At 72.2% G+C, this 112,915-nt stretch carries 96 protein-coding genes and 5 pseudogenes (2 of these 101 only partly in view); 53 read left to right on the forward strand and 48 right to left on the reverse strand.

Translation table 11 applies throughout. The features are described 5' to 3' along the window. On the reverse strand, nt 1–1,091 hold the 5' portion of the coding sequence (locus tag ACZ4S3_RS15460; protein WP_467932762.1) for a hypothetical protein. 88 nt of this gene lie to the left of the window's left edge; 1,091 of the gene's 1,179 nt are visible here — the first part of the coding sequence; its start codon is at nt 1,089–1,091; the stop codon falls past the left edge of the window. A 211-nt stretch (nt 1,092–1,302) separates the two neighbouring features. On the opposite strand from ACZ4S3_RS15460, the gene ACZ4S3_RS15465 reads away from it, so the two are divergent. After that, nucleotides 1,303–2,946, forward strand: a complete 1,644-nt coding sequence (locus ACZ4S3_RS15465) for an MFS transporter (RefSeq protein WP_467932767.1) — start codon at nt 1,303–1,305, stop codon at nt 2,944–2,946. A gap of 142 nt (nt 2,947–3,088) precedes the next feature. After that, nucleotides 3,089–4,285, forward strand: coding sequence for an acyl-CoA dehydrogenase family protein (locus ACZ4S3_RS15470; RefSeq protein ID WP_467932770.1), 1,197 nt, complete (start codon nt 3,089–3,091; stop codon nt 4,283–4,285). Between the two features lie 13 nt (nt 4,286–4,298). On the opposite strand, the gene ACZ4S3_RS15475 is transcribed toward ACZ4S3_RS15470, so the two are convergent. The 4 genes from ACZ4S3_RS15475 to ACZ4S3_RS15490 form a co-directional block, all read right to left on the reverse strand. Then, the gene (locus tag ACZ4S3_RS15475; protein ID WP_467932771.1) at nt 4,299–4,745 is read right to left on the reverse strand and encodes a cell division protein SepF; all 447 of its coding nucleotides are present in this window, start codon (nt 4,743–4,745) and stop codon (nt 4,299–4,301) included. A 576-nt stretch (nt 4,746–5,321) separates the two neighbouring features. Beyond that, entirely contained in the window at nt 5,322–6,266 is a 945-nt protein-coding gene (locus ACZ4S3_RS15480; RefSeq protein ID WP_467932775.1) for an ABC transporter substrate-binding protein, read from the reverse strand. After that, complete coding sequence (locus ACZ4S3_RS15485) at nt 6,263–6,820, reverse strand: GNAT family N-acetyltransferase (protein WP_467932780.1); 558 nt, start codon at nt 6,818–6,820, stop codon at nt 6,263–6,265. Before ACZ4S3_RS15485 ends, ACZ4S3_RS15480 begins: the two co-directional genes overlap by 4 nt. Beyond that, on the reverse strand, nt 6,817–7,905 hold the full coding sequence (locus tag ACZ4S3_RS15490; RefSeq protein WP_467932784.1) for an LLM class flavin-dependent oxidoreductase: 1,089 nt from the start codon (nt 7,903–7,905) through the stop codon (nt 6,817–6,819). Before ACZ4S3_RS15490 ends, ACZ4S3_RS15485 begins: the two co-directional genes overlap by 4 nt. 549 nt (nt 7,906–8,454) lie before the next feature. Here ACZ4S3_RS15490 and ACZ4S3_RS15495 point away from each other — a divergent pair. The 11 genes from ACZ4S3_RS15495 to ACZ4S3_RS15545 all read left to right on the forward strand — a co-directional run bounded on the left by ACZ4S3_RS15495 (nt 8,455) and on the right by ACZ4S3_RS15545 (nt 21,684). Beyond that, nucleotides 8,455–9,315 carry an amino acid ABC transporter permease gene (locus ACZ4S3_RS15495; RefSeq protein ID WP_467932788.1) on the forward strand — a complete coding sequence of 287 codons (861 nt, stop codon included), beginning with the start codon at nt 8,455–8,457 and terminating at the stop codon, nt 9,313–9,315. Further along, nucleotides 9,312–11,246, forward strand: a complete 1,935-nt coding sequence (locus tag ACZ4S3_RS15500; protein WP_467932792.1) for an FAD/NAD(P)-binding protein — start codon at nt 9,312–9,314, stop codon at nt 11,244–11,246. The genes ACZ4S3_RS15495 and ACZ4S3_RS15500 overlap by 4 nt, the downstream gene beginning before the upstream one ends. Then, a complete protein-coding gene (locus ACZ4S3_RS15505) occupies nt 11,230–12,120 on the forward strand; it encodes an amino acid ABC transporter permease (protein ID WP_467932797.1) in 891 nt (296 codons plus the stop codon). Before ACZ4S3_RS15500 ends, ACZ4S3_RS15505 begins: the two co-directional genes overlap by 17 nt. After that, the gene (locus ACZ4S3_RS15510) at nt 12,117–12,896 is read left to right on the forward strand and encodes an amino acid ABC transporter ATP-binding protein (RefSeq protein ID WP_467932801.1); all 780 of its coding nucleotides are present in this window, start codon (nt 12,117–12,119) and stop codon (nt 12,894–12,896) included. Before ACZ4S3_RS15505 ends, ACZ4S3_RS15510 begins: the two co-directional genes overlap by 4 nt. A gap of 2 nt (nt 12,897–12,898) precedes the next feature. Continuing rightward, entirely contained in the window at nt 12,899–13,888 is a 990-nt protein-coding gene (locus tag ACZ4S3_RS15515) for an ABC transporter substrate-binding protein (protein WP_467932803.1), read from the forward strand. Nucleotides 13,889–13,917: 29 nt separating this feature from the next. Continuing rightward, the gene (locus tag ACZ4S3_RS15520) at nt 13,918–15,039 is read left to right on the forward strand and encodes an LLM class flavin-dependent oxidoreductase (RefSeq protein WP_467932806.1); all 1,122 of its coding nucleotides are present in this window, start codon (nt 13,918–13,920) and stop codon (nt 15,037–15,039) included. After that, the gene (locus ACZ4S3_RS15525) at nt 15,039–16,385 is read left to right on the forward strand and encodes an NtaA/DmoA family FMN-dependent monooxygenase (RefSeq protein ID WP_467932810.1); all 1,347 of its coding nucleotides are present in this window, start codon (nt 15,039–15,041) and stop codon (nt 16,383–16,385) included. The genes ACZ4S3_RS15520 and ACZ4S3_RS15525 overlap by 1 nt, the downstream gene beginning before the upstream one ends. Next, a complete protein-coding gene (locus ACZ4S3_RS15530) occupies nt 16,382–17,176 on the forward strand; it encodes a DUF1684 domain-containing protein (protein ID WP_467932815.1) in 795 nt (264 codons plus the stop codon). Before ACZ4S3_RS15525 ends, ACZ4S3_RS15530 begins: the two co-directional genes overlap by 4 nt. Before the next feature lie 274 nt (nt 17,177–17,450). Beyond that, nucleotides 17,451–18,356, forward strand: a complete 906-nt coding sequence (locus tag ACZ4S3_RS15535; protein ID WP_467932821.1) for a S1 family peptidase — start codon at nt 17,451–17,453, stop codon at nt 18,354–18,356. A gap of 368 nt (nt 18,357–18,724) precedes the next feature. After that, nucleotides 18,725–19,855, forward strand: coding sequence for a slipin family protein (locus ACZ4S3_RS15540; RefSeq protein WP_467932823.1), 1,131 nt, complete (start codon nt 18,725–18,727; stop codon nt 19,853–19,855). A gap of 749 nt (nt 19,856–20,604) precedes the next feature. Then, entirely contained in the window at nt 20,605–21,684 is a 1,080-nt protein-coding gene (locus ACZ4S3_RS15545) for a S1 family peptidase (RefSeq protein ID WP_467932827.1), read from the forward strand. A 271-nt stretch (nt 21,685–21,955) separates the two neighbouring features. Here the strand turns inward: ACZ4S3_RS15545 and ACZ4S3_RS15550 are convergent, their stop codons facing one another. The 3 genes from ACZ4S3_RS15550 to ACZ4S3_RS15560 form a co-directional block, all read right to left on the reverse strand. Next, the gene (locus tag ACZ4S3_RS15550) at nt 21,956–22,774 is read right to left on the reverse strand and encodes a metallophosphoesterase family protein (RefSeq protein WP_467932829.1); all 819 of its coding nucleotides are present in this window, start codon (nt 22,772–22,774) and stop codon (nt 21,956–21,958) included. 222 nt (nt 22,775–22,996) lie between these two features. Beyond that, nucleotides 22,997–23,437, reverse strand: a complete 441-nt coding sequence (locus tag ACZ4S3_RS15555) for a subtilase-type protease inhibitor (RefSeq protein WP_467932834.1) — start codon at nt 23,435–23,437, stop codon at nt 22,997–22,999. A 568-nt stretch (nt 23,438–24,005) separates the two neighbouring features. Further along, the gene (locus ACZ4S3_RS15560) at nt 24,006–24,665 is read right to left on the reverse strand and encodes a TetR/AcrR family transcriptional regulator (protein WP_467932836.1); all 660 of its coding nucleotides are present in this window, start codon (nt 24,663–24,665) and stop codon (nt 24,006–24,008) included. Between the two features lie 107 nt (nt 24,666–24,772). On the opposite strand from ACZ4S3_RS15560, the gene ACZ4S3_RS15565 reads away from it, so the two are divergent. Continuing rightward, nucleotides 24,773–25,543 (forward strand): SDR family NAD(P)-dependent oxidoreductase, encoded by a 771-nt coding sequence (locus tag ACZ4S3_RS15565; RefSeq protein WP_467932838.1) that lies wholly within the window; start codon nt 24,773–24,775, stop codon nt 25,541–25,543. Nucleotides 25,544–25,735: 192 nt separating this feature from the next. Here ACZ4S3_RS15565 and ACZ4S3_RS15570 read toward each other — a convergent pair whose 3' ends face one another. Next, the gene (locus ACZ4S3_RS15570; protein WP_467932842.1) at nt 25,736–26,857 is read right to left on the reverse strand and encodes an ABC transporter permease; all 1,122 of its coding nucleotides are present in this window, start codon (nt 26,855–26,857) and stop codon (nt 25,736–25,738) included. A gap of 272 nt (nt 26,858–27,129) precedes the next feature. On the opposite strand from ACZ4S3_RS15570, the gene ACZ4S3_RS15575 reads away from it, so the two are divergent. The 3 genes from ACZ4S3_RS15575 to ACZ4S3_RS15585 all read left to right on the forward strand — a co-directional run bounded on the left by ACZ4S3_RS15575 (nt 27,130) and on the right by ACZ4S3_RS15585 (nt 32,926). Then, nucleotides 27,130–30,765, forward strand: a complete 3,636-nt coding sequence (locus ACZ4S3_RS15575; RefSeq protein ID WP_467932847.1) for a DNA polymerase III subunit alpha — start codon at nt 27,130–27,132, stop codon at nt 30,763–30,765. Next, nucleotides 30,762–31,835 carry a DNA polymerase Y family protein gene (locus ACZ4S3_RS15580; protein ID WP_467932852.1) on the forward strand — a complete coding sequence of 358 codons (1,074 nt, stop codon included), beginning with the start codon at nt 30,762–30,764 and terminating at the stop codon, nt 31,833–31,835. The genes ACZ4S3_RS15575 and ACZ4S3_RS15580 overlap by 4 nt, the downstream gene beginning before the upstream one ends. A gap of 218 nt (nt 31,836–32,053) precedes the next feature. Then, on the forward strand, nt 32,054–32,926 hold the full coding sequence (locus ACZ4S3_RS15585) for an esterase/lipase family protein (RefSeq protein WP_467932855.1): 873 nt from the start codon (nt 32,054–32,056) through the stop codon (nt 32,924–32,926). A gap of 91 nt (nt 32,927–33,017) precedes the next feature. On the opposite strand, the gene ACZ4S3_RS15590 is transcribed toward ACZ4S3_RS15585, so the two are convergent. Beyond that, complete coding sequence (locus ACZ4S3_RS15590) at nt 33,018–33,608, reverse strand: TetR/AcrR family transcriptional regulator (protein WP_467932860.1); 591 nt, start codon at nt 33,606–33,608, stop codon at nt 33,018–33,020. Nucleotides 33,609–33,669: 61 nt separating this feature from the next. Between ACZ4S3_RS15590 and ACZ4S3_RS15595 the strand changes: the two genes are divergently transcribed. After that, nucleotides 33,670–34,152 carry an SRPBCC family protein gene (locus ACZ4S3_RS15595; protein WP_467932862.1) on the forward strand — a complete coding sequence of 161 codons (483 nt, stop codon included), beginning with the start codon at nt 33,670–33,672 and terminating at the stop codon, nt 34,150–34,152. 30 nt (nt 34,153–34,182) lie between these two features. Here ACZ4S3_RS15595 and ACZ4S3_RS15600 read toward each other — a convergent pair whose 3' ends face one another. After that, nucleotides 34,183–35,472 carry an APC family permease gene (locus ACZ4S3_RS15600; RefSeq protein WP_467932867.1) on the reverse strand — a complete coding sequence of 430 codons (1,290 nt, stop codon included), beginning with the start codon at nt 35,470–35,472 and terminating at the stop codon, nt 34,183–34,185. Between the two features lie 80 nt (nt 35,473–35,552). Here ACZ4S3_RS15600 and ACZ4S3_RS15605 point away from each other — a divergent pair, with 80 nt between their 5' ends. Further along, on the forward strand, nt 35,553–36,038 hold the full coding sequence (locus ACZ4S3_RS15605; protein WP_467932872.1) for an Lrp/AsnC family transcriptional regulator: 486 nt from the start codon (nt 35,553–35,555) through the stop codon (nt 36,036–36,038). Nucleotides 36,039–36,261: 223 nt separating this feature from the next. On the opposite strand, the pseudogene ACZ4S3_RS15610 reads toward ACZ4S3_RS15605, so the two are convergent. The 3 genes and pseudogenes from ACZ4S3_RS15610 to ACZ4S3_RS15620 all read right to left on the reverse strand — a co-directional run. Further along, nucleotides 36,262–37,275, reverse strand: a pseudogene (locus tag ACZ4S3_RS15610) (lytic polysaccharide monooxygenase auxiliary activity family 9 protein). A 476-nt stretch (nt 37,276–37,751) separates the two neighbouring features. Beyond that, complete coding sequence (locus tag ACZ4S3_RS15615) at nt 37,752–38,105, reverse strand: VOC family protein (protein ID WP_467932876.1); 354 nt, start codon at nt 38,103–38,105, stop codon at nt 37,752–37,754. 275 nt (nt 38,106–38,380) lie between these two features. Next, nucleotides 38,381–38,737 (reverse strand): annotated as a pseudogene (locus ACZ4S3_RS15620) (transposase); the annotation flags it as partial. A 127-nt stretch (nt 38,738–38,864) separates the two neighbouring features. Between ACZ4S3_RS15620 and ACZ4S3_RS15625 the strand changes: the two are divergent. Further along, complete coding sequence (locus tag ACZ4S3_RS15625) at nt 38,865–39,548, forward strand: class I SAM-dependent methyltransferase (RefSeq protein ID WP_467932879.1); 684 nt, start codon at nt 38,865–38,867, stop codon at nt 39,546–39,548. A gap of 234 nt (nt 39,549–39,782) precedes the next feature. Here the strand turns inward: ACZ4S3_RS15625 and ACZ4S3_RS15630 are convergent. Beyond that, nucleotides 39,783–40,214, reverse strand: a pseudogene (locus ACZ4S3_RS15630) (GNAT family N-acetyltransferase); the annotation flags it as partial. Nucleotides 40,215–40,318: 104 nt separating this feature from the next. Here ACZ4S3_RS15630 and asnB point away from each other — a divergent pair. The 4 genes from asnB (at nt 40,319) to ACZ4S3_RS15650 (ending at nt 44,498) form a co-directional block, all read left to right on the forward strand. Further along, nucleotides 40,319–42,169, forward strand: coding sequence for an asparagine synthase (glutamine-hydrolyzing) (gene asnB, locus ACZ4S3_RS15635; RefSeq protein WP_467932884.1), 1,851 nt, complete (start codon nt 40,319–40,321; stop codon nt 42,167–42,169). A 153-nt stretch (nt 42,170–42,322) separates the two neighbouring features. Next, on the forward strand, nt 42,323–42,712 hold the full coding sequence (locus tag ACZ4S3_RS15640; RefSeq protein WP_467932889.1) for a GntR family transcriptional regulator: 390 nt from the start codon (nt 42,323–42,325) through the stop codon (nt 42,710–42,712). A 69-nt stretch (nt 42,713–42,781) separates the two neighbouring features. Beyond that, complete coding sequence (ddaH, locus tag ACZ4S3_RS15645; RefSeq protein WP_467932893.1) at nt 42,782–43,558, forward strand: dimethylargininase; 777 nt, start codon at nt 42,782–42,784, stop codon at nt 43,556–43,558. A gap of 277 nt (nt 43,559–43,835) precedes the next feature. Beyond that, complete coding sequence (locus tag ACZ4S3_RS15650; protein ID WP_467932898.1) at nt 43,836–44,498, forward strand: AAA family ATPase; 663 nt, start codon at nt 43,836–43,838, stop codon at nt 44,496–44,498. A gap of 22 nt (nt 44,499–44,520) precedes the next feature. Here ACZ4S3_RS15650 and ACZ4S3_RS15655 read toward each other — a convergent pair whose 3' ends face one another. From ACZ4S3_RS15655 to ACZ4S3_RS15665, 3 genes are all read right to left on the reverse strand, one after another. Beyond that, complete coding sequence (locus ACZ4S3_RS15655) at nt 44,521–45,138, reverse strand: hypothetical protein (protein WP_467932902.1); 618 nt, start codon at nt 45,136–45,138, stop codon at nt 44,521–44,523. Between the two features lie 359 nt (nt 45,139–45,497). Then, nucleotides 45,498–46,223: a hypothetical protein gene (locus ACZ4S3_RS15660; protein WP_467932906.1), complete on the reverse strand. Its 726-nt coding sequence runs from the start codon at nt 46,221–46,223 to the stop codon at nt 45,498–45,500. Nucleotides 46,224–46,332: 109 nt separating this feature from the next. Continuing rightward, nucleotides 46,333–47,445 carry a DUF5925 domain-containing protein gene (locus ACZ4S3_RS15665; RefSeq protein WP_467932910.1) on the reverse strand — a complete coding sequence of 371 codons (1,113 nt, stop codon included), beginning with the start codon at nt 47,443–47,445 and terminating at the stop codon, nt 46,333–46,335. Between the two features lie 228 nt (nt 47,446–47,673). Here ACZ4S3_RS15665 and ACZ4S3_RS15670 point away from each other — a divergent pair, with 228 nt between their 5' ends. Further along, nucleotides 47,674–48,423 (forward strand): YoaK family protein, encoded by a 750-nt coding sequence (locus tag ACZ4S3_RS15670; RefSeq protein ID WP_467932914.1) that lies wholly within the window; start codon nt 47,674–47,676, stop codon nt 48,421–48,423. A 16-nt stretch (nt 48,424–48,439) separates the two neighbouring features. On the opposite strand, the gene ACZ4S3_RS15675 is transcribed toward ACZ4S3_RS15670, so the two are convergent. Next, entirely contained in the window at nt 48,440–49,693 is a 1,254-nt protein-coding gene (locus tag ACZ4S3_RS15675; protein ID WP_467932918.1) for a S8 family peptidase, read from the reverse strand. Nucleotides 49,694–50,024: 331 nt separating this feature from the next. Here ACZ4S3_RS15675 and ACZ4S3_RS15680 point away from each other — a divergent pair, with 331 nt between their 5' ends. Both ACZ4S3_RS15680 and ACZ4S3_RS15685 read left to right on the forward strand, forming a co-directional pair. Further along, the gene (locus ACZ4S3_RS15680) at nt 50,025–50,831 is read left to right on the forward strand and encodes an SGNH/GDSL hydrolase family protein (protein ID WP_467932921.1); all 807 of its coding nucleotides are present in this window, start codon (nt 50,025–50,027) and stop codon (nt 50,829–50,831) included. A 260-nt stretch (nt 50,832–51,091) separates the two neighbouring features. Continuing rightward, nucleotides 51,092–51,355 (forward strand): hypothetical protein, encoded by a 264-nt coding sequence (locus ACZ4S3_RS15685; RefSeq protein WP_362708763.1) that lies wholly within the window; start codon nt 51,092–51,094, stop codon nt 51,353–51,355. A 220-nt stretch (nt 51,356–51,575) separates the two neighbouring features. On the opposite strand, the gene ACZ4S3_RS15690 is transcribed toward ACZ4S3_RS15685, so the two are convergent. Next, entirely contained in the window at nt 51,576–52,829 is a 1,254-nt protein-coding gene (locus ACZ4S3_RS15690) for a type ISP restriction/modification enzyme (protein ID WP_467932928.1), read from the reverse strand. 208 nt (nt 52,830–53,037) lie between these two features. Here ACZ4S3_RS15690 and ACZ4S3_RS15695 point away from each other — a divergent pair, with 208 nt between their 5' ends. Then, entirely contained in the window at nt 53,038–54,429 is a 1,392-nt protein-coding gene (locus ACZ4S3_RS15695) for an MFS transporter (protein WP_467932934.1), read from the forward strand. A 39-nt stretch (nt 54,430–54,468) separates the two neighbouring features. Here ACZ4S3_RS15695 and ACZ4S3_RS15700 read toward each other — a convergent pair whose 3' ends face one another. Then, complete coding sequence (locus ACZ4S3_RS15700) at nt 54,469–55,218, reverse strand: GntR family transcriptional regulator (RefSeq protein WP_467932939.1); 750 nt, start codon at nt 55,216–55,218, stop codon at nt 54,469–54,471. Between the two features lie 31 nt (nt 55,219–55,249). Continuing rightward, nucleotides 55,250–56,575 carry a homogentisate 1,2-dioxygenase gene (gene hmgA, locus ACZ4S3_RS15705; protein WP_467932943.1) on the reverse strand — a complete coding sequence of 442 codons (1,326 nt, stop codon included), beginning with the start codon at nt 56,573–56,575 and terminating at the stop codon, nt 55,250–55,252. A 193-nt stretch (nt 56,576–56,768) separates the two neighbouring features. Between hmgA and ACZ4S3_RS15710 the strand changes: the two genes are divergently transcribed. Both ACZ4S3_RS15710 and ACZ4S3_RS15715 read left to right on the forward strand, forming a co-directional pair. Further along, the gene (locus tag ACZ4S3_RS15710; RefSeq protein ID WP_467932946.1) at nt 56,769–57,431 is read left to right on the forward strand and encodes a TetR/AcrR family transcriptional regulator; all 663 of its coding nucleotides are present in this window, start codon (nt 56,769–56,771) and stop codon (nt 57,429–57,431) included. Between the two features lie 188 nt (nt 57,432–57,619). Then, nucleotides 57,620–59,038, forward strand: a complete 1,419-nt coding sequence (locus ACZ4S3_RS15715; protein WP_467932948.1) for a CitMHS family transporter — start codon at nt 57,620–57,622, stop codon at nt 59,036–59,038. Nucleotides 59,039–59,273: 235 nt separating this feature from the next. Here the strand turns inward: ACZ4S3_RS15715 and ACZ4S3_RS15720 are convergent, their stop codons facing one another. Beyond that, nucleotides 59,274–60,734, reverse strand: a complete 1,461-nt coding sequence (locus ACZ4S3_RS15720; protein ID WP_467932952.1) for an AfsR/SARP family transcriptional regulator — start codon at nt 60,732–60,734, stop codon at nt 59,274–59,276. Between the two features lie 253 nt (nt 60,735–60,987). Between ACZ4S3_RS15720 and ACZ4S3_RS15725 the strand changes: the two genes are divergently transcribed. From ACZ4S3_RS15725 to ACZ4S3_RS15735, 3 genes are all read left to right on the forward strand, one after another. Then, complete coding sequence (locus tag ACZ4S3_RS15725; protein ID WP_467932956.1) at nt 60,988–61,572, forward strand: hypothetical protein; 585 nt, start codon at nt 60,988–60,990, stop codon at nt 61,570–61,572. A gap of 201 nt (nt 61,573–61,773) precedes the next feature. Beyond that, complete coding sequence (locus ACZ4S3_RS15730; protein ID WP_467932958.1) at nt 61,774–63,192, forward strand: aldehyde dehydrogenase family protein; 1,419 nt, start codon at nt 61,774–61,776, stop codon at nt 63,190–63,192. A 45-nt stretch (nt 63,193–63,237) separates the two neighbouring features. Beyond that, entirely contained in the window at nt 63,238–64,341 is a 1,104-nt protein-coding gene (locus ACZ4S3_RS15735; protein WP_467932963.1) for a Zn-dependent alcohol dehydrogenase, read from the forward strand. Between the two features lie 190 nt (nt 64,342–64,531). Here the strand turns inward: ACZ4S3_RS15735 and ACZ4S3_RS15740 are convergent, their stop codons facing one another. Then, nucleotides 64,532–65,503, reverse strand: coding sequence for an urea transporter (locus tag ACZ4S3_RS15740; protein ID WP_467932967.1), 972 nt, complete (start codon nt 65,501–65,503; stop codon nt 64,532–64,534). 112 nt (nt 65,504–65,615) lie between these two features. Then, nucleotides 65,616–66,263, reverse strand: a complete 648-nt coding sequence (locus ACZ4S3_RS15745; protein ID WP_467932972.1) for a TetR/AcrR family transcriptional regulator — start codon at nt 66,261–66,263, stop codon at nt 65,616–65,618. 74 nt (nt 66,264–66,337) lie between these two features. Here ACZ4S3_RS15745 and ACZ4S3_RS15750 point away from each other — a divergent pair, with 74 nt between their 5' ends. Together ACZ4S3_RS15750 and ACZ4S3_RS15755 are read left to right on the forward strand one after the other, a co-directional pair. Continuing rightward, a complete protein-coding gene (locus ACZ4S3_RS15750; protein WP_467932976.1) occupies nt 66,338–67,498 on the forward strand; it encodes an acyl-CoA dehydrogenase family protein in 1,161 nt (386 codons plus the stop codon). 122 nt (nt 67,499–67,620) lie between these two features. Continuing rightward, nucleotides 67,621–68,283 carry a TetR/AcrR family transcriptional regulator gene (locus tag ACZ4S3_RS15755; RefSeq protein ID WP_467932981.1) on the forward strand — a complete coding sequence of 221 codons (663 nt, stop codon included), beginning with the start codon at nt 67,621–67,623 and terminating at the stop codon, nt 68,281–68,283. On the opposite strand, the gene ACZ4S3_RS15760 is transcribed toward ACZ4S3_RS15755, so the two are convergent. After that, entirely contained in the window at nt 68,264–68,725 is a 462-nt protein-coding gene (locus ACZ4S3_RS15760; protein WP_467932986.1) for a MaoC family dehydratase, read from the reverse strand. The two genes, ACZ4S3_RS15755 and ACZ4S3_RS15760, sit on opposite strands and share 20 nt — an antisense overlap. 135 nt (nt 68,726–68,860) lie before the next feature. Between ACZ4S3_RS15760 and soxR the strand changes: the two genes are divergently transcribed. Further along, nucleotides 68,861–69,412: a redox-sensitive transcriptional activator SoxR gene (gene soxR / locus ACZ4S3_RS15765; protein ID WP_467932990.1), complete on the forward strand. Its 552-nt coding sequence runs from the start codon at nt 68,861–68,863 to the stop codon at nt 69,410–69,412. Nucleotides 69,413–69,455: 43 nt separating this feature from the next. Here the strand turns inward: soxR and ACZ4S3_RS15770 are convergent, their stop codons facing one another. From ACZ4S3_RS15770 to ACZ4S3_RS15780, 3 genes are all read right to left on the reverse strand, one after another. After that, nucleotides 69,456–70,895 (reverse strand): amidase, encoded by a 1,440-nt coding sequence (locus ACZ4S3_RS15770; RefSeq protein WP_467932995.1) that lies wholly within the window; start codon nt 70,893–70,895, stop codon nt 69,456–69,458. A 310-nt stretch (nt 70,896–71,205) separates the two neighbouring features. Further along, nucleotides 71,206–71,943 (reverse strand): 3-keto-5-aminohexanoate cleavage protein, encoded by a 738-nt coding sequence (locus tag ACZ4S3_RS15775; protein WP_467932999.1) that lies wholly within the window; start codon nt 71,941–71,943, stop codon nt 71,206–71,208. Nucleotides 71,944–71,997: 54 nt separating this feature from the next. Beyond that, nucleotides 71,998–72,615 carry a hypothetical protein gene (locus ACZ4S3_RS15780; protein WP_467934217.1) on the reverse strand — a complete coding sequence of 206 codons (618 nt, stop codon included), beginning with the start codon at nt 72,613–72,615 and terminating at the stop codon, nt 71,998–72,000. A 245-nt stretch (nt 72,616–72,860) separates the two neighbouring features. Here ACZ4S3_RS15780 and ACZ4S3_RS15785 point away from each other — a divergent pair, with 245 nt between their 5' ends. Next, the gene (locus tag ACZ4S3_RS15785; protein ID WP_467933003.1) at nt 72,861–75,683 is read left to right on the forward strand and encodes a penicillin acylase family protein; all 2,823 of its coding nucleotides are present in this window, start codon (nt 72,861–72,863) and stop codon (nt 75,681–75,683) included. Nucleotides 75,684–75,755: 72 nt separating this feature from the next. Here the strand turns inward: ACZ4S3_RS15785 and ACZ4S3_RS15790 are convergent, their stop codons facing one another. Beyond that, nucleotides 75,756–76,334 (reverse strand): hypothetical protein, encoded by a 579-nt coding sequence (locus ACZ4S3_RS15790; RefSeq protein ID WP_467933007.1) that lies wholly within the window; start codon nt 76,332–76,334, stop codon nt 75,756–75,758. Between the two features lie 193 nt (nt 76,335–76,527). Between ACZ4S3_RS15790 and ACZ4S3_RS15795 the strand changes: the two genes are divergently transcribed. Further along, on the forward strand, nt 76,528–77,550 hold the full coding sequence (locus tag ACZ4S3_RS15795; RefSeq protein ID WP_467933012.1) for a LysR family transcriptional regulator: 1,023 nt from the start codon (nt 76,528–76,530) through the stop codon (nt 77,548–77,550). Nucleotides 77,551–77,734: 184 nt separating this feature from the next. On the opposite strand, the gene ACZ4S3_RS15800 is transcribed toward ACZ4S3_RS15795, so the two are convergent. Continuing rightward, nucleotides 77,735–79,039: an MFS transporter gene (locus tag ACZ4S3_RS15800; RefSeq protein WP_467933016.1), complete on the reverse strand. Its 1,305-nt coding sequence runs from the start codon at nt 79,037–79,039 to the stop codon at nt 77,735–77,737. A gap of 559 nt (nt 79,040–79,598) precedes the next feature. Here ACZ4S3_RS15800 and ACZ4S3_RS15805 point away from each other — a divergent pair. Together ACZ4S3_RS15805 and ACZ4S3_RS15810 are read left to right on the forward strand one after the other, a co-directional pair. Beyond that, a pseudogene (locus tag ACZ4S3_RS15805) lies at nt 79,599–80,252 on the forward strand (glycosyltransferase 87 family protein); the annotation flags it as partial. 231 nt (nt 80,253–80,483) lie between these two features. Then, nucleotides 80,484–81,506, forward strand: a pseudogene (locus tag ACZ4S3_RS15810) (glycosyltransferase family 4 protein); the annotation flags it as partial. A 16-nt stretch (nt 81,507–81,522) separates the two neighbouring features. Here ACZ4S3_RS15810 and ACZ4S3_RS15815 read toward each other — a convergent pair. Genes ACZ4S3_RS15815 through ACZ4S3_RS15825 form a run of 3 tightly spaced genes read right to left on the reverse strand, consistent with a single transcriptional unit; the run spans nt 81,523 to nt 84,836 of the window. Beyond that, the gene (locus ACZ4S3_RS15815) at nt 81,523–82,191 is read right to left on the reverse strand and encodes a LuxR C-terminal-related transcriptional regulator (RefSeq protein ID WP_467933020.1); all 669 of its coding nucleotides are present in this window, start codon (nt 82,189–82,191) and stop codon (nt 81,523–81,525) included. Further along, a complete protein-coding gene (locus ACZ4S3_RS15820) occupies nt 82,179–83,468 on the reverse strand; it encodes a sensor histidine kinase (RefSeq protein ID WP_467933025.1) in 1,290 nt (429 codons plus the stop codon). The genes ACZ4S3_RS15815 and ACZ4S3_RS15820 overlap by 13 nt, the downstream gene beginning before the upstream one ends. A 51-nt stretch (nt 83,469–83,519) precedes the next feature. Further along, complete coding sequence (locus ACZ4S3_RS15825; RefSeq protein WP_467933030.1) at nt 83,520–84,836, reverse strand: exo-beta-N-acetylmuramidase NamZ family protein; 1,317 nt, start codon at nt 84,834–84,836, stop codon at nt 83,520–83,522. Between the two features lie 201 nt (nt 84,837–85,037). Between ACZ4S3_RS15825 and ACZ4S3_RS15830 the strand changes: the two genes are divergently transcribed. From ACZ4S3_RS15830 to ACZ4S3_RS15840, 3 genes are read left to right on the forward strand one after another with little or no spacing between them, the layout of a single operon-like run. Further along, a complete protein-coding gene (locus ACZ4S3_RS15830; RefSeq protein ID WP_467933034.1) occupies nt 85,038–85,805 on the forward strand; it encodes an SDR family oxidoreductase in 768 nt (255 codons plus the stop codon). Between the two features lie 59 nt (nt 85,806–85,864). Beyond that, the gene (locus tag ACZ4S3_RS15835) at nt 85,865–87,526 is read left to right on the forward strand and encodes an AMP-binding protein (protein ID WP_467933038.1); all 1,662 of its coding nucleotides are present in this window, start codon (nt 85,865–85,867) and stop codon (nt 87,524–87,526) included. Between the two features lie 45 nt (nt 87,527–87,571). Then, the gene (locus ACZ4S3_RS15840) at nt 87,572–88,183 is read left to right on the forward strand and encodes a TetR/AcrR family transcriptional regulator (RefSeq protein WP_467933042.1); all 612 of its coding nucleotides are present in this window, start codon (nt 87,572–87,574) and stop codon (nt 88,181–88,183) included. 19 nt (nt 88,184–88,202) lie between these two features. Here ACZ4S3_RS15840 and ACZ4S3_RS15845 read toward each other — a convergent pair whose 3' ends face one another. The 9 genes from ACZ4S3_RS15845 to ACZ4S3_RS15885 form a co-directional block, all read right to left on the reverse strand. Next, nucleotides 88,203–89,417, reverse strand: coding sequence for an acyl-CoA dehydrogenase family protein (locus tag ACZ4S3_RS15845; RefSeq protein WP_467933047.1), 1,215 nt, complete (start codon nt 89,415–89,417; stop codon nt 88,203–88,205). A gap of 7 nt (nt 89,418–89,424) precedes the next feature. Beyond that, nucleotides 89,425–90,477, reverse strand: coding sequence for a phosphotransferase family protein (locus ACZ4S3_RS15850; RefSeq protein WP_467933049.1), 1,053 nt, complete (start codon nt 90,475–90,477; stop codon nt 89,425–89,427). 179 nt (nt 90,478–90,656) lie between these two features. Then, nucleotides 90,657–91,598, reverse strand: a complete 942-nt coding sequence (locus ACZ4S3_RS15855) for an MBL fold metallo-hydrolase (RefSeq protein ID WP_467933052.1) — start codon at nt 91,596–91,598, stop codon at nt 90,657–90,659. 109 nt (nt 91,599–91,707) lie between these two features. Further along, nucleotides 91,708–92,058: a DUF202 domain-containing protein gene (locus ACZ4S3_RS15860; RefSeq protein WP_467933056.1), complete on the reverse strand. Its 351-nt coding sequence runs from the start codon at nt 92,056–92,058 to the stop codon at nt 91,708–91,710. A gap of 2 nt (nt 92,059–92,060) precedes the next feature. Further along, nucleotides 92,061–92,471, reverse strand: a complete 411-nt coding sequence (locus ACZ4S3_RS15865) for a YidH family protein (RefSeq protein WP_467933060.1) — start codon at nt 92,469–92,471, stop codon at nt 92,061–92,063. Between the two features lie 10 nt (nt 92,472–92,481). Further along, nucleotides 92,482–93,063: an NUDIX hydrolase gene (locus tag ACZ4S3_RS15870; RefSeq protein WP_467933064.1), complete on the reverse strand. Its 582-nt coding sequence runs from the start codon at nt 93,061–93,063 to the stop codon at nt 92,482–92,484. A gap of 56 nt (nt 93,064–93,119) precedes the next feature. Next, a complete protein-coding gene (locus ACZ4S3_RS15875) occupies nt 93,120–93,908 on the reverse strand; it encodes a glucose 1-dehydrogenase (protein WP_467933069.1) in 789 nt (262 codons plus the stop codon). 10 nt (nt 93,909–93,918) lie between these two features. Beyond that, a complete protein-coding gene (locus ACZ4S3_RS15880) occupies nt 93,919–94,584 on the reverse strand; it encodes a TetR/AcrR family transcriptional regulator (protein ID WP_467933073.1) in 666 nt (221 codons plus the stop codon). 330 nt (nt 94,585–94,914) lie between these two features. Further along, the gene (locus tag ACZ4S3_RS15885; protein ID WP_467933075.1) at nt 94,915–95,808 is read right to left on the reverse strand and encodes a DMT family transporter; all 894 of its coding nucleotides are present in this window, start codon (nt 95,806–95,808) and stop codon (nt 94,915–94,917) included. A gap of 211 nt (nt 95,809–96,019) precedes the next feature. Here ACZ4S3_RS15885 and ACZ4S3_RS15890 point away from each other — a divergent pair, with 211 nt between their 5' ends. The 8 genes from ACZ4S3_RS15890 to ACZ4S3_RS15925 all read left to right on the forward strand — a co-directional run bounded on the left by ACZ4S3_RS15890 (nt 96,020) and on the right by ACZ4S3_RS15925 (nt 105,977). Beyond that, the gene (locus ACZ4S3_RS15890; RefSeq protein ID WP_467933078.1) at nt 96,020–97,675 is read left to right on the forward strand and encodes an FAD-binding dehydrogenase; all 1,656 of its coding nucleotides are present in this window, start codon (nt 96,020–96,022) and stop codon (nt 97,673–97,675) included. Nucleotides 97,676–97,969: 294 nt separating this feature from the next. Then, nucleotides 97,970–98,923: a hypothetical protein gene (locus ACZ4S3_RS15895; protein WP_467933080.1), complete on the forward strand. Its 954-nt coding sequence runs from the start codon at nt 97,970–97,972 to the stop codon at nt 98,921–98,923. A 41-nt stretch (nt 98,924–98,964) separates the two neighbouring features. After that, nucleotides 98,965–100,572 (forward strand): APC family permease, encoded by a 1,608-nt coding sequence (locus tag ACZ4S3_RS15900; protein WP_467933085.1) that lies wholly within the window; start codon nt 98,965–98,967, stop codon nt 100,570–100,572. Next, nucleotides 100,569–102,485, forward strand: coding sequence for a primary-amine oxidase (locus ACZ4S3_RS15905; protein ID WP_467933089.1), 1,917 nt, complete (start codon nt 100,569–100,571; stop codon nt 102,483–102,485). The genes ACZ4S3_RS15900 and ACZ4S3_RS15905 overlap by 4 nt, the downstream gene beginning before the upstream one ends. An 80-nt stretch (nt 102,486–102,565) precedes the next feature. Continuing rightward, entirely contained in the window at nt 102,566–103,330 is a 765-nt protein-coding gene (locus tag ACZ4S3_RS15910; protein WP_467933093.1) for a molybdopterin-dependent oxidoreductase, read from the forward strand. Beyond that, nucleotides 103,314–103,964 (forward strand): cytochrome b/b6 domain-containing protein, encoded by a 651-nt coding sequence (locus ACZ4S3_RS15915; RefSeq protein WP_467933096.1) that lies wholly within the window; start codon nt 103,314–103,316, stop codon nt 103,962–103,964. Before ACZ4S3_RS15910 ends, ACZ4S3_RS15915 begins: the two co-directional genes overlap by 17 nt. A gap of 100 nt (nt 103,965–104,064) precedes the next feature. Beyond that, entirely contained in the window at nt 104,065–104,676 is a 612-nt protein-coding gene (locus ACZ4S3_RS15920; RefSeq protein WP_467933099.1) for a helix-turn-helix domain-containing protein, read from the forward strand. Continuing rightward, nucleotides 104,673–105,977 carry an MFS transporter gene (locus tag ACZ4S3_RS15925; protein WP_467933103.1) on the forward strand — a complete coding sequence of 435 codons (1,305 nt, stop codon included), beginning with the start codon at nt 104,673–104,675 and terminating at the stop codon, nt 105,975–105,977. Before ACZ4S3_RS15920 ends, ACZ4S3_RS15925 begins: the two co-directional genes overlap by 4 nt. Here ACZ4S3_RS15925 and ACZ4S3_RS15930 read toward each other — a convergent pair. From ACZ4S3_RS15930 to ACZ4S3_RS15940, 3 genes are all read right to left on the reverse strand, one after another. After that, nucleotides 105,931–107,172 (reverse strand): sensor histidine kinase, encoded by a 1,242-nt coding sequence (locus ACZ4S3_RS15930; RefSeq protein WP_467933107.1) that lies wholly within the window; start codon nt 107,170–107,172, stop codon nt 105,931–105,933. The genes ACZ4S3_RS15925 and ACZ4S3_RS15930 overlap by 47 nt on opposite strands. Further along, nucleotides 107,169–107,933: a response regulator transcription factor gene (locus ACZ4S3_RS15935; RefSeq protein WP_467933111.1), complete on the reverse strand. Its 765-nt coding sequence runs from the start codon at nt 107,931–107,933 to the stop codon at nt 107,169–107,171. The genes ACZ4S3_RS15930 and ACZ4S3_RS15935 overlap by 4 nt, the downstream gene beginning before the upstream one ends. Nucleotides 107,934–108,016: 83 nt before the next feature. Continuing rightward, the gene (locus ACZ4S3_RS15940; protein ID WP_467933115.1) at nt 108,017–108,427 is read right to left on the reverse strand and encodes a (2Fe-2S) ferredoxin domain-containing protein; all 411 of its coding nucleotides are present in this window, start codon (nt 108,425–108,427) and stop codon (nt 108,017–108,019) included. Nucleotides 108,428–108,479: 52 nt separating this feature from the next. Between ACZ4S3_RS15940 and ACZ4S3_RS15945 the strand changes: the two genes are divergently transcribed. Both ACZ4S3_RS15945 and ACZ4S3_RS15950 read left to right on the forward strand, forming a co-directional pair. Further along, nucleotides 108,480–109,871, forward strand: coding sequence for a cytochrome P450 (locus ACZ4S3_RS15945; RefSeq protein WP_467933119.1), 1,392 nt, complete (start codon nt 108,480–108,482; stop codon nt 109,869–109,871). Between the two features lie 338 nt (nt 109,872–110,209). Further along, entirely contained in the window at nt 110,210–111,829 is a 1,620-nt protein-coding gene (locus tag ACZ4S3_RS15950; RefSeq protein ID WP_467933123.1) for an ABC-F family ATP-binding cassette domain-containing protein, read from the forward strand. Nucleotides 111,830–111,846: 17 nt separating this feature from the next. On the opposite strand, the gene ACZ4S3_RS15955 is transcribed toward ACZ4S3_RS15950, so the two are convergent. Both ACZ4S3_RS15955 and ACZ4S3_RS15960 read right to left on the reverse strand, forming a co-directional pair. Then, nucleotides 111,847–112,641, reverse strand: coding sequence for a PIG-L deacetylase family protein (locus ACZ4S3_RS15955; protein ID WP_467933128.1), 795 nt, complete (start codon nt 112,639–112,641; stop codon nt 111,847–111,849). A gap of 43 nt (nt 112,642–112,684) precedes the next feature. Further along, nucleotides 112,685–112,915: the end of an HAD family hydrolase gene (locus ACZ4S3_RS15960; protein ID WP_467933129.1), read on the reverse strand. Its footprint extends 444 nt past the window's final position; only the last 231 of its 675 coding nucleotides appear in the window; its start codon lies beyond the right edge, outside the window; it ends in the stop codon at nt 112,685–112,687.

The raw sequence follows: 112,915 nt of genomic DNA on the forward strand, positions 1-112,915 counted from the left end.
GGCCGCCACTTCGCGAGCCCCGCCGCGAGCGGCAGCAACAGCGGGTAGGCGGGCATCATCAGCCGGGGCTTGGAGCCGAAGTAGCCCTTGGCGGTCAGCGCCAGCAGCAGGACCACGCCGCCGTACACCGCCAGCGGCACCGGCGGTCCCTGCCGTACGCCGTGCACATACAGCCAGATCACCAGCGCGACACCGGCCAGCAGGCCCAGCCCGGCAGGGAGCGGCAGCTGCCAGAGGAAGCGGGCGAAGGCGAGGCCGCCGTCGAAGCCGTTGCCCCAGCCGCCCTGGACGTCCAGATAGCCGGTGAGGCTGTCCTGCCGCGCGCCCACCCACAGGAAGTAGCCGCACCAGCCGAGCGGCGCGAGCAGCACGCCCGCGAGCATGCCCGGGTGGGTGCGCAGCGCCGTGCGCAGCCGTACTCCCGCGGCCCGTTCGTTCCACACCGTCACCGCCGCGGCGATCCACACGGCCGCGACGACCGCGGCGCCCACCGGCCGGGTCAGCCCGGCGAGCGAGGCCAGCACGCCCGCCGATACCCAGCGCCCGGTCAGTACGCAGTACACGCCCCAGGCCGCGAGAGCGGTGAACAGCGACTCCGAGTACGCCATCGACTGCACGATCCCGACCGGCAGCGCGGCCCACAGCGCGGCCAGTGCCACACCGGCCCGCGGGCCGTGCAGCCGCTCGCCGGTCGCGTACAGCGCCCAGGCCGCGAGCAGCGACGCCGACCAGGCCACCGCCAGCCCGGCATCGGCGGGCGACAGCGGCGAGATCGTCGACAGCCCCCGCTCCAGCCATGGCAGCAGTGGGAAGAAGGCCAGGTTGGAGTGCACATCGCCGTTGGCCAGGTGGACGGTGTAGCCGTAGCCCTGCTCGGCGACCCGGGTGTACCAGAGCGAGTCCCAGCGGGCGGTCAGCAGGGTGTGCCAGTCCTTGCCGTTCGCCGACGACCAGAGGGCGAGCACGGCCACGCCCAGCAGCCGGATCGCCGCGTACACCGCCAGCGCGGGCGCGACGCGGCGCAGCGCGGCCGCCACGGCGGGCGCGGTGCAGGTCCGGCCGGGAACCGCGGCGGAGGCAAGATCGTTCATTCGGACGATTATCCAGGTGGCTGAAGAACGACGGTCGGTGCGGGTGGGGGGAACGCCAGGCGCTGCGATGAGCGTCTCACCGTGAGGTGGGACACGCGGCACGCTGGGTGACTCGCGTAGTCTGACGTCTCAACTCGCCCGTGCCGCCGGTTTCCCCGGGGCGTTCTCGCGCCCCGATTCACGGCCGCGAGAGCATGACAGGAGGAACTGCATGTCCGGGACGACCGCGTCCGGCAGCGGACGGACGGCTGGTGTCACCCGGCTTTCACGCGACGGGGCGAACCGCTGGACCGTGTTGATCGTGCTCTGCGTCAGCCTGCTCTTCGTCGCGCTGGACACCACGATCCTTTACGTGGCCGTGCCCTCCGTCACCGAGGACCTGCGGCCGGGACCGGTCGAGCTGCTGTGGATCGTCGATGTCTATCCCCTGATAGCGGCGTCCTTGCTGATCCTCTTCGGCACGCTCGGCGACCGCGTCGGGCGCCGCCGCGTCCTCCTTCTGGGCTACGGCCTTTTCGGCCTGGCCTCCGCCGCCGCGGCGCTGGCACCCAACCCGCAGACCCTGATGGCGGCCCGTGCGCTGCTCGGCATCGGCGGCGCGATGATCATGCCCGCGACGCTGTCGATCCTGCGCCAGGTCTTCCCCGACCGGCGCGAACGCGCGGTCGCCATCGGCGTCTGGAGCGCGGTGGCCGCGGTCGGCGCCGCCGTCGGCCCGGTCCTGGGCGGCTTCCTCGTCGAGAACTTCTGGTGGGGCTCGGTCTTCCTCATCAACATCCCGATGATGGCCGCGATGCTCCTCATAGGGCGCTGGCTGCTGCCGGAGTCGCGGGGCGAGCGCAACGGCCCCTGGGACGTCGTCGGCGCGGTCATCGCGGCGCTCGGGGTGCTGGGCATCGTCCTGGGGGTCAAGCGCATCGGCGGCGGCACGGCCGTCCTGAGCCTGACCACACTCGGCCCGATCGTCGTCGGCACCCTGCTGCTGATCCTCTTCGTACGCCGCCAGCACCGCCGCGAGCATCCGCTGATCGATATGCGGCTCTTCGCCCGCCCCGCGTTCGGCACCTCCGTCGGGTGCATCGTGCTGGCCATGCTCGCCCTGGTGGGCCTGCAGCTGATCGCCGTCCAGTACCTCCAGCTCGTCCTCGGGCTGAGCCCCCTGCAGACCGGCGTACGGATGCTGCCGCTGGTGTTCTCCGCCATGGCCGCGGGCCTGACCGGCTCGAAGATGCTGCAGGCCCTCGGGCCGCGCGCCATGGTCTCGCTCGGCTTCACCCTGACCGCCGTCGCGGTGCTGTGCCTGACGATGATGAGCAGTCAGGACCGCCCCTGGCTGCTCTCCCTGGGCTTCGTCCTGCTCGGCTTCGGCTTCCAGTCCACGCTGTTCGGGGCGTACGAGTCCATGCTCAGCGAGGCGCCCGCCGAGCAGGCGGGCGGCGCCGCCGCCATCGGGGAGACCTCCTACCAGCTCGGCGCGGGCATCGGTGTCGCCCTGCTCGGCAGCGTGATGAACGCCGCCTATGCGCCCGGCCTCGCCCATGTCGACGGCGTGTCCGCCCACGCCTCCGGCGCCGCGTCGCATTCGCTCGGCGAGGCGTACAAGGTGGCCGCCGACCTCGGCCGCTCCGCCAAGGCCGCGCTGCGCGAGGCGGCCCGGGACTCCTTCGTCCACGGGCTGCATGTCACTCTCGTCGCCAGCGCCGTACTGCTGCTGGTCGGTGCGGGCATCGCGCTGCGCCTGCCGCGCCGGGCCGCCGAATCCACGGAGCGCGCCGAGGGCGAGGCCGCCGCGGGTGACCACGCGACGGGCGCCGGCTGCGACAGCGAACCGGCTCCCGCGAGCTCCGGCCGCTGACCTCCCCGCCACCTCCCGCTCCCGCGCCCCGCCGTGCGGAGCGGGCCCTTGCCCGGGTGGCGCCCGGGGCCGTACCTTCGGACCGGCAATAACTACCACTGCTAGTTTTACGCGCGAGCGCTGAACCTGCCGGAGGTCCCGCATGTCCGCAACGCCGTCCTCGAAGCTCCCGCCGTTCGACCCGGGCGACCCGCTGGGCCTCGACGATCTGCTCACCGACGAGGACCGCGCCGTCCGCGGCACCGTCCGGCAGTGGGCCGCCGACCGCGTCCTGCCGGACATCGCCGACTGGTACGAGCGCGGCGAACTCCCCGGCATCCGCGATCTCGCCCGCGAACTGGGCTCCCTCGGCGCACTCGGCATGTCCCTGACCGGCTACGGCTGCGCGGGCGCCTCCGCCGTCCAGTACGGCCTGGCCTGCCTGGAGCTGGAGGCCGCCGACTCCGGCATCCGCTCCCTGGTCTCCGTCCAGGGCTCGCTCGCCATGTACGCGATCTGGCGCTTCGGCTCCGAGGACCAGAAGCAGCAGTGGCTGCCGCGGATGGCGGCCGGCGAGGTCATCGGCTGCTTCGGCCTGACCGAGCCGGACCATGGCTCGGACCCGGCGGGCATGCGGACCTACGCCAAGAAGGACGGCGGGGACTGGGTGCTCAACGGGCGCAAGATGTGGATCACCAACGGGACGGTGGCCGGGGTCGCGGTGGTCTGGGCCCGCACCGACGACGGCATCCGCGGCTTCGTCGTACCCACCGGCACCCCGGGCTTCTCGGCTCCCGAGATCAAGCACAAGTGGTCCCTGCGTGCCTCGGTGACCAGCGAACTCGTCATGGACGACGTACGGCTGCCGGCCGACGCCGTCCTTCCCGAGGTCACCGGGCTGCGCGGGCCGCTCAGCTGTCTGAGCCACGCCCGGTACGGCATCGTCTGGGGCTCCATGGGCGCGGCACGCGCCAGCTTCGAGGCGGCGCTGGACTACGCGAAGACACGCGAACAGTTCGACCGCCCCATCGGCGGCTTCCAGCTCACCCAGGCCAAGCTCGCCGATATGGCCGTCGAGCTGCACAAGGGGATTCTGCTGGCCCATCACCTGGGACTGCGGATGGACGCGGGACGGCTGCGCCCCGAGCAGATCAGCTTCGGCAAGCTCAACAATGTGCGTGAGGCCATCGAGATCTGCCGCACCGCCCGGACGATCCTGGGCGCCAACGGGATCTCGCTGGAGTACCCCGTCATGCGGCATGCCACCAATCTCGAATCGGTGCTGACCTACGAGGGCACCGTCGAGATGCACCAGCTGGTGCTGGGCAAGGCGCTCACCGGGCTGGACGCCTTCCGGTGAGCATCCCTGCCCGCTAGCTCTGGTTGAAGAACCCGCCGTTGCGATGGCCGTCCGCCCCGCCGCTGACGACCTTGTAGTCGGGCGGGGTGAGCAGGAACACCCGGGTGGCCACACGGTCGATCGAACCGCGCAGGCCGAAGATCAGGCCCGCCGCGAAGTCCACCACGCGCTTGGCGTCGGCGGGGTCCATGGCCGTCAGGTTGACGATCACCGGGACACCCGCCCGGAAGAGCTCGCCGATGCCACGGGCGTCGCCGAAGCCCTCGGGGGCGACGGTGGCGATGCGGGTGCCCTGGTCCTGGGCGGTCCGGCCGGCCACCCGCACCCGGGGGTCGGTCACCCAGGAGTCGGCCGGCGCGGCGGACTCGGGTCCCTCGGCGTAGTCGTCGTCGTAGTAGCGCTCGTCATCGTTGTCGTCGACGAGGCCAAGCCAGGCACTCGCCTTGCGTACCGATCCCATTGACGCCTCCTCTCACCCGCGGTGGTGTTCCGTCTCTCCGTGTTCCGCCCCCTATCGTCGTCCATGATGCGGAGGGTGTGCCAAGTGGATAGCCGCCGCACGGGGGGTTCGTGACACATCTGGTGCAAAGAGGGTGGCGTGGCGTCAGTTCCCGCGCCCCGGCAAGAAACTGACAGTGCGATGGACATCACGGTCGGTACGGGCGGTGATGTCGACAAGTGGTCACGGGGCCCGGAATCCAACCTTGGGGTCGGTTCCGGCGTGGGACCAGGGCCGATGTCCCGCCGAAGGGCCGTTGACCAACGCCGGGAGCCCGCTGGTGCCCGTCGGTGACGCCGGTCCGCGGATCCGGGGCACCTTCGCACCCCGTCACAGAGGGAGGCTGTGGCGCCGGAGGGGAAGGGCGAGCAAGGGGAGAAGCGTGCGCAGGGTGAGAAAGACGTGCCGGACGTGCCGGGCGAGAAGGGGCGGCGGTGGCGGACTCCGAGGGGCGGAGCATGCCGCCCGTGGCGGTCGCTGCCGAGCGGGGCGGGGCGGGCGGACTGTGTCCATGGGCGGCCGCCCCGCCCCGTCAGGTCACCGGATCTCCGGCGGGCTGATCTGTGAGGTCCTGATCGCCGAGGGGCCGGTGCCCCACTTCTTCAGGATCCGGCCGTAACTCCCGTCCTTCTTCAGCCGGTTCACCGCGGCCTGTACGGCGGGCGCCAGCGGCGTCCCCTTCTTGAACGCGAAGCCGACGTCCAGCCGCTTGAACTCATTGAGGAACCGCAGCCCTTGCTGCTGTTTCACCGCGTAGCGCAGGCCGTTGATGGTGCTCATCACCACATCGGAGCGGCCCTGTTGCAGCGAGATCCACAGCGGGCCCTGATCGGCGTAGGTCTTCACGTCGTACGGCTTCTTGCCCGCCTCTTTGCACAGGTGCCGGCTCTCCTCCAGCGTCGCCTCGAAGGTGGTGCCCGCCCCGGTGGCGACCGTCAGCCCGCACAGCTGCCGCAGCGAGGTGACCTTCTTCAGCGGGCTGTCCTTGCGGACCGCGAAGCCCTGGCCGTCATTGATGTAGGTGACGAAATCGATGGTCCTGCGGCGCTCGTCGGTGACGCCGAAGTTGCCGGTGCCCAGGTCGTATTTGCCGCTGCCCAGGGCGGGCAGGATCGCCTCGAAGCTCGCCACCTCGCGCCGGAGCCGGAGACCGAGGACCTTGGCGACCGCGTCCGCGAAGTCGACGTCCTGGCCGGCCAGGGTCTTGCCGTCGGCCAGATAGGTGGCGCCGGGCGGGGTGCCGACGCTGGTGGCGAGGGAGAGGGTGCCGCGTTTGCGGACGTCGGCGGGGAGCAGCTTGGCGGCGGCCGGGTCCTTCTTGATGCCCGAGACGACGTCCGTGGCCGGGATCCTGGCGGCCGCCGGTCCCGCCGCGCCGTCGGCCGCCGGATCGCCCGAGCCGCAGGCGGTGAGCGCGAGGACCGCGGTGGCCAGGAGGGCGGCGGCGCGCAGCACGGTGGCGCGGGGCGTGGGTCTGGTCATGGACGCGGGTTCTCCTGATGCTCTGGGCGCTCCGGGGGCTCCGGTGGATGCTTCAGATACTTTTCGAACGGCAGCGGGCCGATGGACTCCGGGGCGGCGGTCAGGTCGAACAGGGCGCGGTAGCCCGCGGCCAGATACAGGCCCTTGGCCTCCGGCTGGCGCGGACCGGTCGTCAGATAGACGCGGGTGTAGCCGCGGTCGGCGGCCTCCCGCTCCAGGGCCTCGAGGACCTGCAGGCCCAGGCCGCGCCGGCGGTGCGCGGAGTGCGTCCAGATGCGTTTGAGCTCGGCGGTCCGTGCGTCGTAGCGGCGGTACGCGCCCCCGGCGACCGGTTCGCCGTCCACCAGGAGCAGCAGAAACGCGCCCCGCGGCGCGGTGAACTCCGCCGCCGGGTACTCCAGGGCAAGGTCGACGGGACGCTCGTAGCGGGTGCTGTATTCGTAGGTGAGTTCTTCGAGGAGGGGCCGGGCGAGCGGGTCGGTGACGGTGGTGTGCAGCACCGTCGGACCGGCCGTGGGCAAGGTCGCGGGCAGCCGCCGGGGCAAGGTGGTCACCGGGCGGCCTCCGTGGCGAGCGGTGCGGGCGGGGGAGCGGGGGCGGCGGGCCACGACAGCGGGTCGGGCAGCTCCGCGCGCAGCTGCGGCAGCACCTCGGCCGCCGTCAGCCGCAGCACCTCGGCCTTGCGGTGGAAGGGCAGTCCGGCGCTCTCCACGGAGAAGAACTGCAGGGCATGGCCGTAGGCGTAGTGCTGCTGGAGGATCTTGTCGGTGATCCGCTCCGGGGAGCCGACGAGCATCGGGCCGTGGTCGGCGGCGTCGTCCAGGGTGCGGAACGGGGTGTTGTTCCCGGGGACGTCGCGGGCGGCGACGGCCGTTTCGTAGTACGGCGCGAACTCCCGGCGGGCGGTGTGGTCGTCGGAGGCGGCGTAGAGAATGCCGCCGGAGCCGACCAGGGCGGCCGAAGGGTCGTGGCCGTAGTCCTCCCAGCGGTCGCGGTAGTGGTCGATCAGTTTGGCGTAATTGGCCACCGGCTGGATGGCGTTGGCGGCGAAGAGCGGGTCGCCCCACAGCGCGGCCAGCTCCACCGAGCGTTCGCTGGTGGCGCTGCCGTGCCAGATGGTGGGCGGCTGCTGGTAGGGGCGGGGGAGGGCGGTCACGCCGTCGAGCGGTGGCCGGAAGCGGCCGGACCAGGTGACCTTCTCCTCGCTCCACAGTCGCCGCAGCAGCTCGTAGTTCTCTTCCTGGAGCGCGTACTGGTCGGCCACATCGCGGCCGAAGAGATGCCAGGGTTCGGGGGCGTTGCCCTTGCCGATGGTCAGCTCCAGGCGGCCGCCGGAGAGCTGGTCGACGGTGGCGTAGTCCTCGGCGACCCGTACCGGATCGAGGGTGGAGAGCACCGTGACGGTGGTGAACAGCCGGATGCGATGGGTGCGGGCGGCGATCGCGCCCAGCACCGCCGGGGGCGAGCTGGACAGGAACGGCGGGCCGTGCCGTTCTCCGACACCGAAGGCATCAAACCCCAACTCCTCTGCCAGGACCGCGAGTTCGACGACCTCGCGGAGGCGTTCGGAGGGGGAAAGGAGGCGTCCGGACAGCGCGTCCGGGACGTTGTCGATCAAAGTCATGACGCCGAAGCGCATACCGCGCCCTTCTCTGAGCGGGCCGAGGGAATGGGGGCAGGGGCATGGGGGGCAGGGGCAGGGGCATGGGGGGATGGGGGATGACGGAACGCGGGGGGAGGGAATCCGGGCAGGGGGCGGTGAGGCGGGGAACTACGGGTGGGGCGAGGGGAGGTGCGCCGGACGGCGGCGCGAGGTGTGAAGGCGCGGTGACAGGAGGAGAACCGCGAAACGGCCCGGCCTCAGGGGCGGGCTTCAGGGCAGGGGGTCAGCTCAACAGGACGCGGACCACACACGACCGAAGTCGATGTGGTCGCGAGTGACCAGCCGCTGCCATGCATACATGCGGCTAAGTGGAACAGGCATCCGTTTCCGCGTCAACCGTGTGTCATCGCACCGCTCACAGTGTGGACAGCCTTGACAACCAGCCATGTTCACCCCATAGCCTCAAGGGCCGGTTCGTGCTGAGGGGCGCGATCCGTGCCGCGCGTTACGTCCTGCGTCACGCGTTCCGCCTGTGTGAAGGCGCTCAACTCCCGTGTGCGATCACTGAATCCACGGAGCCTTCGCATGTCTTCCGACACCCTCGCCGAACCGGCCCTGGCCCCGCCCGCCGGTACGGACCACCCCGTCATCCCGCGCATCGTGCCCCGCCGCCGCACCGGCCAGTGGGCCGCGGCCGCCGTCGTCCTCACCCTGTCGGCACTGGCCGCGCTGTCCGTCGTACGCAACGACGCCTTCCAGTGGGACGTCGTCGCCGACTACTTCCTGACCACCGCCGTACTGCGCGGCCTGGGCCTCACCCTGTGGCTGACCGCCCTCGTCATGACGCTGGGATTCGCGCTGGGCACCCTGCTCGCCACGATGCGGCTGTCGGCCAACCCCGTGCTGCGCGGCGTCAGCTGGGGCTATGTCTGGCTCTTCCGGTCGATGCCGATCCTGGTGCAGCTGCTGTTCTGGTTCAACATCGGGGCGCTGTACCCGACGGTCCTCGGCATCAAGACCGTCAACCTGCTCGGCCCGGTCACCATCGCCGTCATCGGCCTCACCCTGCACGAAGCCGCCTACGCCACCGAGGTCGTCCGCGGCGGCATCCTCTCCGTGGACAAGGGCCAGCTGGAGGCCGCCCAGTCGCTGGGGCTCGGCTCCTGGCGGCGGCTGCGCCGCATCGTCCTCCCGCAGGCGATGCGCTCGATCGTGCCGCCGGCCGGCAACATGCTGATCGGCACCCTCAAGGGCACCTCCATCGTGAGCGTCATCGCCGTCCAAGACCTGCTCTACTCCGTTCAGCTGGTCTACCACCGCACCTACCAGGTCATCCCGCTGCTGCTGGTCGCCACCCTCTGGTACATCGCCGTCACCTCGGTGCTCAGCGTCGGTCAGCACTACCTCGAGCGGCACTACGCCCGCGGGACGGCCGGTGCCCGATGACGCCCGCCGCGCGCCCGTCCGTGGTGATCGTGGGCGCCGGGCCGCGGGGCACCGGACTGCTCGAGCGGATCGCCGCCAACGCCCCCGAGCTGTACCGCGACGGGCCCCTTGACCTGCACCTCGTCGATCCCTACCCGCCCGGCGGCGGCCGCATCTGGCGCGCGGATCAGTCGTCGCTGCTGTGGATGAACTCCACCGCGCAGGACGTCACCATGTTCACCGACGAGAGCGTGGAGCAGGCCGGCCCGGTACGGCCGGGCCCCTCGTTCGCCGAGTGGGCCGACGCGGTACGGGCCGGCGAGATCCCGGTCGCGCCCGGCCTCACCGGCGCCCTCGCCGCGCTCGGACCGCACGACTTCCCCGGCCGGCGGCTGCAGAGCGCGTATCTGAGCTGGGTGTACGAGCGGTCGGTGGCCGCGCTGCCGCCGGGCATCGCGGTCCACGAGCACCGCCGCAAGGCCCTGCGGGTCACCGGGCCGCGCGACGGCCGTCAGGAGGTGTGGCTCCAGGGGCGCCCGACGCCGCTCGCCGCCGATCTGGTGGTGCTGGCCCTGGGCCACCTGGACTCTCAACTCTCACCGGAGCAACGGGAGCTGAGTGCCTTCGCCGCCCGGCACGGGCTGACCCATCTGCCGCCCGCCTTCACCGCCGACGCCGATCTGAGCGCGCTGCGCCCCGGCGAGCCGGTCATCGTGCGCGGCTTCGGGCTGGCCTTCGTCGATCTGATGGTGCTGCTGACCGAGGGGCGCGGCGGTACGTACACCACCGCCGCCGACGGCGAACTGACCTACCGGCCCTCGGGACGCGAGCCCGTCCTGCACGTCGGCTCGCGGCGCGGAGTGCCCTACCACTCCAAAATCGGCTACGAGCCGGCGGGGGAACGGCCGCCGGTGCCCCGCTTCTTCGGGCCGGAGCAGGTCGACGCGCTGCTCGCCCGCCCCGGACCGGGATCCCCCCGCTCGAGCGGAGCCGAGAGCGGGGCACTGGACTTCCGGCGCGACGTCTGGCCGCTGATCGACAAGGAGCTGGGCTTCGCCCACTACCACCGGCTGTTCACCGCCCACCGCGAGCGCACCCGGATGAACTGGCCGGACTTCGAGGAGAAGTACACCGCCGCCGACCCCGGCAGCGCCGCACTCCAGGCCCTGGTGAGCGCCGCGGTCCCGGACCCCGCCGACCGCCTCGACCTGGACGCCCTGGACCATCCGCTGGCCGGCGTGCGCTACCCCGACGGCGAGGCCCTGCAAGAAGGGCTGCGCGGCTACATCGAGGCCGACCTCGCCCGCCGCCACGACCCCGGGCACAGCCCCGACCTGGCGGTCTTCCTCGCGCTGCTGTCGGTCTACGGCCAGCTGGTACGGATCGGCGACCGCGGCCCCTGGTGGCACGGCTTCTTCAGCTATCTCGCCTCCGGGCCGCCGGGGCCGCGGCTGCGGCAGCTGCTCGCGCTCTCCCGGGCCGGGGTGGTCCGCTTCCTCGGCGCGGACACCACCGTCACCGCCGATGAGCGGCGCGGCGTGTTCCGCGCGCGGAGCGCCAGTGTGCCGGGGGAGTCGGTCGAGGCCGCTGCGCTGGTCGAGGCGCGGCTGCCGGAGCCGACCGTCGAGCACACCCGCGACGCCCTGCTGCGTGCCCTGCACGCCGACGGCGCGGCCGCGACCACCGCCGGGCTGCTGGCCGTCGCGCCCGGCGACGCCCGGATCCTGGACCGGTCCGGCCGCCCGCACCCGCGCCGCTTCGCCCTCGGCCCGCACACCGACGCCCGCTCCGCCGGCGCCTTCGCCCGCCCCCGTACCAACGCCCCCGCCTTCCGGCAGAACGACGCCACCGCGCGGGCCCTGCTCACCTTCCTGCGGGAGGAGGCCACCGTGCCGGCCCCCGTCCCCGTTCCCGCACGCACCCTCGAGGACTCCCATGTCGCTGATCAGTGATCCCCCCGTCGAACGAGCCGCGGCCGGACCGCCGGAGCGGGCCGACCCCGCGGCCCTCGAGGTCGTCCCCGTACGCCACCCCTGGCGCTGGGCCGCGATCGCGGTGACAGCGGTGCTGATCGCCCAGTTCGTCCACGGTCTGGTCACCAACCCGGCCTGGGAATGGGAGGTCTTCGCCCAGTTCTTCACCGCCGAGACGGTGCTCAAGGCGGTCTGGATCACCCTTCAGCTGACCGTCTACGGCACCGCCCTGGGCTTCGCGCTGGGCATCGTGTTGGCCTTTATGCGACTGTCCGCCAGCCCCTTCCTGCGCTGGGTCGCCTTCGGCTACATCTGGGCCTTCCGCTCCATCCCCCTCATCGTCCAGCTGCTGTTCTGGTTCAACCTCGCCTACCTCTACAAGCGCCTGGACTTCGGCATCCCCTTCGGCCCCGGCTTCTTCCACTTCGACACCATGGGGCTGGTCGGCGCGATGGGCGCGGCGGTGCTCGGCCTCGCGCTCCACCAGGCCGCCTACGCCGCCGAGATCGTGCGCGGCGGGGTGCTCGCCGTGGACGGCGGACAGCTGGAGGCGGCCGCCGCCCTCGGCATCCCCCGCCTGCGGCAGCTGCGCCGCATCGTCCTCCCGCAGGCGATGCGCTCGATCCTGCCGAACGCCACCAACGAGGTCATCTCCCTCTTCAAGGGCACCTCCATCGTCTCCGTGATGGCGATCGGCGAGCTCTTCTACCAGGTCCAGGTCATCTACGGACGCAACGGCCGGGTCGTGCCCCTGCTGATGGTGGCCACCGCCTGGTACATCCTCCTGACCACCGTGCTCTCCGTCCTCCAGCACTACGTGGAACGCCACTTCGCCAAGGGAGCCACCCGATGAGCACGACCACAGCCACCGACGTGATGGTCGAGATCCGCTCCGTCCACAAGAGCTTCGGTTCGCTCGAGGTGCTCAAAGGGGTGGACCTCGAGGTCCGTACGGGCGAGGTCACGGTCGTCCTCGGCCCGTCCGGCTCCGGCAAGTCCACCCTGCTGCGCGCCATCAACCACCTGGAGAAGGTCGACAGCGGCACGGTGAGCGTGGCCGGCGCGCTGGTGGGCTACAAGCGGTCCGGCGACAAGCTCTACGAGCTGCGCGAACGCGAGATCCTCAAGCAGCGCACCGATATCGGCTTCGTCTTCCAGAACTTCCACCTCTTCCCGCATCTGACCGTCCTGGAGAACATCACCGAGGCGCCGCTCTCCGCGCTCCGCCGCCCGAAGAAGGATGTCCTCGAGACCGCGGTGACGCTGCTGAAGAGGGTCGGGCTCGCCGACAAGGCGGACGCCTACCCCCGCCGGCTCTCCGGCGGCCAGCAGCAGCGGGTCGCCATCGCCCGCGCGCTCGCCCTGGAACCCAAGCTGCTGCTCTTCGACGAGCCGACCTCGGCGCTCGACCCGGAGCTGGTCGGCGAAGTCCTCGATGTCATCAAGGACCTGGCACATCACGGCACCACCATGATCGTCGTCACCCACGAGATCGGCTTCGCCCGCGAGGTGGCCGACACCGTCGTCTTCATGGACGGCGGACGGATCATCGAGCAGGGCCCGCCCGGCGAGGTGCTCGACAACCCGCGCCATGAGCGCACCAAGTCCTTTCTCTCCAAGGTCCTTTGAACATGAGGAGTCCCGCGTTGAACCGCCGCCGCACCCTGTCCGCCGCCCTCGCGCTCGCCGCCGGTACCGCAGTGCTCACCGCCTGCGGAAGCGGTGATGTGGCGGGCGAGAGCGTCGCCGCCCCGGGGAACAAGGGCCCCAGGATCAATATCGGCCCCGACCAGCACCGTATCCACGGGACCAAGGACGCGAAGATCGCCGCTCTGGTGCCCCGGCGGGTACGCGAGAGCGGCGCCCTGCACATCGGCGTGGACGCCACGGGCACGCCGCCACTGGTCTTCCACGCCACCGACGACAAGACCCTCATCGGCGTCGAGACCGACCTCGCCACGCTCGTCGCCGACACCCTCGGCCTCAAGCCCCGCTTCGAGCCGCTGTCCTGGGAGAACCTCTTCGTCGGCCTGGACAGCGGCAAGCTCGATGCCGTCTTCTCCAACGTCACCGTCACCGAGGAGCGCAAGGAGAAGTACGACTTCGCCACCTACCGCCTCGACCAGCTGGCGATGGAGGCGAAGAAGGGCAGCGGATGGAAGGTCCGCGGCGCCCGGGATGTCGCGGGCAAGACCATCGCCGTCGGCACCGGCACCAACCAGGAGAAGATCCTGCTCGACTGGAGCAAGGAGAACGAGAAGGCCGGCCGCAAGCCGGTCGACATCAAGTACTACCAGAAGAACTCCGACACCTACCTCGCGCTCCAGTCGGGCCGTATCGACGGCTACTTCGGCCCGAACCCGTCCGCCGCGTACCACGTGAACACCGCGGGCCAGACCGAGATCGTGGGGACCTTCTCCGGCGGCGGCACCTCCGTCCAGGGCAAGATCGCCGCCACCACGAAGAAGGACAGCGGGCTGGTCAAGGCCTATGCCGCGGCCCTCCGGAAGGTCATCGACAACGGCCGCTACGGCAAGGTGCTGGCGCGCTGGGGCCTGAGCCAGGAGGCCCTGAAGACCTCGCAGATCAACCCGCCCGGCCTGCCCAAGACGGCGAACTGACCGCCCGGACCGGAAAGGAAGGACGTCCCATGTCCCTCTCGTCATCGTCGTCGTCGCCGTCGTCACCGGGCCCGCTCCCGCTCGCCGTCGCGCTGGACGCCCCACGGCCCGGCGGCCCGGCCGCCCATGACGCCGCGCACCACGACGCCGCGTACTACGACGCCGCGTACTACGTGGCCCTCGCCCGGCTCGCCGAGAGCGGCGGCCTCGACTTCGTCACCCTCGGCGACGACTTCGCGGGACCCGGACTCGACGCGCTCGCCGTACTGGCCCGCGTCGCGCCCGCGACCGAACACATCGGCCTGGTCCCGGCCGTGACCACCACCCACACCGAGCCGTTCCACCTCTCCACCGCCGTCGCCACCCTGGACTGGGTCAGCCGCGGCCGGGCCGGCTGGGCCGTCGGGGTCTCCACCACCGAGGCGGCGGCGGCGCTCGTCGGCCGCCGGGAGGCCGCGCCGCCCGCCGACGTCTGGCGGGAGGCCGGCGAGGTCGCCGATGTCGCCGCCCGGCTGTGGGACAGCTGGGAGGACGGCGCCGAGATCCGCGACCGGGCCACCGGCCGCTTCATCGACCGGGACAAGCTCCACCACGTCGACTTCACCGGCACCTCCTTCTCCGTCCGCGGCCCCTCCATCGTCCCCAGGCCACCGCAGGGCCGGGCCGTCATCGTCGTCGATGCGACCGGCGCCGGCGAGGGATCCGGCGAGGGATCCGGCGGGACGGACGCCGCCGACGAGGCCGTACGGGAGGTGGCCGCGGCGCACGCCGATGTCGCCCTCATACGGGCCGAGGACCCGGGAACCGCCGGCCTGGCCCGCATCGAACTCCACGAGCGGGCCCGCGCACACGGCCGCGACCCCGGCCATCTGATCGTGCTCGCCTCACTGCCGGTCGAGCTGGAATCCCCGGGCGACGCCGCCGGGCTCGCCGACCTGATCGCCGACTGGCACGCCGCCGGCGCCGCCGACGGCTTCCACCTGCGGCCCGCCGACCCCGCCCGCGACCTCGCCCTGCTCGTCGACGGCACCGTCCCGCTGCTCCGGCACCGCGGCCTGCTGCGCCCCGGCTACCGTGGCGCCACGCTCCGCGACCACCTCGGCCTGACACGCCCCGCCAGCCGCTACGCCCCCGCCCGAGAGGCCACGTGATGAGCCCAGCCCGCAGCGGACCACACTCCCCGGCCCGCAAACAGATCCATCTGGCCGCCCACTTCCCCGGCGTCAACAACACCACCGTCTGGGCGGATGACCATTCCAAGAGCCAAATAGCCTTCTCCTCCTTCGAACACCTCGCCCGTACCGCCGAGCGCGGCCTGTTCGACTTCTTCTTCCTCGCCGAGGGACTGCGGGTACGCGAACACAAGGGCCGTGTCCACGACCTCGATGTGGTCGGCAGACCCGAGTCGATCACCGTGCTCAACGCGCTGGCGGCGGTCACCGAGCGGCTGGGCCTGGCCGCCACCGTCAGCGCCACCTTCAACGAGCCCTACGAACTCGCCCGCCGCCTCGCCTCCCTCGACCACCTCAGCGGCGGCCGGGCGGCCTGGAACGTCGTCACCACCTCGGACGCGTTCACCGGCGAGAACTTCCGCCGTGGCGGCTACCTCGACCGCGCCGACCGCTACACCCGCGCCGCCGAATTCCTCTCCGTCGCACGGCAGTTGTGGGATTCATGGACCGACGGCGCGCCGCGGCCCCGGCCGCTGGACCACCGCGGCGCGCACTTCACCGTCCGCGGTGAATTCCCCCTCCCGCGCAGCCCGCAAGGCCACCCCGTCGTCATCCAGGCAGGGGACTCGCCCGAGGGCCGGGAGTTCGCCGCCTCCGCCGCCGACGTGATCTTCACCAGGCACAGCGGCCTGGAGGCCGGCCGTGCCTTCTACGCCGACGTCAAGGGCCGCCTCGCGGGATACGGCCGGCGGCCCGCCGACCTCAAGATCATGCCGGGCGTCACCTTCGTCCTCGGCGACACCGCGGCCGAGGCCCAGGAACGCGCCGCCGAGATCCGCCGGCAACAGGTCTCACCGCAGAACGCGCTGCTCGCACTGGAGCAGATCTGGGGCATCGACCTCTCCTCGTACGACCCCGACGGGCCGCTGCCCGGCATCGACCCGGACCCCGGCAGCGAACTGGCGCAGGGCCGGGTCAAGATCGCCGACCCCAAGGCGATCGCCGACAGGTGGCGGGCGCTGTCGCGCGCCAAGGGCCTGTCCATCCGGGAGACCGTCATCGAGACCACCGGGCGCCAGTCGTTCATCGGGACGCCCCAGGCCGTCGCCGAGGAGATGGACACCTTCGTCCAGACCGACGCGGCCGACGGATTCATCCTCGTACCGCATCTGACCCCGGGCGGCCTCGACGACTTCGTCGACCGGGTCGTGCCGCTCCTCCAGGAGCGCGGCGTCCACCGCACGGAATACCACGGCCACACGCTGCGCTCCCACTTGAGGCTGCCGGATCCGGCACGCCCGGCAGGGGAGGACGGACCGTCATGAGTACCACGCACCCGCACGCACTCCAGGAGTGGCAGGACTGGCGCGAGCGGCGCCTCGCGGCGGTCTCCGAGCCGTACGGCCCGCCGGCCCTGACCGGCACGCACTGGCTGTCCGACCATCCGGACGGCCGGATCGAGGGACTGCCGGGCATCTGGGCCGCGGACGGCGACGAGGTCGTCCTGCGGGCCGTGGACGGCGACCGGCTCACCGTGGACGGCAGGCCCGCGACCGGGGAGATACGCCTCGGCCCGGATCCCGCGCCGGACGCCACCCGCGTCGCACAGGGCGAGCGGCATCTGCAGCTGCTGCGCCGCGAGGGCCTGTGGGCGGTACGCGACTTCGACCCCGGCTCCGCCAACCGCCGCGACTTCGCCGGCATCGAGACCTACGACCACGACGAGCGCTGGATACGCCCCGGCCTGTTCCGTCCGTACGGCGAGCGGCGCAGCGTCCAGGTGCCCAACGCCGACGGCACCCGGCGCGGCCTCGGCCTGGCCGGTGAACTGGCCTTCACCCTGGACGGCGACGAGCACACCCTCCAGGTGGCCCTCGAGGGCGACGGCTCCCTGTGGGCGGTGCTCGCCGACGCCACCAGCGGCACCGACAGCTACCGCTTCCGCTTCCTGCGGCCGCCCGCGCCCGCCGCGGACGGCACCGTCACCGTCGACCTCAACCGCACGCTGCTGCCGCCCTGCGCCTTCGCCGACCACTTCCTGTGCCCCTTCCCGCCGCCCGGCAACACCCTCCCCTTCGCGCTGCGGGCCGGCGAGCGGAACCGCCGCTCGCGCTGATCCGTCCCATCGCCGACCGAGGGGGTCAACCCACCGCCCCGGCAGCCCAACCAGGCTGCCGGGGCGGTGTGTTGACCACGCCGGCGCCGCCGCCCGCCCACCTGACGGAATTCCCGAGGCCCTCTTGCGCCGCGGGGGCGGTGCGCCGGACACTCCGGACCAGCGCTTGTCAGGGGCACGCTGAAACATCACTGTGCGGATTCCCGCGTGCCCTTCGGCTGCGCCTCACCGGGCCGCCCACAGGCGGCCCATCCATCCCCCTCGGAGGAATCACGTGAGGAACGAGCGCACTACCCCCCGCAGCGGCGTAGCGAGACGCACCCGGCTGATCGCCGTGGCATCCGGACTGGTCGCCGTCGGCGCCATCGCCGTACCGGCCGCCAACGCCCAGGACCCCGCCCCCGCAAAGACGTTCAGCGCCGCCCAGCTCTCCGCCGCCGGCAGCGCCGTACGCGCCGCCGATGTCGCGGGCACCGCCTGGTCGGTCGACCCGAAGACCCACACCCTGGTCGTCACCGCGGACCGCACCGTCTCCCGGGCCGAGGTCGCCCGCATCGAGCGGGCCGTGGGCAGCAACACCGGTGCGCTGCGCATCGAGCGCATCTCCGGCACCCTGCGCAAGTTCATCTCCGGCGGCGACGCCATCTACGCACCCGGCTGGCGCTGCTCGCTCGGCTTCAACGTCCGCAGCGGCAGCACGTATTACTTCCTGACGGCCGGACACTGCACCGACGGCAATCCGCCCTGGTACACCAACTCCTCGAACTCCACGAGCATCGGGCCGACGACCGGCTCCAGCTTCCCCGGCAACGACTACGGCATCGTGAAGTACACCTCCTCGGTCGCGCACGCCGGAACGGTCGGCAGCCAGGACATCACCAGCGCCGGCACCCCGACCGTCGGCCAGTCGGTCACCCGCCGCGGCTCCACCACCGGCATCCACAGCGGCAAGGTCACCGGCCTGAACGCCACCGTCAACTACGGCAGCGGCGACATCGTCTCCGGACTCATCAAGACCACCGTCTGCGCCGAGCCCGGCGACAGCGGCGGCCCCCTGTACTCCGGGACCAAGGCCCTGGGCCTCACCTCCGGCGGCAGCGGCGACTGCACCTCCGGCGGGACGACGTACTTCCAGCCCGTGACGGAGGCGCTCAGCGCGTACGGCGTGAGCGTGTACTGACACCGGCCGGACCACTGCCCGGCCGAGTTTCACCGGCCTGCTGAGGCGTGACGAGGGCCCCCGTCCGGACGCGGACGGGGGCCCGACCGAGCTCCTGGCTCCCTGCCTGGTTCCTTGCCTGGTTCCTTGCCCGGTTCCCCGCCTGGTTCCTGTCCGGACCCCTGTCCGGATCCTGTCCGAACCGGCGCCCGTGATCGTCACCTGGCGGCCCGGCCGTCCCCGCTCAGGGTCCCTGCCCGGGGCCTCCGTCTGCGGCCCCTGCTCGGCCGTCCTCGAACCCCGAAGCCGGGCATACCATGATAAAGAGGCGCCATTCGGTCCATGGATCGGTATGGCGATCGGCTTACGGCGGAGGTCAGGGGGCCGTGATGGTCGCAGAGCTGGTGACGGCCGGAGTGGCGGTGGGATGCGCCGGCGTGGTGTACCTCATGGCCGCGGCGCGTGTGGTCAAGCAGTACGAGCGGGGCGTGGTGCTGCGGCTGGGGCGGCTGGTCTCCCAGGTGCGGCAGCCGGGATTCACCATGATCGTTCCGGGCGTCGACCGGATGCGTAAGGTCAACATGCAGATCATCACGATGCCGGTGCCCGCCCAGGAGGGCATCACCCGCGACAACGTCACGGTCCGGGTCGACGCGGTGGTCTACTTCAAGGTCGTCGACGCCGCCGACGCGGTCATCCGGGTCGAGGACTACCGCTTCGCGGTCTCGCAGATGGCACAGACCTCACTGCGGTCGATCATCGGCAAGAGTGAACTGGACGATCTGCTCTCGAACCGGGAGAAGCTCAACCAGGGGCTGGAACTGATGATGGACAGCCCGGCCATCGGCTGGGGAGTGACCGTCGACCGGGTGGAGATCAAGGACGTCTCCCTGCCGGAGACGATGAAGCGGTCGATGGCCCGCCAGGCCGAGGCGACCCGCGACCGCCGCGCCCGGGTGATCAACGCCGATGCCGAGCTGCAGGCCTCGAAGAAGCTGGCCGAGGCGGCCGCGGCGATGTCCGACCAGCCCGCGGCGCTGCAACTGCGACTGCTGCAGACGGTGGTGGCGGTCGCCGCCGAGAAGAACTCCACCCTCGTCCTGCCGTTCCCGGTGGAGCTGCTGCGCTTCCTGGAGCGCTCCGGCCTCCAGGCCCAGGCGCAGACCGCACAGGCCGAGGCGGAGACGGAGCGGGAGCGCACGCGACGCCCGGCCACGGCCGAGACGTCACGGGTGGCTGTCGACGGCATGGAGGGTGTGGCCGGCGTAGAGGGTGTGGGCGGTGTGGAGGCTATCGACGGAATCAAGGACGCCGACGCCGACGCCGTCAAGGACGCCGACGCCGTCAAGGACATCGACGCCGTCAAGGACATCGACGCCGTCGAGGGGCTTGAGGGTGTCGCCGACGTCGGGCCCGTCGGGGACGTCGAGCAGGGCGCGCTGCCGGCGGAACTGGACGCTCTCCCCGACCTCCCCAGGGCGGACGCCCTCCCCGCAGACCCGAGCGCCGAACGCCCGTAGCCCCGAGCGCCGCGTAGCACCCGGCGGCCGGGCATTCTGACCACGGGCACCCGAGCGGCCCGCCCGCGCGCGCGACCCCGAGCAGCCTGTACGCCCCGAGCGGCCCGAACGGCGTGCACCGCCCAGGCCACCCACACCACCCACACCACCTGCACCACCTGCACCAAGTGATCGCCGTATCCGCCCGCTCCATCGGGCGGGTACGGCGATCGCTGCTGCCCGTAACAGGCCGCCGCCCGCAACTGATCGCCCGTACTCGGTCGCCCCACACCCCATGCCCACAACCAACGCCAGCGGCCCCCCCCCGCGCCCCCGCCCCACCACCGATCACCCCACCACCGATCACCCCGCAACCAATCTCCGTAGCCAATCCTCGTAACCAATCTCCGTAGCCAATCCCTGCCACGAGCAACGCTTTCCGGACAGGCGCAGTCCGCACCTACCGCTCGCCGGCGACCGCGTCGCGTACTCGCCGCTGTCCGTACTCAGGATCGACGTCCGCGGATATCGGCGTGACCGTCGTGTGATGAAACGGTGAACTCCCGTATGTAAGGCCGGGACTCGGTCTTGTGCACGAGCGAGAGGGGTGGGAATACTCGGCTCCGCACGTTGGCATGGACGCGACTCCCCGGAGCGCTGCTACCCAGTGCTGCTACGCCGGACGGAACGTTTGTGTCCCGATTCCTCACACTCTCGGGCCCGCACATCTCCCCACGGAACGGGCCCATCCCCCCACGGGAGGCATTGAGTTGAAGCACCGACGCATACCCAACCGGCGCGCCGTCCTGGCAGGCGCGGGAGCGCTGGCCCTCGCCGCCACCGCCACCGTCACCCTGGCCAACGCCAACGCGACCCCCGCCCCCGCCGCCGTCACCCCCACGGTGGCCAAGCTGACCTCCACCGCGGCGACCACCCTGGCATCCCAGCTCAAGACCGGCACGGCCGGTGCGTACTACGACGCCCAGGCCAAGAAGCTCGTGGTCAACGTCGTGAACGAGGCGGCGGCCAAGACCGTCCGGGCGAAGGGGGCGGAGGCGAGACTCGTCAAGCACACGCTCGCACAGCTCGACGCGGCCCGGCAGACGCTGAAGTCGAAGGCGACCATCCCGGGCACCGCCTGGGGCGTCGACCCGGTCAGCAACAAGGTCGTGGTGACCGCCGACCGTACGGTCAAGGGCGCCCAGCTGGACCGGCTCACCAAGGTCACCAAGGGTCTCGGTGACAAGGTCCAACTCCGCCACAGCAAGGGCGAGTTCAAACCCTTCATCGGTGGCGGCGACGCGATCTGGGGCAGCAGTGCCCGCTGCTCGCTCGGCTTCAATGTCGTCAAGGACGGCCAGCCGTACTTCCTGACCGCCGGCCACTGCGGCAACGCCGTCAAGAGCTGGTCCGACCAGCAGGGCGGCTCGGAGATCGCGACCACCGAGGACTCCAAGTTCCCCGGCGACGACTACTCCATCGCCAAGTACACGGGTGGCACCCCGCACCCGAGCGAGGTCGACCTCTACAACGGCAGCACCCAGAAGATCACCAAGGCCGCGGACGCCACGGTCGGTGAGAAGGTGCAGCGCAGCGGCAGTACCACCCAGGTGCACGACGGCACCGTCAAGGCGCTCAACGCCAGCGTCAACTACCAGGAAGGCACGGTCGACGGTCTGATCCAGACCGACGTCTGCGCCGAGCCCGGTGACAGCGGCGGCGCCCTCTTCGACGGCGAGTCCGCCCTGGGCCTCACCTCCGGTGGCAGCGGCGACTGCTCCGGCGGCGGCGAGACCTTCTTCCAGCCGGTCCCGGAGGCCCTGCAGGCCGAGGGTGCAGAGATCGGCTGACCTGCACGGGCGGATCGGCCGACCTGACCTGCTGCACGGGCGGATCGGTCGACCTGTGCCGGACGGAAGTGGTGCCGGCCCCGGACGCGCTCGGCGTCCGGGGCCGGTGCCGTGCACCCGGGTGCCTGGCTCGTTTCGTGTGCCTCGCTCGCTTCGGGTGCCGTGCACCTGGGTGCCGCGCTTGCTTCGGGTGCCGCGCTCGCTTCGCGTGCCTCGCTTGCTTGCCGCCTCCACTCGTCTTCGCTATTCCAGCAACGATTACGGAGAGTAATCAGTTCCCGCGGACTGTAGTCGGTTCCCCCGGCCTGAATGCGGCCAGCGCTTCCTCCGCCGAGTGCCGGGCCTGTACGTAGGTGTCTGCCCATGCGGCCGCCCCGGGAAAATCCGACTCCCGCGCGATCCGCTCGCAGGCCGCTTCGTAGTCGAACGGTGTGTGCCGCAGCGTGACCGCCCCGCCGCCGGGCCCCAGCAGCGCCCAGTGCGCGCCCGGCCTGCCGTACGGCATCCCGATGCTGCCCGGATTGACCACCAGCCGCCCGTGCGTGAGCCGCACGAAAGGCATATGGGTGTGCCCGCAGACCACCGTTCGTACGGCATCGGGCACCTCCTTGAGCGCCTCGGCCCAGCGGTCCGCCCGGGAGTCGACCAGTACCGTCTCCGCGTCGTCGCGCGGGGTGGCGTGGCAGAAGAGGACCGGCCCGAGCCCGGCCACCTCCAGTGTCGCGGTGGCGGGCAGCGACCGCAGGAAGTCCAGGTCGTCCGGGCCGAGTTGGCCGGCTGCCCAGGTTCCGACCGGGTCCGCCGGGTCGTCCTCCATCCCCGGCTGGCGGGCCGCCATCTCGCGGTCGGCGTTGCCGCTGATCCATACGGCCCGGTCTCCGAGGGTGCGCAGCAGCTCGAGGGTCTGCCGGGGGAGCGGCCCCGCGAGCAGGTCGCCGGTCAGGACGATCCGGCGGGCCGCCCGCACATCGGGCTCGGCGAGTACGGCCTCCAGCGCCGGCAGCACACCGTGGATGTCGGAGAGGACCGCGACGCCCGCGGCGGCCGCCGGGCCTTGTGACTGCGCTGAGTTGATCTCGAAGTCGGCCATGCGCGGAGCCTACGGGCGAGCGGCGGCCCGTACGCCAAGATCCGCGGACCCTGGACGCCAAGTTCTCGGACCCTGGACGCCAAGCTCTCGGACGGACCCCGGACGCCAAGCCCTCGGACTCCGAGCGCCAGGATCCCGGACTCCGTAGGGCAGCATCCCGGACTCCGTACGGCAGGATCCCCGGGCGCCGCCGTCCGGTGCCCGGGGATCTGGTCTGTCGGGTCAGAACCGGAATACCGAGCCCTGACTGCCGTTCATCGTGCAGGAGTTGGCGTAGGTGTAGGTGTACGACACCCGGTGGCCCTCCCAGACGCCGTCCGCGGTGACCACGACCGGGTCCCACTCCTTGGTGCACAACCGCTCCGTCGCGGCACCGGTGACCTCGGTGAAATCACCGGATACCGAACGCAGCTGGGCGCAGGCGGCTCTCGGGTTCGGGTGGCTGCCGGTCGCCCTCGGCATACAGCTGAGGGAAACCGCGCGCTCCACCGTGGCTGTCGCGCGGCTCTCCCCCTTGCCGACGGTCAGCACCAGCTCGGTCGGGGCGTACAGCCCACCGGACCGTACGGGTTGCGCCGGTGCCGTGGCCGCCTGTGCGGTGGTGGCCAGTGTGCCGAGAACCAGCGCCGCGCCGAGTGCGACCGCTCCGGAGATGTACCGCATGACGAACTCCCTTGTTCGTGGGTGCAGATGCCGGACGGGAGTCTGGACCCAATCGCACGCCCGATGCACACCGGCCGATCGCTTTGAGTCGATAGATGAATGCGGTGGGTAATGGCGCGAACGGATGCGGTGGAGATGTGAAGAGGGTGTGACAGCTCAGTGCGCGGCCAGCGGGGATGCCGCACCCGTGGTCATGCGGGACGGGAGCTCATTCGGACGTGGAGGGGAGGAATCCAGCCACCGACCGGTCGTTCGGGAGGGCGTCGATCTCCAGCGAATGGCCGAAGTGGAGGGCCGGAGGCCGTCTCCGTATGGGTTCGGGCCCGGGGCTGCCGGCCTTGGTGGGCTCGCACCCGGGGGCTGTTGGCGCTTGACCGGCCCGAGCTCGGGGACTCTTGGTGCATGATCGGCCCGGCCTCGGGGCTGTCGGCCTTGGTGCCCGCCCTCGGGGACCGTTGGTGCTTGATGGGCCTGCCCCCCCTCGGCCCCGCCCCTGACCCCACCCCCGACCTTGCCCCCGACCCCGGAGGCCGCTACCGCCTGACGGCGGGTTCGGGTCCGAGTGTCGCTAGTGCTTGTGGCCGTCCAGTTCCGGCAGTCCCGCCGTCAGGGCCCGCATCCCGCGGGTCACCAGTGCGGCAGGCCCCCGCGGTCCGTCTTCGGGCTCGTCGCCCGCGGCCCATTCCTCCACCGCGACCCGCATCGCCGTGTTCGCGGCCGCCGCGGCCAGCCGTACCGTCAGCGGATCGGCGTCCGTCAGCCGCGCCAGGACCGGGACCAGGGCCTCCTCGGAATCGTGGTGCACCCGGTGCCAGACCGCGCGCAGTGCCGGATCGCCGGGCATCGCCCGCAGCAGCCCGCGGGTCCAGTGCAGCGCCTCCGAGGCCGGTGCGTCGGCGGGGGTCAGGGCCCGGCGCGCGGCCCGCTCCAGGGCCTCGCGTACGGACGGTGCGTCCGGCCCGGCGGCCGGTGCGCCGAGGTCGTCGATCCACTGCCGTACGCCGACGGCGAGCAGTGGCGCCACCGCGTCCTCCTTGGTGCGGAAGTAGCGGTAGAAGGTGCGCAGCGCGACGCCGGCCGCGCGGGCGATCTCGTCGGCGGTGACCGCGGCGCCGCGCTCGGCGAACAGGGCGGCCGCGGTGCGGGCGATCTCCAGCTGGGTCTCGGCCTTGCGCCGCTCGGTCAGTGAGGGGCGGGCGGTGGGGGAGGGGCGGGGTGCGGTGGGCATGGGTTCAGCTTACGGAGTGCAATGACAGGGCGGCGTGACATGCGAATGTGGCACATCGTGCCATGTGGGCGTACGGTGCGGCTGAACCTCGAGAACGGAGCAGCACCATGAACCGCTTTGACGGACGCCGCGCACTGATCACCGGAGCCGGGTCGGGTATCGGACAGGCCACCGTCCACCGGATCCTGGCCGAGGGTGGCTGGGTCGTGGCGGCGGACATCGATGAGGCGGGCCTCGCGGCCACCGTCGAGCGCGCCGCCGCGGACGGCGCCGGCGACCGCCTGGTGACCGCGCCGCTGGACATATCCGACGAGGCGGCGGTGCGGGCCGGAGTCGCCGCCGCGGTCCTGGGTCTCGGCGGCCTGGACGTCCTGGTCAATGCGGCCGGCATCCTGCGCTCCTCGCACACCCACGAGACCGGCCTGGACTTCTTCAACAAGATCATCTCGACCAACCTGACCGGCACCTTCCTGATGATCCGTGAAGCGCTGCCCGCCCTCCTGGAGGGCGAGGCGCCGGTCGTGGTCAACTTCAGCTCCACCTCCGCCTCGTTCGCGCACCCGTACATGGCGGCGTACGCGGCGAGCAAGGGCGGTATCCAGTCGATGACGCACGCCATCGCGAGCGAGTACAGCAAGCAGGGCTTGCGCGCGGTGTGTGTGGCGCCCGGCTCCATCGCCAGCGGCATGACCAGCGGGCGGGGCCCGGGGCTCCCCGAGGACGCCGACATGAGCCTGTTCACCAAGCTCGCCCCGGCCATCGGCCAGGGCTTCGCGGGCCCGGAGACCGTTGCGGGCGTCATCGCGATGCTGGCCTCGCAGGACGGCGCGTTCGTCACCGGTACGGAGATCCGCATCGACGGCGGCACCCATATGTGAGCCCTGTGTGCAGGTGGCACGGCGCCGGCGGGAAGGGCGCGGTGCCCGCGCGTGCGGCGTCGGGAGGGGTGTCGCACGCGCGGGCACCGTGCCCTTCCCGCATCGGGGACGTACCGGGGACACGTACCGGGGACACGTACCGGGGACACACGCCGGGGATGTACCGCGGACGTGCTGGTCGCTCCCCGGGACTCAGGTGGCCCGCCGCGCCCCGCCGTTCTGCGTATCGCCCTTCTCGGTGTCGCCCTTCTCGGTGTCGCCTCTGGAGGCGCCCGTCGTGGTAGCGCCCTTCCCGCGGAGCGTCGCGAGCGCCGTGGTGACCAGGACGCCGCCCACCGACCAGGCGGACAGCACCAGTAGCGGTGCCGTCACCGCATGGCCCCGGAAGTACGCGAGGGAGCGTGCCGCCCAGGTGCCCGCGCCCGGCGGCAGTGCGGGGCCGATCGCCCGCCAGAACGGCGGCAGCAGCGGGTACGGGTAGGCGCCGCCCGCGCTCGGATTGCCCAGGATCACGATCACCAGGATCGCCAGGCCGATGCCGATGACCCCCAGCAGCGCCTGGAAGGCCAGCGTTGTGGCCCCGACGGCGAAGACGACCAGGGCGCCCAGCCCCCACAGTCCGCAGATGCTGCCGGGCAGCGCGCCGAGGACCGGGCCGACGATGATCGCGCCGGCCAGCCCCGCGACGATCGCATAGAGCGCGAGCGCGGCCAGCCGGATGACCGCCCGCGCTCCGTTGGCCGGGCGGGCCCCGGCGCTGATGGCGAGGATCGCGGCGCACAGATAGCCGCCGACGCACCAGCCCACGACGAGGTAGAAGGACGTCAGGCTGCGGGTGTCACCGCGGTCGGTGGGGATGATGTCCACCGTGCGTACGGTGCGCTGACGGGCCTTCTCCGCTTTCGTGACGACCAGTTCGACCGCCTGGGAGAGCGAGGCGCCGCCGCCGCTCGCCACCAGGAGTCGGTCGGTGGTGCCGCGCGGATCGACGATCAGCGCGGCATCGATCGTCCGGTCCGCGATCTGCTGCCGCGCCTGCCGCTCGGATGCCACCGTGCGCGGGTCGAGCGGCGATCCCGGCAGCCGGTCCAGCTTCGCCACCAGCTGCCCGCCGGCGCGGGCGGGGGCGACCACGGCGAGCGGCACATCCGTCGGCGCGGGGCGGTGGAAGGCGCCCGCGTAGGACGTGATGAACGCGACCATCAGGCCCAGTACGCCGATCACCATCAGTGCGGCCCGGATGGTCACCGCGTCTTTGACCTCCTCGCGGAAGGTGAGGCGGGGGCGGGTGTCGGTGCCGTCGCTGGTGGCCATGCGCCGCTCCGTTCGGGGCGTACCGGGGCTCTGCCCGGGGCGTACCGGGGCTCTGTTCCTGATTCCTGTGGTGGCCCATATCTTCCGGTCGGTGGCGGGGGCACGCAGATCGGAGGGGGCCGATTGACGCAAGGCCGGGCGGCCGGCGGCGGCGCCGGGCGTGTGCCCCGGCCGCGTGTTCGCACGAATGTTCGAGTTACGCGTTATGGTGGAGACCGAAACCAGAGGGGCTCAGGATCAGCCGGGGGGCAGATGAGGCGCAGGAGGTGTGGATGTCCGGGTTCACGCATCTGCACACCGCTTCGGGGTTCTCCCTGCGCTACGGCGCCTCCCACCCGGAGCGGCTCGCCGAGCGCGCCGCCGAACGCGGTATGGACGCCCTCGCGCTGACCGACCGGGACGGTCTCTCCGGAGCCGTACGGTTCGCCAAGGCCGCCGCCGAGGCCGGTATCCGCCCCCTGTTCGGCACCGAACTCGCCGTGGCGGAGCGCGATCCGGCGCCCGCAGCCGGCGCGGCCACCGTCCGGCGTCGCACCCCGGTGCGCGGCGGTGCCTTTCTGGACGAGTCCGTCCCCCGCGCCGTCTTCCTCGCCCGCGACGGGGCGGCCGGCTGGGCCGCCCTGTGCCGGCTGGTCTCGGCCGCCCACGCGGGCCGGCGGGAGCGGCCCGTTCTCCCGTGGGACGCCCTGGGATCCGCCGCCGGCGGCCTGACCGTGCTGCTCGGCCCGGACTCCGAGGTCGGCCGGGCGCTGACCGCCGGCCGCCCGGACCGCGCCGCCCGCCTCGTCGCCCCCTGGCGCGAACTGTACGGCGACGCGCTGCGCCTGGAGGTCGTCGACCACGGGCGCCCCGGCAGCGGCCCCGGCTCCCCGCGGCTGGCCGCCCGTACCCTCGGCTTCGCCGTCGACCAGGGCATCCGCGCCGTCCTGACCAACGCGGTCCGCTACGCCGACCCCGGCCAGGGCCCGGTCGCCGACGTCCTGGACTCCGCCCGCCGTCTGGTGCCGGTCGACCGGCACCGCCCCGAGGCCCGGGACGGTGGCGAGCGCTGGCTCAAAGGCGCCGCCTTGATGGGATCCGCCGCCGAGCGGATCGCCGAGGCGGCCGGATTCCGCCGCGGTCTCGCCCACCGGCTGCTCGCCATGACCGAGGAGACCGCCGGGGAGTGCCTGGTCGACCCGCAGGACGACATCGGGCTCGGCCGTGTCCACTTCCCCGAGCCTCATCTGGTCGGCGCCGGGCGCCGCACCGCCGCCCGGGTGCTGCGCTCCCGCTGCGCCGCCGCGATGGTGTTGCGCGGCTACGACCGCGACCGCGTGCGGTGGGAGCGGCTGCACGACGAGCTGCGGACGATCGAACGGCTCGGCTACCCCTCGTACTTCCTGACGGTCGCTCAAGTGGTGGACAACGTACGGGAGATGGGCATCCGGGTCGCGGCCCGCGGGTCCGGCGCCGGATCCCTGGTCAACCACCTGCTGGGCATCGCGCACGCCGACCCGGTCGAGCACGGGCTGCTGATGGAGCGCTTCTTGTCCGAGCGACGGGCGGCGCTGCCGGACATCGACATCGATGTGGAGTCCGCCCGCCGGCTGGAGGTCTACCGCGCGATCTTCGACCGCTTCGGCGCGGAGCGGGTCGCGACCGTCTCGATGCCCGAGACCTACCGGGTCCGGCACGCCGTACGGGATGTGGGTGCCGCCCTGGGCATGGACCCGGCGCGGGTGGACCGGCTCGCCAAGGCCTTCCCGCACATCCGCGCCCGCGACGCACGGGCCGCGCTGGCCGAACTCCCCGAGCTGCGCGGCGTACGGGAGGCGGGCGGCGAGCGGCTGTGGGAGCTGGTCGAGGCGCTGGACGCGCTGCCGCGCGGGATCGCCATGCACCCGTGCGGGGTGCTGCTCTCGGACGCCACGCTGCTGGACCGTACGCCCGTCGTGCCGACCGGCCTCGAGGTCCCCCACGGCCTCGAGGGCACAGGAGGCGCCCCCCTGCCCATGTCCCAGTTCGACAAGGAGGACGTGGAGGATCTGGGGCTGCTCAAGCTCGATGTGCTGGGTGTGCGGATGCAGTCCGCGATGGCGCATGCGGTCGCCGAGATCGGCCGGGCCACCGGGCGCCGCATCGACCTCGACGACCCCGCGCAGGTGCCGCCGGGCGACCGGGCCACCTACGACCTGATCCGCTCCACCGAGACGCTCGGCTGCTTCCAGATCGAGTCGCCGGGCCAGCGCGACCTGGTCGGCCGGCTCCAGCCCGCTACCTTCCACGATCTGGTCGTCGACATCTCACTGTTCCGGCCGGGGCCGGTCGCCGCCGATATGGTGCGGCCCTTCATCGAGGCCCGGCACGGCCGCAAGGCGGTCCGCTATCCGCACCCCGACCTGGAGGAACCGCTGCGCGAGACATACGGGGTGGTGGTGTTCCACGAGCAGATCATCGAAACGCTGCGGATCATGACCGGCTGCGCGCGGGACGAGGCGGACGAGAAGCGGCGCGCGCTGTCGCATCCGGAGCTGCAGGGGCGGGTGCGCGCCTGGTTCGCGCGGCGGGCCGAGCGGCGCGGATACGCCCCCGAGGTGATCGCGCACACCTGGGAGATCATCGAGGCCTTCGGCGCGTACGGCTTCTGCAAGGCGCATGCGGTCGCCTTTGCGGTGCCCACCTACCAGTCCGCCTGGCTCAAGGCGCACCATCCCGCGGCCTTTTACGCCGGACTGCTCACCCACGACCCGGGGATGTACCCGAAGCGGCTGCTGCTCGCGGACGCGCGGCGGCGCGGGGTGCCGGTGCTGCCGCTGGATGTGAACCGGTCGGCGGTCGCCCATCGAATCGAACTGGTGTCCGGTGGGGATGATTCCCGTGGCGTCTGGGGGCTGCGGCTCGCGCTCTGTGACGTCCATGGAATGAGCGAGGCCGAGGCGCGGCGGACCGAGGCCGGGCAGCCCTACCGCTCGCTCCAGGACCTGTGGCAGCGGGCCCGGCCGTCCCGCCCGGTGGCCGAACGCCTCGCCCGGGTGGGCGCGCTGGACTCCTTCGGCGCCAACCGGCGCGATCTGCTGCTGTACATCGCCGAGCTGCACCACCGTCAACGCGGCGCCCCCGGTGGCCAGTTGACGCTGCATACGGACCAGATGGGGGTCCCTCCCTGTTCGAGCGGAGCCGAGAACTTGGGGGAGAGGGCCGACGCGGTCGAGCCGGCGGGGCTGCCCGACCTCAGCGACGTCGAACGGCTCAGCGCCGAGCTGGGCGTCCTCGGCATGGACGCCTCCCGTCATCTGATGGCCGACCACCGGGAGTTCCTCGCCGAGCTGGGCGCGCTGCCGGCCAGGCTGCTGCGCGGCGCCCGGCACGGCGAGACGGTGCTGGTCGCCGGGGCCAAGGCGGCCACCCAGACACCGCCGATCCGCTCCGGCCGCCGGGTCATCTTCACCACCCTCGACGACAGCACGGGGCTGGTCGACTGCGCCTTCTTCGAGGACAGCCACGAGGCCTGTGCGCACACCGTCTTCCACTCCTGGCTGCTGCTGGTCCGCGGTACGGTCCAGCGCCGCGGGCCGCGCAGCCTCAGCGTGGTCGGCGCGGCCGCCTGGAACCTCGCCGAACTGGCCGAACTGCGCCGCGAGGGCGGCCTGGAGGCGGTCACCGCCCGCCTGGCCGCGGGACCGGAAGGCCCGGCCGGGGAGCCCGGGGAGGAGTCCGCGGACGCGCTCGCGAACGAGTCCGCGAAGGAAACTGTGAAGGAGACTGCGAACGGATCCGGTCCGGCCGCCGCGACCTCCGCCCCCGGCCGCACCATCCGTCTGGAGACCGGTTACGAGATGCACCCGTGGGCCGACCTCCAGCCCGCGGGTGAACGCGCCGCCACGGGCCGCAAGCTGTGGCACTCCAGCCCGGGGAGCGCCGGATGAGTCCCCCCGGTGCAGGCACCGGCTCCACCGGAGCGGCCGACGCCGCGCGCCCTGCCGCGCGCCCGCCGGCCACGCTGCATGTGCGCTTCCGGGCCGCCGACGACACCCCCGTCGACGCCGACCGGTACGAGCAACTGCTCCGCCTCCTCTCCCGGTTCACGCCCGTGATCGAGGCGCTGCCGCCGGACGCCGCGCTGGCCGACGTCCGCGGGGCGCTGCGCTACTTCGACCGGGACGCGGCGGGCATCGCCGAGCTGATCCGGCTGCGCGCGCTGGCCTGGCACGGTGTCCGGTGCACGATCGGGATCGGCGCCAATCCGCTGCTGGCGCGGATGGCGGCCCAGAGCGCGCCGCCCGGCGGGATCCGGTCCGTCCCCGGGGACTCCGGATCCGTCGCCTCCTTCCTCGCCCGCCGCCCGGCCTCCTCGCTCTACGGTGTCGGGCCCGCGACCGCGCGCACCCTGTGTGCGTACGGACTCGACAGCGTCGAGCGGATCGCCGCCGCGCCGCCCGCCACGCTGCAGCGGATCCTCGGCGCGAGGACCGGCCGCGTGGTGTCCGAGCGGGCCCGCGGCATCGACCCGACACCCGTGACACCCAACGCCCCGTCCCGCTCGATGGGCGCCGAACACCGCTTCGCCCACGACGAGCTGGACCCCGTCCGGCGCCGCCATGCGCTGCTCTCGCTCGCCGACGACCTCGGCGCCCGGATGCGCGCGAGCGGGCGGGTGGCCCGTACCCTCACCCTCACCGTCCGCTACGCCGACCGCTCCACCACGACCCGCACCCGACGGCTGGCCGAACCGACCGCGCACGGCCCCGCCCTGACCGAGGCGGCCTACGCGCTGCACGCCGCGCTCGGGCTGCAGCGGGCGCGGGTACGGTCCCTGGCGCTGCGTGCCGAGGACCTGTGCCGCGCCGAACTCGCCGCGCGTCAGCTGACGTTCGACCCCGTCGACGACAAGGCGCACCGCATCGAGGCGGCCGTCGACCGGGCCAGGGCGCGCTTCGGACCCGGCGCGGTGCGGCCGGCGGCGAAGCTCGGCGGGGGAGCCGGGTGGCGGCCGTAGCGCCTTTCGGGAGCGGGCCCGGCGCGTCCGCGGCCTCCCGCACCCGTACGTCCGGTGAAAGTTGCGTGCGGTTTCCTTCACCGTCATGTGACTGGCTCATCTTGCTTACCCAGCCGTAACTTACTTGGCAGTCAACTGCGTTGGCCCTTGCGATCCGGATCGCAGGTGAACGGCTCACCGAGCACTTCGGAGTCCCCTCACCCCGCAAGGAGCATCGTATGAAGCTGCGCTGGTCAAGAACGCGGACCCGCACCCTCCTCCCCGCCCTCGCCCTCTCCCTGGCCGTCGGCGTCACCACGGCCGCCCCCGCCTCCGCCTCCGCCGCCCCCACCGTCGGCAGCGGCTGGAACAACTTCTCCTGCAAGCCCTCCGCCGCGCACCCCCGCCCGGTGGTCCTGGTGCACGGCACCTTCGGCAACTCCGTCGACAACTGGCTGGGTCTCGCGCCCTATCTGGTGGCCCGCGGCTACTGCGTCTTCTCCCTCGACTACGGACAGCTGCCCGGCGTCCCGCTCTTCCACGGCCTGGGCCCGGTCGACGCGTCCGCCCGGCAGCTCGCCGACTACGTCGACCGGGTGCTGGCGGCCACCGGCGCCGGCAAGGCCGATCTCGTCGGCCACTCGCAGGGCGGCATGATGCCGCGGGTGTATCTGAAGTTCTACGGCGGCGCGGACAAGGTGAACGCGCTGGTCGGACTGGCCCCCGACAATCACGGCACCGACCTGGACGGCCTGACCCGCCTCCTGGACCACTTCCCCGGCGCCAAGAAGTACCTCGACCACTTCACCCCGGGCCTGACCGACCAGATTGTCGGCTCCGACACCCTCAAACGCCTCAACGAGGGCGGCGACACCCTCCCGGGCGTGCACTACACCGTCATCGCCACCAAGTACGACGAGGTCGTCACGCCGTACCGTTCGGCGTTCCTCGACGGCTCCGATGTCCACAACGTCGTCCTCCAGGACCTGTGCCCCGTCGACCTCTCCGAGCACCTGGCCATCGGCCTCGCCGACCGCATCGCCTTCCACGAAACCGCCAACGCCCTCGACCCGGCCCACGCCACCCCGACGACCTGCGCGTCGGCCGGCTGACGCAGTCCGGTCGCCGGTTTTTTCGTCCGGTACTGCGCGGCCACCGGTGGACGTCCGGGCATCGGTGGCCGCCCCATCGCCGGACCGGTCGTCAGCCGGCCTGGCACAGCAGCGCATCCGCGCACCGCTCCGCCAGCTCCTCGGCGTGTCCGGGCAGCGGCGAGCCGTTCCTCAGATGGCGGCGGACGAGGGACAGCGGTACCTCGATGACGGCGAGTGCGACCCGTTCGGTGTCCTGTGCGCCGCTCGCCCCGAGCGCGGCCGCCAGTTCCGCCACCGTCGCGCGCACCCGCCGGTGGCCCTCGTCCGCGCGCCGCAGATGCTCCGCCGGCCACCCGTCCCGCCCGAAGTCCCGGGCTCCGTACAGGAGCAGCGCGGCCTCCTCGGGGTGTGCGCGGCTCCACGCGACGACGTGCCGGGCCGCCGCGCGGCCCGCGGCGCGCGGGTCCGGGGCCGACTCCAGCGCCGCGAAGTAGCCCTCCTGGAAGCGCTCCACGGTGCGCAGCCACACCTCGGCGAGCAGGGCGGAGCGCCCGGCGAAGCGGTGGTAGAGCGAGCCGCTCGGGGCGCCCGCGGCCGCCGCGACCGCGGACATGGTGACGCCCGACGGGCCGGACTCGGCGGCGAGCCGGACGGCGGCGTCGAGGAGGAGGGAGGTATCGAAGCGGGGTGGCCTGGCCATGTTCTAGAGAGTACTCTCCATTATATTAGAGATGTATCTCTAGAAGGGGAGACGGTTGGCGATGGGGGTCTACAACGTTCACGAGAGGGTGCTGCCGGTGCCCACGGCCGAGGCGGGGGAGCTGATTGACGGGCTGTCCGGCGACACCGACCGGCTGTGGCCGGGCCGCGACTGGTTCCCGATGCTGTTCGACGGCCCGCTGGGCCCGGGAGCAGCCGGCGGCCACGGGCCGGTCCGCTACACCGTGGCGGCCTATGTGCCGGGCCGGTGGGTGCGCTTCACCTTCAGCGGGCCGCGCGGCTTCCACGGCTTTCACGAGTACACCGTGCATCCGGCCGGCCCGGACCGCACCCTGCTGCGCCACACCCTTGCCATGCGCGCCCGCGGTCCGGCCCGGCTCACCTGGCCGCTGGCCTTCCGTCAGCTGCACGACGCGTGCCTGGAGGACAGCCTGGACCGCGCCGAACGCGCCTGTACGGGCACCGTCGCCCGGCCCGCCCGCTGGAGCCCGTACGTCCGCCTGCTGCGCCGCCTCGTCACCTGACCCGCCGCCTCGACACCTGACCCGTCGCGGTCACTTCCGTACCAGCGCCCGCCGCAGCGTAAGGAACGAAAAGGAGGCGGCCGCGAGGAGCGCGGGAATCAGCAGCAGCCACCCCGAGAAGGCGAGCACCACCGCCGTCAGTACGGAGCTCGCGACCACGCCGCAGCACAGGGGAGTGCGGCGCGGGAGCAGCACCAGTGCGGCGGCCAGGCCGGCCAGCGTCACGGCCGCCAGGCAGGTTGCGGTCGCCTCCATCAGGAGATGCAGATCGGCGCCGCCCCACCGGGCCGCCACCGCCACGAGTACGGCGGCCGAGCCCAGCACCGCGAGCGACCGGCGCGGCACCTCGCCCGGCTCGCCGCCCTTGGCCAGCAGGCGGGGCGCCGCCCCGTCCCGGCCGAGGGCGGCGCCCAGCCGGGAGGCGCCGGCCAGATAGGAGTTGACCGCGCCGAAGGTGAGGAACAGCGCCGCGGCGGCGGCCACGGGACGCGCGGCGACCCCCACGCTCTGCGCGAGCAGCGCTGTCAGCGGGGTGTCGGTGTCGGCCGCGGCCGGACCCAGCGCGCCGATCGTGGCGACGGCCAGGCCGAGGTAGAGCACGGTGATGACGGCGAGGGTGTTCCGGGTCACCCGCGGCAGGTCCCGCCCGGGGTCGGCGAACTCGCCGGACAGATGACTCGCCGCCTCCCAGCCCGCGAAGGCGAAGAACAGCACCGAGGCCGCCGACCCCACCGATGTCCAGCCGCCGGGCAGGAACGGTGTGAAATGCGCGGCGGTGACGTGCGGGGCGGCGGCCAGCACCGCACACAGCAGCACCGCCGCCAGCAGCCCGCCGAGCATCAGCTGCACCCGCCCCGACATCTGCAGCCCGAACGCGTTGGACGCCAGCGCCCCGGCCAGCACCAGAGCGCCGACCATCGCCGCGCCCGCCTCGCCCCAACCGGCCGCGTCCGCCACGTACTTGCCGCCGATCCAGGCCGCCGAGACCACCCCGATCGGCACCGCCCCGTAGAACCACCACCCCACGACGGCCGCCGCCCGTGGCCCGAACGCCCGGTGGACGTAGGTGGCCACGCCCCCGCCGTCGGGGAACCGCACGCCGAGCGCCGCGAAGGAGGCGGCCACCGGCACACACATGGCCAACAGGGCGACCCAGGCCAGGATCGAGGCGGGGCCCGCCGCGCCGGCGGCCAGGGACGGCAGGGTCAGCACACCGGGGCCGAGCACGGCACCCGCGCACAGCGCGGTACCGCCGCCGACGCCCAGCCGCCGTACATCCGGCCGTGCAGATGCGGGAAGAGTTGTCTCTTGTACGGTCACAGTCGCAGAACGTAACCGAACGGCCGATCACTTTGGTTCTTCGCCGAACGAAATTCGGTACAAGGCGCACCATGGACTCCATGGACGACATTGATTCGGCGATTGTCCGCGAACTGCAGCGCGATGCACGGCAGACCAACCGCGAACTGGCCCGCATGCTCAACATCGCGCCCTCCACCTGCCTGGAGCGGGTCCGCGCGCTACGCGCCCGCGGCGTGATCACCGGCTACCGGGCGACGGTGGACCTGCGCGCCCTCAACCGCCCCGTACAGGCCCTGCTCACCATCCGCATCCGCCCCTTGAACCGCGAACTGATCGAGCGTTTCAAGGCGTTCCTGGTCTCCCTGCCGGAGGTGCTCAACGTCTACGTCGTGGCGGGCGGTGACGACTTCCTCGTCCATGTCGCCGTGCCGGACGTCGACCGGCTGCACGGGCTCCTGATGGACGAGGTCTTCAAGCGCCGCGAGGTGGTCGACTGCCGCAGTTCGGTGATCTATCAGCATGTCGCCAACGACATCATCGGGGCGCTGCCACCGAACGGACCGGGCGGCGCGACCGGGTCCTGACGGCGCGACGCCGCCCCCTCCGGGGCGGGGAGGGGACGACGTCACGGAACGCCGGGGACCGTCGCAGCCGGTCCCCGGCGGGTCGGGGGATCAGGGGATCAGGGGGATCAGGGGGATCAGGGAGATCAGGGAGATCAGGGAGATCAGCGGTGCGGGGAGTCCTCCTCGCCCCCTGGGCGGAACCACCAACGGCTCCTGCCCCGGTCCGCCCCGCCGTACGGGATCAGTGGCGCCGTGCGGCCTTGCGGCGGGTGGTGGCGAACAGGACCGCGGCACCCATGGCCAGTACGGCGGCGCCGCCGATCGCCATCGGGGCGGTCGAACCGTCACCACCGGTCTCGGCCAGCCGCTTACCGCCGGCCGGCTGGGCGGCGCCGTCGGGGTGCGCGCCGCCGCCCTCGGCGCCGCCGCCCATCGACGGGTCGTCCGCACCGGCGGAGGCGGCCGGAGCGGAGTGGCCGGAGTGGCCGGCTCCCGCGTCAGGGCCGTGGTGGCTCATGTCCATCGACGACTTGTCCGCCCCGGCCTCGATCTGGCTGTCCGTCGGCGCGGAAGCGGTCGGCGCGGGCGCGGCGGAGGAACCGCCGCCCGCCCCGCCACTGTCCTTCCCGAACACCACATCGGAGCAGGTGTAGAACGCCTCCGGGCTGTCCGACCGCTGCCAGATGCTGTAGATCAGATGCCGCCCGGACCGCTGGGGCACCTTCCCGCCGAAGACGTACTCACCGTTCGTCAGCGTCGGGTCGGTCACCTTCGCGAACGGCTTCGCTTCCAGGTCCGACCACTTCAGCGGCTTGGTGGGGTCGTAGCCGTCCTTGGTGAGGTACAGCTCGAAGGAGCCCTTGTGCGGGGCGGTGGCCTTGTAGTGGAACGTGTGGTTGCCGGCCTTCATCGCGGACGACGGTCAGTCCGCACGGGGCAGATCCAGCCCCTTGTACTTGTCGTCGCCGCCGCTGCACAGCTTCCCGTCCGGAATCTTCGTCTTCGACTGGCCGCCGGCGTTGCCGTCCCGCACCGCGTTCCAGTCGTAGAAGGCCTGCGCGCCACTGGCCTGCACGGCGGCCTTGCACGCGGCGGACTTCGGGCTCTCGGGCCCCTCCGCGTAGCACGCCGAGACCCGGCTGACGGGGTCCGACATCGAACCGTGCGCCGCGGCCGGGCCCGCGGTCAAAACGGTGAGCGCGAGCGGCGCGATGCCGGCCAGTGCGATCCCGGTGGCCTTACGACGAGCGGTCATCGTGGGGGTCTCCTTCATCAGGTACGTCGAGCGGGGCGGGCGGCAAGACGGTCCGTGGGGGGTCGGGACGCATGCCCGGCGCCATCCCCCCGTGGCGGCGCCGGCGGCACGCAACCCCGCCTTGCGAGAAGCACGTTAGCCCCGCTGAACAGCGGATTTGAGGCCCGCAGGCCGATCCCGGAGATCCTTATGGTGCGGTTAAGGAAGCGCTAAGCGGGGGCACAGGAAGGCGGGGTGAAAACGGGCATCGGGACCTGGGATTGCTCCGTCAGCAGTCCATTACCGTCCACGTCGGTCCGCCAGGATGCGCCTCCGGTGGCTCCCCGCCAACGGCGGCCCTCAGAAGGCACATGGGCCGCCGTTGGCGCCCCGACGGGCCGTAACCCTGCCGAGCGCGCACTGCTTTTCGTTGTGCCTTTGACGCAGCCTCTGAACTGCAAGCCCGCCAGGCTGGACACGCGCGCTCTCAGGGCTTCTTACTGAGGTCGTTGGCCAAGGACACAGAACTCGTTGCCTTCGGGGTCTGCCATGACAACCCACGACTGGTCACCCTGGCCAACGTCGACACGCTTCGCGCCAAGAGCCTCAAGGCGAGCCACCTCGGCGTCCTGATCATCTGGCACGAAGTCGAGATGCAGTCGGCTCTTGGCCTTCTTGGGCTCATCAAGCCGGACGAACTCCAACCCCGGCGAGCGATCCGGCTCCGGGCGGATCGCGAACTCCACATCAGAGGTGTGGACCACAACCCAACCAAGAGCCTCGGCCCACCACTGCCCCAGGGCCGCCGGATCTGCCGAATGAACAATTACATGTTGCCATTTCAAGGTCATCAGCCGAGCCTAGCCCCGGATCATTCATGAGTCCCGGCAGTTCGTTGAGGGGGCTGTGTGTTTGTGTGGTGCGGTCGTTCCGGGGCCAGGGCAGGTTGACGGCCCGGCTCTCGTGTCGGGTGGGCGCCCGGTTCCACTGCCCGGTGTGGTGGTGCGGGTTGTCGCGGACGGTCGAAGTGGCTGTTCAGCCGGGGTTCGGCAGAGCTTGGAGCCGTGTGATTGCGTGGGTGATGACGTCGGTCCACGGCCATCTGGTGGACAGCCGGAGCCAGCGGCGACAGCCGGCCGAGGAAGGCAGGGATGCCACCGCCCGAGTCGGTGCGGATCGGTGTCCGGCGTCCCCGCCGCAACGATGCGGGCAGCTGGGCCGGAGCGAGCCGGGTGGGTTCGATGTGGTCGGCGGCGGTGTCAGAGCCCGTGTTGCCGGGCCGCAGCACGGCGGCCACCGGCTCGCCGGACCCGTCCTGGCCGTGGTCGACGAACGCGACAAGCGGATGAGGACCGAAGGTCTTCTTCCAGGTCGCGGCGGCATCCTGCTTCTCGGAGTCGGCGAGGACCAGCACTCCGTCGATGTCCACGACCACCTGCCCGTCGGCATCCGGAGCGTCGGCCCCAGCCAACTCCCGAGTCCTCCGCGGACAGAGGCTCGTCGTGTCTGTCGTGTCTGTCGTTGCGCATGCCGAGACCATGGGACGGCGGGCACGGCCCCGGGAGAGCGTCCGCAGCGGCGTTGTCAGTGGTTGCCTGCATCATCGAGTCATGAGCACGAACCCGACTGCCGAGCACCCCGCCAACCAGCCCGAACCACCCCTGCCGACCTCCGACGCCGCCTATTGGGAGGCGGCCGCCGAGCGTTTCGACGACGAGCCCGACCACGGCCTGCGCGACCCCGTCGTGCGGGCCGCCTGGGCCGCCCGGCTGAAGTCCTGGCTGCCGGCCGGGCCCGCCGCGCTACTCGACCTCGGCTGCGGCACGGGAAGCCTGTCGCTGCTCGCCGCCGAGCAGGGGCACCGCCTCACAGGGGTCGACCGCTCGCCCGGCATGATCGCGCGGGCGCGGACCAAACTCGCGGGGCGGGACGCCGAGTTCCTGGTCGGCGACGCCGCCGAACCTCCCGTGGGGGAGCGGCGGTTCGATGTGGTGCTGGTCCGGCATGTCCTGTGGGCTCTGCCCGATCCGTCGGCCGCGCTCCGGCGATGGGCCGGGCTGCTCATACCGGGCGGCCGCCTGGTGCTGGTCGAAGGGCGCTGGGGTGAGACCGACCCCATAGGCATCCCGGCCGGCGAACTGGCCGCCCTCGTGGCTCCGTTGGCGGACCGTACGGACCTGGAGCGGCTTTCTCACGACCCCGCCCTCTGGGGCAAGGAGGTGCATGACGAGCGGTATGTCCTGATCGCCCACGCGCACAGCCACGCGCCCGCCCACCGCCACACGCCCGCCTGAGGCCACGCCCCCGGCCCACGGCGCGCCGGCGGACAGCGATCCGGCCCGCGGGCGCGAAGCCGGGCCGGACTGGGCGGCTGTCCGGCCGCCTCGTTCAGCCCTGCCCCAGCTCCCGTACACATCGCCGCTTCCCGCGGACCGGCCGGTAGCCGAAGGCGTGGTTGATGGCGAGCATCGGGGTGTTGGCGGCGTCGTTGCCGGTGAACGCCACGGTGCAGCCGGCGCGCCGGCCTCGGCCAGATGCTCCTCGGCCGCGGCCAGCAGGGCGCTTCCGGTGCCCCGGCGCCGGTGGTCCGGGTGCACGAGCGGGGTGGCCGCGGCCTGGCCCGCAACGCTGCTCTCGTGCAGCAGGCCGCTGTGGACCGCACCGACGACCCGGCCGTCCAGCTCGGCGACGAACAGCCGCAGTTGCTGTGCCGCGGGGGCGCTGGTCACCGTCCAGGCGACGCTCTGCGGAGTGGAGACCATGAAGGGCAGCGTGGCGCGCCGCAGGTCTGCCACGGCCTTGGCATCGGAGGGGCGGAAGTCGCGCACGGTCGGTGTCATGGCCGCGGACGGTACGCGCCCCTCCGCGGTTTTGCCTCTCCTTTTCCGCTGGGCGGCCGGTGATTTGCCGTCCCTTTTCCGCATAACGGCGCGCGCATGGCTCATTCCGGGCGGCCGCATCCGTCATAGGTGGCCCGTGCAACTACCTGGGCGTACGGTGACCGGCGCAGGCCGCCGCCGGGATGCGCCGGCCCGCTGCCCACGAAGGAGAAGGAGCCGCGGACATGTGCGGAATCACCGGATGGATCTCCTACGACAACGACCTGACCGCCCGGCGCCCCACGCTCGAGGCGATGACCGGGACGATGGCCTGCCGCGGCCCGGACGCCGCCGGCATCTGGCTCGACACGCACGCCGCGCTCGGCCACCGCCGCCTCGCCGTCATCGACCTCGACGGCGGCAAACAGCCCATGGCCGTCGAACACGAAGGCCGCACCCTGCTCGTCACCACCTACAGCGGCGAGGTCTACAACTACCGCGAACTGCGCGCCGAGTTGACGCGGCTGGGCCATACCTTCCGCACCATGAGCGACACCGAGGTCGTCCTGCACGCCTATCTCCAGTGGGGCGAGGCGTTCGCCGGGCGCCTCAACGGTATGTACGCCTTCGCGCTCTGGGACCCGCGTACCGAGCAACTCCTGCTGATCCGCGACCGGATGGGCATCAAGCCGCTCTACTACCAGCCCACCCCCGACGGCGTCCTTTTCGGCTCCGAGCCCAAGGCGATCCTCGCCCATCCCTCCGTACAGCCCCTCGTCGACGCCGAGGGCCTCGCCGAGCTGATGACCTTCACCAAGACCCCCGGCCACGCCGTCTACAAGGGCATGTACGAGGTGCGTCCCGGCCATATCGTCCGGGTGGGCCGCGGCGGCATCACCGTCAAGCGTTACTGGGCCCTCGAGGCCCGCGAGCACACCGACGATCTCGACACCACCGTCGCGCACATCCGCGGCCTCCTCGACGACATCGTCGCCCGCCAGCTGATCGCCGATGTGCCGCTGTGCACGCTGCTCTCCGGCGGCCTGGACTCGTCCGCCATCACGGCACTCTCCGCCAGGGCGCTGGCGGCACAGGGCGGCGGCCCGGTCCGCTCGTTCGCCGTCGACTTCACCGGCTACACGGAGAACTTCACACCGGACGACCTGCGCGGCACCCCCGACGGACCGTACGCACACGCCCTCGCCGAGCACGTACGCTCCCACCACCGCGACATCGTTCTGGACACCGCCGCCCTGATGAACCCCGCCCATCGCGCCGCCGTCCTGGCCGCCCGCGACCTGCCCAACGGTTTCGGCGACGGCGACACCTCTCTCTACCTCCTGTTCAAGGCCGTCCGCGAACAGTCCACGGTCGCCCTCTCCGGCGAGGCCGCGGACGAGGTCTTCGGCGGCTACCGCTGGTTCCACGACCCCGAGTCCGTGTACGCCGACACCTACCCCTGGATCGCGGCGGGCGTCGCGGGGCGGTTCGCCGGCGGCAACGCCACCCGCGAGGCGCTGCTCGACCACGCGCTGCTCGGCAAGCTCGACCTGCGCGGATACCAGGACCGCCGCTACCGCGAAGCGCTCGCCGAAGTGCCCCGTCTGGACAGCGACACCGGACTTCAGCGCCGGATGCGCGAGATCAGCTACCTCCATCTGACCCGCTTCGTCCAGATACTCCTCGACCGCAAGGACCGCGCCAGCATGGCCGTCGGCCTCGAGGTCCGCGTCCCGTTCTGCGACCACCGCCTCGTCGACTACGTCTTCAACACCCCCTGGTCGATGAAGACCTTCGACGGCCGCGAGAAGTCGCTGCTGCGCGCCGCCACCCGCGATGTGCTGCCCGATCTGGTCGCCGACCGGGTCAAGAGCCCCTATCCCAGCACCCAGGACCCCCGCTACAACGAGGCGCTGCGCGCCGAGTTGAAGGACCTGGTCGCCGACCGCGACGCCCCCGTACGGCCGTTGCTGGACGCCGGCGCCGCTGCGGAGGCCACCGCCGACGGTGCCGCCCACGACATCCGTCCGGGCGCCGAACTGGTCCTGGGTATGAACGCCTGGCTACGGACCACGGGCACCACCCTCGAGCTGTAACCCCACCCACGAGCCCGCCCGTAGCCCCACCGGCACCCCCACCCCCCCACCCCACCACTCCAATGGGCTACCGCTCCGATTCGGGTACGGCGGCCGCTCCTGGCGCACAATGGTGGCCCCGCCCGCCCCACCGTCAGCACCAGGAGCGCCGCCGTGTCCCCGCAGACCCTCACGATCACCATCGATCCGGACGCGGCCGACGCGCCATTCGAGCAGGTACGCACCCAGATCGCCGACCGCGCCAGGGACGGCGGCCTGCCCGTCGGCTACAAACTCCCCACCGTCCGCGGCCTCGCCGAAGAGCTCGGCCTGGCCGCCAACACCGTCGCCAAGGCCTACCGCGCCCTGGAGTCCGACGGCGTGATCGAGACCCGGGGCCGTAACGGCAGCTTCATCGCGGCGGCCGGCGAGGCCGCGGACAAGGAGGTCGCCGCGGCCGCCGAAACCTACGCCCGGCGCGCCAAACGCCTCGGCCTGGACCGCGAAGCGGCCCTCACCGCGGTCGGGGACGCGCTGCGTGCGGCATATGGAGCGGATGCCTGACCGGCCTTCTCCCCTCAAGCTCGGAGGACCTGACCGGCCCTTTTCCCGTCCAGCCCGGAGGAGCGACACATGACCGGCCGACACGCCCTCGTCCGCCGCCCCGGCCCCCGCCTGTCCGAGGGCCTGGTCACGCACATCGACCGGCAGCCGGTGGACCCGGCGCTCGCCCTGCGCCAGTGGGAGCACTACGTCCGGGCGCTGCGCGAACACGGCTGGCGCATCACCGAGGTGACGCCCGCCGACGACTGCCCGGACGCGGTGTTCATCGAGGACACCATGGTCGTCTTCCGCAATGTGGCGCTGATCGCCCGCCCCGGCGCCGGCCCCCGCAGACCCGAGACCCCCGCCGCCCGCGCCGCGGCCGAGGCGCTCGGCTGCTCGGTCAACGAGGTCCGGGCGCCCGGCACGCTCGACGGCGGCGACATCCTGAAGATCGGCGACACCGTTTACGTCGGCCGCGGCGGCCGCACCAACGCCGACGGGGTACGCCAACTCCGCGCAGCCTTCGAGCCGTTGGGTGCCCGCGTCGTCGCGGTGCCGATCAGTCGCGTCCTGCATCTGAAGTCCGCGGTCACCGCCCTCCCGGACGGCACCGTCATCGGCTACCCGCCGCTGGTCGACAACCCCGCCGTATTCCCCGGTTTCCGTCCCGTCCCCGAGGAGTCCGGCGCGCATGTCGTCCTCCTGGGCGGCGACACACTCCTGATGGCCGCCTCCGCACCCAGGACCGCGGAACTCTTCGCCGACCTGGGCTACCGGCCGGTCCTGGTCGACATCGGCGAATTCGAAAAGCTGGAGGGCTGCGTGACCTGCCTGTCGGTACGGCTGCGCGAACTCTCCGCCTAAGGGCTTGTCGCCGCGTCCGGTACGCAGCCCGCTGCCCACCCTCGAACGGGGCGGCGGACATTAAACTGGGGCTATCCGCTCAGTTGGCGTCAAAGGCAGGCGATCCCGAGAACCGTCGCTCGTCACGGCTGTGGGGGCAGTCAGGTACGTCAAGGGGCGGGTAGTGGGCAATTCGGTCTGGTCGGGTGCCGCGGAGGAGGCTGCCGTTTCGTACGGGAGGCCGGCGTTTCGGCCGTGGGGGCTGGTGGATCTGCGGGGCGAGGGGGAGATTCCCGCCGTGTTGTCGTACCCCGCGGATGCGGTGGTGGTGATCTCCGGACTGCCCGGCAGCGGCAAGAGCACCCTGATGCGGCGTTGGTCCAGGACCGCGCCCGTCATCGATCCCCGAGTGGTCCATGTCGCCTGTGAGGCGGTGATGCCGGCCCGTTTGCCGTACGCGGTGTACCGGCCCTGGGCTCGGTGGAGGTACTTCCGCTGGATGCATACCGCCGTACGCGGCGGTGGGCCGTTGCTGGTCCACGACTGCGGCGGCCGGCCGTGGATGCGCCGATGGCTGGCCAGGAACGCCGCACGTCAAGGACGCGAACTGCACCTGGTGGTACTGGACGTAGGGGTGGCCGAGGCGTTGAGCGGCCAGGAAGCCCGAGGCCGACGGGCCCCGCGACGTGCCTTCGCCCGGCATAGCAGGGGCCTTGGCAGGCTGCTCCGGGCGCTGTCCGGGCCGGGCGCGGCACAACCACCCGCACCCTGGGCTGCCGAGGAGGCCGGCGCCCCGCTGGCACACACCACCAGGCCCGGGGAACGGCCCGCCGCACCGGCGGCCCCCACCCCTGACCCGGTACGGGAGGCGGCATCGGTGGTCTTGCTGGACGGCAGTTCGCGAGAGCGTGTGGCGGCCGTGGAGTTCGTTGCCGCACCGCCGGGCGGACGGACTCCTTGACCGTCTGCCGGGACGGTGCCACTCAGCGGGCTGCGGAGCGCCGCCGACGGCCGGCGTAGAAAAGGGCCGAACCGGTCACGGTGAAGAGGCCCCCGCTGATCCCCGGTCCGACGCCTTCAAGGGTGCGGTCGTCCGTGGCCTCCACCCATGGATCGAGGCCGCCGAGCGGGTCCTTGAACAGGACGACGTGCTGCTTCGGCTTGAACTGGCCGTGGCAGTTCTGCTGTTCGGACAGGTCCTGGACCGTGCCGGACGTATCGACGACGCGACAGACGGCCAGTTCGGTCCCCTTGGCGTTGACACGCTTCCCGGTGTCGGCCACCAGGGCGTCGACCCGCTCGCCGATCTGCTTCGCGTATGCCTCATACAGGGTGGGCCCGGCGAAGAGCGCGAGCGCCAGGGTGGCGAAGGAGGCGACGGTCGCGGCGCCCGCCCGGTGCCAGACGCCGCCCGCCACGATCGCTGCGGCTGCCGCCGCGCCGAGCGCGATGATGACGCCGGCCCACAACATGCCGTAGGGGTACTGGGTGAGGAACCCGGCCGCAGTGGCCACCACCGGAATCGGCACGGCCCACAACAGCGTGTTCAGCGTGCGCCCGGACGTGGCCCCGCTGACCCCCTCCGCGGTCTCGGATGCCACTGATGTCTCGGATGCCACTGATGCCACGGAGGCTGTGGCATCCGCGGACGCCTCGGATGGTCCCACGCTGATCCCCCTGTGAACGGTCGCGATATTTCCCGGGGAGAAGTTTATGAGCGTCAGCGGCGGGCCGAGCGATCCACGATGAGGTGGCCGCAGCGCCGGCCCGCCGCTGATGTCCGGTCGGCGTGCGTTCAGTAGCCGATGGTGAACCGGCGCTGGACGAAGCGGGGCAGCTCTGCCTCGTCGACGAGTGCGACGGCGGCGTCTTCCATGGAGATACGGCTGCGCCCGTCGGCATCGAGGACCGGCTGGTCGCCGCCGAGCCGCGCCTCGGGCCCGAAGCGGTGACGTCCCGCCTACCGGCCTTCGTCCCACGGTGCGCCGAGCCAGCCTTCGTGGCTCTTGACCAGCGCGGCCAGGGCGGCGGTGACCCGCGGGTCCCATCCGTCGGCCGGCGTGGTCACGGCGAAGTCCGCCCCGCCGCTGGTCCAGTTGAGGACCTCTTGTCCGGACGCCTTCCAGCGGATGGTGCGCGGCATCCGGGCGATATCACCGCTGCCGGCGACGAGACTGCCGACGGCGATGGCCACCCACAGCGGGAACAGCAGCCACCACACGTACCACCAGAACAGGTTCCCCTTGGCGCCGACCGCGGTCCGGCCGTCCGCCTGCTGTACGGTCCAGTGCGACCTGCCGTGACCGCCGCTGATCGCCCGCTCATGGGTGATCAGCGCCAGGGATTCCCCGGCGCCGCCCAGCACCTCGAAGACGGCGCTCTGCCGCTTCGTCGCGGACCTGGTCACGACGCGCGCCAGCAGCTGCCGGCGGTAGGCGTCCGTCCAGAGGAGGAAGGAGCGGGCGCCTTCCTTGCGGGCCGCGCGGTAGGCGTCGATGCCGCCGGAGGACAGGTCCCGCTCGATGTACGCGAAGGTCGACGGCGTCCGGCCATCCTCCGCCCCCGCCGAAGGGGCGTGCGCCGCAAGGCCGTTGACGCGTATCTGCCACCAGTGGCGGACGCCCTCCGACCCGTTCGACGGCTCGGCCTTCTGCTCCGAGCGCTCGATCCATACCGTGGTGCTCAACCCGTTCCCCTCGTTGCGCCGATGATCGTCGTCGGTCGTCGGGGCGGACTCTACCGACGTGGCCAGGCGGTATCACCGCGGGACCTCGTCCCTCACGGACGCGGCGCCCTCACAGATACAGCCCCGCCTCCGCGCCCGACTCCTGGGCCGGGACCGACGCCGGGCGGATGCCGCGGCGCAGTGCGTACAGCTCGGCGAGGGAGGCGCCCTCGCGGCCGATGCCCTTGTCGGTGCCGAGCCAGCCGACCGCTTCCGTGCGGGTCAGCGGGCCGACCTCGATACGTGCCAGGCAGCGGCCGGGGCGGACCACGGCGGGGTGCATCCGTTCCAGGTCCTCATTGGTGGTGACGCCGACCAGGACGTTGCGGCCCTGCCCGAGGAGCCCGTCGGTCAGGTTGAGCAGCCGGGACAGCGCCTGGCCCGCGGTGTGCTTGGCCTCGCCGCGGATCAGCTCGTCGCAGTCCTCCAGGAGCAGCAGCCGCCAGCGGCTCTTGCCGGTGCTGTCGTCCTCGCCGATGGCGATGTCCATGAGATAGCCGACGTCGTTGAAGAGCCGCTCGGGGTCGAGTACGCAGTCCACCTGGCACCAGTCGCGCCAGGAGCGGGCCAGCGTGCGCAGCGCGGAGGTCTTGCCGGTCCCGGGCGGGCCGTGCAGCAACAGCAGCCGGCCGGCGATCTCCTCGGGTGCCACCTTCATCAGCGAGTCCATCGCATCGGCCACCGGCGCGGTGTAGTTCGGACGGATCTCCTCCCAGGTGCCGGCCGAGATCTGCCGGGAGGTGCGGTACGGCCCGCGGCGCGGCGAGAAGTACCAGAAGCCCATCGCGACATTGTCCGGCTGCGGCTCCGGCTCGTCCTCCGCGCCGTCCGCCGACTGCCCCAGCATCTTCTCGGCCAGCTCATCGGTGACGGCGGTGACCGTCACATCGGCGCCGCGGTTCCAGCGGGAGATCAGCAGGGTGTAGCCGTCGCCCTCGGCGAGGGTGGCGCTGCGGTCCTCCTCGCGCGCGGAACGCAGGACCCGTGCGCCGGGCGGCAGCAGCGTCACCCCGGACTTCACCCGTTCCACCGAGCGGCTACGGGCATGGGGCTGCTCGCCCGTGGCGAAGCGCCCCAGGAAGAGTGCGTCGATGACATCGGACGGGGAGTCGCTGTCGTCCATGTTCAGACGGATCGGAAGGGACTCCTCGGCGGCGGACGGCTGGACGGGATCGGCACACATGCCGCCATGATCCGCCAGACCGCCCCGCCGCGTACATGGAATATCCCGGCGGGTCCCGCCCGTTGTGCGGCGATTTGGCGGGCAACGCCTGCGGGCGAGGACGACCCGGAGCCGGCGGGGGCCGCCCACAGACGGCGCAATGGCGGCCCGGCGGCCCGGCCGTCCGGACACTTGTGCCAGCCGGGCCCTCATGACGGCGTGATGCATCCGGTGGAAGGGAGCCGCTCCGTGGAGCCGCCGAGCGGAATCGCCCTGACGGTCGTCATGGTGTGCCTCACCGTGACCACCGGTGTGCTCGATGCCGTCAGCTTTCTGGCCCTCGGTCACGTCTTCACCGCCACCCAGACCGGCAATCTGCTCTTCCTGGGCTTCGGGCTCGCCCGCCAGGGCGGTCTGCCCGTCGTCGCCACCCTCGTCTCGCTCGGCTCCTTCGTGCTCGGCGCGGCGCTCGGGGCGCGGGTGGAGTCGATGCTGGCCGCCCGGCGGCGGCCGTGGTTCCCGCTCGCGCTCGTCACCGAGGCGGCGCTGCTGGCCGCCGCGGCGGTGACCGGCTGGGAGTCCGGCCCGGCCCGGGAGCCGGCGCCCGGTCAGCTCTATGCCGTCCTCGGCCTGATGGCGGTGGCGATGGGCGTACGGAATGTCACCGCCATACGGGTCGGCGCCCCCGACCTCACCACCACCGTGGAGACCCGGGCGATGACGGCCCTGGTCAGCGGGTCCCTGTTCGGTCACGACAGACGTCTGGGGTACGGGACGCACGCCGGTCCCCGCCGGCTGACGTCCGTCGGGTCGATGTTCCTGGGCGGTCTGCTCGGTGCCTGGCTGCTGGGTCTGGGGACCCGTCCGCACCTGGTGCTGATGCTCGTCGCGGTGACGGTCGCGGCCACCGCGCTGCTGGTGCCGGGGCTCACCCTCCGTCAGGACGGCGAGGAGAGACCGGTCCCGGGGGATGACGGCCCGGGACCGGTCGGTTCGTAGCGGCCCGGCTACCGGGTCACGGCACGATCTTCAGCAGCTTGTTGGGCGATCCGGCGCCCGGGTTGGTCACCACCCCCGGCGTGGCGCCGTTCGTCAGGGCCGTGGCGACCTGCGCCGGGGTGGCCGTCGGGTGTCCGGCCAGATAGACGGCGACCGCACCGGTCACGTGCGGGGTGGCCATCGAGGTGCCCGAGATGGTGTTGGTGGCGGTGTCACTGGTGTTCCAGGCGCTGGTGATGGAGCTGCCGGGCGCGAAGATGTCGACCCGGGAGCCGTAGTTGGAGTACGAGGAGCGCGCGTCGGTGGAGGTGGTCGCGCCGACCGTGAGGGCCTCGGGGACCCGCGCGGGGGAGTAGTTCTGGGCGTTGTCCCCGGAATTGCCGGCGGCGACGGAGTAGGTCACGCCGCCGGCGATGGAGTTCTGTACGGCCTTGTCCAGGGCGGCGTCCGGCCCGCCGCCCAGCGACACATTCGCCACCGAGGGACCCTTGTGGTTCTTGGTGACCCAGTCGATGCCCGCGACGACCTGGGCGGTGGTGCCGGAGCCGGAGTTGTTCAGCACCCGCACCGCCACGATCTTCGCCTTCTTGGCGACGCCGTACGACGTGCCCGCCGCGTTCGCCGCGACATGGGTGCCGTGGCCGTTGCCGTCCTCCGCGACATTGTCGTTGTCGACCGCGTCGTAGCCGTTCACCGCGCGCCCGCCGAAGTCCTGGTGGGAGATGCGTACGCCGGTGTCGATGACATAGACGGTGGCGCCGGAGCCCGCGCTGTCGGGGTAGCTGTACTTCTTGTCGAGCGGCAGCTTGGCCTGGTCGATCCGGTCCAGGCCCCAGGACGGCGGGTTGGTCTGGGTGCCCAGGGCGTGCAGGGTGCGGTCCTGGAAGACCTGGTCGACGGCCGGATCGGCGGCCAGCCGTCTCGCCTGCTCCGCGGTGAGCTGCGCCGCATAGCCGTTGAGCGCGGCGGTGTAGGTCCGCCGCACCGTGCCGCCGTAGCCGGATATCAGGCTTCTGCCGTCCGCCGAGGCGGCCTTGAGGCCGGATCCGCGCTTGAGCGTGACGAGGTAGCTGCCGTGCACCGCGTCCGCGGCGCCGGCTCCCACGACGGTGCCCTGGGCGGGCGCCGCATGGGCGGGGAAGGAGAGTGCGCCGAGGGCGGCGGCCGCCGTGGTCGCGGTGAGCGCCGCGGCGATCCGCAGCGTGGCCGAACGCCTCGGGGCGGTACGGCCTGTGGTGGGGCGGGGTGTGGTGGAACGCATCACTGCCATCGCGAGGGAGTCCTCCTCATCGGTGGCGCGCCGTGGTGCGCGCGCGGGGGGCTGCGGGCGTACGGGGTCGTACGCCTTGGGCGGTACGGGGGAATTTCTTGACCCGTTGTTGACCGTCCGTCAAAGAGCTTCGCGGGTAGGGCAGGTGCACATCAAGGCTTCTGTCGGGATGTCATAGGCACGACATGGTGAAGCAATGACATCGCAGCGAAGGTCGGGACAAAACGGCGGATCGGCCGTGAACTGTGTACGAGTTTTGGCATGGACACTTCCTGTTACCGGCGAGTCCTGCTACCACGAATAAGGCAGAGATCCTGCTATGGGAGGTTCTATGAAACTGTCCCGAGCGGCGGCCCTGGGCTCCGCGTTCCTTGTCACCACGGCGCTCGCGCTCACCGGCGCGAGCGCCGCCGCATCCGCCCAACTCCCCCTCGCCACCGGCTATGTGGCCCTCGGCGACTCCTACTCCGCGGGTGTCGGAGCCGGCAGCTACGACAGTGGCAGCGGCTCCTGCAAGCGCAGCACCAAGGCCTATCCGGCCCTCTGGGCGGCCGCCCACGCACCCTCGGCCTTCTCCTTCACCGCCTGTTCCGGCGCCCGAACGGGTGATGTTCTCAGCGGTCAGCTCGGACCGCTCAACAGCTCCACCGGCCTGGTGAGCATCACCATCGGCGGCAACGACGCAGGCTTCGCCGACACCATGACGACCTGTGCGCTCCAGGGCGAGAGCGCCTGCCTGGCCAGGGTCGCCAAGGCCAGGGCGTACATCGACAACACCCTGCCCGGTCAGCTCGACTCGGTCTACAACGCCATCGACCAGAAGGCCCCGGCCGCACACGTGGTGGTCCTGGGCTATCCGCGCTTCTACAAACTCAACGGCAGCTGCGTCGCCGGTCTGTCCGAGAAGTCCCGGGCCGCCATAAACGGCGCCGCCGACGACATCAACGGCGTCACCGCCAAGCGCGCCGCCGACCACGGCTTCGCCTTCGCCGACGTCAACTCCACCTTCGCCGGCCATGAACTGTGCTCCGGGAGCCCCTGGCTGCACAGCGTGACCTACCCCGTCGACGAGTCCTACCACCCCACCGCCGCCGGTCAGTCCAGCGGCTATCTCCCGGTGTTCGGCTCCGCTGCGTAACCGTCCGTGCACGCGACGCCGAGGAGGAACCGCCCACCCGGCTCCTCTTCGTGCGTCCCGTCGGCCCGTCAGATGGCTTCCGGCGGCCCGACGGTGAGTCAACTCGCCCTGATGGGAGTCCTGTAGGCGTCATTACGTATGGTGTTCGTCAACGTCAAGGCGAGGCAGGTGAATCCGTTGACCGGTCTGCACGCGTGTCCTCCAAGAGAGATAGGGTTACCCTGCCCGTGCCGGGTGCCCTCGTCAGGGTGGGGAGAGTTATGGAACAGATAACAGTGCGGAGCAGGGCGCGAGTCCCTGCCATCAGTTGCGGCAGCGGCGCGTCCAGTGCGCGTCTCGACCGCCATCTCGCGGTGCTCGGCGGTCCCGCCATACCGCAGCGCGAGACGGAGGGCGCGACGTCACTGATGCGGGAGCTCACCGCCCGTGATCACTCCCGCACGAGGAAGAGCCGCGGTGCCAGGGTGTCGCTGTTCGCACCGCTGCGCAGGCTGCGGCGTTCGCTGTTCGGCGGTCACGGCTGACGCGTCCCTGAAGCGAGACCTCAGGCGACCACACCGTCCCGGCAAAGCACTGCGATTCACCGCCCGTCGTCACTGGCTCGCTGGTGTCCGGGCGCGCAGCGCGTCGGTGTGCTCGCCGAGGCACGCATCACCCGGCTCTTCCTTTACCACCCGTTCTTGTGACGGGTGGTTTTTTTGTGTTCCCCGGACCGGGCGCCGGTGCCTCACCACAGCGCGGACCTCACCACAGCGCGAACTGGCCCTCCGGCCCTTCCTCGTGATGGTCGAGTACGGAGGCCGGGCGGCGGGCGGAAGCGGGTGCCGGGAGGATGCCCGCCTCCCGTAGCCCGTCGGCCGCGATCTCCGGCCCGTCCGCTGTGCGCCCCCTCAACTCCGCTGTCTCCGGGCCCAGTTCGGACAGCAGTGCCAGGACGGTGATCAGCTCCAGCAGTTCCGACGTCCACTCCTGGCGCCAGACCGTGGTGCGCAGCGCCGCCAGCGAACCCGCCTCGGCCGGATCCGTCTCCGCGGCCGTCGTCCGCTGCGTGAACCAGGCCTCCAGGACGCGTACGCCGCCCGCGTGGAAGTCCCAGGCGCCCGGCGGCACCGGCGAGATCCGGCCGTCGCCGAGCAGCAGCGCCTCCTCGTCGGCGTCGTAGCCGATGCTCTCGGGCAGGCCGTGGGTGGGCAGTGCGGAGCGTACGTAGGGGCGCCGGCCGCCCGGCATCCGTGGCCGCTCGCCGGAGTGCGCACCGTGCGCGCCCCGGGTGTGCAGCCACAGCAGCCGCTCGCCGAGCGCCACGCCGGCGTCCCAGACGGCCGGGTCGGCGGTGAGCGGCACCACGGCGCCGTCGGGGGAGTGGTGGGCGCTCGCGGTGATCCAGGCGAGGAGGCCGGCGGGGCGCACCGGGCTGTCCAGACGAGCGGTCAGAAAGCCGAGCAGGCCTGGCGCGAGGTTGGGTTCACCGCCGCCGGGACGCCGGTAGAGGGGGTGGATCCGGCCGGGCCGGCCGGCCGGCGAACGCCCGTCCGGCAGCAGCGCGGAGCACACCACCGCGGGCCCCGGCACCTGCGGCACCTGCCCCGGCTCGACCGCGAACAGCTGGTGTTCGTCCGCCACCCGCCACAGCTCCGGCCGCGCCGCGTCGATCAGCCGGTGGTCGGGCAGCAGCCACTGCTGGTCGAAGGGGCCGTGCAGGATCCGAACCGGCTCGGGGCACGGGCCGCTCGCCCGCACGAGCCGGCCGGTGGGGGTGGTCTGGCCCGGCAGCTGCCCGACGGCGGAGTGCAGGGTCCGCGACCGGGACGGCCGGAACAGCCGCTCGCGGGCGGCCGCGTCCCCGGCGGCCACCAGCGCGTTCCACCGGGCCCGCAGCACCGCCGGATCCGGCCCCCGCACCCAGGTACGGCCCAGCCGCAGCGGCGGCACGGACCACGGCATCAGTTCGGACAGCCGTGGCGCCACCGGCCGTGGCGCGTCCCGCTTCGCCGTCACGCGGAGCCCCTCCCGGACCGTTCGGTTGACCCCGGCATGGTATCCACGGGCGCGGGTGCCCCGGGGATGACCAACCGGGGCAGCCCGGCGGGCACAGGAGGTCTTCCGCTTACTGATCTTGGAGAGGTACGGTCCCGCCGTACGCCCGACGGATTGGTGCGGACCTGGATCCGCCCTGCGCGCCGGGACCTGCTCAGGGGAGGACCGTATGACGGACACCGCCTCGCCCACGCCTGAACGGCGCGGGGAGACCGCCATCCAGGACCGGGTCGCCGCGCGGCTGGACCGGCTGCCACCGTCACGATGGCACCGCCGGATCACCCTTGTCGTCGGCATCGGCGCGTTCTTCGACCTCTACGAGATCTTCCTCGGCGGGGTGCTCGCCGCGGTCCTGGCCGAACAATGGGATCTCGGGAACGCGGCCAGGTCCTGGGTGATCGCCGCGGGATTCCTCGGCATGTTCGTCGGCGCGAATGTGCTGTCGGTGCTCGCCGACCGCTTCGGCCGGCGCCGGATGTTCATGGTCAATCTGGGGGCGTACTCGGCCTTCTCCTTGCTGAGTGCCTTCGCGCCGGATCTGCCGTGGCTGCTGGCGCTGCGGTTCCTCGCCGGCCTGGGGCTCGGCGCCGAACTCGTGCTGGTGGACACCTACCTCGCGGAGTTCCTGCCCCGGGCGGTGCGCGGCCGCTACATCGCCTACGCGTACACCTTCGGCTTCGTCGGCGTGCCGGTGGCCGCGCTGCTCGGTGCCCGGCTGGTGGCCGGGCATCAGCTGCTGGGCATCGACGGCTGGCGCTGGCTGCTGGTCGCGGGCGCGCTCGGCGCCGGGTTCCTTCAGCTCATGCGACGCCAACTGCCGGAATCGCCGCGGTGGCTGACGGTGCACGGGCGGGACGGCGAGGCCCGGCGGATCGTGTCCGGCATCGAGGAGCGGGTGGCGGCGGAGACCGGCCTGAGCCTCCCCTCCGTACCGGAAGCCGAGACCGTACCGGAGCGGAAGGTGCCGCTGGGCGACATGTTCCGCGGCGACTTCCGGCGGCGCACCGTCATGTGGTGGATCTTCCAGGTGCTGCAGACCGTCGGCTACTACGGATTCGGGTCGCTGGCGCCGGTGGTGCTGACGGCCAAGGGCCACACCGTCACCGAGTCGCTGCTGTACGCGGCGCTGACCTTCTGCGGCTATCCGGTCGGCTCGGCGCTGTCCGTACCGCTCATCGACCGTATGGAGCGGCGGACGCTGATCATCGCGTCGGCGCTCGGCATGGCCGCCTGCGGACTCGCCTTCGGCTTCGCCGCCGCCACCTGGGCGATCGTCAGCTTCGGTTTTCTGCTGACGGTGTGCAGCAATGTCTTCTCCAACGCCTTTCACGTCTACCAGACCGAAATCTTCCCGACGGGGCTGCGCAGCAGCGCCATCGGCGTTGCCTACTCGCTGTCCCGGCTCACCTCGGTGGTGCTGCCCTTCGTCGCGCTGACGGTGCTGGAGCGTCTGGGGGCGGCCGCGGTGTTCAGCGGTTCGGCGGTGCTGATGGTGCTGCTGTGTCTGGATGTGGCGCTGCTGGGGCCGCGGAGTACGGGGCGGAGCCTGGAGCGGATCTGAGGGCGGGGGCGTTGCCGGAACCGGGCCCCGGCCCTGCGGTCAGTGCGCGTCCAGGGTGACCGTGAACGAGAACCGGTCGCCGCGGTAGTGGATCCGGGCCACATCGACCACCCGGCCGCCCTCGTCGTAGGTGATGCCCGTGTAGTGCAGGATCGGGCTGAGCAGCGGCACGTGGAGGAGGCGGGCGGTCTCCGGGTCTGCCAGGCGGGCCTCGACGGTGTCGGTGATGCGGCTGATGCGGACGCCCACCGCATCGCGCAGCACCTTGGTCATCGGCCGGCGCTCCAGGTCCGCGAGGTCGATCAGGGCGGCGACCTCGGGGCGGACGTAGTTGCGCGCGTGGTTGGTCGGCTCGTCCGTCGTCTCGTCGCCGCGCAGGCGGCGGAAGCCGGTGACTTCCGTCAGGTCCGGGAAATATTCCGCGAGTTCGGGCGGTACGGGCACCGGCCCGTGCTCCAGCAGTTCCGTGCGCATCCCGGACTGCTGGGCCACGATCGCGTCCACCGAGCCGAGCAGCCGCACCGGTGCGCCGCGCTGCGCGCTCGGCTCGATGAAGGTGCCGCGGCGGCGGTGCCGGCTGATCAGGCCCTCCGCCTCCAGTTCCTTCAGGGCCTGGCGCATGGTCAGCACGCTCACGCCGTAGTGCGCGGCGAGGGCGTCCTCGGTGGGCAGCCGCAGCGGTGCCCCGGGGGAGCGGCCGAGTATGGAGGCGCGCAGCGACTGCGAGACCTGGTACCACAGCGGCAGCTTGCGGTTCAGGGCGAGCGAGTCGGGAGCGAAGGTGGTCACAGGGTCTTCCCCGGTCTGCGGGCGGCGGGTGTCACGGGCGGAAGTGGCGCTGGAGACCCTGCCATACGTCGTCGTAGCCGCGCTGGAGATGTCCGGCGTCCCGGGCCTGTTCGGTGAGCGTCAGGGGCCAGCGGGTCTCGAACATGAAGGCCAGACCGTCGTCGATCTTCTGCGGCCGCAGGTCGGCGGCGCCGGCGCGGTCGAAGGTCTCCCGGTCCGGGCCGTGCGCGGACATCATGTTGTGCAGCGAGCCGCCGCCCGGTACGAAGCCCTCCGCTTTGGCGTCGTAGGCGCCCTCGATCAGGCCCATGTACTCGGTCATCACATTGCGGTGGAAGTACGGCGGGCGGAAGGTGTCCTCGCCGACCAGCCAGCGCGGCGCGAACACCACGAAGTCCACGCCCGCCAGCCCGGGGGTGTCGGAGGGGGAGGTGAGGACGGTGAAGATCGACGGGTCGGGGTGGTCGTAGCTGATGGACCCGATGACGTTGAATCGGTGCAGGTCGTAGACGTACGGGACGTGGTTGCCGTGCCAGGCGACGACATCCAGCGGGGAGTGGTCGTAGGTCGCCGTCCAGAGGTTGCCGCAGAACTTGTTGACGACCTCGCAGGGGCCCTCGGCGTCCTCGTACGCGGCGACCGGGGCGAGGAAGTCCCGCGGGTTCGCCAGGCCGTTGGCGCCGATCGGGCCCAGGTCGGGGAGCTGGAAGGGCCGGCCGTAGTTCTCGCAGACATAGCCGCGGGCGGTCGCATCCAGCAGCTCGACGCGGAAGCGTACGCCGCGCGGGATCAGCGCCACATGGCCCGGCTCGGCGCGCAGCAGGCCGAATTCGGTGCGCAGCAGCAGCCCGCCGCGCTCGGGCACGATCAGCAGCTCGCCGTCGGCGTCGCTGAACACCCGGTCGGTCATGGAGGTGTTGGCGTAGTAGAGGTGCACGGCCATGCCGGCGCGCTGGGTGGTGTCGCCGTTGCCGCCCAGCGTCCACAGGCCGGAGAGGAAGTCGACCGGTCCGGTGGGGTCGGGGAGCGGGTTCCAGCGCAGCCGGTTGGGGTCGGGGACGCAGTCGGTGAACGGCGCGGAGCGGATCGTGCCCTGTTCGGCGCGGACGAACGGCGGATGCGCGGCCGAGGGGCGGATGCGGTAGAGCCAGGAGCGGTGGTTGTGGTGGCGCGGTTCGGTGAACGCCGAGCCGCTGAGCTGCTCGGCGTACAGGCCGAGCGGGGCGAGCTGCGGGGAGTTGCGGCCCAGCGGCAGCGCGCCGGGGACGGCCTCCGAGCTGTGCTCGTTGCCGAAGCCGGAGGCGTAGGCCAGTCCCTCGGCCGTTTTCCGTGCCTGCTCGCTGCCCGTACCTGTCATCGCGTGCTCCCGCCGCTCCGAAACCCGTGCAAGACCGAAACGTGCGCAGGACCGGATCCCGTACGGAATCGAATCCTATGCAAGACCTTAGGATTCCCGTCGGGGCCGCTTCCGTCAACGGAGACTCCCGGCCGCCGTGGCCGGATCCCGGCGATCGTGCACTCCTCACGCCCACGACGGGCAGGATGTCCGGGTGCAGCAGCCGACCCCGCAGTCCACCCCGCCGGCCGCCCCGCTCCGGCGCGTCCCCGTCCAGCGGCGCAGCGCCCAGCGGCTCGCCCGCATCCTCGACGCCTGCGCCGAACTCCTGGAGGAGACCGGTTACGAGGACCTCAGCACCCGCGCCGTGGCCGGCCGCGCCGACGTCCCGATCGGCTCGGTCTACCGCTTCTTCCCCAACAAGCGCGCCATGGCCGAAGCGCTCGCCCGGCGCAATCTCGACGTCTACGCGGACCGCATCACCGCCGGGCTGGCCGCCCCCGCCGACGAACCGCTCCAGTGGCGCCGCGCGATGGATGTGGTGGTCGACGAGTACCTCGCCATGAAGCGCACGGTGCCGGGCTTCGCCCTGGTGGAGTTCACCGTCCCCGCCCCGCAGGCATCCCGCCGGGCCAACCACGACGTCGCCGACCGGCTGCTGGCGCTGCTCGCCGCCCCGCTCGGCCTGGACGCCGCCGAGGACCGGCTGCGCACCGCCTTCCTCGTCGGCGTCGAGGCGGCCGACGCACTGCTCCAGCTCGCCTTCCGTACGGACCCGGCCGGTGACCCCGCGATCGTGGGCGAGTGCAAGCAGCTGCTGCGGGCCTATCTGGCGCGGTATCTGGACGGCGGGTCCCAGGGCACGGCGCAGGGCTGACCGCCGCCGCACGGTACTCCTCTTCTGCTCGCGCCCGTCCGGTGAGATCCCTATCGGCCCGCGATTGACCTGGGGTTTTGCTCGTATTGCTCGCGCGTCAAGACCTTGTTAACAAAAGTTTGCGGGACCTAACGTCACCTGAACCGCCACCCCGGCAGATGTTCAAGGGCGAACGTGAGGTACCCCTAATGCTGACAATCCTCGGATTTGTCATGATCGCCACCTTCCTGGCGCTGATCATGATGAAGAAGATGTCACCGATGGCAGCGCTTGTGCTCATCCCCGCGCTGTTCTGCGTCCTGGTCGGCCAGGGCGCGCACCTGGGCGATTACGTCCTCAAGGGCATCGGCGACCTGGCCCCCACGGCCGCGATGCTGATGTTCGCCATCATCTACTTCGGGGTGATGATCGACGTCGGGCTCTTCGACCCGATCGTCCGCGGCATTCTCAGGTTCTGCAAGGCCGATCCGGTGCGGGTGGTCGTCGGTACGGCGCTGCTCGCCGCCATCGTCTCCCTCGACGGCGACGGCTCCACCACCTTCATGATCACGGTCTCGGCGCTCTACCCGCTCTACAAGCGGCTGAAGATGAGCCTGGTCGTCATGACCGGCGTCGCCGCCACCGCCAACGGCGTGATGAACACCCTCCCCTGGGGCGGCCCGACCGCCCGCGCCGCCACCGCACTCAAGCTGGACGCCGGCGACATCTTCGTCCCGATGATCCCCGCGCTGGCCGTCGGCCTGGTCGCGGTCTTCGTCCTCGCGTACGTCCTCGGGCGGCGCGAGCGCAAGCGGCTGGGCGTGCTGACGCTCGGCGACACCCGGATGGTGACCGAGCACATCGAGGCGAAGGAGGCCGAGCAGGTGCTGGTCGGCGCGGGCGGCGGCGGCCCGGTCGGTACCCGGCCCGCCACTCCGGCCGGCGGCGCCGGCACCGGCTCCGAACACCGCCCGGACGATGCGGATCTCCAGGGCCTGGACCCGCAGCGCGCCACCCTGCGCCCCAAGCTCTACTGGTTCAACGCGGCGCTCACCGTCGCACTGCTCACCCTGCTGATCCTGCAGACCCTGCCGATCCCGGTGCTCTTCCTGCTCGGCGCCGCCCTCGCGCTCTCCGTCAACTTCCCGCACATGAAGGACCAGAAGGCCCGGGTCGCGGCGCACGCCGAGAACGTCCTCAACGTCTCCGGCATGGTCTTCGCCGCCGCCGTCTTCACCGGCGTGCTCACCGGCACCGGCATGGTCGAGCACATGGCCCGCTGGCTGGTCGCCGGCATCCCCGACGCGCTCGGCCCGCACATGGGCATCGTCACCGGCATCCTCAGCATCCCGCTGACCTACTTCATGTCCAACGACGGCTTCTACTTCGGCATCGTCCCGATCCTCGCCGAGGCCGGCGCCGCCCACGGCGTGACCCCCGTCGAGATCGCCCGCGCCTCCCTCGTCGGCCAGGCCCTGCACATGTCCAGCCCCCTGGTCCCCGCCGTCTACGTCCTGGTGGGCATGGCCAAGGTCGAATTCGGCGACCACACCAAATTCACCGTGAAATGGGCCGCGGTGACCTCCCTCACCGTCCTGTGCGCCGGACTGCTCTTCGGCATCTTCTAAGGGTTATCCCGTAATCCCTGGCGGGCGCACGACGACAGCTACGGCACCTCGCCGCGTTGTCGGAACGTCCGGATACGCCCAGTATCCGGACGTCCCTCCGCCTTGCGATGTACCGCATCTGACGCCGTGCGCTGATCCACCAGGCATTACGGGACAACCCTTAGACGGCTGGACGGCCAGGACACACGGCGGGCGGAAACATCCGGACCGCGTGGCGAGCGGTGACCGGGACCGGTCACCGCACCGTCCGTCCCGCGGCCAACGCCGCCCGCGCCGCCCGGACTTCGTCCATCGCCTGAAGGTGCCCGCCCAGCTCGGCGCAGCGCGCGGCGCGGTCCAGGAGCCGTGCCGCGTCGTCCGGGGCGGGGCCGGTACGGACCCGGGCCAGGGCGACCAGGGCGAAGGCCAGGGCGGTGCCGCCGAAGGGGGCGGCCAGTTCCACGGCGGCACGGGCGAGGCGCTCGGCATCCGCCGACTCGCCGAGCAGCAGATGCAGTTCGGCGAGGTTGGCGCGCTCGAAGGCGGTGGCCGTGGGGCGCCCGGCCTGTTCGGCCAACGCCAGGGCGCGCCGCCCGTACTCCAGCGCCTGCCGGTGCCGGCCCGCACGGCGCGCGGTCTCGCGCAGTACGGACAGGACCGTGGCCACCACGGCCGGGTCCCCGGACGCCTCGGCCGGGGCCAGCGCGCGTTCGGCGGGCCCCTCCGCGTCGCGGGTGCGGCCGGACAGGCCCAGACAGACGGTCTGCTGGGCGAGGGAACGGGCCAGCAGCGCGGTGCCGGGCGGACCGGGCGCGCCCTCGGCGGCCCGCTGCGCGGCCCGCGCCGCTGCCAGCCCCTCCTCGTACCGGCCCGTGTACGACAGCACCGCGGAACGGGCCATGTGATGCGCCGCCCGCACCTCGTCGGGCGCGCCGGGCCCCGGCGGACGCGCACGGAGCACGGCCAGCGCCTCCTGGGCACCGGCGCCGGGGCTGCGGGACAGCGCCTCCGCCAGCCGGGCGGCGGCCAGCGCACCGGCGTCGCGCAGCCCTTGGCGCTCGTACGCGGCCAGCGCCTGGCGCAGCACGCCGACGGCCTCCTCGTGGCGTCCCGAACGGTCCAGGTCCAGCGCCCAGTCCAGCCGTACCCGCGCCGCGTCCGCCTCGGGCCCCGGCGCCGCGTCACCGGGGGCGGACGCCGCACGGGCCAGTGCGCCGCGGACCTCGGCACGCAGCCGCTCCAGGCGCTCGCGGGGCGGCCCGGCCCAGCGGGCGTAGCGGTCCTCGGGCAGCAGGGTGCCGGCCAGCGCCGCCAGCGCGGCCGGCAGTTCGCCGTCCCCGCCGCCGGCCAGCGCACGCCGGGCGAGCGCGGTGGCGTGCTCGGTGTCGATCCACACCGTGTCCGGCGCCAGCCGCAGCAGTTCGCCGTCGCCGGTCAGATACGCGGAGGCGGCCCGCGGGCGCAGTTCGGGCTCCAGGGCGTGCCGGGCCGCGTGCAGCGCGACCCGCAGACTGCGCAGTGCGGCCGGGAGTTCGGCGTGCGGCCAGCACACGGCCATGATCTGCTCGCGGTGCAGCTGACGGTCCGGCGCGAGGGCGAGCAGCTTGACCACGGTACGGGCGCCGGGCCGGGGCCAGCGCTCCGCGAGCGGCGCGCCACCGTCGCGGGCCACCCGGAACCCGCCGAGAAGACGGATGCGCAGCAGTGGGGGATTCATGAGGCCGGACACTCCAACCGGTCGGGTACCGGGGGCTGTTACGCGGGTATTACTGGCCGGATCCGGTCCCCCGTCGGGGCATGTCACGGGCGGCCGGGCGCGGTGATCGCGTCAATGTACCGGGGGCCGCCGGGCAGTGGCGGGATGCGCGTTGACGGTGGTGCGGGCGGTGCTGAGGATGTGCCCGTACGCACCGCCCCGGCTCGCGACGGCGTCCCGGCACGGTGTTTCGGACCGTCCTTCAGGAGGAAGCGTGAAGCGTTCCCATGCCCTTGCGGTCTCCGTCCTCGCCCTTGTTGCCGGGACGGCCGCGACGGCCACCGCGGCCGACGGCCCCCGGGCCGCGGCGCCCGCCGCGCACGGCAGGTCGGCCGCCGCGGCCTGGTGCGAGAAGCAGGGCGGCGCCGCCGGGACGCGTGTCCCGTATTACACCGGCACCGGAAACAAGCTCACCGCGCTGGGCGGCGAGCGGGAGATGTGCGTCTTCACTGCCGGGGACGGCAGCCGGATCATGATCGCGGCGGACACCCTGGCCGCCGACAAGCCGACCCTGGCCGCGCTCGCCTACGTCCGCAAGCCGGCCGGCCCGAGCAGCCCCGGCAACCCGTCCATCGCCTACTGCCAGGGCATCAACGGCACCGCGATGTTCGGCAACAAGCCCACGGACGGCGGCGGTTGGGGGGTCAGGGGCGAGACGGACCCGTCGAAGGCGGTCTCCGCCTGTATGTTCGGCGACGGGTCGGTGATCGACGCCTGGGGGCTGAAGTACCACCAGGGCGGGGTGATCCGCGGCGCCGATCTGACGAAGAAGTTCCGCGCGGACATTCCGGCGGCGTGATGCGGCCGTATCGCCGGTGAAGCCGGTATCGCGGGCATCGCCGGGGCGCGGGTTCCCGGCATCCGGCGCCCCGGTCCGGGTGATGATGTCCGGGTGACGCGCCCCACTCCCCCAGAGGGGTGGCGTCCCTCAAACTAGCACCGCTAGTTTGAGGGGCGCGGCAGACCGCCGCGCGCCTGGACCGCTCGGGAGGACGGCGAGATGAAGGCATACGACGGGATGTACATCGACGGGGCATGGCGGCCCGCGGCCGGGGCCGGCGCCATCGAGGTGCGCAACCCCGCCGACGAACAGGTGATCGCGTCCGTACCGGCCGGCAGCGCCGAGGACGTGGATGCCGCCGTCCGCGCCGCCCGCGCCGCGCTGCCGGCCTGGCGGGCGACCGCCCCGGCCGAGCGCGCCGCCAAGCTGACCGCGCTGCGCGACCAGCTCGCCGCGCACGCCGAGGAGATCGCCGCGACCATCACCGCCGAACTGGGCTCGCCGGCAGCCTTCAGCGCGAAGGTGCAGACCGCCCTGCCGATCGCCGTGACCGGCTCGTACGCCGAACTGGCCGCCTCGTACGCCTTCGAGGAGAAGCTCGGCACCTCCACCGTCCTGCACGAGCCGGTCGGTGTCGTCGGCGCGATCACGCCCTGGAACTACCCGCTCCACCAGATCACCAACAAGGTCGCCCCGGCGCTCGCCGCGGGCTGCACCGTCGTGCTCAAGCCCGCCGAGGACACCCCTCTCACCGCCCAGCTGTTCGCCGCCTGCGTGGACGCGGCCGGCATCCCGGCCGGTGTCTTCAACCTCGTCACCGGACTCGGCACGGTCGCCGGCCAGGCGCTGGCCGAACACGAGGGCGTGGACCTGGTCTCCTTCACCGGCTCCACGGCCGTCGGCCGGAAGATCGGCGCGATCGCGGGCGGCGCCGTCAAGCGCGTCGCCCTGGAACTCGGCGGCAAGTCCGCCAATGTCATCCTGCCCGGCGCGGACCTGGCCAAGGCCGTCGGTGCCAACGTCGGCGACGTCATCCGCAACTCCGGCCAGTCCTGCAACGCGCTGACCCGGATGCTCGTCCCCGCCGACCGGTACGACGAGGCGGTCGCGCTCACCGCCGAGGCGGTGGCCCGGTGCGCCCCCGGCGACCCGACGGCGGAGGGCACCCGCCTCGGCCCGGTCGTCAACGCCAAACAGCGCGACCGGGTCCGCGGCTTCATCGCGCAGGGCGTGGCCGAGGGCGCGCGGCTGGTGACCGGCGGCGTGGAGGCCCCCGAGGGCCTCGGCACCGGCTACTACATCCGCCCGACGGTCTTCGCGGACGTGACCGAGGACATGACCATCGCCCAGGAGGAGATCTTCGGCCCGGTCATCTCGATCCTCAAGTACGAGGACGAGGAGGAGGCCGTACGCATCGCCAACGGCACGGTCTACGGGCTCGCCGGTGCCGTCTGGGCCGCCGACGAGGAGACCGCGGTCGCCTTCGCCCGCCGCCTGGACACCGGCCAGGTCGACATCAACGGCGGCCGCTTCAACCTGCTGGCCCCCTTCGGCGGTTACAAGCAGTCCGGTGTCGGCCGCGAACTGGGCCCGCACGGTCTGACCGAGTATCTGCAGACCAAGTCGCTCCAGTTCTGAGTCACGCCCGCCCGCCCTTCCCCTGCCCTTCCCCTGGGAGATTTCGTGGTCGTCCGCGCCGCCGTACTGCCCGCCGTCAACGCTCCGCTCGAGGTCGCCGAGATCGACCTGCCGGAGCCAGGACCCGGCCAGGTCCGGATCCGGCTCGCCGCCGCCGGCGTCTGCCACTCCGACCTCTCCCTGTCCAACGGCACGCTGCGCCAGCCCGTCCCGGCGGTCCTCGGCCACGAGGGCGCGGGGACCGTCACCGCCGTCGGACCGGAGGTGACCACGGTGGCCCCCGGCGACAAGGTGGTTCTCAACTGGGCGCCCTCCTGCGGCAGTTGTCACTTCTGCGGACTGGCCGAACCCTGGCTGTGCGCCAATGCCGGCCTCGCCGCGAACGCCGCGTACGCCAAGCTCACGGCCGACGGCAGCGAGCTCTACCCGGGCCTGGGGACCGCCGCGTTCGCCGAGGAGACGGTGGTGCCCGCGCATGCCGCGCTGCCACTGCCGGACGGGGTGCCGCTCGCCGACGCGGCGCTGCTCGGCTGCGCGGTGCTCACCGGCTGGGGCGCCGTCCACCACAGCGCGCGGGTGCGGGCGGGGGAGTCGGTGGTGGTCTTCGGCGTCGGCGGGGTGGGCCTGGCCACCCTCCAGTCGGCGCGGATCGCGGGGGCCGGCCCGATCGTGGCCGTGGATGTCTCGCCGGAGAAGGAGGAGCTGGCGCGGGCGGCCGGGGCCACCGAGTTCGTCCTCGCCGGGGACGCCGCGTTCTTCGAGAAAGAGGGCGCCAAGCGCATCCGCAAGCTCACCGGGGGCGTCGGTGCCGATGTCGCCATCGAGTGCGTGGGCCGCGCCGACACCATCCGTACGGCCTGGTCGTCCACCCGCCGCGGCGGCCGCACCACGGTCGTGGGCATCGGCGGCCAGGACCAGCAGGTCACCTTCTCCGCCCTGGAGATCTTCTACTTCGGCCGCACCCTCTCCGGCTGCGTCTACGGCAACAGCGACCCGGCCCGCGACCTCCCGGTCATCGCCGCGCACGTCCGCTCCGGCGCACTCGACCTCGCCGCGCTGGTCACCGACCGGATCGGCCTCGACGACATCCCGGCGGCGTTCGAGGCGATGGTGGCGGGGAAGGGCGGACGGGCGCTGGTCGTCTTCTAGAGCGGCGGGGGAAACCTCTCTGGAACGAGGCGGGGGAAATCCTCCGTAACGAGGCGGGGCCGGGAGCGCGGCAAGCGCCCCGGCCCCCGCGCGTCGGGGCCGCCGAAAACTCGCGTACATCATGGTGCTGTCGCTCGTCGCGCCGGCCTCCATCCGGCTGCCGGCCCGCCGTGCGGCGCGGCGGCCTCCGTCAGCCCGTGATCCTGCGCAGCCGCGGGAACGCCGGTGCCGCGGCCAGGAAGACCAGCGAGACCAGGACGAACGGCCAGGTGAAGGTGTGGCCGCCGGAGGGTGCGAAGACCGCGGCCAGGGCCGGGCCGAGCGCGGTCGCGGCCGCCGCGCCGACGATCGCGTAGGCCAGGCTCCAGGCGTCCGCGACGAGGAACACCCCGCACAGCGCCATCGCGACCAGCACTGCGTTGTAGCCCGTCGTGCCGTCGGCCACCTGCTCGGCGGGTGCGCCGAGGGCCCAGGCGGTGAGGATGCCGACAAGGCTGCCGACGCAGGCCAGGGCCCCGGCCCGGCGGCCGGCGACAAAGATGCCGACCAGGAAGAGCAGGCCGACGTGCCACTGCGGCATGAAGAAGATCTGGCCGATGTCGGCGAAGAACGCGTGCCAGAGGTCGGTGAAGGTGAGGGCGGTGGGGCCGGTGGCCGGCCGGGCGAGTGCGGCCGGGCCCGCGTCCTGGTGCCAGACCCGCTGGAAGCCGGGCGCGGCGATGGTCATCGCGCTGGCCGTGACGCAGAACGGCAGGGTGAAGGTGGGCAGTTCCCAGGTGGCCAGGATCCGCGCGGTGGCGCCGGTGAGGACGGTGACCACCGTGCTGCCGCCCAGCGCGAGCACGGCGGTGGAGGGATGGGCGGCGCCGAGGAACACGGCGCAGGCGACCGCCACCAGGCAGGCGTTGAACCCCTCGAGGCCCGCGGTGATCCGGTCCCGGTCCACGCCGAGGAGGCGGGCGGTGGCGGTGCCGACGGCCGTGCCTATCAGCCCGTAGAAGCCGAATTCCCAGCCCGCCGCGAACAGCGCGACCGAGAACACCACACCGGTCAGCGCGTTCGGCAGGAAATCGACCTGCGCCTGGCCGCGCAGCACCTCGATGACGAACCGTCCGTAACGTGTCTGGAAAGAGCCGTTGATGGCCGTGCCCGACTCGCGCACGCCGCCTCCCGCAGGGCAATCGGCCTCTGCCCGCCAGAAGCCGGTGCACTGTATACCTGCATGTCGGTGATGCGGCGGGGGTGTCCACCACTCGGTGATCCGGGTGGCTTTGTCAGGCATCCCGCGGCGGCAGGAGCTGCGGATGATGCAGCGCCAGGCCGTCCACCAGGGCCCGCAGGCCGGTCTCGAACGCGCCCTCGTCCACCTGGCGCTGGTGCTCGGCCAGGAGGTGGGCCTGACCCAGGTGCGGGTAGGCGGTGGGGTCGTAGGCGCCCGGGTCGTCCACGAAGCCGCGGGCGAACGAGCCCAGGGCGGAGCCCGCCACGAAGTAGCGGACCATCGCGCAGATCCGGGTGGCCTGGGCCGGCGGCCAGCCTGCCTCGACCATGCCGCCGAACGCCGCGTCGGCCATCTTCAGCCCGGCCGGGCGGCGGCCGGGTCCCTGGGCCAGGAACGGCACGATGTGCGGATGCGTGGCGAGCGCCGCGCGGTAGGAGCGGGCCCAGTCCAGCAGCCCGGCCCGCCAGTCCCCGCCCGTCCGGAACGTCGACACGTCGACCTTGGCGATGACGGTGTCGGCGACCGCGTCGAGGATCTCGTCCTTGGTCGTGAAGTGGTTGTAGAGGGAGGGCCCGCTCACGCCCAGCTCCGCCGCGAGACGCCGGGTGGAGAGCGCCGGCAGCCCTTCCGCGTCGATGAGTGCCAGCGCCGTGGTGACGATGCGCTCGCGGCTCAGAAGGGGCTTGCGGGGTCGGGCCATGACGCACATAGTAGAGGCCGCCCCAAGAAAACTAGCACTGCTAATTAACTGTTCTCGTCGACAGGGAGCCCTCGATGAACCTGGAGCTCAGTGCGGAGCAGACCGCGGTACGGCGGCTCGCCAAGGACTTCGTCGACCGCGAGGTCGCCCCGCACGCCACCGCCTGGGACCGCGCGGAGCAGGTCGACCGCGGCATCGTGAAGAAACTCGGCGAGGTGGGCTTCCTCGGGCTCACCGTCCCCGAGGAATACGGCGGCAGCGGCGGCGACCATCTCTCGTACGCCCTGGTCACCGAGGAGCTGGGGCGCGGCGACTCCTCCGTGCGCGGCATCGTCTCGGTCTCTCTCGGGCTGGTGGCCAAGACGATCGCCTCCTGGGGCGACGAGCGCCAGAAGCGGGAGTGGCTGCCGCGGCTGACGTCCGGCGAGGCGGTCGGCTGCTTCGGGCTCACGGAGCCGGGCACGGGATCCGACGCCGCGAACCTCACCACCCGCGCGGTCCGTGACGGCGGCCCCGGCGGGGACTGGATCATCGACGGCGCCAAGATGTTCATCACCAACGGCACCTGGGCCGAGGTCGTCCTGCTCTTCGCCCGCACCGGCGGCGCGCCCGGCCACAAGGGCATCAGCGCCTTCCTCGTGCCGGCCGGCACCCCCGGGCTGGAGCGCCGCGAGATCCACGGCAAGCTGGGGCTGCGCGGCCAGGCCACCGCCGAGCTGGTGCTCGACGGCGTACGGGTGCCCTCGTCCGCGATGCTGGGGCCGGAGGGCAAGGGGTTCTCGGTGGCGATGTCCGCGCTGGCCAAGGGCCGGATGTCGGTCGCCGCCGGGTGCGTGGGCATCGCCCGGGCCGCCCTGGACGCCGCGCTCGGCCACGCCGGCGAGCGCGAGCAGTTCGGCAAGCCGATCGCCCGGCACCAGCTGGTGCAGGAGCTGATCAGCGATATCGCGGTGGATGTGGATGCGGCGCGACTGCTGACCTGGCGGGTGGCCGATCTGATCGACCGCGGCGAGCCGTTCGCCACCGAGGCGTCCAAGGCCAAGCTGTTCGCCTCCGAGGCCGCGGTGCGCGCCGCCAACAACGCCCTTCAGGTCTTCGGCGGTTACGGCTATATCGATGAATACCCGGTCGGCAAGCTGCTGCGCGACGCCCGGGTGATGACCCTCTACGAGGGCACCAGCCAGATACAGAAGCTGGTCATCGGACGGGCGCTGACGGGGGTCTCCGCCTTCTGACACGCTCCTGGGCGGGATCCGGCCCGCGCCGCACCGTGCCGCTAAGCGCTTGCTCAGCGGCGCGGTATGGTGTTCGATCCGTCAGGGGAACGTCCCTGGCGGATCGAGGAGCGGGGTACGCGATGGGTGCGGCGGCGGAGCGCGCGAAAGAGGAGAACGCGGAGTGGGCCGGGGTGACCCCGGACGCCGCGCGACGGCTGGTCAGCGCCGCCGTCGAGGCGTTCGCCGAACGCGGCTACCACGCCACCACCACCCGTGACATCGCCGGCCGGGCCGGCATGAGCCCCGCCGCGCTCTACATCCACTACAAGACCAAGGAAGAACTGCTCTACCGCATCAGCGGCATCGGCCACGAGAAGGCGCTGCGCATCATGGGCGCCGCCGCCGAGGCCGAGGGCACCGCCACCGAGCGGCTCGCCGACGCGGTACGCACCTTCGCCCGCTGGCACGCCGAGCACCACACCACCGCCCGGGTCATCCAGTACGAACTCCAGGCGCTGAGCGCGGACCACTACGCCGAGATCACCGATCTGCGCCGCCGTACCGACCGGCTGCTGCGCGGCATCATCCAGGACGGCGCGGACAGCGGCGAATTCCGCGCCGACGACGTACCGGGCACGACCCTGGCCGTGCTGTCCCTGTGCGTCGACGTCGCCCGCTGGTTCTCGGTGGACGGCCCGCGCACCCCCGCCGAGGTCGGCGCGCTCTACGCCGACCTCGTGCTGCGGATGGTGGGTGCCGCCGTTACCGCCAAGGGCGGCACCACTACAGGTAGAAGCGACTGACCGACTCGGCGACGCACACCGGCTTGTCGCCGCCCTCGCGCTCGATCGTCACGAGCGTGGTGAGCTGCACGCCGCCCTTCACCTCGCTCACCTCGGCGATCTTCGCCCTGGCGCGCAGCCGCGAGCCGACCGGGACGGTGGCGGGGAAACGCACCTTGTTGGTGCCGTAGTTGATGCCCATCGTCACGTTGTCGACCCGCATCAGCTGCGGTACGAGGGCGGGCAGCAGCGAGAGCGTCAGATAGCCGTGCGCGATGGTCGTGCCGAACGGGCCGGCCGCGGCCTTCTCCTGGTCGACATGGATCCACTGGTGATCGCCGGTGGCGTCCGCGAACAGGTCGATCCGCTTCTGGTCGACCTCCAGCCAGTCACCGGGGCCCAGTTCCTCGCCGACCGCTCCCCGCAGCTCGTCGACCGATGCAAACACTCGGGGCTCTGCCATCTCCGTCTGCCTCCTCAGGCTCCGTACCGCACGACGTCCTGTGTGCCGGGCCGCTTACTAAGCGCTTGCTCAGCATGCGGAGTGCGGGCACCCACTGTCAACGCCTGGGCGAACCGCGCGGGCTAGGGTTGAGCCGTGCCCCAGCTTCCGTACAAGGTTCATGAACTCTCCGTCGGCCAGCTCTCCGCGCGCAGCGGCGCCGCGGTCTCGGCGCTGCACTTCTACGAGTCCAAGGGGCTGATCAGCAGCACCAGGACGGCCGGCAACCAGCGCCGCTACACCCGCGAGGCGCTGCGCCGGGTCGCGTTCGTCCGGGCGGCGCAGCGCGTCGGGATCCCGCTGGCGGTGATCCGGGACGCGCTGGCGGAGCTGCCGGACGAGCGCACGCCCAACCGCGCCGACTGGGCCCGGCTCTCCGAGGTCTGGCGCACCGAGCTGGACGAGCGGATCAGCCAGCTCGTCGAACTGCGCGACCGGCTGACCGACTGCATCGGCTGCGGCTGTCTCTCGCTGGAGAAGTGCGCGCTGTCCAACCCCTACGACAACCTTGGCGAGCGGGGGCCGGGCGCGCGGCGGCTGCGGGTCGACCGGGCCGCCAAGGACCCGGTGGACGAGCACGGGAGCGCGGGCGGCGACGCGGTGTGCGCACCCGGTGACCAGGGCGGCTGCGGCATGCCACAGACATGAGCGCCGGGCCCGCCCCACGCAAGGGCGGACCCGGCGGCTCCCGTCACCAGACGGACGGCTTGCGGCCGGCCCACGGACGGGCCCGCTCCAGCTGGGCGGAGAGGGCGATCAGCGTGGCCTCCTCGCCGTAGCGGCCGCCGAGCATCACACCGATCGGCAGGCCCGCGGCGTTCCAGTGCAGCGGGACGCTGACCGCGGGCTGGCCGGTGGCGTTGTAGAGCGCGGTGAACGGGGTGTACGCGCCGATGGCGGCGAACTCGGCCTGCGGGTCGGCGTCGTTGCGCAGCGCCCCGACGGGCAGCGGCGGCCCGGCCAGGGTCGGCGAGAGGATCGCGTCATAGCCGCCGGGCGGCATCAGGCCGTCGGCGATGGTCTGGGCGAGCGCCCGGAACGCGTACAGCGCGCCCGCGAAGTCCTTGCCGGAGACCTCGGCGCCGCGGGCACGCAGATAGCGGGTGAGCGGCATCAGCAGCTCCTCGCCCTCCGGCGGCACCGGACGGTTCGCGGCCATCACCGACCAGACGCGGGTGAAGGCGTAGAGGATGCTGTCGTCGGCGGGGAGCGTCAACTCCTCGACCTGGTGACCCAGTTCACCGAGCAGTGCGGCGGTCTCGGTGGTGGCGGTGCGGCAGTCGGGGTGGACGTCGATGCCCGGTATCGGCGCCCCGGTCAGGCAGGCGATACGCAGCCGGCCGGGGTCGCGGCGGGCCTGCGCGGTGAACGTCTCGCCGGGCGGCAGCGGCGGCGCCGTGTACGGGTCGCCCGGCATCGGGCCGGCCAGGACGTCCAGCAGCGCGGCCGCGTCGGCAACCGTACGGGCCAGCGGCCCCGAGGTGCTCAGGCCCGTCACATCGTGCAGCAGCGGGCCGCTGCTGACCCGGCCGCGGCTGGGCTTGATGCCGTACAGCCCGCAGACCGAGGCCGGGATACGGATCGAGCCGCCGCCGTCGCTGGCGTGCGCGACGGGCGCCAGGCCGCCGGCCACCGCCGCGCCCGCGCCGCCGCTGGATCCGCCCGCCGAACGCTCCAGATCCCACGGGGTGCGGGCGGCCGGTGCCAGGCCGTTCTCGGTGTAGCAGGGCAGCCCGAATTCGGGGGTGTTGGTCTTGCCGAGCAGGATCGTGCCGCCCGCCCGCAGCTTGCCGGCCACATGGTCGTCGACGGTGGGGACGTACTCCGCCAGCGCCCGCGAGCCCATGGTGCAGCGCACGCCCGCCACCTGGTTGAGGTCCTTCACCGGCACCGGAACACCGTGCAGCGGCGGGAGTCCGCGGCCCTCCCGGCGGGCCGCGGCGGCCTCGCTCTCGGCGTCCGCGGCCTGTTTGCGGGCGATGTCCGGCGTACGGGTGAGAAAGGCGCCGAGGGTGTCGTCCAGCCGGTCGATCCGTGCCAGATAGTGCTCGGTGAGCTCGACGGGGGAGATCTCACCGGACCGGATTCCTTCGGCCTGCTCCAGCGCGGTCAGATCGTGCAGTTCGGCCATGGACGTCCGTCCTCTCCTGCGGTGTCCGTGCCGCCCTGATGCGGCACGGACCGTACGGGCCAGCGTTGTTACCGGTCGGTCACGTGAGCAGTTGTTTGGGTTCAAGGAACGGGTTTCTGCTGGGGAAGGTTGCTTTCGGCGATCCGTGTGCACGCCTGGAGTTGGCCGCACGTGCCACGAGCCGGCGGCTCCATCCCGCAGGGGCCACGATGCGGGAGCGGTCGAGAGCGAGCATGGGGCGGAACGTACCTTCCCGGGCACCCGCCCGGAAGAAGGCCGGGTACCCGCTCGCGCCGCGGCCGCGCCGGAATCACCCCTGCTGCCTGGGCCCCGCCGCCGCGCTGCCGTACAGCTCCAGGGCGGCCCGGATCAGCTGGGCGTTGTCGCGGACCGGGCTGCCGTCCGGCAGCAGCAGGGTGTCCTCGATGCCGATCCGGGTGTCCAGGCCCAGTTCGCCGGCTATCCGCAGCACCGTCCAGGTGCTGTCGTCATGGCCGTGGAGGAGGACGGGGCGGCCGTGCGCCGGCAGCGCGGCCAGCAGCGTGCGGGCGGCTGCGGGCGCCGACGGGGCGTCGCTGCCGATGACCTCGGCCAGGATCCGCAGGACCCGCGGCGCGTGCGGGGAGCGGGCGAACCGCGCCGCCGCTTCCGTGCCCGCCCACAGCCCGGCCTCGATCCCGACACCGCGCTCCAGCAGGGCCGCCGCGACGGTATCGGCGCCTGGTTCATGCCAGTTGACGGAGGCGTGGTCGGGCAGCACCGTCCAGGACGCGACGCGCTCCGCCCGGCGCGCGGCGTCCGGCTCGGCCCAGGCGCCGGTCGTCACGCCCACCGGGACATCCACCACCGCCCGTATGGCCTCCAGCGCCGGGCCCACCACTCGGGGCGAGAGCGAATCCTGGCCGCAGGGGGTTTTCGGATGGACGTGGACGTCCTGGGCACCGGCCGCCACCGCCTGCCGCGCGGCCTCGGCGAGCGCGGCCGGTGTCATGGGCACCGCCGCCGAATCGGCGGCGGTTCGGGGGCCGTTGAGGCAGACTTGAATCATGTCCCCATCGTGACACGGGGGTCTGACGACGCCCGGACCGCAGGCGCGCGGTCCTCACGCCGCGGCGAACGCCCCCGCATCGCCGGCCCGGTGGCCCGCCGCCGTCAGCGCCTCCGAGGTCAGGACGGACGCCGGGGCCACCACGCCGCACTGGCGGCAGGCCGGGCCGGACGCCGGGCAGTTGGCGGAGGCGGGGAGCCAGGCGAAGCGCGTCCCGCCGCACACCGGGCAGTCCCGGCGCGGCCGCCCCGACTCCATCGCCGCGATCATGCTGCGCAGCACCACCGCGAGCCGGGCCGCCGGATGCCGCTGCGGTGACTCGCACGGCACGATGTCGCAGCCGCCCCAGGTGCGCCGGTGCCAGTCGTCGATCGCGCTCGGCTGGCGGATGCCGTCGTGCTTCTCCCTGCGCCGCCGGGCGGCGAACTCCTGCTCGTACGCCAGCCAGAGGCTGCGCGCCTCTTCCAGTTCGGCCAGCGCGTCCACCAGCCGCTCGGGGTCGGGATTGCGGTCGTGGTCCGCGATGCCGACCCGGGTGCACAGATGGTGCCAGGTCGCCCGATGCCCGTAGGGGGCGAAGCGTTCCAGGCATTTGCGCAGTGCCGTACGCCGCTGAGCGGCCACGAGCCGTGGATTGCGGACCTGTTCCGCGAGAGCTCTGAAACCGGCCAATTTCATCCCACCTCCGTGGGGAGGACCCGACTGGACAGGGAAGGGACGTATCCGATCGCCGCCTGGATCCATCGAACTTTCGTGCGGGTTCGGCCGTCCTGCCGGTTCCCGGTAGCCGATCTTCTGTGGGGAATTCGAAAAGGTGACTGTTGTTCATCTTCCGGCCGCGAGTAACCGCCGGTAACGTCCCGCCCACCTTCCCCCAAGCTCTCGAAGGGCAGGGGGCCCCTCCTCGAGGAGCAGGAATGCGACGACGTACCGGAAGGCTCAGGACTGCCGCCGTGGCAGCCCTGTTCGCCTTGGGTGCCACGCTCTTGGCACCGCCCCCCACCGCGGCCGCGACCGCGCCGAACGACACCGACGACTACTGCCAGGGGCAGTGCGCCGACATCCTGCCGCCCGGCGCCACCGGCAATGCCACCCTGGTGCAGATCCTCGGCAACAAGCTGTTCGGCACCCACCCCCCGCACTCCACCGACCAGTTGGGCCCGTACGGCGCGCTGTCGAGCGGCTATCAGTCGCTCACCGACGACACGCTCACCCAGTTCTTCAACGACGCCTCCTTCGGCGTCCCCAAGGACCAGGTCGGCAAGGTCTCCGCGCCGCGCGACGATGTGACCATCACCCGCGACAAGAAGACCGGCGTGCCGCACATCAAGGGCACCACCCGCTACGGCACCGAGTTCGGCGCCGGCTACGCCGCGGGCCAGGACCGGCTCTGGCTGATGGACCTCTTCCGCCACATCGGCCGCGGCGAACTGACCTCCTTCGCGGGCGGCGCACCCGCCAACCAGGGCCTGGAGCAGCAGTTCTTCCCGCAGGCCCCGTACACCGAGGAGGACCTGCAAAAGCAGGTCGACAACATCCGGGACCACAACGGGGCGCGCGGCAAGCAGGCCATGGCGGACGCCCAGGCGTACGTCGACGGCATCAACGCCTACCGCGAACAGTCCAAGAACGGCCGCTACTTCCCCGGCGAGTACGTCCTGACCGGACACATCAACGCCATCACCAACGCCGGTGAGATCAAGCCCTTCAAGCTCACCGACTTGATAGCCCTGGCCTCCGTCGTCGGCGGGCTCTTCGGCAACGGCGGTGGCGGAGAGGTGCCTTCGGCCCTCGCGCTGCTCTCCGCCCAGCAGAAGTACGGCGTCGAGAAGGGCACCGAGGTCTGGGAGTCCTTCCGCGAGCGCAACGACCCCGAGGCCGCCAAGACCCTGCACAACGGCCAGAGCTTCCCCTACGCCGTCAAACCGGACAAGGCCAAGGGCACCGCGCTGCCCGACCGCGGCTCGGTCACCCCCGAGCCGCTGGTCTTCGACCGCACCGGCGCCGCCGCCTCCAAGGCGAAGCAGGCGCCGCAGGACCCGGTCGAGGCCCCGAAGAAGTACCGGAAGCTCGAGGGGCTGTTCAAGGACGGGGTGCTGCCCAAGGGGAGCTTCAACCCGACCCAGCACCGCGGTATGTCCAACGCCCTGCTGGTCTCCGGCAAGCACACCGCCGGCGGGAACCCGGTCGCCGTCTTCGGCCCGCAGACCGGCTATTTCGCGCCCCAGCTGCTGATGCTCCAGGAGATCCAGGGACCGGGCATCAGTGCCCGCGGCGCCTCCTTCGCGGGCGTGGGGATGTACATCCAGCTGGGCCGCGGCCAGGACTACGCCTGGAGCGCCACCTCGGCCGGGCAGGACATCACCGACACCTACGCCGTCGACCTGTGCAACGCGGACGGCTCCAGGCCCACCAAGGACTCGACGTCGTACCGCTACCACGGTGCCTGTGTCCCCATGGAGAAGCTGGAGCGGACGAACTCCTGGAAGCCGACCATCGCCGACCCGACGGCGGCCGGCTCGTACCGGATGCAGGTCTTCCGCACCAAGTGGGGCACCGTCACCCACCGCGCCACCGTCAAGGGCAGGCCCGTCGCCTATACGGCGCTGCGCTCCACCTACCGCCACGAGGCCGACTCCATCATCGGCTTCCAGATGCTCAACGACCCGTCGTACGTCCACGACGCCACGACCTTCAAGAAGGCCGCCCAGCACATCGGCTACGCCTTCAACTGGTTCTACGCCGACTCCCGCGACATCGCGTACTACAACAGCGGCCTCAACCCGGTCCGCAGTCCCGATGTCGACCCGGCGCTGCCGATCAAGGCGGACCCGGCCTACGCCTGGAAGGGCTACGACCCCGCGACCAACACCACCGACTACACCCCGCCCGCCCAGCACCCGCAGTCCGTCGACCAGGACTACTACATCTCCTGGAACAACAAGCAGGCCAAGGACTACGACTCGGCCGGCTTCGGCAACGGCTCGGTGCACCGGGCCAATCTGCTGGACGACCGGGTGCGCGCGCTCACCAAGGAGGGCGGGGTGACCCGGGCCTCGCTGACCCGGGCGATGTCCGAGGCCGCGGTCACCGATCTGCGCGGCGAGGACGTCCTGCCCGAGATGCTGCGGGTGCTGCGGAGCAAGCCCGTCACCGACCCCGCACTGCAGAAAGCCGTGCAGCAGCTGGAGGCCTGGCGCAAGGACGGCGCGCAGCGCCACGAGACCGCCGCGGGCTCGCACACCTACGCCCACTCCGACGCCGTACGGCTGATGGACGCCTGGTGGCCGCTGATGATCGAGGCCACCTTCAAGCCGGGCCTGGGCGGTGACCTCTACCAGGCCCTGACCTCCAACCTTGCCATCGACGAGTCCCCGTCGGCCGGCCACGGCCCCACCGGGGCACACGCCGGATCGGCCTTCCAGTACGGCTGGTGGAGCTACGCGGACAAGGATCTGCGCTCGGTGCTCGGCGACAAGGTCAAGGGCCCGCTCGCCGTGAAGTACTGCGGCAAGGGCGATCTGTCGGCCTGCCGGGACACGCTGCTGGAGACCCTGCGGCAGGCGAACGCGAAGACCGCCGAGCAGGTCTACCCGGGCGACGACAGCTGCAAGGCCGGCGACCAGTGGTGCGCGGACGCGATCATCCACCGCGCGGTGGGCGGCCTGACCCACGACACCATCAGCTGGCAGAACCGGCCGACGTATCAGCAGGTGGTGGAATTCCCGGCGCACCGGTAGGAGACCGCCGGACTAAAAACGACGCAGGCCCCGGGCGCGCGCCCGGGGCCTGCGTGCGGTCGTGGCCGGGAACTATCCCAGCCGCTGCGCCTTCAGCTGCTTTGCGTAGCGGCCGTTCGGCGGAAGCCAGCCGGCCACGATCGCCACCACGGCGGTGAGCATGGCGACCAGGCTCGTCAGCATGACGGCCGTGGGCTCGTAATCGCCGGCGATGAGGATATGGGGCAACAGCGCCACCGCGGCCGAAATGGTGAGGAGCACGCGGGCCCAAGTGGCCCCATTCCGGGCACACAGGCCGAAGACGAGCAGGGCGGCGCCAAGTATGACGACGAATACCGCACGGGCCGTCAGGGAGTCGGCCCGCGTTTCGACGAGCGCCGTCCAAAGGCTCCCGCCCACCAACTCCTTGATTTCGGACGCGGAGGTCCCCGTGGACTGCCCGGCCAGCTCCGGGTGGTTCACCAGGGCATCCCTGAGGTTCTGGTCGGCGAGGTCCTTTCCGCCGGCGAAGACGATGATCGCGCCGACAAAAGCGGACACCGCCGAGAGCACCGATACCACCACGGTGGCGGTAAGGGTGCCGGGCCGCTTCGCCGCTCGGCCCGTCGGTTCGGTTCCGCCGTACGGCGGCGCGACCTGGGAATGGCTCACGAGCTCAACTCTCCTAGCAGAGATGATGGGTTGACCGGGATTGGCATGACCTTTGCATGGGTACGGGAACGCATCCAGTATTTTCCGGAAGAAATCCCCAGATAATCCAGACTGAACTCGGGATCAGCTTTGAAATAAGGGCTATGCTGCACTGCCGTGAATTAAAGAGGAGTGGGAAAGCGAGAAGGGGCGCATGGCCTTAGAAGGTCCGCAGCGGTATCCGGCGGAGCTGCTCGATATGACCATGGACCAGCTGCGCACGCTGATCACCGTTCGGGAGGAAGGCACCGCGCTGGGCGCCGCCCGCCGGCTGGGCCGCGAACAGTCCAGCGTGCAAAAGCAGCTGGACACGATGAACCGTACGTTCGCCGCCCTGTGCGGCGAGGAACTGGTGCTCAAACAGGGGCGGGGACGCGACGCCCTGTTCACCGCGACCGGCGAGGCGCTCGTCGACCTGGCGCGGCGCACGCTCGGCGACTGGTCGGACGGTGTGCACGACGCCCGCCGGCGCCTGGGCCGGACGCTGTCCGTCGGCACCACCCGCTACACCCTCGGCTTCCTCCTGGACGCCGTGGAGCGCGTCAGCGAGGAGTACGAGCGCGACAACGTCGACCTCAAGGTCACCCACGTCCGCACCGGCGATGTGTTCACCAAACTGCGCTCCAAGGAGCTGGACGTGGTCTGCGGCAGCGTCGTGGTGACGGAGGGCCAGGAGAAGGAACAGCTGGCACCGTACGAGGTGATGGAGTGGCGGCGCAGCGGCCTGTCCCTGCTCACGAATCTGCCGCCCGAACGCCTCCCCGGCGGCTCCTTCGGTGCCCGGGACCTGCCCGCCCTGCCGCTGGTGATCTCCGCACGCGGGCTGATCGGCCGCTTCCTGACCTCCTGGTACGGCCCCGACTACCGCCAGAAGCTCACCGTCGCGGCGGAGATAGAGGCCGCGCACTACGGCTTCGAGCTGCTGCGCTCGGGTGTGGTGAGCGGTGCGATGCTGGTCACCCGCGGCATCGGCGAGGCGGCGGCGGACGGCCGGCTGCCGGAGGCCGGGGGTCTGCGGACGCTGGACATCGTCGGCGAGGTGGGGCCCAGGACCGAGGTGCTGGTCGGGGTCTTCACCCGGCGGGGTGAGCGGGACTCGTACGGCCCCGCGCACCCCCTCAACCGCCTCTGGGAAGCGCTGTCCTGGGGGAGCGAGCGGTGGTGGCTCAGGGCGTGAGCGCGCCGTCCCCCAGCAGCTGCACCAGCCGGGCGGCGAAACCGTCGCCGTCCTCCACGTAGCCCGCGTGCCCGCCGCCCCGGCGCCGCCGTGTATCAGCACGAGCACCGGCCCGCGGCCGCGCACCTCGGTGGGGTCACCCTCGCGTACGCCGCCGACAGCCCGCCGACACCGGCCGCCGGGCTCAGGTCAGCTCGCGTTCCCGGGTCTCCGGCAGCGCCAGGACGCACACCAGCGAGATGACCGCCATGGCGCTGACGTACCAGCCCACCGACGAAGAGCCGAACGCCGACTGCAGCCGGGTGGCGACCAGCGGCGCCACCGCACCGCCCAGGACACCGCCCAGGTTGTACGCCAGCGAGGCGCCCGAGTAGCGCACCGTGGCGCCGAACAGCTCCGGCAGATACGCGCCCATCGGCCCGTACACCAGGCCCATGCAGAACAGCGCGCCGCCGATGCCGAGCGCGATCAGCACCGGCTGCTCGGTGTCCAGGAGCGGGAAGAGGGGCCACACCGCCGCCAGGACGCAGCCGATCAGGACCAGCTTGCGGCGGCCGGCGCGGTCGGAGCGGGTGGCGGCCAGCCAGGTGCCGGCCGCCAGGAAGAGGCAGGCGACGAGGGAGAGGGCCAGCATGGTGTTGCGGGAGATGCCCAGGGTGCCGGTGGCGTAGGCGAGGCAGTAGGTCGTCGCGGTGTAGAAGAGGCCGTACGCGATGATCATGCCGCCCGCGCCCAGCAGGAGTTCGCGCGGATGCCGGCGGAAGACGTCGACGGCGGGGACCTTACTGGCCTTCTGGGCGTCCATCACCTTGGCGAACACCGGCGTCTCGCTGATCTTCAGCCGGACGAACAGTCCGACGCCGACCAGCAGGAACGACAGCAGGAACGGCACCCGCCAGCCCCACGAACGAAACGCCGCGTCATCGAGCCCGGCGGACAGCAGCCAGAACACTCCGGTCGCCGCGAAGAACCCCACGGACGGCCCGAGTTGGGGGAAGGCGGCATACAGTCCGCGGCGCTTCTTCGGGGCGTGCTCGACCGCCAGCAGCGCCGCCCCGCCCCACTCGCCGCCCAGGCCGAGCCCCTGCAGGAAGCGCAGCGCGATGAGCAGCAGCGGCGCCCAGATGCCCAGCGTGCCGTAGCCCGGGAGCAGCCCGACGAAGGCCGTGGACAGGCCCATCAGCAGCAGCGAGGCGACCAGTACGGACTTGCGCCCCACCCGGTCCCCGAAGTGCCCGAAGATCACCGAGCCGAGCGGCCGCGCCGCGAACGCCACCGCATAGGTGGAGAAGGAGGCCAGGGTGGCGGTGACCGGGGCGAGTGTCGGGAAGAACGCCTGGTTGAGGACGAGGGCGGCGGCCGTCCCGTAGATGTAGAAGTCGTAGAACTCGATGGCCGTCCCGATGAACGAGGCGACCGCCACCCGGCGCAGGCTTTCGCCGCCGCCCCGGTCCGCTTCCTCCGCCGTATCAGGCGCCGTTGTCTTCACTGATCTCTCGTCACTTGATCTTTCGTCACTCTGCACGAGCGGCACTCTCATGGCCGGGGCGGGGGGCAGTCAAGAGACGGACTGAACGGTCTTGGTTCATGAGACGCGCAGGCGGCCGCGGGGTAGGGAAAACCCGACCGCACATCCTCGACCTGGCCGTCATGACCTGCGCCCGCCCCGCGACTGCAATGGCAGGGTGAGCATTCCTCGTTCCTTCCAGTGCCTCGGGTGGTTGGCCGCCGCAGTGTGGGCCGCGTTCTTCCCGCTGTTTTCTTCCCTGGAGACCCATCGGCTGTGGGGGCTGAGCGCCGCGGCCGGCTATCTCTGCGCGGCGGTTGCCGTCTGCTGCCTGCCGCGTACGGGTGCCAGGGTGCCGGTTCCGGCGCTGATCGCGCTCGCCTCGGCCGTCGTCCTTCCCCTGCTGTACCTCGTGCTGACCGGACTGGGGCAGAGCGAGGTCGCGGTGATCGAGCGTTCCGGGACGTTGTTGCTGGAGCGCGGCACCCCGTACCTGACGCACCCTCATGGCGTCGGGGACTACACGCCCTACCTGCCCGGCATGGCGCTGTTCGGCATACCCCGGGCGGTGCTGGGCGCAAGTGTCCTGGGTGACGCCCGTATCTGGTGCGCGGCGGCGTTCTTCGGATGCCTGTGGGCGGGCCGGAGGGTGCTGCGCCGGGACGGCGGCGGCCAGGGGTACGGCGCGGCCGCGGCGGCCCTGACCGCCTCGCCCGTCGTGGCGCTGCCGTTGTGCGTGAGCGGCGTGGACCTCCCGCTGACCGGACTGTGCTGCCTCGGCCTGGCCTGGGCCGCCCGCGGGCGGCCCCTCCTGGCGGGTGCGGCGCTCGCGGCCGGGTGCGCCCTCAAGTGGACGGCGTGGCCCGCGGTTCCGGTCGCCGTGGCGCTGCTGGCGTGCTGCTACGGCAGGCGGGCGGCGCTCCGGTGCGCGGGCGCCGCGGTGGGCGGTGCGGCCTTGGCGATCGCGCCCTGGGCCCTGCGGTCACCCGGCGTCATGCTCCAGCAGGTCCTGGCCTTCCCCACCGGGCGGGCCGAGGTGGCGACCCCCGCCCGCAGCCCGCTCCCGGGCCGGCTGCTCGCGGACCACGTGCCCGGCGGCTGGTACCTGGCGGTGGGGCTGCTGGCCTGCGCGGGGCTCGCGGTCGCCGTATCGCTCGTGCGGCGTCCGCCGGCCGGTGCGGTGGCGGCCGCCGACCGGCTCGCGCTCGGCCTGTGCCTGGCCTTTGCGCTGGCGCCCGCCGGCCGGTTCGGCTATCTCGCGCTGCCCCTGGTGCTGGTGGTGTGGACGCGGGCGGCGGCCGGCAGCCCCCGGCAGGTGCGGGTGTCCCGGCCCGCCGCGCCTCTCGCCGGCGGCACCGGCAAGACCCTTGTCATCACCAACGACTTCCCGCCCCGCCAGGGCGGCATAGAGACCTTTGTGCACGCCATGGCCACGCGACTGCCGGGCGAAGGTGTCGTCGTCTACACCTCCGGTGAACCGGGGGCGGCGGAGTACGACGCCACCTTGCCGTTCCCGGTGGTCCGCGACCCCGGCCGGATGCTGCTGCCGACCCCTCGCGTCACCCGGCAGGCCCTCGCGACCGCCCGCGCCCACGGCTGTGACCGGGTCTGGTTCGGTGCCGCGGCGCCGCTCGCATACATGGCGCCCGCGCTGCGGCGCGGCGGGATACGGCGGATCGTTGCCACCACACACGGCCACGAGATCTGGTGGGCGCGGCTGCCCGGGGCCCGCCGGATCCTGCGGCGGATCGGCGACAGCGTGGATGTCGTCACGTACCTGGGCCGGTACACCCGCGACCGCATCGCTCCGGCGCTGGGCCCGCGGGCGACGCTGCGCCGGCTGGTGCCGGGGGTCGACCTCCAGGACTTCCGCCCCCGGGAAGCCGCCGCGCCCGGCGGGAAGCGGATCATCCTCTGCGTCTCGCGGCTGGTCGCCCGCAAGGGCCAGGACACCCTCATCCGCGCGCTCCCGCTGGTGCAACAGGCCGTGCCCGAAGCGGTGTTGGTCGTGGTGGGCAAAGGCCCCCACGAGCGGCGGCTGCGCCGGCTCGCCGGCAGGTGCGCAGCCGGGTCCGTGGTCTTCACCGGCGGCATCGGCCACGCCCGGACCGCGGAGTACTACGCCGCCGCCGATGTCTTCGCCATGCCGTGCCGCACCCGGAAGTGGGGGCTGGAGGCGGAGGGGCTGGGCATCGTCTATCTCGAAGCGGCGGCGAGCGGGCTGCCGGTGATCGCGGGGGACTCCGGCGGGGCGCCCGACGCCGTACGCGACGGGGAGACGGGGCAGGTGGTCGACGGCCGGGAGGTGCGGCAGGTGGCCGATGCCGTCGTGCGGATGCTGCGGTCACCGCAGCGGGCGGCCCTGATGGGCGCGGCCGGACGGCGGTGGGTGGGTGAGCAGTGGAGCTGGGAGGCCTCCGCCCGCCGCCTGGCGTGGCTGCTCACCCCGTGCGAGGACGGTGACCTCACGAGGACGACGACACGTCCCGCAGATGCGCGAGAACCGCAAGAACCCGCCGGTTCCCTTCCGTCGGGTCGAGGTCGAGCTTCATGAAGATGTTGCCGGAGTGCTTGACGACGGATGCCTCCGTGACGGTCAGCCGCTGCGCGATCGTCTGGTTGTTGAGGCCCTGTGCCATCAGCGCCAGAACCTCGCGTTCGCGGGGCGTGAGGCGGCTGAGCGGGCGGTTCCCGGGCTGCTGGGCGAGCAGTATCCGGACCACTTCCGGGTCGATCACGGTCTGACCGTCCGCCACCCGCCGCAGCGCGTCCAGGAATTCGCGGACCTCGCCGACCCGGTCCTTGAGCAGATAGCCGAGGCCGCCGCTCCCCGCTGTGCCGCCGCCGAGCAGCTGGGTCGCGTAGGCGGTGGCCACGTACTGGGAGAGGACGAGCACCGGGAGCCGGCCGTGCCGGGCGCGCAGCGCCAGCGCCGCCTTGAGGCCCTCGTCGCGATGGCCGGGCGGCATCCGTACGTCGGTGATCACGAGGTCGGGGAGGCCGGCGTCCACCGCTCGGGCCAGCTCCTCGGCGTCGCCGACCGCGGCGGTCACGGTGTGGCCGTTGCGGGTCAGCAGCTCGACGAGGCCGGCCCGCAGCAGTACGGAGTCCTCGGCCAGGACTATCCGGAGCACGGCACCTCCGCGCGGAGCTGGGTGGGACCGCCCACCGGACTGGACACCACGAGTCTGCCTCCCGAAATCGCCATCCGGTCCGCGAGTCCCTGCAGGCCGGTGCCCGCGGCGGGGACCGCGCCGCCTTTCCCATTGTCGGTGATCAGCAGGCGCAGTGCGTCCAGCCTGATCCGGGCGACGATGGTGATGGCGGTGGCGTCGCTGTGCTTGACCGCGTTCGTCAGCGCCTCGGTCACGGTGAAGTACGCGACGGTCTCCACGGTGTCGGGCAGCCGGTGCGGCAGATCGATGTCGACGGTGACCGGGATCGGGTGGCGCAGCGCGACCTCCGCGACGGCGGCGGCCAGGCCGTGGTCGGTCAGTACCTGGGGGTGGATGCCGCGGACGAGGTCGCGCAGCTGGGTCAGGGCGGCCCGGACCTCGCCGCGGGCGCGGCAGACCAGTTCCGTGGTGGGGGAGTTGCTCTCGCGCAGCTCCATCTCGGCCATGCCCAGGGTCATGTTGAGGGCGACCAGCTGCTGCTGGGCCCCGTCGTGCAGATCGCGTTCGATACGGCGCCGCTCGGCCTCGAAGGCATCGGCCAGCCGGGCCCGGGAGCGGGTGAGTTCGACGACCCGGCTGCCCGCCTCGTCGTCCCGGGGCGCCAGAAGGAACTCCGCCGTCCTGACCTGCGCTCCGGCCAGCAGGCCGGCGGCGTACGCGGCCAGCGCGAGCCCGATGACGCCCACGGCGGAGCCCAGCAGCGCCTCCAGCGGCCCGCTGACCGGCTCGCCGGGGATGAGCATGACGGGCTCGGGGGCGAGGGCCCAGACGATGACCGGGACCGCCGTCAGGACGGCGGCCAGGCACAGCAGCAACATGACGCCGAATCCGGCGGCGGCGAAGACGGCCCCGAACACCACGGTGTAGCCCAGCTCCCGCCAAGTGGCCCGTTCCCGCAGCCGGTTGCCCGCCCAGGAGAGGGGGCCCCGTGCGGCGAGCGCACCGTGCGGGCCGGGCAGCGGCACCGGCTCCACCAGCCGCAGCCGGCGCCGTTCCAGCGCGCCGACGGGAACGCCGTACAGGGCGGTGGCCGCAAGGACCACGATCCCCACGCCGACGAAGGACAGCGCCATTCCCGTGAAGACCAGGAGCACCAGCGCGATCAGCACCGCGTAGCCGAGCAGCACCCCGCTGGCCAGATAGGCCCAGCAGCGCCACGGCCACGCCGAGAGAAGAAAGCGCAGCGGGCGCTGCCTGAGCGCCCGCCACACCGTGACCGCACGCCGGTCCGCCATGCCTGTGCATCCCCCCTGGCAAGGCCGCCGCCGTGGGCCGCCCCGCCGTCCCTACCCGTAGCGCAGATACCGCCGTCGCATCGTACGGAACCGGCGCAGCTCCTCCTGCCAGGAGGCCACCACCTCGTCGGCGGAGGCGCCCGCGTCGATCATCGTGCGTACCGTCGCCGAGCCGGTCAGCCGGTCGATCCCGTTGTCCGGCCGCCAGGCGAAGCCGTCCCAGACCTCCTTGGCCGTCACCAGCAGGCCGATGCCGGTCCGTACGGGGTCGAAGGCGGCGCGGTCGTGGACGTGCAGCTGGACGCCGCCGACCGTCTTGCCCTGGAACTTGGAGAAGGTGGGGGCGAAGTAGGCCTCCCTGAAGTACACGCCGGGCAGGCCGAGTCCGGAGGCGGCCGCGGCCCACCGGGCGTCGATGCCGTCCGCGCCCAGCAGTTCGAAGGGCCGGGTGGTGCCGCGCCCTTCGGAGAGGTTGGTGCCCTCGAAGAGGCAGGTGCCCGAGTAGACGAGGGCGGTGTCGGGGGTGGGCATGTTGGGGCTCGGCGGCACCCAGGGCAGTCCGGTCGCGTCGAAGAAGTCGTCGCGCCGCCACCCCGTCATCCGTACGGTCTCCAGTTCCACCGGCCGCCCGGCGGCCTGCGGTACGAACTCGCCGTTGAAGAGCAGCGCCAGCTCCAACGCCGTCATCCCGTGCGCCTGGGAGATCGGCTCCCGGCCCACGAAGGAGGCGTACTTCTTGTCCAGTACGGGTCCTGTCGCGGCCCGGCCGGTGACCGGATTGGGCCGGTCCAGCACCACGAACCGCTTGCCCGCCAGGACGGCCGCCACCATGCAGTCGTAGAGCGTCCAGATGTAGGTGTAGAAGCGCGCGCCGACGTCCTGGATGTCGAAGACGACGGTGTCCACACCGGAGTCGGTGAAGATGCCGGCGAGTTCCTCGCCGCTCTTGTTGTACGTGTCGTAGACCGGCAGTCCGGTGGCCGGATCGTCGTAGCGGCCCTGGGACCCGCCCGCCTGGGCGGTGCCCCGGAACCCGTGCTCGGGGCCGAAGACGGCGGTCAGGCGGACCCGGTGGTCGGCGTGCATGACGTCCACGATGTGGCGCAGTGCCCCGCTGGTGCCCTCGTGCGAGATTCCCGTGGGGTTGGTGACGACGCCGACCTTCCGGCCGTCCAGGAGGCGGTAGCCGTCGGCGGCCAGCCGGTCGAAGCCGGTGCGTACCGGGCGGCCGCCGGGGGACCGTGCCTCTTGGGCTCGTGTCTCCCGGGCCGGGGCCGCACGGTCCGGGGCCGCGGCCGCGGGGAGCGCCGCCGCGGCCGCTGTGGTCGCCGCCAGCCGACCGAGCAGAACGCGTCTCGACAGAGCCATGCGCACACCTCCGTGATCGGGGAATGGACCCGAGGTTCGTGTCGTGGGCACGCTAATGCGCCCCGGCCCGCTTGGGAACGTGACCGGCCGTGACGAGGGGGGTGCCGCCCGCCAGGAGTGGCGGAGGGCTCTTCCGCTGGGACATACCGACTGGTTAGTCTGCCCGGGAGAGCCCAGTCAGCGCGACCGAGGGAGCACAGCGTGGCAGCCGTACGGGACAAGGCCGTTGTCGTGACCGGGGCGGGCGGGGGGATCGGCGCGGCGCTGGCCCGCCGGTTCGCCGCCGAAGGCGCCCGCGTCGTCGTCAACGACCTGGACGAGGCCAAGGCCGAGCGGACCGCGGAGGAGATCGGGGCGATCGCGGTCCCCGGTGACGCCTCCGGCATCGTCCCGGCCGCCCGCGAAGCGCTCGGCGGCGCCATCGACATTTTCTGCGCCAACGCCGGCGTCGGCACCGGCGGCGGCCCCGAGGCGCCCGAGGACGCCTGGGAGCTGGCCTGGGACGTCAATGTCATGGCCCATGTACGGGCGGCGCGCGAGCTGGTGCCCGAGTGGCTGGAGCGGGGCGGCGGCCGGTTCATCTCCACGGTGTCCGCCGCGGGCCTTCTCACGATGGTCGGGGCGGCGCCGTACAGCGTCACCAAGCACGGCGCGTACGCCTTCGCCGAGTGGCTGTCGCTGACCTACCGGCACCGCGGCATCGACGTGCACGCGATCTGCCCGCAGGGCGTACGCACCGACATGCTGACCGGCGCCGGGGCCGCCGGGGAACTCGTCCTGGCACCCACCGCAGTCGAACCCGAAGCCGTCGCCGACGCGCTTTTCGCGGCCATGGCCGAGGGCCGCTTCCTGGTCCTGCCGCACGCGGAGGCCGGCGACTACTACATCGCGCGGGCCACCGACCCCGACCGCTGGCTGGCCGGTATGAACCATCTGCAGCAGAAACTGGAGGAGCGGGCCGAGGGCTGACGGCCGCACACCGCAGGACACGGACGCACGGACGATCAGGAAGGCAGGGCCGCACCCCGATGATCTCCTACCAGGACAAGCCGTGGCTGGCGCAGCTGAGCGATGCCCAGCGCGCCCCCGTCCAGCCGCCGCCCTCGACGCTGCACGCCTTCCGGGCGGCGGTCCGTGACGCGCCCGGCCGTACGGCGCTCGCCTACTTCGACGGGCGGCTGTCCTACGCCGAGACCGACGCGCTCTCCGACGGCATCGCCGCCCACCTCGCCGGCCGCGGCTTCCAGCGCGGTGACCGGGCCGCGGTGATGCTGCAGAACACCCCGCACTTCGTGCTCGCGGTGCTCGGCGTGTGGAAGGCGGGCGGCGTGGTGGTGCCCGTCAACCCCATGTACAAATCGGCCGAGATGCGGCACATCCTGGACGACGCCGAGGTCACCGCCGTCATCTGCGCCGACCGCACCTGGGACGGCTTTCTGCGCGCCACCGCCGCCGAGGCGCCGTCCGTACGGATCGCGCTCACCGCCTGCGAGGCCGGCCTGCAGACCCGCGACGACACCCGGGTGCTGCGCGGCGCGCTCCTGGGGCCGCGCGAGGGCGCCGACGATCTGCTGACCGTCGCGCGCACCACCGGGAAGATCCGGGCGGTGCCCGCCGACCCCGGCCTCACCGCCGAGGACATCGCCCTGATCAGCTACACCTCGGGCACCAGCGGCACCCCCAAGGGCGCCACCAACACCCACGGCAACATCAGCTACAACGCCGAGCGCCAGCGCACCGGCCTGGGCCTGCCCGAAGGCGCCACCTACTTCGTCCTCGCCCCGCTCTTCCACATCACCGGCATGGTCAGCGAACTGGCCGCCTGCATCGCCAACACCGGCACCCTCGCGCTCGCCTACCGCTTCGAGGCGGGCGTCGTCCTGGACGCCTTCCTCGAACACCGCCCCGCCTATACGGTCGGCCCGTCCACCGCCTATATGGCGCTGATGGCCCACCCGGACGCCGGCCGCGACCACTTCGCGTCCTTCCACACGCTGTCCTCGGGAGGCGCGCCGCTGCCGCCCGCCCTGGTGGAGAAGTTCCACACCGACTTCGGCCCGTATATCCACAACGCCTACGGACTGACCGAATGCACCGCCCCCTGCGCCAGCGTCCCGCCGGGCAGGCGGGCCCCGGTGGACAAGGTCTCCGGCACGCTCGCCGTCGGCGTCCCCGGCCCCGACACCGTCATCCGGATCATCGACGAGAACGGCGCCGACGTGCCGTTCGGCGAACAGGGCGAGATCGCGGTGCGCGGCCCCCAGGTCGTCCCCGGCTACTGGCGGCGCCCGGACGCCACCGCCGACGCCCTACCGGACGGTGAACTGCGCACCGGCGACATCGGCTTCATGGACACCGACGGCTGGCTCTACGTCGTCGACCGCAAGAAGGACATGATCAACGCCTCCGGCTTCAAGGTGTGGCCGCGCGAGGTCGAGGACGTCCTCTACACCCACCCGGCGGTGCGGGAGGCGGCCGTCGTCGGCGTGCCGGACACCTACCGCGGCGAATCGGTGAAGGCCTATGTCAGCCTGCGCCCGGGGACCGCACCCGAACCCGCCGAACTGGCCGCCTACTGCAAGGAACGGCTGGCGGCGTACAAATATCCCCGCGTGGTGGAGATCCTGCCCGAGCTTCCGAAGACGGCGAGTGGCAAGATCCTCCGACGGGAGCTGCGCCACCGCGCATGAGGGTCCTGCAGTACGGCGGATGAGCACGAAGGACAGGTGAGGGCGATGGCCGGCACGAAGGACGGCAGCGGCAACGGCTCCGCCGGCGCGAAGCCGGTGGCGCAACGACTGCTGGCCACCGCCACCAGACTCTTCGCGGAGCGGGGCTACGACCGCACCTCCGTTCAGGAGATCGTCGATGCGGCGGGCGTCACCAAGGGCGCCCTCTACCACTACTTCGGCTCCAAGGACGATCTGCTGCACGAGGTCTACGGGCGGGTGCTGCGGCTCCAGCAGGAGCGCCTCGACCACTTCGCGGACGCCGATGCGCCGGTCGAGCAGCGGCTGCGGGACGCCGCCGCCGATGTCGTGGTCACCACCATCGAGAATCTCGACGACACCAAGATCTTCTTCCGCTCGATGCACCATCTCGGCCCCGAGAAGGACAAGCAGGTACGGTCCGAACGGCGGCGCTACCACGAGCGGTTCCGTGCCCTGGTCGAGGAGGGCCAGCGCACCGGGGTGTTCGCCGCCGACATCCCCGCCGACCTCGTCGTGGACTACCACTTCGGCTCGGTGCACCACCTGGGTACGTGGTACCGGGAGGACGGGCCGCTCACGCCGCAGCAGGTGGCCGACCACCTGGCCGACCTCCTGCTGCGTGCGCTGCGCCCGTAACGGCGTTACACCCGCTCCGTCACCGGTACTTCTTCAGCTCCCGGCGGGCCAGCGACCGCTGGTGCACCTCGTCCGGCCCGTCCGCCAGCCGCAGCGTCCGCGCTCCGGCCCACAGCTCGGCCAGCGGGAAGTCCTGGCTGACGCCGCCCGCGCCGTGCAGCTGCACCGCCTGGTCGAGAATGTTCACGACCGTACGCGGGGTGGCGATCTTGATGGACTGGATCTCGGTGTGCGCGCCCTTGTTGCCGACGGTGTCCATCAGCCAGGCGGTCTTCAGCACCAGCAGCCGCAGCTGCTCCACCGCGACCCGGGCGTCCGCGATCCACTCCTGGACCACGCCCTGCTGGGCCAGCGGCTTCCCGAAGGCCGTACGGGACACCGCGCGGCGGCACATCAGCTCGATGGCCCGCTCGGCCATCCCGATCAGCCGCATGCAGTGGTGGATCCGGCCGGGCCCGAGCCGCGCCTGCGCGATGCCGAAGCCGCCGCCCTCCTCGCCGATCAGATTGCCGGCCGGCACCCGCACGTCGTGGAAGACCACCTCGGCGTGGCCGCCGTGCCAGTGGTCCTCGTAGCCGTAGACCTGCATGGCCCGCTTGACCTCGACGCCGGGGGTGTCGCGCGGCACCAGCACCATCGACTGCTGGCGGCGGATGTCGGCGCCGTCCGGGTCCGTCTTCCCCATCACGATGAAGATCTGGCACAGCGGGTTCATCGCCCCGGAGATGTACCACTTACGCCCGTTGATGACGTAGTCATCGCCGTCCCGCTCGATCCGGGTCTCGATATTGGTGGCGTCCGACGAGGCCACCTCCGGCTCGGTCATCGCGAACGCCGACCGGATCTCGCCCGCCAGCAGCGGCTGAAGCCACTGCTTCTTCTGCGCCTCGCTGCCGAACTGCGCCAGCACCTCCATGTTGCCGGTGTCCGGCGCCGCGCAGTTCAGCGCGGTCGGCGCCAACTGCGGGCTGCGGCCGGTGATTTCGGCCAGCGGCGCGTACTGGAGGTTGGTCAGGCCGGCGCCGTGCTCCGCGTCCGGCAGGAAGAGGTTCCACAGGCCCTGCCGGCGGGCCTCGGCCTTCAGCTCCTCCACGACGGCCGGGGTGTCCCACGGCGAGGCGAGCGCGGCCCGCTGTTCGTGAGCGGTCTGCTCGGCCGGGTGGACGTGTTCGTCCATGAACGTCAGAAGCTTGTCGCGGAGTTCTTCCGTACGGGCGTCGAATGCGAAGTCCATGGGTGCCTCAGCCTTCCTTGAGGGTGGTGAGTCCGTGGTCGATGAATACCGGCACGAGCTCGCCGATCCGGTCGAAGCCCGCCCCGACGGTCTGGCCGAGCGTGAAGCGGTAGTGGATGCCCTCGAGGATCACGGCGAGCTTGAACCAGGCGAAGGCCGTGTACCAGGAGATGGCGGAGGTGTCCCGGCCGGAGCGGGCGGCATAGCGCTCGATCAGCTCGGCGGGGGAGGGGTGGCCCGCGGCGCCGCTGGTGGTGCTGACCGGCGAATGGGGCAGCTGCAGGTCCTGGCTGTACATCACCAGCAGGCCGAGATCGGTCAGCGGATCACCGAGCGTGGACATCTCCCAGTCCAGTACGGCCTTGATGGTGTCGTCGGCACCGACCAGGACATTGTCGAGGCGGTAGTCGCCGTGCACCACGGCCGGCGCGGGCGAGGCGGGCAGCGCCCGGCCCAGCGCCTCGTGCAGCTCGTCGATCCCGGGCAGCTCGCGGTTCTTCGACGCGCTGAGCTGCTTGCCCCAGCGCCGCAGTTGACGCTCCAGGAAGCCCTCGGGCCGCCCGAAGTCGCCGAGCCCGACCGCCTCCGGCTCCACGGCGTGCAGGTCCACCAGCGTGTCGACGAGCGAGAGCACCACGCCGTGCGTGCGCTCGGCGCCGAGCGGGGCGAGCTGGGCCGCGGTCCGGTACGGCGTGCCCTCGACCAGCTCCATCACATAGAACGGCGCGCCGATGACCGACTCGTCCTCGCACAGCAGCAGCGCCTCGGGCACCGGTACCGGCGTCTCGTGCAGCGCGCTGATGACCCGGTGCTCGCGCCGCATGTCGTGCGCGGTGGCCAGCACATGCCCCAGCGGCGGCCGGCGCACGACCCAGGAGGAGGTGCCGTCGGTGACGCGGTAGGTGAGATTGGACCGCCCGCCTTCGATCAGCTGCGCGCTCAGCGGCCCGCCGGTCAGGCCGGGCCGCTCCCGGTCCAGATGCCCGCGCAGTCGGGCGAGGTCGAGGCCGGGGGGTTCCTCCCGGTCCGCGGCCTGCGGGGGAGGGGTGCCCTTGCTCATCGTTCTCCTCCGTACGGAATGGACGTCGATACGGTCGATCGGTCGCTGCCTCGATCATGCCGACTAGTCGGTATGGAGTCCAGTGCCGGTGTGTAGGGCGTCGGTCACGCGGCACATTCCCCGCCCCCGCGCACGCCCGTCTCCGCTTCCGCCCGCCCCCGCGGCCGGGCGGCGGCCCGTCATGCGTGACAGGCCATCGGGATCCCGCCGTTCATGACCGTCATATCGCCGAACCCGGCCACCGGGTCCAGCGGTGCCCCCGGCTCGCCGCCCGCCAGCTCCGCGTACGCGCGATGCAGATTCGCCACCAGCCGCTCGCTCTCGGCCAGCGCCGTGAACGGGCCGAGATCCGCCTCCTGCGCCACCTCCAGCGGCGTACGCCCGGCCGCGCGGCCCGCCCGCGCCAGCCCGTCGACGAACCGCAGATAGCGCTCGATGCCGTCGTACACCTCGGGTCCGGTCACCGGGCCGTGCCCGGGGACGACGGTCACCGCGTCCAGCGAGCGCAGCAGATCCAGCGAGCGCAGCGATCCCGTCAGCGAGCCCATGAAAACGAACGGGGTCCCGCTGTGGAAGACCAGGTCGCCGGTGAAGACGATGCGCTGCGCGGGCAGCCAGACGATGGTGTCGCCGGGGGTGTGCGCGACGCCCGGGTGCAGCAGCCGCACCTCGATGCCGCCCACATGCAGGGTCAGCTCGTCGGTGAAGGTGACCGTGGGCGGCGTCAGCCGGATGTCGCCGTACCCCACCGCGGGCCACACCGCGTGCAGCTGCCGTCCGGCGGCCAGCAGTTCGCGGCGGCAGGCGGCATGGCCGATGACAGTCGCCTCGGGGGTGAAGACGCAGTTGCCGTAGGTGTGGTCACCGTGGTGATGGGTGTTGACCACCATCCGCGGTGTGGGCGCGCCGCTCTCGGCGATCCGCCGGCGCAGCAGGCGCGCGCGGCGCTCGGTGGCGGCGGTGTCCACGACGAGGGTGGCGTCCCCGTCGGTGATGGCGCCGGCGTTGTTCAGGCACCAGCCGCCGTCCGGCTGGATGAACGCGTGGACACCGGTGGCCAGTTCGCTGAGATACGGCTCCGCGCCGGCCGTTTCGGCTGCGTGCGGCCCGGGTTCCGTCATGGGTTCGTTCCCCTCCAGATGATGAGGCGTCACTATCGTTTCCCCGCCGCGGAGTTGAAGCGGCCGGCAGGGTAAGTACCCGCTCCGGGGGCCGCCCGCCCAGCCCCGCTTACGGCAGCACCGTCACCGCGCCGAGCAGCGCCAGCGCCACCGTGCAGCCGGCCAGCAGCAGCGCGACCCGTGGCGGCAGGCCCGGCGGGTGGCCGGTGGACATCTCGCGTACCCGGTGGTGGGCCACCACCACGAAGGCGAGGTACGCCAGCGCTGTCAGCGCCGCCGTCAGGACCTCCGCCGCTCCCGGGGCCCCGCCCCGCACCAGCCGGCGGCCGGCCAGGAGGACGACGACCGTGCAGGACAGGGTCGTGCGCCGCCAGGCCAGCCGGGTGCGCTCGGGCTGCAGGCCGGGGTCCCGGTCGGGTGCCGGCGGCCGGGCCTGCGCGGCCCGCTCTGCGTCCCCCATCGCTAGACGGTCCAGCCCCGCGCCACGAGGACGATCATGACGATCGCCAGCACGCCGACGCCCAGAGCCAGGACGGAGGGGAAGCGGGAGACCGGCAGATCCTCACCGCGCCGCATCGCGCGTTCGCAGCGGACCCAGTGGTTGACCGCCCGCAGGGCACACAGCGCGCCCGCCACCAGCAGCACGACGGTGCAGGTCAGCCGGAGCCCCTCGTGCAGCCGGGGCAGGAACTGGTCCACCGCGAAGCCGCCGCCGACCAGCGCCAGCCCCGTACGCAGCCACGCCAGGAACGTGCGCTCATTGGCCAGCGAGAAGCGGTAGTCGGGGGTGGTGCCCTCCTCGCGGACCCGCGCGGGCGAGATCCACAGCCGTACGGCCGTGCCGATCGACCGGAGCCCGTCGCTGAGGATCATGATCAGAACCCTAACGGCCGGTCCGGCCGCCGCCACCGTGGGATCCGGGCTCCCGCCGGGCCAGCAGCTCCCGGTACGCGGCCAGCCCGTCCGGCGTCCACGGCCACTCCTCCAGCCGCCGGGCCAGCTCCCGCTCCGTCATGAAGGTGTGCCAGTCGATCTCCGACGCCTGCGGGGCGACCGGCCGCGTCCAGCGCACCTGGTAGACGGCCGACCACCAGGTGTGCTCGGCCGTCTCGTACAGAAACTTGAACAGCGGCTCCGGCTGCGCCAGCCCCCGCACGCCCAGCTCCTCCTCCGCCTCCCGCAGCGCGGCCTGGTCATAGGTCTCGCCGGCGCCGACCACACCGCCCACGAACATGTCGTAGTGCGCGGGGAAGACGAGCTTGTTCGGGGTGCGGCGGTGCACGAAGATCCGGTCCTCGGCGTCCCGGACCAGGATGAAGGCGGCGCGGGTGCGCATCCGGCGGGCATACGTCTCCCCGCGGGGGGCCTGCCCCACGACCTCATCGTTCTCGTCGACGACGTCGAGAACCTCGTCCGCATTGAGCGGCTGACAACCCTGTTCGCTCTGCTGGTCGTGATCGGTCATGGAGCCATGCAATCACCACGGACCGGGACCGGTCGTGCCGGGGACCGGCCGTTGCCCTACTGCCCCATGACGTACTTCACGGTCGGCCCGGTGGTCCAGCCGCCGTCCACCGCCAGCTCGGCGCCGGTGACGTACGAGGCGGCGTCGGAGAGCAGGAAGACCACGGCGCCGGCGATCTCGTGCGGCTCGCCGACCCGGCCCATCGGGGTGTTGGGGTAGTTGCCCTCGCCCTGCTGGATGCCGACCTGGGCGGTCATCGGGGTGTACGTCATGCCGGGGTGCACGGAGTTCACGCGGATGCGGTCGGTGCCCAGCTCGACCGCACCGATCTTGGTCAGGCCGCGGACGCCCCACTTGGAGGCGCCGTAGCCGCCGGTCATCGCCAGGCCGAACAGGCCGGCGGCCGAGGAGATGTTCACGACGGAGCCCGCGCCGCGCGCCCGCATGGCGGGGATGACGGTCTTCATGCCGATGAAGACGCCGGTCAGGTTCACGTCGATGACCTTGCGGAAGAAGCCGACGGAGACCGTCTCCAGCGGCTGGCCGGTGGCTATCCCGGCGTTGTTGACCAGCCCGTCGATGCCGCCGAACTCGGCCACGGCGTAGTCGGCGACCCGCTGCCAGTCCTCCTCGGAGGTGACGTCATGGGTCAGGAACCGGGCCCGCTCGCCGAGCCGGGCCGCGGTCGCCGCGCCCTCCTCCTGGAGGACATCGGTGAGCACGACACGGGCGCCGGCCGCCACGGCCTGCTCGGCGGCCGCCGCGCCGAGCCCGCGCGCGCCGCCGGTGATGATGACGGTCTTGCCGGCCAGGCTCGCCGCGGCGGCGAGGGGGGCATCGGTCATGAGAGGGCTCCTAGGAGTTGGGGAGGGGCCCCGGGGCGGCCGCGAGCAGGAACGCCACGGTGGTCCGGGTGAGATCGGCGAGAAACAGCTCCTCGCCGGTGAGGGGCGTGACGCCCTCCAGGTAGTGCCGGGCGCGGTCGGCCATCGCCGCGCCGATGAGGGTCAGCGCCAGATCCAGCCGCTCCAGGCGCAGCGCCTCGGGCAGCCCGGCCGCCGCGAGGACGTCCTCCATGCGGCCGATCAGCCGCCAGCAGGCGGTGCCGTCCAGCGTCGGATGCGGGATCCGGGTGCGTACCCCGCTCTCATGGCTGAGCTGCGCGGAGATCCGCAGACAGCGCCGCCCCCGGTCGTCGCGCAGCTCGGTCGCCTCCGCGGTGACCAGCGCGCCGACCAGCTCCGCGAGCGGCGGCCCGGCGTCCTCGACCGCCGCGGCCCCTTCCACGGCCGCGAGCAGCGGCGCCAGGGACGCCTCCGTACGGGCCAGCCGGCCCGCCATCACGGCGTCCAGCAGCCCGGCGCGCGAACCGAAGTGGTACTGCACGGCCGAGGGGTTGCCCTGGCCGGCCAGCCGGACGATGTCACGCATCTGGGCGCCGTCCACACCCTGCGCCGCGAAGATCTCCTCGGCGGCGCGCATCAGCTTGTCCCGGGTCTCGGGTCCTGAGGTCCTGGCCATGGGGGGACTGTAATGCTGGCCATTATTAAACACCAGTCCGGTGGGAGCGCACGCTTCGTGTCAGCTGCGCCCTGCGATGCGTCCGCAGGGTGCACTCGACCACTGACATGCACCCCCACCGGCCTTTTCTCCCACCCTCAACGGGGAGGGGGCGGGCCGTAGCGGCGGAGCCGTGTAGGGCCGGTCCCGCAGCCGAACAGCCCCGCGCAGCGGCACCGCCCGCCGCAGGCGCAACGGCGAAACTCCACCACGGCGGGACGGCCGAAAACGTGGGGCCAAGGCAAAGCGCAGCGACAACGTGGGGCGCCCCCACCGAACGGCAGGGGCGCCTCAATACGGCTGCAGCTCCCGTACGGGATCCGTCTTGCCCGCTCCCGGCGGCATCGCCGGATGGCTGCCGATCAGCACGATTCCCGCGATGACGGCCGCTATCCCGGCCGCTTCCCAGGCCAGTGCCCCGGTCGTCACCCGCAGCTGGTCGCCGAGGAAGCCCACCCCGCAGGCGATGCCGGCCAGCGGCTGGGCGGCGGTCAGCGCGGGCAGCGACATCCGCAGCGGGGCGGTCTCGAAGGCGCTCTGCACCATGACCAGCGCCAGCACCCCGAGCACGACGATGGCGTACGGCTGCCAGCTGGTCAGCAGCGCGCTCCAGCCGCCCTGTCCGAAGCGGTCGCCGCTGATCCGGGTCAGCGCGTCCTGCAGTCCGTACAACAGCCCGGCCGCGACGCCCAGCAGCGCCGCCTCCAGGCTGACGTGCACCCGCTCGCGTTTGGCGACGGTCGCCAGCAGCAGGGCGGTGCCCAGCACCACGCCCATGATCAGCCACTGCGCGGGCCGGCCCGCCTCACTGGTGCCGCCGTGCGGTCGGCCCGCCACGATGAACGCCGTGACGCCGCACGCCAGCAGCCACAGCCCGGCCCAGCCGCTGCGGCCGAGCCGCTGGCCGCTCAGCCGGCGGGCCAGCGCCATCGCGAACAGCAGATTCGTCGCCAGCAGTGGCTCCACCAGAGTGATGTCGCCCATCCCCAGCGCCAGCGCGCCCAGCGCCATCCCCATGACCATCAGGGCGATGCCGGCCACCCAGCGCGGCATCCGCACCAGGTCCAGCAGCAGCCGCAGGGAGAGGTAGTCCTTGGGCGGGGCGTGCTGTGCCGCTTCCTGCTGGAGGACGAAGCCGAGTCCCAGACAGCAGGCGGCCCCAAGGGCGAGCAGAATCACCGTCACGTCGCACACCTCGTATCGCGCGGGGCGGGGGATTGCGCCTGAGGACAGTCATCCGGCGGTGGCCCGGGGTGACCCTCAACACCCCCCATTCTTGCGCGCACCCGCCCGTACCACCGGGTAACAAAGGGTTGACGGCATGGTCCGGCACGCTGAGGATCGAGTGCACCACGGCTGCCGGGGCGTCCGGCGGGCCTCGGTGAGGAGAGCTGAGATGGCGTACGACGCTGATGTGATCGTGATCGGAGCGGGGCTGGCGGGGCTCGCGGCCACCGCGGAGCTGGTGGACGCCGGACGCAAGGTGATCCTCCTCGACCAGGAGCCCGAGCAGTCCTTCGGTGGTCAGGCGCACTGGTCCTTCGGCGGCCTCTTCCTCGTGAACTCCCCCGAACAGCGCAGGCTGCGCATCCGCGACAGCCACGAGCTGGCCTGGCAGGACTGGCTGGGCACGGCGGGCTTCGACCGGCCCGAGGACCACTGGCCGCGCAAATGGGCCGAGGCGTATGTCGACTTCGCGGCCGGTGAGAAGCGCGCGTGGCTGCACCGGCAGGGCGTACGGATCTTCCCCGTCGTCGGCTGGGCCGAACGCGGCGGCTACGACGCGACCGGCCACGGCAACTCCGTCCCCCGCTTCCACATCACCTGGGGCACCGGGCCGGGCCTCGTTGCGCCGTTCGAGCGCCGGGTGCGGGCCGGTGTCGCACGCGGCCTGGTGGAGCTGCGCTTCCGCCACCGGGTCACCGGGCTGTCGCGCAGCGCGGGCAGTGTGGACACGGTCAGCGGGGAGATCCTGGCGCCCTCCGACGCCGAGCGGGGCAGGCCCAGCGGCCGCGAGGTCACCGGTGCCTTCGAGCTCAGGGCGCAGGCCGTGATCGTCACCTCGGGCGGTATCGGCGGCAATCATGATCTCGTTCGCGCCAACTGGCCCGAGCGCCTGGGCAAGGCCCCGGAGCGGATGCTGTCCGGGGTGCCCGCGCATGTGGACGGCAAGATGCTGGGCATCACCGAGGCGGCCGGCGGCCGGATCATCAACCGCGACCGGATGTGGCACTACACCGAGGGCATCGCCAACTGGAACCCCATCTGGCCGATGCACGGCATCCGGATCCTGTCCGGTCCCTCCCCGCTGTGGCTGGACGCCCGCGGCAAACGGCTGCCGGTGCCGCTGTTCCCCGGCTTCGACACCCTCGGCACGCTCGAGCACATCATGAAGACCGGCCATGACCACACCTGGTTCGTGCTCACCCGGAAGATCATCGAGAAGGAGTTCACGCTCTCCGGCTCGGAGCAGAATCCGGATCTGACCGGCAAGAGCGTGCGCGAGGTGCTGGGGCGTGCCAGGGCCGGGGCGCCGGGGCCGGTGCAGGCGTTCATGGACCACGGCGTGGATTTCCTCGTGGAGCGGTCGCTGAGCACTCTCGTACGGCGGATGAACGAGCTCACCGAGGACCCGCTGATCGACGAGGCCGCGCTGCGCCACGAGATCGTCGCGCGGGACCGCGAGATCGCCAACTCCTTCACCAAGGACCTCCAGGTCACCGCGATGCGCGGGGCCCGTAGATACCTCGGCGACCGGCTGATCCGCACCGCCGCCCCGCACCGGCTGCTGGACCCCAAGGCCGGCCCGCTGATCGCCGTACGGCTGAGCATCCTGACCCGCAAGACGCTCGGCGGCCTCGAGACCGACCTCTCCTCGCGGGTGCTGACCGAGGGCGGCGAGCCCCTGCCGGGCGTCTACGCGGCGGGCGAGGTGGCGGGGTTCGGCGGCGGCGGGGTGCACGGCTACCGCTCGCTGGAGGGCACCTTCCTCGGCGGCTGCCTCTTCTCGGGACGTACGGCGGGGCGCGCGGCGGCCAGGGCGGTTTCCTGACCGCGCCGGGACGCGCCGCCGACTCCGGCCGGCGGTCGGTCAATATCGTTTTCCGGAAGGGGACTTGGCGGGGATCAGGCCATTCCCTTACCGGCCTTGACGCGAAGCTGTACGGAACGCTTTGCTGTGCGTGAAATTCCCGTAGTGGATCAGACCACTCTCCGCTGACGTGCTACGCGCGCAGACCCGGTCCGCTCCCACTCGGACGACACGGTTCCCCCGGGCGACACGGTGCGCCCGGATGACACAGCGAGGTGGAAGATCGGTGCAGCGCGGCATGGAGTCCCCTGGTCCATGAACCCGCCCCCGTCACCTCCGCTGGGACGCTCCCGCCGCAAGGACGCCCCGGCCCTCACCCCGATCCTGGACGACGCCGAACTGGGCGCCGCAGCAACGGCGTTGACCCACGGAAGATGGGGTGAGGTGCGTACCCTGCTCGCCGAGACCGGCGAGGAATGGGACCTGCGCGGCCACCGATTAACGGTCCTGGGCACCGCGCCGGGCTGCGCGGCCTGGGCCCGTGACTGGCAGCTCGCCGAACCGGACAGCGGCGATGCCGCCACCCTGCTGGCCTGTGCCACCGTCCACCTCGCGCTGGCCGGCAAGGGCGGCATCCAGGATGCCGCAGAGGACTGCCGGACCGCCGCCGCCATGCTGCCCGCCGACCCGACCCCCTGGCTCGGCACCCTGCTCCTCGCCCGCCACACCGGCACCGTGGACGAACGCGAGCAGGCCTTCGACCGGATACGGGCCCGCCACCCCGACCATCACCACGCGCACCACCTCATGACGGCCTGCCTCGCCGAATTCCAGGAGGGCGACCGCGACGACCCCCTGCACCAGGTCTACGACTTCGCCGCCTGGGCCGCCGAACAGGCCCCGGCCGACTCCCCGCTGGCCGTCCTCCCCGTCATCGCGCACGCCGAGCGCTACCGCGTCCTGGTCGCCCACGGCCTCGAGCCCGCCGACCCCGCCGCCTCCGGCCACTGGTCCACCCGGCGCGCCCGCCAGGCCATGAAGGCCGCCTTCGACTGGTGGCTGGAGTGGGAGGGCGAGGACCACCCGCGCTCCAAGGTCGACCTCAACTTCCTCGCATACGCAAAGTTCCACGAGGGGCGGATGGCCGAGGCGGCCGCGCTCTTCCACCGCATCGGCAACCACGTCACCCCCGAACCGTGGTCGTACGCGGGCCGCCACCCCGTCAAGGCGTTCAAGGCCGCCCGCGCCGCCGCCCTCGGCGCCACCTGATCCCACCCCACCCCCCCATCCCTGGAAAGGACAACCCCGCCATGCCGACCGGCAGTTCGGGAAAGACGAGCAGTGCCACCGCCATCGCCGGCCCCGGGCGCACGACCGGCCCCGACGGCGCGATCAGCACCTTCAAGGGCCAGGAACGCGCGCTGCGGGCCGACCGGATCGGCACACCGGGCCTGTTGCTGTCGGTACTGGCCGCCAGCGCACCCTTGATGGTCGTCGCCGGCATCATGGTCACCACGTATCAGGTCATGGGGATCGTGGGGCAGCCGCTGCTGTTCGTCATCCTGGGCGTGGTGATGGCGCTGTTCAGCGTCGGCTATGCCGAGATGAGCCGGCATGTCCACAACGCCGGTGCGTTCTACGCCTATATCGCCCGCGGCCTGGGCGGTACGGTCGGCGCCGGCGCCTCCTTCGTCGCGCTCGTCTCCTACAGCATCATGCAGACCGGTATCTACGGCATGTTCGGCTACGAGGTCTCCGCGCTGCTGGAGCGGTATCTCGAGCTCTCCGTCGCCTGGTGGATCCCCGGGCTGCTGGGCGTCGCGGTCGTCGGAGCGCTCGGCGCCCTGAAGATCGACCTCAACGCCAAGGTCCTCGGCGTCCTCCTGCTCATCGAGGTCGCCATGATCGTCATCTTCGATCTCGCCTTCGCCGCCCGGCCCGGACCGCAGGGCCTGACCCTGCACGCCTTCGACCCCGCCACCCTCGGCGGCGCGGGCCTGGGCACCACCCTGTGCTTCGCGGTCACCGGCTTCATAGGCTTCGAACAGGCCCCCGTCTACGCGGAGGAGACCAGCCGGCCGGGGACCGTCGTGGCCCGGGTGATGTACCTCACCGTCGGCTTCGTCGCGGTCTTCTTCGCCCTCAGCTGCTGGCTCATCGGCGTCGCCACCGGCCCGGACCATGTCGTGGCCGCCGCCGGCGAACACGGACCCGGGCTGATCTTCGCCCTGGCCGAACAGCGCCTGGGCACCCTCTTCACCGACGTCCTGCATCTGTTCTTCGTCACCGGCATCTTCGCGGCGATGCTCAGCTGCCACAACGTCGTCGCCCGCTACGCCTTCGCGATGGGCCGCGAGGGCCTGCTGCCCGCCCCGCTCGGCCGTACCGCCAAGACCAGCGGCGCCCCCGCGCTCGGCTCCCTCCTCCAGACCGTTATCGCGCTGGCCATCGTCACCGCCTTCGCCGTCAGTGACAACAAGCCCGCCGGCGACCCCACCGCCCCGGTCATCCACCTGTCCGCCTGGGCCGGGAACATCGGTGCGTTCGGCGTGATCCTGCTGATGGCCAGCGCTTCCGTCGCCGTCATCGTCTTCTTCATACGCCGCGGAGCGGGCCGCGCCCAGGCCGGCCGGCTGATAGCCGCCGGGCTCGCCGCCCTCGCCCTGCTGGCCGTACTCGTCTACGGCGTCAAGGACTTCGACATCCTGGTCGACGCCGGGCAGGGCTCCGTACTGGGCTGGCTGCTGCCCTCCCTGATCGGGGTCGCCGCCGTCATCGGCCTCGTCCACGGCCGTTTGCTGCGCGCCCGCAAGCCAGAGGTGCACGCCCGGATCGGGCTGGGCAACGAGGCCTTCCAACTGGACAAGGCGGCCGGCGGCGCGTCCGCCCCCACCCCGCACAAGGAGAGCCGAGCATGACCACCCGCCACCCGCTCGACCCGCTGACCGCCGACGAGATAGCCACCGCCCGCACCGTTCTGGAGGAGGCCGGCAAGGCAGGGGAGACCACCCGCTACCCGCTTGTCCTCCTCGAAGAGCCGGACCGGCACACCGTCACCGGACACCGCCCCGGTGCTCCCGTCGTCCGCCGGGTCCGTGTCACCCTCCTCGAACCGGCCACCGGCACCGGCCACGAAGCCCTGGTCGACGTCACTGCCCGCACCCTGCTCGCCTACCGCGCACTCGACCCGGAGACCGACGGCCGGCCGCCGGTCCTGGTGGAGGAGTACGAGCGCTGCGACGCGATCGTCAAGGCCGACCCGGGCTGGCGCAAGGCCATGGCCGAACGCGGCATCACCGACACCGACCTGGTCATCTGTGCCGGCCTCGCGGCCGGCAACTTCGCCGTCGAGGAGGAGCGCGGCCGCCGGATGCTGCGCGCGCTGACCTTCCTGCGCTGCGAGGCCACCGACAACCCCTTCGCGCATCCCGTCGGCGGCCTGGTCGCCGATGTCGACCTCACCGAGGGCCGGGTCATCCGCCTGATCGACACCGGCCCGGTCCCGGTGCCCGCCGAATGCGGCCGCTACGAGGCCGAGTTCACCGGCCCGCACCGCACCGACCGGAAACCGCTGGAGATCACCCAGCCCGAAGGCCCGTCCTTCACTCTCGACGGCCCGCTCCTGACCTGGCAGAACTGGCAGCTGCGGGTGGACTTCAACGCCCGCGAGGGCCTGGTCCTGCACCAGATCGCGTACCGCGACGGCGACCGGCTGCGCCCCGTACTGCACCGCGCCTCGCTCGCCGAAATGGCCGTCCCGTACGCCGATCCCGATCCCACCCGCAACTGGGTGTGCTACCTCGACGTCGGCGAGTACACCCTCGGCCGGAACGCCAACGCGCTCCGCCTGGGCTGCGACTGCCTCGGCGAGATCCGCTACCTCGACGCCGTCGTCGCCGACGACCACTGCGCCCCGCAGACGCTGTCCAACGCGATCTGCATCCACGAGGAGGACCATGGCCTCCTGTGGAAACACACCAATATGTTCGACGACTTCACCGCCGAGAGCCGCCGCTCGCGCCGCCTGGTCATCTCCTTCATCGCCACCCTCGGCAACTACGACTACGGCTTCTACTGGTACCTCTACCAGGACGGCACCATCGAGTTCGAGGCCAAGTCCACCGGCCTGGTGCAGACCACCGCCACCGTGCCCGGTGAGCGCACCGGCTACGCCACCGAGGTCGCGCCCGGTCTCCAGGCGCCCTTCCACCAGCACCTCTTCTGCGCCCGGCTGGACCCGGCGGTGGACGGCCACGCCAATACCGTCGAGGAGATCGACGTCGTACCGCTCCCGATGGGCCCGGACAACCCCAACGGGAACGCCTTCACCACCCGCGCCACCCCCATCGCCGACTCGGCCGCCGCGGGCCGGCTCGCCGATGCCGCCGTCGGCCGCCGCTGGGCGATCACCAACCCCGCCGCCTACAACCGCATGGGCCGCCCCGTCTCCTACACCCTCACCCCGCAGCCCGGCCCCACCCTCCTCGCCCGCCCCGGATCCTCCGTCGCCCGCCGCGCCGGCTACGCCACCCGCCACCTCTGGGTCACCCGCGGCCGCCCCGAACGCCGCTTCCCCGACGGCGACTACCCCAACCAGCACCCCGGCGGCGCGGGCGTCCTCCAGTGGTCGCGGCCCGGCGAATCCCTCCTGAAGACCGAACTCACCCTCTGGCACACCTTCGGCCCCACCCACCTCCCACGCCTGGAGGACTGGCCGGTCATGCCGGTGGACCGCTGCGGTTTCACCCTCCGCCCTACCGGCTTCTTCGACCGCAACCCCGCTCTCGACCTGCCGCCCGAGAGCGGCGGCCACTGCCATCCGGCGTCCTGACGCGGCCCGCCAGATGACGAAAGTCTGACGCCGGGGCCCGGACGCTGGCCCCGGCCGCCGTGCGGTGTTCGAATCTAAGGGTGACCAAGGACGCGATTCCGGCCGGTGCGGCGGACGACGGCGGTGGCGGCGGTCCGGACGGGCGCGGCGCCCCCGTCGGCCGCCGTGTGGTGCTCGGCATGCTCGCCGCCGGCGCCGCGGGCATCGCCGCCGCCCCCATTCTGCAGCGCGCCTACGACAACACCCTCGGCGCCGCGGCCCAGAACGACCCCACCGGGATCTCCGGCCTGTTCCCCGCAGGCGGCGGTTTCCGCTACTACTCCGTGACCGGCTCCGTACCGCACAAGGACGAGCGCACCTACCGCCTCACCGTCGACGGCCTGGTCCGTCACCCCACCGCCTACCGCCTCGCCGACCTGCGCGGACTCCCGCAGACCCGGATCGTCCACGACGTCCAGTGCGTCACCGGCTGGCGGGTCCCCGGCACCCCCTTCGAGGGCGTACGCCTGGCCACCCTGCTCGACGCCGCCGGCGTGAGCCCCCGCGCCAAGGCCGTCCGCTTCACCTCCTTCGACGGCGCCTACAGCGAATCCCTCACCCTCGCCCAGGCCCGCCGCCGCGACGTCCTGGTGGCCCTGCGGATGCAGGACAAGCCCCTCGGCCACGAACACGGCGGACCGGTGCGGCTGTACGTCGCGCCCATGTACTTCTACAAGTCGGCGAAGTGGCTTTCCGGGATCACCGTCACCGACCGCGTCGAACCCGGATTCTGGGAGAACCGTGGCTATGACGTCGATGCCTGGGTCGGCCGGTCGAACGGACGCGACGATGCCCCCATCAGCTGAGCGCACCGCGGCCCGCTCCCGCATCCCCCGCTTCACCCCCGCCGAACACTGGGTGCACCGCGCCACCGCCACCCTGCTCACCGTCTGCATTCTCACCGCGGGCTGCCTCTACCTGCCCTTCCTCGCCGAACTCGTCGGCCGCCGCGCCCTGATGGTCACCGTCCACGAGTGGTCCGGCATCCTGCTGCCCGTCCCCCTCCTCCTCGGCCTCGCCTCCCGCGCCCTGCGCGCCGACCTCACCCGCCTCAACCGTTACGGCCCCCACGACCGCCGCTGGCTGTACTCCGCCCTGCGCCGCCGGCGCACCGGCCGCCCGGCCGGCAAGTTCAACGCCGGCCAGAAGCTCTACGCCGCGTGGATCGCCGGCGCCGTCCTGGTGATGATGTGCACCGGCCTCCTGATGTGGTTCACCCACCTCGCCCCGCTTCTCTGGCGCACCGGCGCCACCTTCGTCCATGACTGGCTCGCCCTCGCCGTGATCATCGTGGTCGCGGGTCATGTCTGGATGGCGTTCGGGGACCGGGAGGCGCGGCGGGGGATGCGGACGGGGTCGGTGGATGCGGAGTGGGCGCGGCGCGAGCATCCGATGTGGCGGCACGAGGGGCGGGAGAGGCACGAGGGGCGGGAGAAGTAGGACCGTTCCCGGGGAGCGGTGATTGCAGACAAACCTCTGCAGACAAACCTCTGCAGAGAAACCTCTGCAGAGAACTCTCTGCAGCTGTACGTTGATGCCCATGACCGCCACGCCACCGCCCACCCGCCACATGGACGCCCGCAGCCTGCGCGGTGTCGCGCACCCGCTGCGGATGCGCATCCTGGAGCTGCTCAGGCTCGACGGCCCGGACACCGCCACCGGCCTCGGCCGCCGCCTCGGGGAGAACACCGGCACGGTCAGCTGGCATCTGCGCCACCTCGCCGGTCACGGCTTCATCGAGGAGGAGACCGGCCGCGGCACCAAACGCGAACGCTGGTGGCGGGCGGCCCGCGTCTCCCACAACGTCAACACCACCGAATTCCGCGACGATCCCGACACCCGCGGCGCCCTGTCCGTCTATGTCCACGAGATCGTCCAGCAGCACTTCAACCAGGTCGTCGGCTACCTCACCGAGGACTGGGCGGCCGAGTGGCGGGACGCGGGAACCGTCACCCAGGTGCACGATCTCCGCCTGACACACGAGCAACTCGCCGCTTTGAACGCGGACTTGATGGAGGTCATCGATCGTCACCGGGAGGCGACGCAGGCCTCGCCGCAGGCCCCCGATGCCCAGCCCGTCATCGTCCAGCTCCAGTCCTTCCCCCGCACGGAGCGCGGCAGGGAGCAGGGCGCGGAACGGCACGGGCGGTGACCGGACTGCTGCGCAGGCACCGCGATTTCCGGCTCCTGTGGTGCGGCGAGACGTCCGGCAGGTTCGGTGAGGCGGTCACCCGGGTGGCCATGCCGCTGGTCGCCGTCGCCACGCTGCACGCCGACACCTTCGCGGTCGGCGTGCTCGGCGCCTGCGGCTGGCTGCCCTGGCTGCTGATCGGCCTCCCGGTCGGCGTGTGGGTGGACCGGGTGCGCCGCCGCCCCCTGATGCCGGCCGCCGCCGCGCTCTCCCTCGCGCTGTTCGCCCTCGTACCGCTCCTGGCCCGGTCCGGCGGGCTCACCCTCGGTCTGCTGATCGCCCTCGCCCTGCTCGCCGGTGCTGCCTCGGTCCTCTTCCAGACCGCCTACAGCGCCTATCTCCCCACCCTCCTCGACCCGGCCGACCAGCCCGAGGGCAACGCCAAGCTGCACGGCAGCGCCTCCGCGGCGGGGATCGCCGGCCAGGGCGCGGGCGGCCTCCTCGTCCAACTGGCCGGCGCGGCCGACGGGTTGTTCGCCAACGCCGCGACGTTCGCGCTCTCCCTCGGCTGCCTGCTCGGCATCCGCCACCGCGAGCCGCGCCCGGACCCCCGTCACCGTCCGCGGCGTTCCCTGACGGCCGAGGTCGCCGAGGGCCTGCGCTGGGTGGCCCGCGACCGCTGGTTCCGTACGCTGACCCTCTTCGGCGCCGCCTCCAACCTCGCGCTCATGGGCTACCAGTCCCTCACGGCCGTCTTCCTGGTCCGCGAGGTCGGCCTGCCGCCGGGTGCCGTCGGCGGGCTCCTGGCGTCGGCCGGCCTGGGCGGCGTGGCCGGCGCCCTCGCCGTACGGCGCACCGCGCGCCGCTTCGGCACCGCCCGCGCCACCCTCCTCTTCGAACTGGGCCTGGCCATCCCGGCGTTGCTCATCCCGCTCACCGGCCCCGGCGCCGGATGCCTGCTCTATGTCGCGGGCTCCGGCTGCGTCTCGGCGGGCGTCGTCGGCGGCAACATCCTCAAGGCCGGTTTCCAGCAGCGTTACTGCCCGCCCCAGCTGCTCGGCCGGCTAACGGCCAGCACCTCGTTTCTGAACTACGGCACCCTGCCGCTGGGGGCATTGCTGGGCGGCGCGGTCGGGGCCGCGCTGGGCGTCCGTACCGCACTGTGGATCATGACGGCGGGGGTGCCGCTCGCCGCGCTGATCCTGGTCTTCTCGCCGGTGCGGCGGGTGCGGGACCTGCCGCTCGAGCCCGCGGACGGGCCGGGCCACCCGTCTCTCAGTCGGCCCGCGGCCCCTGCGGCTGCCCCGCCGGCGGCTCCGTAGGCGGTTCCGCGGACGGCAGCTCCACCTCGAAACGGCACCCCGCCCCGGCGTTACGGACCGTCGCCCGGCCCTGGTGCGCCTCGACGATGCCGCGCACGATCGCCAGTCCCAGCCCCGCCCCGCTCCCGCCGATGGGGGCACCTCCCGCGCATGGGGGTCCCTCCGCTCGAGCGGAGCCGGGAGTGGGGGAGAAGCCGGGAGCGGGGGAGCGGGGGGTGCGGGCCGGGGCGCCGCGCCAGCCGGTGTCGAAGACCCGGGCCAGGTCCTCGGGCGGGATGCCGCCGCAGCCGTCCTCCACGGCGAGGACCACCCGGCCCGCCTCGTGCCGCGCGCTGACCGCGACCGTGCCGTCCGCCGGTGTCGCCCGGATCGCGTTGACCAGCAGATTCCCCAGGACGCGGGTGATCTGCTGCGCGTCCACCCGGACCGGCAGCGGCACCACACCCCCGTCCACCAGCCGCACCCCGCTCGCCCGCGCCAGCGGCCCGGCCCCCGTCAGCGCATCGTCCACCAGGTCGTAGACCGACACCCGCGAGAACGTCAGCGCCAGCGCCCCGGCCTGGATGCGGGCGAGTTCGAAGAGGTCGTCGACCATCGCCGCCAGCCGGTCCACCTCGACCCGCATCCGGGAGTGATAGCGCCCGGCGTCCTCGGCGACGCCGTCCTCCAGCGCCTCGGCCATCGCCCGCAGCCCGGCGAGCGGGGTCCGCAGATCGTGCGAGATGCCGGCGATCAGCTCGCGCCGCGAGAAGTCCAGCGCCCGTTCGCGCTCCCGGGCGGCCGCCAGCCGGCCGCTGGTCTCCTCCAAGGCCCTTGACAGTGCGGCCAGTTCGGCCGTCGGCGGCTCGGCGGGCGCCACGAATCCGCCCTCGCTCCCGACCGTACGGGCGGACCGTGCCAGCTCCCGGCTGCCCGCCGCGATCCGCCGCCCGAACAGCAGCGCGGCGGCCAGCGACACCACTCCGGAGACGCCGACCACGGCCATCACCACGCCCAGGTCGTGCCCGGAGAGAAACATCGCCTGGGCGACCGCCACCGTCCCCGCCGCCATCGCGGCCACCGCCAGTGCCGCCACCGCGAACAGCGAGAGCGCGACCGAGCGCCGGCGCAGCGCCCGTACGGCGGGCGCGGCAAGCAGCCCCACGAGGGCCGCGCCGAGCGCTGCCAGCGCCACGATCACCAGGAAGTCGGTCATGACCGCGCCGCGCCGCCCGCCGGGTCGAAGCGGTAGCCCGCGCCCCAGACCGTCGTCACCAGGCGCGGCGCCGCCGGATCGTCCTCGATCTTCTCGCGCAGCCGCCGGACATGCACCGTCACGGTCGACAGATCACCGAACTCCCACCCCCACACCCGGTGCAGCAGCTCCTCCCGCGCGAAGACCTGCCCCGGGTGGTGCATCAGAAAGACCAGCAGGTCGAACTCGCGGGCGGTGAGGGCGAGTTCGCGCCCGGCACGGTCGGCGCGGCGGCCGCCGGGGTCGGCGCTGAGGTCACCGGCCCGCAGTACGGGGGAGTGCGCGGCGGACGGCGGCGCGGACTCCGCCCGGCGCAGCACCGAGCCGATCCGCAGCACCAGCTCCCGCGGGCTGAACGGCTTGGTGACGTAGTCGTCCGCGCCCCGCTCCAGCCCGAGGATGCGGTCCGCCTCCTCGCCGCGCGCCGTCAGCATCACCACCGGGACCGCGGGCCCGTCGTCGGCCCGGCGCAGCCGCCGGCACACCTCCAGGCCGTCGATGCCCGGCAGCATCAGATCGAGGACGATCAGATGCGGGCGGAAGGCCGCGGCCCGGTCGAGGGCGGCGAACCCGTCGGCGGCGTGCTCGGTGGCGTACCCCGCACGGGAGAGATAGCCGGTGACGACCTCGGCCACGGTCGGATCGTCCTCGACGACCAGGACGCGCCGCGGCGGCCCGGGGGGCGGATCCTGCGCGGGCGGCGGGGGCGCGGAAGGCGTCATGCCCCCAGCCAACACCACCGGAGGGCCTGCGGGGCGGATGCCCCCGCTCCCGTAAGACTCAGGTAACCCGGTACCCCCGTCCGCTAGGCGGTGCCGCCCTCCAGCCCCTCCCGGACCCGCCGCGACACCGTGATCGCGTACAGATCGAGAATCCCCGGCGGTTCGGCGATCCCGGGTCCGCCGGCCCGTATCCACGAGGCGATGTCCGCCAGCGCGTCGTCGTCGTTGACCAGCCCCAGCCACACGGGCCGGCCGCCCGCGGCCCGGCCCGCCGCCGATGGCTGGACCACGACCACATTCGCCTGGTCGCAGACGTCCAGGCACTCCGAGGCGCGCACCGGGGCTGCCCCCGCGAGCGCCTCGCGCAGCCGCGGTATCTGGCCGCTGTGGTCGACGCCCGGGACCTTGGCCGGGTCGCCGCAGCAGCAGCCGCGGCAGACGGTGACACGACAGGGGGCCTCGGCGGCCTTCCGGCCGGAACGCGTGGTGATCATCCGGCCCATGTTACGTGCCATACCCGGCCCGTTTCCTGGACAGGAATGCGCCATGACCCTCCCCGTCGATTCCCCCCGCGAGATCCCCGGCCCGGCCGGCCTCCCCGTCCTCGGCTCGATGCTCGACCTGCGCCGCGACTCCCTGGGCACCTTCTTACGTGCCCAGCGCGAACACGGCGATGTGGTCCGCCTGGAGGCCGGCCCGCCGGGGCTGCGCAGCGTCTTCCACGCCGTCTTCGCGCCCGAGGGCGTCCAGCAGGTCCTCGCCTCCGAGGCCGCCAACTTCCGCAAGGACCACCCGCTGTACGAGGAGGTCCGGCAGTCCTTCGGCAACGGCCTGCTCACCAGCCAGGACGCCGACTACCTCCGGCAGCGGCGGCTGGTGCAGCCGCTGTTCACCAAGCGCCGGGTCGACGGCTATGCGTCTGCCGTGACGACCGAGGCCGACGCCGTCGCCGAGCGCTGGCGGACCGCGGACGCGGACACCGTCGACCTGGTGGGCGAGATGAACCGGCTGGCCCTGTGCACGGTCTCCCGGATCCTGTTCGGTACGGACGCCCAGGCGGCGGTGGAGGCCGTCAACCGCTGCGCTCCGGTCATCAACGACTATGTCGTACGGCGTGCTTACGTACCCGTGAAGATCCCGCGTGAGTGGCCCACCCCCGGGAATGCGCGGGCGCGTGCGGCCACCGACGAGCTGAACGCGCTGTGCGACCGCATCATCGCGGAGCGGCGCGCGGCGGCAGCGGCGCCGGCGGATGGTGGCGTACCGGGCGACGACCTGCTCTCCCTCCTCACCGATGCGGGCAACGACGAGGACGGCTCCCTCGACGCGGCCGAGGTCCGTGAGCAGGTCCTGATCTTCCTGCTGGCCGGTCATGAGACGACGGCGACCTCCCTGGCGTTCACCCTCCACCTCCTCGCCGGGCACCCGCAGGAGCAGCGGCGGGTCCGCGAGGAGATCGACCGGGTGCTGGGGGAGCGCACCCCCACCGCCGCCGACCTGGACCGGCTGCCGTATCTCACGCAGGCGCTCAAGGAGTCCATGCGGCTCTTTCCGGCGGCGCCGGTCATCAGCCGCCGGGCCGTCGCGGCCACCCAGATCGGCGGATTCCGGATCCCGGCCGGCGCCGATGTGGTCGTCGCGCCCTGGGTCACTCATCGCCACCCCGCGCTGTGGGAGGAGCCCGAGCGTTTCGACCCGGACCGTTTCACCCCCGAGCGCGAGGCGGCCCGCCACCGCTACGCGTGGTTCCCGTTCGGCGGCGGCCCGCGCGCCTGCATCGGGCAGCACTTCTCGATGCTGGAGTCGGTGCTGGCGCTGGCGACGCTGCTGCGCTCGTACGAAGTGACGGCGGTGGACCAGGAGGTGCCGGTCGCCGCGGGGATCACCCTGCAGGCCACGGGGCCGGCCCGGGTACGGCTGCGACCGCTCCTCGTATAAACGCAACGAAAATAGCGTTTGCTTTCCGGTGGCGGTGCGCGTACGGTCGATACCGGTCCAGCGCGCCGCCCCGGCGCCACCGTCCGACAGGAGAAGGCCGTTGCTCGTCTGAGGTCCCCAGACACCGCGCCCGCGGCATGCCCCGCGCTCTGCGATCCGCACTGTGATGCACGCTCCGATGCACACTGCGAACCGCACCGCGATCCCGGCATCGCGCGGCCGCCCGTCCGTGACCTCGGCGTACGCGCGGCGTACCCCGGCGCACCCCGGCGTTATGACGCGGTGTCTCCCAGCGCATTCCCCCTCTCGCCCAGCCCTCGCGCGCCCAGGAGACCCGTATGTCAAAGTCGCCCACCCCCGCCGCCTCCATCGCCTGCACCGGCCTCGGCTTCGCCTGGCCCGACGGCACCCCCGTCCTCGAGGACTTCCAGCTCACCGTGGGGCCGGGCCGCAGCGGCCTCGTCGGCCTCAACGGATCGGGAAAATCAACCCTGTTGAAGCTGATCGCGGGCGAACTGACCCCCACCACCGGCCACATCAAGGTCGCCGGCGAGGTCGGCCACCTCCCCCAGCACGCCCCGCTCGACACCCACCTGCGCGTCGACCAGGCACTCGGCATCGACACCGCCCGCGCCGCCCTGCACGCCATCGAGAGCGGCGACACCGACGAAAGGCACTTCACCGCCATCGGCGACGACTGGGACGTCGAGGAACGCGCCCGCGCCACCCTCGACCAGCTCGGCCTGCCCGCCATCGACCTCGACCGCACCATCGGTGAAGTCTCCGGCGGCGAGTCCGTCCTCCTGCGCCTGGCCGCGCTCCTCCTGCGCCGCCCCGACGTCCTGCTCCTCGACGAACCGACCAACAACCTCGACCGCGCCGCCCGCCGCCGGCTCCACGACGCGGTAACCGGCTGGTCCGGCGTCCTCCTGGTCGTCAGCCACGACCGTGAACTCCTCGAACGCGTCGACCGCATCGCCGACCTCCGCGACGGAGAAGTCCACTGGTACGGCGGCAACTTCAGCGCCTACGAAGAGGCCCTGGCCATCGAACAGGAAGCGGCCGAGCGCATGGTGCGCGTCGCCGAGGCCGACGTCCAGCGCCAAAAGCGCGAACTCGCCGACGCCCACGTCAAGCTGGCCCGCCGCGTCCGCTACGGCAACAAAATGAACGCCAACAAGCGCGAGCCGAAGATCGTCATGAACGAACGCAAGAGGGAGGCCCAGGTCTCCGCCGGCAAACACCGCATCATGCACACCGAACGCCTCAAAGAAGCCAGGGACCGCCTCGACGAGGCCGCCGACGCCGTCCGCGACGACGACGAGATCCGTATCGACCTGCCGCACACGGCGGTCCCGCCGGGCCGCACGGTCCTCACGCTGCACGACCTCGCCGCCCGCTACGGCGCCCACGCCCACCTGGAGATCCGCGGCCCCGAGCGGATCGCCCTCACCGGCCGCAACGGCTCCGGCAAGACCACCCTGCTGCGCACCGTCGCCGGCGAGATCGCACCCGAGTCCGGCACCGCGCAGGCCCACGTCCCCTACCGCTTCCTCCCTCAGCGCCTGGAGGTCCTCGACAACACCCTGACCATCGTCGAGAACGTCGCCCGGTTCGCCCCGGACGCCACGAACAACCGCATCCGCGCCCGGCTCGCCCGCTTCCTGTTCAAAGGCGCCCGCGCCGACCAGCAGGCCGGCACCCTCTCCGGCGGCGAACGCTTCCGCGCCTCCCTGGCCGCCCTGATGCTGGCCGAACCGGCCCCGCAACTCCTGATGCTGGACGAGCCCACCAACAACCTCGACATGGCGTCGGTCCGCCGCCTCGTCACGGCCCTGGAGTCCTACGAGGGCGCGCTCATCGTCGTCAGCCACGATCTGACGTTCCTGCGCGAACTGGGCATCACCCGATGGCTGGCCCTGGAGGACGGCGAACTGGCCGACACCGAGCCGTTGTAGAACTCCCGCGTGAACTCCTAAGCCGCCGGGCGGGACACCTCACCCGAGACCTCACCGGACACCTGACCGGACACCTCGACGAACCACTCCCGCCCGAGCAGCAGCCCGAAGACGGGGGCCGGAAGGCGCACCAACGCCCGCATGACCGGGGCGAGCCGGCCGGTCCCCGCCACCACGGACCGGTGCGCGGCGAGCGCCGCCCGCTTGCGCCCGGCGAACCGCCGGACAGGGATGGCATGCGTGATGTCCGCCCGCGCGCTGAACGCTGCGCCCAGCGCATCGGCGTCGTACCGCAGCGGAATCCTCAACCACCGTGCCGGCTTCACCAGACGGGTGACCATCTCCCGCGGAAGCGTGGCCTCCAGCAGGCGGGGGACCTCGGCCAGCGCGGCGGCCCGCCGGCCCACCTGGTGCACCTTGACGTGATCGCGATGGCCGTACCCGCCGTTCGCGTCGTAGCTGAGCAGCACGTCCACGGCTTCCTCGCGGAGCACGGCAGCCAGCCGCTCGGCGGCCTCCTGCGTCCCGGCCCGCGCGAAGCGGGCCCGGTCCGGCGGGTCCGGATAGAGCACCGGACCGTGGCCGCTGTCCGCGTAACCGAGGTGGACGACCCGGGCCACGCCCAGCACACCCGCACTCGCCCGCAGTTCCGCCATCCGCGGCGGCTCGCCGTCGGGGCGTGCGCCCATCAGGCCGTCGGTGGCGACCACGATCACCACGCGATGGCCTTCGGCTGCGGCGCGGGCAAGGGTGCCGCCGGTCATGAGCACTTCGTCATCGGGATGCGCGTGAAACGCCAGAAGGGTCGCCATACCCTCATCCTTCAGCACTCGGGGCCCCGCCCGCCCGCGCACCTCAGAAGTGGTGCAGCAACTCCCCGAACGCCGCAAGGTGCAGCACCTTCTCATCCGCCGGGTCCAGCTCGCTGTGCTCCAGCACCCAGGTGTGGTCGTTCGGGATGAAGACGGCGTTCAGCCCGGCCGAGCGCGCGGGCAGGATGTCCGACTTGGGGGAGTTCCCGATCATCCATGTCGAGCCCGGCACCAGCGCATAGGCCCGCACCAGCTCCTCATACGCGGCCACATC

Source organism: Streptomyces sp. NPDC028368, from assembly GCF_055565615.1.

Excerpts from the sequence above, each read along its gene's own strand:
- ACZ4S3_RS15820 (WP_467933025.1), bottom strand. The coding sequence starts at position 83,468 with ATGGCGGACCGGCGTGCGGTCACGGTGTGGCGGGCGCTCAGGCAGCGC.
- ACZ4S3_RS15605 (WP_467932872.1), top strand. The coding sequence starts at position 35,553 with ATGGACGACATTGATTCGGCGATTGTCCGCGAACTGCAGCGCGATGCA.
- ACZ4S3_RS15720 (WP_467932952.1), bottom strand. The coding sequence starts at position 60,734 with ATGAATCCCCCACTGCTGCGCATCCGTCTTCTCGGCGGGTTCCGGGTG.
- ACZ4S3_RS15465 (WP_467932767.1), top strand. The coding sequence starts at position 1,303 with ATGTCCGGGACGACCGCGTCCGGCAGCGGACGGACGGCTGGTGTCACC.
- ACZ4S3_RS15825 (WP_467933030.1), bottom strand. The coding sequence starts at position 84,836 with ATGGCTCTGTCGAGACGCGTTCTGCTCGGTCGGCTGGCGGCGACCACA.
- ACZ4S3_RS15775 (WP_467932999.1), bottom strand. The coding sequence starts at position 71,943 with ATGATTCAAGTCTGCCTCAACGGCCCCCGAACCGCCGCCGATTCGGCG.
- ddaH (WP_467932893.1), top strand. The coding sequence starts at position 42,782 with ATGACCGGCCGACACGCCCTCGTCCGCCGCCCCGGCCCCCGCCTGTCC.
- ACZ4S3_RS15665 (WP_467932910.1), bottom strand. The coding sequence starts at position 47,445 with ATGTGTGCCGATCCCGTCCAGCCGTCCGCCGCCGAGGAGTCCCTTCCG.
- ACZ4S3_RS15785 (WP_467933003.1), top strand. The coding sequence starts at position 72,861 with ATGCGACGACGTACCGGAAGGCTCAGGACTGCCGCCGTGGCAGCCCTG.
- ACZ4S3_RS15835 (WP_467933038.1), top strand. The coding sequence starts at position 85,865 with ATGATCTCCTACCAGGACAAGCCGTGGCTGGCGCAGCTGAGCGATGCC.
- ACZ4S3_RS15565 (WP_467932838.1), top strand. The coding sequence starts at position 24,773 with ATGAACCGCTTTGACGGACGCCGCGCACTGATCACCGGAGCCGGGTCG.
- ACZ4S3_RS15940 (WP_467933115.1), bottom strand. The coding sequence starts at position 108,427 with ATGATCACCACGCGTTCCGGCCGGAAGGCCGCCGAGGCCCCCTGTCGT.
- asnB (WP_467932884.1), top strand. The coding sequence starts at position 40,319 with ATGTGCGGAATCACCGGATGGATCTCCTACGACAACGACCTGACCGCC.
- ACZ4S3_RS15490 (WP_467932784.1), bottom strand. The coding sequence starts at position 7,905 with ATGCGCTTCGGCGTCATGACTTTGATCGACAACGTCCCGGACGCGCTG.
- ACZ4S3_RS15795 (WP_467933012.1), top strand. The coding sequence starts at position 76,528 with ATGGCCTTAGAAGGTCCGCAGCGGTATCCGGCGGAGCTGCTCGATATG.
- ACZ4S3_RS15625 (WP_467932879.1), top strand. The coding sequence starts at position 38,865 with ATGAGCACGAACCCGACTGCCGAGCACCCCGCCAACCAGCCCGAACCA.
- ACZ4S3_RS15770 (WP_467932995.1), bottom strand. The coding sequence starts at position 70,895 with ATGGCCGAACTGCACGATCTGACCGCGCTGGAGCAGGCCGAAGGAATC.
- ACZ4S3_RS15855 (WP_467933052.1), bottom strand. The coding sequence starts at position 91,598 with ATGACGGAACCCGGGCCGCACGCAGCCGAAACGGCCGGCGCGGAGCCG.
- ACZ4S3_RS15865 (WP_467933060.1), bottom strand. The coding sequence starts at position 92,471 with ATGATCCTCAGCGACGGGCTCCGGTCGATCGGCACGGCCGTACGGCTG.
- ACZ4S3_RS15595 (WP_467932862.1), top strand. The coding sequence starts at position 33,670 with ATGGGGGTCTACAACGTTCACGAGAGGGTGCTGCCGGTGCCCACGGCC.
- ACZ4S3_RS15525 (WP_467932810.1), top strand. The coding sequence starts at position 15,039 with ATGAGCCCAGCCCGCAGCGGACCACACTCCCCGGCCCGCAAACAGATC.
- ACZ4S3_RS15895 (WP_467933080.1), top strand. The coding sequence starts at position 97,970 with ATGAACCCGCCCCCGTCACCTCCGCTGGGACGCTCCCGCCGCAAGGAC.
- ACZ4S3_RS15675 (WP_467932918.1), bottom strand. The coding sequence starts at position 49,693 with ATGGCAGTGATGCGTTCCACCACACCCCGCCCCACCACAGGCCGTACC.
- ACZ4S3_RS15575 (WP_467932847.1), top strand. The coding sequence starts at position 27,130 with ATGTCCGGGTTCACGCATCTGCACACCGCTTCGGGGTTCTCCCTGCGC.
- ACZ4S3_RS15695 (WP_467932934.1), top strand. The coding sequence starts at position 53,038 with ATGACGGACACCGCCTCGCCCACGCCTGAACGGCGCGGGGAGACCGCC.
- ACZ4S3_RS15945 (WP_467933119.1), top strand. The coding sequence starts at position 108,480 with ATGACCCTCCCCGTCGATTCCCCCCGCGAGATCCCCGGCCCGGCCGGC.
- ACZ4S3_RS15550 (WP_467932829.1), bottom strand. The coding sequence starts at position 22,774 with ATGGCCGACTTCGAGATCAACTCAGCGCAGTCACAAGGCCCGGCGGCC.
- ACZ4S3_RS15935 (WP_467933111.1), bottom strand. The coding sequence starts at position 107,933 with ATGACGCCTTCCGCGCCCCCGCCGCCCGCGCAGGATCCGCCCCCCGGG.
- ACZ4S3_RS15860 (WP_467933056.1), bottom strand. The coding sequence starts at position 92,058 with ATGGGGGACGCAGAGCGGGCCGCGCAGGCCCGGCCGCCGGCACCCGAC.
- ACZ4S3_RS15915 (WP_467933096.1), top strand. The coding sequence starts at position 103,314 with ATGCCCCCATCAGCTGAGCGCACCGCGGCCCGCTCCCGCATCCCCCGC.
- ACZ4S3_RS15930 (WP_467933107.1), bottom strand. The coding sequence starts at position 107,172 with ATGACCGACTTCCTGGTGATCGTGGCGCTGGCAGCGCTCGGCGCGGCC.
- ACZ4S3_RS15850 (WP_467933049.1), bottom strand. The coding sequence starts at position 90,477 with ATGAGCAAGGGCACCCCTCCCCCGCAGGCCGCGGACCGGGAGGAACCC.
- ACZ4S3_RS15920 (WP_467933099.1), top strand. The coding sequence starts at position 104,065 with ATGACCGCCACGCCACCGCCCACCCGCCACATGGACGCCCGCAGCCTG.
- ACZ4S3_RS15580 (WP_467932852.1), top strand. The coding sequence starts at position 30,762 with ATGAGTCCCCCCGGTGCAGGCACCGGCTCCACCGGAGCGGCCGACGCC.
- ACZ4S3_RS15480 (WP_467932775.1), bottom strand. The coding sequence starts at position 6,266 with ATGACCAGACCCACGCCCCGCGCCACCGTGCTGCGCGCCGCCGCCCTC.
- ACZ4S3_RS15500 (WP_467932792.1), top strand. The coding sequence starts at position 9,312 with ATGACGCCCGCCGCGCGCCCGTCCGTGGTGATCGTGGGCGCCGGGCCG.
- ACZ4S3_RS15955 (WP_467933128.1), bottom strand. The coding sequence starts at position 112,641 with ATGGCGACCCTTCTGGCGTTTCACGCGCATCCCGATGACGAAGTGCTC.
- ACZ4S3_RS15555 (WP_467932834.1), bottom strand. The coding sequence starts at position 23,437 with ATGCGGTACATCTCCGGAGCGGTCGCACTCGGCGCGGCGCTGGTTCTC.
- ACZ4S3_RS15470 (WP_467932770.1), top strand. The coding sequence starts at position 3,089 with ATGTCCGCAACGCCGTCCTCGAAGCTCCCGCCGTTCGACCCGGGCGAC.
- ACZ4S3_RS15585 (WP_467932855.1), top strand. The coding sequence starts at position 32,054 with ATGAAGCTGCGCTGGTCAAGAACGCGGACCCGCACCCTCCTCCCCGCC.
- ACZ4S3_RS15890 (WP_467933078.1), top strand. The coding sequence starts at position 96,020 with ATGGCGTACGACGCTGATGTGATCGTGATCGGAGCGGGGCTGGCGGGG.
- ACZ4S3_RS15730 (WP_467932958.1), top strand. The coding sequence starts at position 61,774 with ATGAAGGCATACGACGGGATGTACATCGACGGGGCATGGCGGCCCGCG.
- ACZ4S3_RS15590 (WP_467932860.1), bottom strand. The coding sequence starts at position 33,608 with ATGGCCAGGCCACCCCGCTTCGATACCTCCCTCCTCCTCGACGCCGCC.
- ACZ4S3_RS15845 (WP_467933047.1), bottom strand. The coding sequence starts at position 89,417 with ATGGACTTCGCATTCGACGCCCGTACGGAAGAACTCCGCGACAAGCTT.
- ACZ4S3_RS15905 (WP_467933089.1), top strand. The coding sequence starts at position 100,569 with ATGACCACCCGCCACCCGCTCGACCCGCTGACCGCCGACGAGATAGCC.
- ACZ4S3_RS15900 (WP_467933085.1), top strand. The coding sequence starts at position 98,965 with ATGCCGACCGGCAGTTCGGGAAAGACGAGCAGTGCCACCGCCATCGCC.
- ACZ4S3_RS15745 (WP_467932972.1), bottom strand. The coding sequence starts at position 66,263 with ATGGCCCGACCCCGCAAGCCCCTTCTGAGCCGCGAGCGCATCGTCACC.
- ACZ4S3_RS15495 (WP_467932788.1), top strand. The coding sequence starts at position 8,455 with ATGTCTTCCGACACCCTCGCCGAACCGGCCCTGGCCCCGCCCGCCGGT.
- ACZ4S3_RS15475 (WP_467932771.1), bottom strand. The coding sequence starts at position 4,745 with ATGGGATCGGTACGCAAGGCGAGTGCCTGGCTTGGCCTCGTCGACGAC.
- ACZ4S3_RS15715 (WP_467932948.1), top strand. The coding sequence starts at position 57,620 with ATGCTGACAATCCTCGGATTTGTCATGATCGCCACCTTCCTGGCGCTG.
- ACZ4S3_RS15530 (WP_467932815.1), top strand. The coding sequence starts at position 16,382 with ATGAGTACCACGCACCCGCACGCACTCCAGGAGTGGCAGGACTGGCGC.
- ACZ4S3_RS15755 (WP_467932981.1), top strand. The coding sequence starts at position 67,621 with ATGGGTGCGGCGGCGGAGCGCGCGAAAGAGGAGAACGCGGAGTGGGCC.
- ACZ4S3_RS15570 (WP_467932842.1), bottom strand. The coding sequence starts at position 26,857 with ATGGCCACCAGCGACGGCACCGACACCCGCCCCCGCCTCACCTTCCGC.
- ACZ4S3_RS15520 (WP_467932806.1), top strand. The coding sequence starts at position 13,918 with ATGTCCCTCTCGTCATCGTCGTCGTCGCCGTCGTCACCGGGCCCGCTC.
- ACZ4S3_RS15870 (WP_467933064.1), bottom strand. The coding sequence starts at position 93,063 with ATGACCGATCACGACCAGCAGAGCGAACAGGGTTGTCAGCCGCTCAAT.
- ACZ4S3_RS15560 (WP_467932836.1), bottom strand. The coding sequence starts at position 24,665 with ATGCCCACCGCACCCCGCCCCTCCCCCACCGCCCGCCCCTCACTGACC.
- ACZ4S3_RS15615 (WP_467932876.1), bottom strand. The coding sequence starts at position 38,105 with ATGACCTTGAAATGGCAACATGTAATTGTTCATTCGGCAGATCCGGCG.
- ACZ4S3_RS15685 (WP_362708763.1), top strand. The coding sequence starts at position 51,092 with ATGGAACAGATAACAGTGCGGAGCAGGGCGCGAGTCCCTGCCATCAGT.
- ACZ4S3_RS15750 (WP_467932976.1), top strand. The coding sequence starts at position 66,338 with ATGAACCTGGAGCTCAGTGCGGAGCAGACCGCGGTACGGCGGCTCGCC.
- ACZ4S3_RS15880 (WP_467933073.1), bottom strand. The coding sequence starts at position 94,584 with ATGGCCAGGACCTCAGGACCCGAGACCCGGGACAAGCTGATGCGCGCC.
- ACZ4S3_RS15875 (WP_467933069.1), bottom strand. The coding sequence starts at position 93,908 with ATGACCGATGCCCCCCTCGCCGCCGCGGCGAGCCTGGCCGGCAAGACC.
- ACZ4S3_RS15540 (WP_467932823.1), top strand. The coding sequence starts at position 18,725 with ATGGTCGCAGAGCTGGTGACGGCCGGAGTGGCGGTGGGATGCGCCGGC.
- ACZ4S3_RS15950 (WP_467933123.1), top strand. The coding sequence starts at position 110,210 with ATGTCAAAGTCGCCCACCCCCGCCGCCTCCATCGCCTGCACCGGCCTC.
- ACZ4S3_RS15840 (WP_467933042.1), top strand. The coding sequence starts at position 87,572 with ATGGCCGGCACGAAGGACGGCAGCGGCAACGGCTCCGCCGGCGCGAAG.
- ACZ4S3_RS15515 (WP_467932803.1), top strand. The coding sequence starts at position 12,899 with ATGAGGAGTCCCGCGTTGAACCGCCGCCGCACCCTGTCCGCCGCCCTC.
- ACZ4S3_RS15510 (WP_467932801.1), top strand. The coding sequence starts at position 12,117 with ATGAGCACGACCACAGCCACCGACGTGATGGTCGAGATCCGCTCCGTC.
- hmgA (WP_467932943.1), bottom strand. The coding sequence starts at position 56,575 with ATGACAGGTACGGGCAGCGAGCAGGCACGGAAAACGGCCGAGGGACTG.
- ACZ4S3_RS15760 (WP_467932986.1), bottom strand. The coding sequence starts at position 68,725 with ATGGCAGAGCCCCGAGTGTTTGCATCGGTCGACGAGCTGCGGGGAGCG.
- ACZ4S3_RS15505 (WP_467932797.1), top strand. The coding sequence starts at position 11,230 with ATGTCGCTGATCAGTGATCCCCCCGTCGAACGAGCCGCGGCCGGACCG.
- ACZ4S3_RS15680 (WP_467932921.1), top strand. The coding sequence starts at position 50,025 with ATGAAACTGTCCCGAGCGGCGGCCCTGGGCTCCGCGTTCCTTGTCACC.